Origin of the sequence: Paraburkholderia caffeinilytica (assembly GCF_051027425.1) — a bacterium.
Classification (GTDB): domain Bacteria; phylum Pseudomonadota; class Gammaproteobacteria; order Burkholderiales; family Burkholderiaceae; genus Paraburkholderia; species Paraburkholderia caffeinilytica_A.
The window spans coordinates 1,890,786-2,006,128 of the sequence record NZ_CP186553.1 but is presented as its reverse complement, the minus strand read 5'-3'; the positions used below and the strand labels follow the sequence as shown (position 1 = coordinate 2,006,128).

General features: G+C 63.0%; 89 protein-coding genes, 1 pseudogene and 1 riboswitch (2 of these 91 cut by a window edge). Of the genes and pseudogenes, 38 read left to right on the top strand and 52 right to left on the bottom strand.

Going from position 1 to position 115,343, the window contains the following annotated elements:
• The 5 genes from ACOSV0_RS29420 to ACOSV0_RS29400 form a co-directional block, all read right to left on the bottom strand.
• A protein-coding gene (locus tag ACOSV0_RS29420; protein WP_434110611.1) for a hypothetical protein crosses the window boundary here: on the bottom strand, positions 1-227 show its 5' portion. Its footprint begins 748 nt before the window's first position; only the first 227 of its 975 coding nucleotides appear in the window; it begins with the start codon at positions 225-227; the stop codon falls past the left edge of the window.
• Positions 228-609: 382 nt separating this feature from the next.
• Entirely contained in the window at positions 610-1,965 is a 1,356-nt protein-coding gene (locus ACOSV0_RS29415) for a sigma 54-interacting transcriptional regulator (protein ID WP_434115875.1), read from the bottom strand.
• 316 nt (positions 1,966-2,281) lie between these two features.
• Complete coding sequence (locus tag ACOSV0_RS29410) at positions 2,282-3,436, bottom strand: epoxide hydrolase family protein (RefSeq protein ID WP_434110609.1); 1,155 nt, start codon at positions 3,434-3,436, stop codon at positions 2,282-2,284.
• 313 nt (positions 3,437-3,749) lie between these two features.
• Entirely contained in the window at positions 3,750-4,895 is a 1,146-nt protein-coding gene (locus ACOSV0_RS29405; protein WP_434110607.1) for a porin, read from the bottom strand.
• 479 nt (positions 4,896-5,374) lie between these two features.
• Positions 5,375-6,274 carry a DMT family transporter gene (locus ACOSV0_RS29400; RefSeq protein WP_434110606.1) on the bottom strand — a complete coding sequence of 300 codons (900 nt, stop codon included), beginning with the start codon at positions 6,272-6,274 and terminating at the stop codon, positions 5,375-5,377.
• Between the two features lie 344 nt (positions 6,275-6,618).
• Between ACOSV0_RS29400 and ACOSV0_RS29395 the strand changes: the two genes are divergently transcribed.
• Positions 6,619-8,940 carry a PA14 domain-containing protein gene (locus ACOSV0_RS29395; RefSeq protein WP_434110604.1) on the top strand — a complete coding sequence of 774 codons (2,322 nt, stop codon included), beginning with the start codon at positions 6,619-6,621 and terminating at the stop codon, positions 8,938-8,940.
• A gap of 74 nt (positions 8,941-9,014) precedes the next feature.
• On the opposite strand, the gene ACOSV0_RS29390 is transcribed toward ACOSV0_RS29395, so the two are convergent.
• Both ACOSV0_RS29390 and ACOSV0_RS29385 read right to left on the bottom strand, forming a co-directional pair.
• Positions 9,015-9,650 (bottom strand): carbonic anhydrase, encoded by a 636-nt coding sequence (locus ACOSV0_RS29390; protein WP_434110602.1) that lies wholly within the window; start codon positions 9,648-9,650, stop codon positions 9,015-9,017.
• 194 nt (positions 9,651-9,844) lie between these two features.
• A complete protein-coding gene (locus tag ACOSV0_RS29385; RefSeq protein ID WP_169490214.1) occupies positions 9,845-10,105 on the bottom strand; it encodes a DUF1488 domain-containing protein in 261 nt (86 codons plus the stop codon).
• A 224-nt stretch (positions 10,106-10,329) separates the two neighbouring features.
• On the opposite strand from ACOSV0_RS29385, the gene ACOSV0_RS29380 reads away from it, so the two are divergent.
• The gene (locus tag ACOSV0_RS29380) at positions 10,330-11,823 is read left to right on the top strand and encodes an MDR family MFS transporter (protein ID WP_434110600.1); all 1,494 of its coding nucleotides are present in this window, start codon (positions 10,330-10,332) and stop codon (positions 11,821-11,823) included.
• Positions 11,824-12,012: 189 nt separating this feature from the next.
• Positions 12,013-13,560 carry a rhomboid family intramembrane serine protease gene (locus ACOSV0_RS29375; protein ID WP_434110598.1) on the top strand — a complete coding sequence of 516 codons (1,548 nt, stop codon included), beginning with the start codon at positions 12,013-12,015 and terminating at the stop codon, positions 13,558-13,560.
• Between the two features lie 43 nt (positions 13,561-13,603).
• Here the strand turns inward: ACOSV0_RS29375 and ACOSV0_RS29370 are convergent, their stop codons facing one another.
• Positions 13,604-14,491, bottom strand: coding sequence for a LysR substrate-binding domain-containing protein (locus tag ACOSV0_RS29370; protein WP_434110597.1), 888 nt, complete (start codon positions 14,489-14,491; stop codon positions 13,604-13,606).
• Between the two features lie 191 nt (positions 14,492-14,682).
• Between ACOSV0_RS29370 and speB the strand changes: the two genes are divergently transcribed.
• A complete protein-coding gene (gene speB / locus ACOSV0_RS29365; protein WP_434110595.1) occupies positions 14,683-15,675 on the top strand; it encodes an agmatinase in 993 nt (330 codons plus the stop codon).
• Positions 15,676-15,717: 42 nt separating this feature from the next.
• Complete coding sequence (locus ACOSV0_RS29360; RefSeq protein WP_434110593.1) at positions 15,718-16,848, top strand: polyamine ABC transporter substrate-binding protein; 1,131 nt, start codon at positions 15,718-15,720, stop codon at positions 16,846-16,848.
• Between the two features lie 53 nt (positions 16,849-16,901).
• Here the strand turns inward: ACOSV0_RS29360 and ACOSV0_RS29355 are convergent, their stop codons facing one another.
• A complete protein-coding gene (locus tag ACOSV0_RS29355; RefSeq protein ID WP_434110591.1) occupies positions 16,902-17,819 on the bottom strand; it encodes a LysR family transcriptional regulator in 918 nt (305 codons plus the stop codon).
• Positions 17,820-17,954: 135 nt separating this feature from the next.
• Here ACOSV0_RS29355 and metE point away from each other — a divergent pair, with 135 nt between their 5' ends.
• Entirely contained in the window at positions 17,955-20,246 is a 2,292-nt protein-coding gene (gene metE, locus ACOSV0_RS29350; RefSeq protein WP_434110588.1) for a 5-methyltetrahydropteroyltriglutamate--homocysteine S-methyltransferase, read from the top strand.
• A gap of 109 nt (positions 20,247-20,355) precedes the next feature.
• Here the strand turns inward: metE and cobM are convergent, their stop codons facing one another.
• Genes cobM through cbiE form a run of 4 tightly spaced genes read right to left on the bottom strand, consistent with a single transcriptional unit; the run spans position 20,356 to position 24,266 of the window.
• Positions 20,356-21,084, bottom strand: coding sequence for a precorrin-4 C(11)-methyltransferase (gene cobM, locus ACOSV0_RS29345; RefSeq protein WP_434110586.1), 729 nt, complete (start codon positions 21,082-21,084; stop codon positions 20,356-20,358).
• Positions 21,085-21,130: 46 nt separating this feature from the next.
• On the bottom strand, positions 21,131-21,853 hold the full coding sequence (locus tag ACOSV0_RS29340) for a cobalt-precorrin-6A reductase (protein ID WP_434110584.1): 723 nt from the start codon (positions 21,851-21,853) through the stop codon (positions 21,131-21,133).
• The gene (locus ACOSV0_RS29335; RefSeq protein ID WP_434110582.1) at positions 21,850-22,938 is read right to left on the bottom strand and encodes a cobalt-precorrin-5B (C(1))-methyltransferase; all 1,089 of its coding nucleotides are present in this window, start codon (positions 22,936-22,938) and stop codon (positions 21,850-21,852) included. The genes ACOSV0_RS29340 and ACOSV0_RS29335 overlap by 4 nt, the downstream gene beginning before the upstream one ends.
• Positions 22,938-24,266, bottom strand: coding sequence for a precorrin-6y C5,15-methyltransferase (decarboxylating) subunit CbiE (cbiE, locus tag ACOSV0_RS29330; protein ID WP_434110581.1), 1,329 nt, complete (start codon positions 24,264-24,266; stop codon positions 22,938-22,940). Before cbiE ends, ACOSV0_RS29335 begins: the two co-directional genes overlap by 1 nt.
• An 84-nt stretch (positions 24,267-24,350) precedes the next feature.
• Positions 24,351-24,529: riboswitch (cobalamin riboswitch) on the top strand.
• A gap of 83 nt (positions 24,530-24,612) precedes the next feature.
• Here cbiE and ACOSV0_RS29325 point away from each other — a divergent pair.
• Genes ACOSV0_RS29325 through cobJ form a run of 4 tightly spaced genes read left to right on the top strand, consistent with a single transcriptional unit; the run spans position 24,613 to position 29,352 of the window.
• A complete protein-coding gene (locus ACOSV0_RS29325; RefSeq protein WP_434110579.1) occupies positions 24,613-26,262 on the top strand; it encodes a precorrin-3B synthase in 1,650 nt (549 codons plus the stop codon).
• Entirely contained in the window at positions 26,255-26,881 is a 627-nt protein-coding gene (locus tag ACOSV0_RS29320; protein WP_434110577.1) for a precorrin-8X methylmutase, read from the top strand. The genes ACOSV0_RS29325 and ACOSV0_RS29320 overlap by 8 nt, the downstream gene beginning before the upstream one ends.
• Complete coding sequence (locus tag ACOSV0_RS29315) at positions 26,882-27,613, top strand: precorrin-2 C(20)-methyltransferase (protein WP_434110575.1); 732 nt, start codon at positions 26,882-26,884, stop codon at positions 27,611-27,613.
• A complete protein-coding gene (cobJ, locus tag ACOSV0_RS29310) occupies positions 27,610-29,352 on the top strand; it encodes a precorrin-3B C(17)-methyltransferase (protein WP_434110573.1) in 1,743 nt (580 codons plus the stop codon). The genes ACOSV0_RS29315 and cobJ overlap by 4 nt, the downstream gene beginning before the upstream one ends.
• A gap of 12 nt (positions 29,353-29,364) precedes the next feature.
• Here the strand turns inward: cobJ and ACOSV0_RS29305 are convergent, their stop codons facing one another.
• Together ACOSV0_RS29305 and ACOSV0_RS29300 are read right to left on the bottom strand one after the other, a co-directional pair.
• The gene (locus ACOSV0_RS29305) at positions 29,365-31,989 is read right to left on the bottom strand and encodes an AAA family ATPase (RefSeq protein WP_434110571.1); all 2,625 of its coding nucleotides are present in this window, start codon (positions 31,987-31,989) and stop codon (positions 29,365-29,367) included.
• On the bottom strand, positions 31,986-33,128 hold the full coding sequence (locus ACOSV0_RS29300; RefSeq protein ID WP_434110569.1) for a metallophosphoesterase family protein: 1,143 nt from the start codon (positions 33,126-33,128) through the stop codon (positions 31,986-31,988). The genes ACOSV0_RS29305 and ACOSV0_RS29300 overlap by 4 nt, the downstream gene beginning before the upstream one ends.
• A 190-nt stretch (positions 33,129-33,318) precedes the next feature.
• On the opposite strand from ACOSV0_RS29300, the gene ACOSV0_RS29295 reads away from it, so the two are divergent.
• The 4 genes from ACOSV0_RS29295 (at position 33,319) to ACOSV0_RS29280 (ending at position 38,749) form a co-directional block, all read left to right on the top strand.
• Positions 33,319-34,599, top strand: a complete 1,281-nt coding sequence (locus tag ACOSV0_RS29295) for a DUF445 domain-containing protein (RefSeq protein WP_434110568.1) — start codon at positions 33,319-33,321, stop codon at positions 34,597-34,599.
• Positions 34,600-34,735: 136 nt separating this feature from the next.
• Positions 34,736-36,688, top strand: coding sequence for an AI-2E family transporter (locus ACOSV0_RS29290; protein WP_434110566.1), 1,953 nt, complete (start codon positions 34,736-34,738; stop codon positions 36,686-36,688).
• A 129-nt stretch (positions 36,689-36,817) separates the two neighbouring features.
• Positions 36,818-38,539 carry an FAD-dependent oxidoreductase gene (locus ACOSV0_RS29285; protein WP_434110564.1) on the top strand — a complete coding sequence of 574 codons (1,722 nt, stop codon included), beginning with the start codon at positions 36,818-36,820 and terminating at the stop codon, positions 38,537-38,539.
• 18 nt (positions 38,540-38,557) lie between these two features.
• Positions 38,558-38,749, top strand: a complete 192-nt coding sequence (locus ACOSV0_RS29280; protein ID WP_434110563.1) for a hypothetical protein — start codon at positions 38,558-38,560, stop codon at positions 38,747-38,749.
• A 94-nt stretch (positions 38,750-38,843) separates the two neighbouring features.
• Here the strand turns inward: ACOSV0_RS29280 and ACOSV0_RS29275 are convergent, their stop codons facing one another.
• From ACOSV0_RS29275 to ACOSV0_RS29265, 3 genes are all read right to left on the bottom strand, one after another.
• The gene (locus ACOSV0_RS29275; RefSeq protein ID WP_434110561.1) at positions 38,844-39,827 is read right to left on the bottom strand and encodes a 2-dehydropantoate 2-reductase; all 984 of its coding nucleotides are present in this window, start codon (positions 39,825-39,827) and stop codon (positions 38,844-38,846) included.
• A 64-nt stretch (positions 39,828-39,891) separates the two neighbouring features.
• Positions 39,892-40,683 (bottom strand): class II aldolase/adducin family protein, encoded by a 792-nt coding sequence (locus ACOSV0_RS29270; protein ID WP_434110559.1) that lies wholly within the window; start codon positions 40,681-40,683, stop codon positions 39,892-39,894.
• A gap of 111 nt (positions 40,684-40,794) precedes the next feature.
• On the bottom strand, positions 40,795-41,994 hold the full coding sequence (locus ACOSV0_RS29265; RefSeq protein ID WP_434110557.1) for an aromatic amino acid transaminase: 1,200 nt from the start codon (positions 41,992-41,994) through the stop codon (positions 40,795-40,797).
• A gap of 241 nt (positions 41,995-42,235) precedes the next feature.
• Between ACOSV0_RS29265 and ACOSV0_RS29260 the strand changes: the two genes are divergently transcribed.
• On the top strand, positions 42,236-43,177 hold the full coding sequence (locus tag ACOSV0_RS29260; RefSeq protein ID WP_434110555.1) for a LysR family transcriptional regulator: 942 nt from the start codon (positions 42,236-42,238) through the stop codon (positions 43,175-43,177).
• Positions 43,178-43,277: 100 nt separating this feature from the next.
• On the opposite strand, the gene ACOSV0_RS29255 is transcribed toward ACOSV0_RS29260, so the two are convergent.
• Together ACOSV0_RS29255 and ACOSV0_RS29250 are read right to left on the bottom strand one after the other, a co-directional pair.
• Positions 43,278-44,096 carry a helix-turn-helix transcriptional regulator gene (locus tag ACOSV0_RS29255; RefSeq protein WP_434110553.1) on the bottom strand — a complete coding sequence of 273 codons (819 nt, stop codon included), beginning with the start codon at positions 44,094-44,096 and terminating at the stop codon, positions 43,278-43,280.
• 142 nt (positions 44,097-44,238) lie between these two features.
• A complete protein-coding gene (locus ACOSV0_RS29250) occupies positions 44,239-45,129 on the bottom strand; it encodes a LysR family transcriptional regulator (RefSeq protein WP_434110552.1) in 891 nt (296 codons plus the stop codon).
• Between the two features lie 107 nt (positions 45,130-45,236).
• On the opposite strand from ACOSV0_RS29250, the gene ACOSV0_RS29245 reads away from it, so the two are divergent.
• Both ACOSV0_RS29245 and ACOSV0_RS29240 read left to right on the top strand, forming a co-directional pair.
• The gene (locus tag ACOSV0_RS29245; protein ID WP_434110550.1) at positions 45,237-46,463 is read left to right on the top strand and encodes an MFS transporter; all 1,227 of its coding nucleotides are present in this window, start codon (positions 45,237-45,239) and stop codon (positions 46,461-46,463) included.
• A gap of 32 nt (positions 46,464-46,495) precedes the next feature.
• A complete protein-coding gene (locus ACOSV0_RS29240) occupies positions 46,496-47,374 on the top strand; it encodes an alpha/beta fold hydrolase (RefSeq protein ID WP_434110548.1) in 879 nt (292 codons plus the stop codon).
• Positions 47,375-47,441: 67 nt separating this feature from the next.
• On the opposite strand, the gene ACOSV0_RS29235 is transcribed toward ACOSV0_RS29240, so the two are convergent.
• The 5 genes from ACOSV0_RS29235 to ACOSV0_RS29215 form a co-directional block, all read right to left on the bottom strand.
• The gene (locus ACOSV0_RS29235) at positions 47,442-48,338 is read right to left on the bottom strand and encodes a MipA/OmpV family protein (RefSeq protein ID WP_434116189.1); all 897 of its coding nucleotides are present in this window, start codon (positions 48,336-48,338) and stop codon (positions 47,442-47,444) included.
• A gap of 443 nt (positions 48,339-48,781) precedes the next feature.
• Positions 48,782-49,525, bottom strand: coding sequence for a peptide-methionine (S)-S-oxide reductase MsrA (msrA, locus tag ACOSV0_RS29230; RefSeq protein WP_434110546.1), 744 nt, complete (start codon positions 49,523-49,525; stop codon positions 48,782-48,784).
• A 19-nt stretch (positions 49,526-49,544) separates the two neighbouring features.
• Positions 49,545-50,057 carry a peptide-methionine (R)-S-oxide reductase MsrB gene (gene msrB, locus ACOSV0_RS29225; RefSeq protein WP_434116187.1) on the bottom strand — a complete coding sequence of 171 codons (513 nt, stop codon included), beginning with the start codon at positions 50,055-50,057 and terminating at the stop codon, positions 49,545-49,547.
• Positions 50,058-50,191: 134 nt separating this feature from the next.
• Positions 50,192-50,734 carry an Lrp/AsnC family transcriptional regulator gene (locus ACOSV0_RS29220; protein ID WP_434110544.1) on the bottom strand — a complete coding sequence of 181 codons (543 nt, stop codon included), beginning with the start codon at positions 50,732-50,734 and terminating at the stop codon, positions 50,192-50,194.
• A gap of 514 nt (positions 50,735-51,248) precedes the next feature.
• Complete coding sequence (locus tag ACOSV0_RS29215; RefSeq protein ID WP_434110542.1) at positions 51,249-52,127, bottom strand: LysR family transcriptional regulator; 879 nt, start codon at positions 52,125-52,127, stop codon at positions 51,249-51,251.
• A 135-nt stretch (positions 52,128-52,262) separates the two neighbouring features.
• Here ACOSV0_RS29215 and ACOSV0_RS29210 point away from each other — a divergent pair, with 135 nt between their 5' ends.
• Positions 52,263-52,988, top strand: a complete 726-nt coding sequence (locus ACOSV0_RS29210; protein WP_434110540.1) for a pirin family protein — start codon at positions 52,263-52,265, stop codon at positions 52,986-52,988.
• Between the two features lie 96 nt (positions 52,989-53,084).
• Positions 53,085-53,498 (top strand): DoxX family protein, encoded by a 414-nt coding sequence (locus ACOSV0_RS29205; RefSeq protein ID WP_434110538.1) that lies wholly within the window; start codon positions 53,085-53,087, stop codon positions 53,496-53,498.
• A 92-nt stretch (positions 53,499-53,590) separates the two neighbouring features.
• On the opposite strand, the gene ACOSV0_RS29200 is transcribed toward ACOSV0_RS29205, so the two are convergent.
• The 4 genes from ACOSV0_RS29200 to prpR all read right to left on the bottom strand — a co-directional run bounded on the left by ACOSV0_RS29200 (position 53,591) and on the right by prpR (position 59,565).
• Complete coding sequence (locus ACOSV0_RS29200) at positions 53,591-54,745, bottom strand: alkane 1-monooxygenase (RefSeq protein WP_434110536.1); 1,155 nt, start codon at positions 54,743-54,745, stop codon at positions 53,591-53,593.
• A 348-nt stretch (positions 54,746-55,093) separates the two neighbouring features.
• A complete protein-coding gene (gene ahpF / locus ACOSV0_RS29195) occupies positions 55,094-56,686 on the bottom strand; it encodes an alkyl hydroperoxide reductase subunit F (protein ID WP_434110534.1) in 1,593 nt (530 codons plus the stop codon).
• A gap of 151 nt (positions 56,687-56,837) precedes the next feature.
• Positions 56,838-57,401, bottom strand: coding sequence for an alkyl hydroperoxide reductase subunit C (gene ahpC / locus ACOSV0_RS29190; protein WP_434110532.1), 564 nt, complete (start codon positions 57,399-57,401; stop codon positions 56,838-56,840).
• Between the two features lie 136 nt (positions 57,402-57,537).
• Positions 57,538-59,565 (bottom strand): propionate catabolism operon regulatory protein PrpR, encoded by a 2,028-nt coding sequence (prpR, locus tag ACOSV0_RS29185; protein WP_434110530.1) that lies wholly within the window; start codon positions 59,563-59,565, stop codon positions 57,538-57,540.
• Between the two features lie 170 nt (positions 59,566-59,735).
• On the opposite strand from prpR, the gene ACOSV0_RS29180 reads away from it, so the two are divergent.
• The 4 genes from ACOSV0_RS29180 to ACOSV0_RS29165 all read left to right on the top strand — a co-directional run bounded on the left by ACOSV0_RS29180 (position 59,736) and on the right by ACOSV0_RS29165 (position 64,061).
• Complete coding sequence (locus ACOSV0_RS29180) at positions 59,736-60,617, top strand: isocitrate lyase/PEP mutase family protein (RefSeq protein WP_434110528.1); 882 nt, start codon at positions 59,736-59,738, stop codon at positions 60,615-60,617.
• A gap of 497 nt (positions 60,618-61,114) precedes the next feature.
• A complete protein-coding gene (locus ACOSV0_RS29175) occupies positions 61,115-62,551 on the top strand; it encodes an MFS transporter (protein WP_434110526.1) in 1,437 nt (478 codons plus the stop codon).
• 112 nt (positions 62,552-62,663) lie between these two features.
• Entirely contained in the window at positions 62,664-63,098 is a 435-nt protein-coding gene (locus ACOSV0_RS29170; protein ID WP_434110525.1) for a GNAT family N-acetyltransferase, read from the top strand.
• A gap of 318 nt (positions 63,099-63,416) precedes the next feature.
• Positions 63,417-64,061: a cation diffusion facilitator family transporter gene (locus ACOSV0_RS29165; RefSeq protein ID WP_434110523.1), complete on the top strand. Its 645-nt coding sequence runs from the start codon at positions 63,417-63,419 to the stop codon at positions 64,059-64,061.
• A 9-nt stretch (positions 64,062-64,070) separates the two neighbouring features.
• Here ACOSV0_RS29165 and ACOSV0_RS29160 read toward each other — a convergent pair whose 3' ends face one another.
• Positions 64,071-64,949, bottom strand: a complete 879-nt coding sequence (locus ACOSV0_RS29160; protein WP_434110521.1) for a 2OG-Fe(II) oxygenase — start codon at positions 64,947-64,949, stop codon at positions 64,071-64,073.
• 87 nt (positions 64,950-65,036) lie between these two features.
• Positions 65,037-65,516 (bottom strand): nuclear transport factor 2 family protein, encoded by a 480-nt coding sequence (locus ACOSV0_RS29155; RefSeq protein ID WP_434110519.1) that lies wholly within the window; start codon positions 65,514-65,516, stop codon positions 65,037-65,039.
• A gap of 305 nt (positions 65,517-65,821) precedes the next feature.
• Here ACOSV0_RS29155 and ACOSV0_RS29150 point away from each other — a divergent pair, with 305 nt between their 5' ends.
• The gene (locus tag ACOSV0_RS29150) at positions 65,822-66,433 is read left to right on the top strand and encodes a hypothetical protein (RefSeq protein ID WP_434110518.1); all 612 of its coding nucleotides are present in this window, start codon (positions 65,822-65,824) and stop codon (positions 66,431-66,433) included.
• Between the two features lie 152 nt (positions 66,434-66,585).
• Positions 66,586-67,935, top strand: coding sequence for a DUF2325 domain-containing protein (locus ACOSV0_RS29145; RefSeq protein ID WP_434110517.1), 1,350 nt, complete (start codon positions 66,586-66,588; stop codon positions 67,933-67,935).
• A 38-nt stretch (positions 67,936-67,973) separates the two neighbouring features.
• On the opposite strand, the gene ACOSV0_RS29140 is transcribed toward ACOSV0_RS29145, so the two are convergent.
• Genes ACOSV0_RS29140 through ACOSV0_RS29130 form a run of 3 tightly spaced genes read right to left on the bottom strand, consistent with a single transcriptional unit; the run spans position 67,974 to position 69,624 of the window.
• Positions 67,974-68,393 (bottom strand): winged helix-turn-helix domain-containing protein, encoded by a 420-nt coding sequence (locus ACOSV0_RS29140; RefSeq protein WP_434110515.1) that lies wholly within the window; start codon positions 68,391-68,393, stop codon positions 67,974-67,976.
• 52 nt (positions 68,394-68,445) lie between these two features.
• Entirely contained in the window at positions 68,446-69,081 is a 636-nt protein-coding gene (locus ACOSV0_RS29135) for a nitrogen fixation protein NifQ (protein WP_434110514.1), read from the bottom strand.
• A gap of 54 nt (positions 69,082-69,135) precedes the next feature.
• Positions 69,136-69,624: a molybdopterin-dependent oxidoreductase gene (locus ACOSV0_RS29130; RefSeq protein WP_434110512.1), complete on the bottom strand. Its 489-nt coding sequence runs from the start codon at positions 69,622-69,624 to the stop codon at positions 69,136-69,138.
• Positions 69,625-69,867: 243 nt separating this feature from the next.
• Between ACOSV0_RS29130 and ACOSV0_RS29125 the strand changes: the two genes are divergently transcribed.
• Together ACOSV0_RS29125 and ACOSV0_RS29120 are read left to right on the top strand one after the other, a co-directional pair.
• Complete coding sequence (locus tag ACOSV0_RS29125) at positions 69,868-70,743, top strand: extracellular solute-binding protein (protein ID WP_434110510.1); 876 nt, start codon at positions 69,868-69,870, stop codon at positions 70,741-70,743.
• A 16-nt stretch (positions 70,744-70,759) separates the two neighbouring features.
• Positions 70,760-72,598: an ABC transporter ATP-binding protein/permease gene (locus ACOSV0_RS29120; protein WP_434110508.1), complete on the top strand. Its 1,839-nt coding sequence runs from the start codon at positions 70,760-70,762 to the stop codon at positions 72,596-72,598.
• Between the two features lie 79 nt (positions 72,599-72,677).
• On the opposite strand, the gene ACOSV0_RS29115 is transcribed toward ACOSV0_RS29120, so the two are convergent.
• Positions 72,678-74,120, bottom strand: coding sequence for a nicotinate phosphoribosyltransferase (locus tag ACOSV0_RS29115; RefSeq protein WP_434110507.1), 1,443 nt, complete (start codon positions 74,118-74,120; stop codon positions 72,678-72,680).
• Positions 74,121-74,422: 302 nt separating this feature from the next.
• Entirely contained in the window at positions 74,423-74,710 is a 288-nt protein-coding gene (locus ACOSV0_RS29110; protein WP_434110506.1) for a hypothetical protein, read from the bottom strand.
• Positions 74,711-75,968: 1,258 nt separating this feature from the next.
• Here ACOSV0_RS29110 and ACOSV0_RS29105 point away from each other — a divergent pair.
• The 3 genes from ACOSV0_RS29105 (at position 75,969) to ACOSV0_RS29095 (ending at position 80,832) form a co-directional block, all read left to right on the top strand.
• Positions 75,969-77,405 carry a sigma 54-interacting transcriptional regulator gene (locus ACOSV0_RS29105; RefSeq protein WP_434110504.1) on the top strand — a complete coding sequence of 479 codons (1,437 nt, stop codon included), beginning with the start codon at positions 75,969-75,971 and terminating at the stop codon, positions 77,403-77,405.
• A gap of 267 nt (positions 77,406-77,672) precedes the next feature.
• Entirely contained in the window at positions 77,673-78,023 is a 351-nt protein-coding gene (locus tag ACOSV0_RS29100) for an NIPSNAP family protein (protein WP_434110503.1), read from the top strand.
• Between the two features lie 304 nt (positions 78,024-78,327).
• Positions 78,328-80,832 (top strand): mechanosensitive ion channel family protein, encoded by a 2,505-nt coding sequence (locus ACOSV0_RS29095; RefSeq protein WP_434110501.1) that lies wholly within the window; start codon positions 78,328-78,330, stop codon positions 80,830-80,832.
• 71 nt (positions 80,833-80,903) lie between these two features.
• Here the strand turns inward: ACOSV0_RS29095 and ACOSV0_RS29090 are convergent, their stop codons facing one another.
• The 5 genes from ACOSV0_RS29090 to ACOSV0_RS29070 all read right to left on the bottom strand — a co-directional run bounded on the left by ACOSV0_RS29090 (position 80,904) and on the right by ACOSV0_RS29070 (position 90,094).
• Positions 80,904-83,180, bottom strand: coding sequence for an ATP-dependent DNA helicase (locus tag ACOSV0_RS29090; protein WP_434110499.1), 2,277 nt, complete (start codon positions 83,178-83,180; stop codon positions 80,904-80,906).
• Positions 83,177-85,021 (bottom strand): VRR-NUC domain-containing protein, encoded by a 1,845-nt coding sequence (locus ACOSV0_RS29085; protein ID WP_434110498.1) that lies wholly within the window; start codon positions 85,019-85,021, stop codon positions 83,177-83,179. The genes ACOSV0_RS29090 and ACOSV0_RS29085 overlap by 4 nt, the downstream gene beginning before the upstream one ends.
• Before the next feature lie 214 nt (positions 85,022-85,235).
• Positions 85,236-87,035, bottom strand: coding sequence for a S10 family serine carboxypeptidase-like protein (locus tag ACOSV0_RS29080; protein WP_434110497.1), 1,800 nt, complete (start codon positions 87,033-87,035; stop codon positions 85,236-85,238).
• Between the two features lie 259 nt (positions 87,036-87,294).
• A complete protein-coding gene (locus ACOSV0_RS29075) occupies positions 87,295-88,482 on the bottom strand; it encodes a pyridoxal phosphate-dependent aminotransferase (RefSeq protein WP_434110495.1) in 1,188 nt (395 codons plus the stop codon).
• Between the two features lie 136 nt (positions 88,483-88,618).
• On the bottom strand, positions 88,619-90,094 hold the full coding sequence (locus ACOSV0_RS29070; RefSeq protein ID WP_434110494.1) for an RNA polymerase factor sigma-54: 1,476 nt from the start codon (positions 90,092-90,094) through the stop codon (positions 88,619-88,621).
• 355 nt (positions 90,095-90,449) lie between these two features.
• Between ACOSV0_RS29070 and ACOSV0_RS29065 the strand changes: the two genes are divergently transcribed.
• Positions 90,450-90,788, top strand: coding sequence for a BON domain-containing protein (locus ACOSV0_RS29065; protein WP_434110492.1), 339 nt, complete (start codon positions 90,450-90,452; stop codon positions 90,786-90,788).
• Positions 90,789-90,875: 87 nt separating this feature from the next.
• Here ACOSV0_RS29065 and ACOSV0_RS29060 read toward each other — a convergent pair whose 3' ends face one another.
• Positions 90,876-91,457, bottom strand: a complete 582-nt coding sequence (locus tag ACOSV0_RS29060) for a hypothetical protein (RefSeq protein ID WP_434110491.1) — start codon at positions 91,455-91,457, stop codon at positions 90,876-90,878.
• A 96-nt stretch (positions 91,458-91,553) separates the two neighbouring features.
• Positions 91,554-91,652: pseudogene (locus tag ACOSV0_RS29055) on the bottom strand (DUF1488 domain-containing protein); the annotation flags it as partial.
• 117 nt (positions 91,653-91,769) lie between these two features.
• On the opposite strand from ACOSV0_RS29055, the gene ACOSV0_RS29050 reads away from it, so the two are divergent.
• Positions 91,770-92,339 (top strand): FUSC family protein, encoded by a 570-nt coding sequence (locus ACOSV0_RS29050; RefSeq protein ID WP_434110489.1) that lies wholly within the window; start codon positions 91,770-91,772, stop codon positions 92,337-92,339.
• Here the strand turns inward: ACOSV0_RS29050 and ACOSV0_RS29045 are convergent.
• On the bottom strand, positions 92,336-93,385 hold the full coding sequence (locus ACOSV0_RS29045) for an AraC family transcriptional regulator (protein WP_434110488.1): 1,050 nt from the start codon (positions 93,383-93,385) through the stop codon (positions 92,336-92,338). The two genes, ACOSV0_RS29050 and ACOSV0_RS29045, sit on opposite strands and share 4 nt — an antisense overlap.
• 117 nt (positions 93,386-93,502) lie before the next feature.
• Between ACOSV0_RS29045 and ACOSV0_RS29040 the strand changes: the two genes are divergently transcribed.
• Positions 93,503-93,859 carry a carboxymuconolactone decarboxylase family protein gene (locus ACOSV0_RS29040; protein WP_201072666.1) on the top strand — a complete coding sequence of 119 codons (357 nt, stop codon included), beginning with the start codon at positions 93,503-93,505 and terminating at the stop codon, positions 93,857-93,859.
• A 156-nt stretch (positions 93,860-94,015) separates the two neighbouring features.
• Here ACOSV0_RS29040 and ACOSV0_RS29035 read toward each other — a convergent pair whose 3' ends face one another.
• Positions 94,016-95,071 (bottom strand): aldo/keto reductase, encoded by a 1,056-nt coding sequence (locus ACOSV0_RS29035; RefSeq protein WP_434110487.1) that lies wholly within the window; start codon positions 95,069-95,071, stop codon positions 94,016-94,018.
• Positions 95,072-95,408: 337 nt separating this feature from the next.
• Here ACOSV0_RS29035 and ACOSV0_RS29030 point away from each other — a divergent pair, with 337 nt between their 5' ends.
• The 4 genes from ACOSV0_RS29030 to pdeR all read left to right on the top strand — a co-directional run bounded on the left by ACOSV0_RS29030 (position 95,409) and on the right by pdeR (position 107,542).
• Entirely contained in the window at positions 95,409-98,732 is a 3,324-nt protein-coding gene (locus ACOSV0_RS29030) for an autotransporter outer membrane beta-barrel domain-containing protein (RefSeq protein WP_434110485.1), read from the top strand.
• Positions 98,733-98,769: 37 nt separating this feature from the next.
• Positions 98,770-103,437, top strand: coding sequence for a DEAD/DEAH box helicase (locus tag ACOSV0_RS29025; protein WP_434110484.1), 4,668 nt, complete (start codon positions 98,770-98,772; stop codon positions 103,435-103,437).
• 309 nt (positions 103,438-103,746) lie between these two features.
• Complete coding sequence (locus ACOSV0_RS29020) at positions 103,747-105,117, top strand: hypothetical protein (RefSeq protein ID WP_434110482.1); 1,371 nt, start codon at positions 103,747-103,749, stop codon at positions 105,115-105,117.
• A 421-nt stretch (positions 105,118-105,538) separates the two neighbouring features.
• Positions 105,539-107,542, top strand: a complete 2,004-nt coding sequence (gene pdeR / locus ACOSV0_RS29015; RefSeq protein ID WP_434110480.1) for a cyclic di-GMP phosphodiesterase — start codon at positions 105,539-105,541, stop codon at positions 107,540-107,542.
• A gap of 156 nt (positions 107,543-107,698) precedes the next feature.
• On the opposite strand, the gene ACOSV0_RS29010 is transcribed toward pdeR, so the two are convergent.
• From ACOSV0_RS29010 to ACOSV0_RS29000, 3 genes are all read right to left on the bottom strand, one after another.
• Complete coding sequence (locus ACOSV0_RS29010; protein WP_434110478.1) at positions 107,699-108,586, bottom strand: crotonase/enoyl-CoA hydratase family protein; 888 nt, start codon at positions 108,584-108,586, stop codon at positions 107,699-107,701.
• A gap of 423 nt (positions 108,587-109,009) precedes the next feature.
• On the bottom strand, positions 109,010-110,113 hold the full coding sequence (locus ACOSV0_RS29005) for a malate/lactate/ureidoglycolate dehydrogenase (RefSeq protein ID WP_434110476.1): 1,104 nt from the start codon (positions 110,111-110,113) through the stop codon (positions 109,010-109,012).
• A gap of 44 nt (positions 110,114-110,157) precedes the next feature.
• Entirely contained in the window at positions 110,158-111,621 is a 1,464-nt protein-coding gene (locus tag ACOSV0_RS29000) for a M20 family metallopeptidase (RefSeq protein WP_434110475.1), read from the bottom strand.
• A gap of 156 nt (positions 111,622-111,777) precedes the next feature.
• Between ACOSV0_RS29000 and ACOSV0_RS28995 the strand changes: the two genes are divergently transcribed.
• Positions 111,778-112,089, top strand: a complete 312-nt coding sequence (locus ACOSV0_RS28995) for a superinfection immunity protein (protein ID WP_434110474.1) — start codon at positions 111,778-111,780, stop codon at positions 112,087-112,089.
• Here ACOSV0_RS28995 and ACOSV0_RS28990 read toward each other — a convergent pair whose 3' ends face one another.
• The 4 genes from ACOSV0_RS28990 to ACOSV0_RS28975 form a co-directional block, all read right to left on the bottom strand.
• Positions 112,090-112,362, bottom strand: a complete 273-nt coding sequence (locus ACOSV0_RS28990; protein WP_434110472.1) for a YodC family protein — start codon at positions 112,360-112,362, stop codon at positions 112,090-112,092.
• A 485-nt stretch (positions 112,363-112,847) separates the two neighbouring features.
• The gene (locus ACOSV0_RS28985) at positions 112,848-114,407 is read right to left on the bottom strand and encodes an MFS transporter (RefSeq protein WP_434110470.1); all 1,560 of its coding nucleotides are present in this window, start codon (positions 114,405-114,407) and stop codon (positions 112,848-112,850) included.
• Positions 114,408-114,437: 30 nt separating this feature from the next.
• Positions 114,438-115,076: a TetR/AcrR family transcriptional regulator gene (locus tag ACOSV0_RS28980; protein ID WP_434110468.1), complete on the bottom strand. Its 639-nt coding sequence runs from the start codon at positions 115,074-115,076 to the stop codon at positions 114,438-114,440.
• 157 nt (positions 115,077-115,233) lie between these two features.
• Positions 115,234-115,343: the 3' portion of an isocitrate lyase/PEP mutase family protein gene (locus tag ACOSV0_RS28975; protein WP_434110467.1), read on the bottom strand. Its footprint extends 745 nt past the window's final position; the window shows 110 of its 855 coding nt (coding positions 746-855); the start codon falls outside the window, past its right edge; it ends in the stop codon at positions 115,234-115,236.

The window sequence follows — 115,343 nt, the reverse complement described above, 5'->3', positions numbered from 1 at the left end:
AACGTCACCAGCGCGGGCCGGTGCTTCACCGCCATGCTATCGAGCCGTCGCTCGACCAGCGCCGGCGCGTTGGTCATGATGGTCAGCGTCGGCATGCCGACCTGCCGCAAGCTGTTGTTCAGGCAGATCGCCTGACTCACATACGAGAGCGGATCGCGATTCGTCGAGTTGGGACCCGGACTCGCGTCGGCATCCACATAAACCAGCGTGCAAGGAAAAAGATTCACGTTGCTCCTCACGAGGCGTGAGAGACGGTTCGCTTTTTCCAGCGCTGCCGTTATTGTTCACGGATCGATCCACATGTCCTTTTGTGGGGCAAGCCAGAAGCCCGCGCACAACGCGCAGCCGTCGTGCCGCGGCTCGCGCCTTCATGGCGTCACGCTCGAGCCGGGTGAGCTGATCTGCGACGATGGAGTCGGATGAACCGGGGCGCAGAGATCAGGTATGACCTATCGTTTCATGTCCTTGCATCGCCTTTCCGCCAAAAGTCAGCGAGACGCAACGCGGGTGCCGTCAATCCGCTTTCGGCCGGTCGAAAGTACGCGGCAACAATGGGCTTTTTGACATTTGAGTGAACAAGTTACCTGCGTGCGGCACACGATTTTCGCGTCAACTTTCAGCGACGCTATCTTCCCCATATCGCATGCCGTGCGTGCTGAGCAAACGGTACAGCGTCGCGCGTGAAATGCTCAGCTCGCGCGCGGCGTCGCCGGGCCGTCCGCGATGGCGCAGCAGCGCGAGTTCGATCGCCTGCCGCTCCGCCGTCTCGCGTGCCTGCGCAAGCGTCACGGGCGTGATCGCGACGTAACCCGACAGTTCGAGATCGTCCGCGGTAATCGTGCGCCCCTCCGACATCACAATGGCGCGGCGAACCCGGTTGATCAGCTCGCGTACGTTGCCGGGCCAGTCGTACTGATGCAGCGCTGCGATCGCGTCGGGTGAAAAACCATATAGCCGGCGGCTCGCATCTTTCCTGTAGCGGTCCAGCGTGTACAGCGCGAGCAGTTCGATGTCCTTGCCGCGCGCGCGCAGCGGCGGCTCGTCGATGCGCAGTACGCACAAGCGGTGGTACAGGTCCGCACGGAAGCGCCCGTCTTCAATTGCGGCGTCCATATCGACGTGAGTGGCGGAAATGATGCGCACGTCGACGTCGATCGAACCGTTGCCGCCCAGACGGTCGATGGTGTTTTCCTGCAGAAACCGCAGCAGCGCCGACTGGCTTTCGAACGGCAGATCGCCGATTTCGTCGAGAAACAAGGTGCCGCCGTGAGCGGCTTCAACGCGCCCTATTCTGCGTTGATTCGCGCCCGTGAAAGCGCCGCGCTCGTAGCCGAACAATTCCGACTGCAACAGATGCGGCGGAATCGCACCGCAGTTGATGGCGACGAACGGCTGGTTACGGCGCGGCGAGTGCGCGTGAATCGCGGCCGCCGTCAGCTCCTTGCCGGTGCCGGATTCGCCGGAGACGAAGACGGGTGCGTCGTTTGCCGCGACTTTGCGGATCGAGCGGAATAACGCGAGCATGGCGTCGCACGTGCCGATCATCTCGCCTTCGGCCGTGGAGGTATCGACGAAGACGGGCTCGCCGAGCGAGATCATGCCGCAGGCATGACCTACCGTATCGACGATCCTGGCGTTCGCGGCAGGGAGCGTGACGTAATCGAAGCAGTAATCCCGCACCAGCCTGCGTACAGCGGGGTCGTCGAGCTCCAGCGCCGCGGTGATCGCCACCCATCCGATGTTCGGCATCGCAAGGCAGGCTTCCAGCGCGGCAATGTCGCGAGCGTCGAACACGCTCGCAAAATCGACCAGGCCGGCCGCCAGCGAGCCGTCATGCACGGCTTGCCGCACTTCTGCAACCGAACCGATGACTTCAACCGCCCAGTCGCGCTCCTCGAAGCTCGCCAGTAATTCTGGCGAGGGATCGCGCGTGAAGTAGATAACACGCCGCGTAATGGCCTTCATTTTTTTCATGGTTTTTTATTGTTTCGCAGAGCCTTCCCTGAGACGTATTGCGCTCAGGGCTCTCGTTGCTGCGTTGTTCTTATTACCCCATGCACGTGTGGATGCCTGTCCTCGCGAATCAGACGCGTACGGGGCGTTGCTATTCATGATGCATCGAATTCGGGCGAGTCGACGACGCTGTCAACGTAAGCTCGCGAGAAAACGGTTGCGCGGATGCGCGGATACGATAGCGACCGTCGATCATACGCGGCTACGCGGCCGCTGCAGTGAACGGCTGACTATATTTGAAAATTGAGTTCGCAATAAGTTGATACGTCTATTGCCTCAGCTTTCTGAAAAACTTGCGAATCTCGGCAGCCAGCAGATCCGGTTTCTCCATCGCCGCAAAATGGCCACCGCCCGGCATGTCGGTCCATTGCACGATGTTGAAGGTCCGTTCGAGCCACGAGCGCGGCGGATGATTGATCTCTTTGGGAAAACGAGCGAATCCCACAGGCGGGACGACGCGCTGCCCGTCGGCGAAGCGCATCGGCTGCAACCGGTTTTCCCAATACATCTGCATCGCCGGACCGATACTCTGTGTATGCCAGTAGAGCGAAATGTTGGTGAGCAATTCGTCTTTTGAGAACACGCGCTCAACATCGCCATCGCAATCGCTCCACGCGCGAAACTTCTCGCCGATCCATGCAGCGAGCCCCACCGGCGAATCGTTCAGCGAGGCCGCCACGGTCTGCGGCTTCGTGCTGTGCATATGGGCGTAGCCGCCTTCGAAGGCGGCCCATTCATTCTTCTCCTGCAGATAGGCTTCTTCCGCAGGCGTGAGCGGTGTCTGCGCGGCGCCCTCCGCGGGCTCGTACGAGCTCGGCAAGAAGTTGAGATGAATACCGTCGACAACCGGGTGATGCCGCGCCGCGAGCGCGATCGAAACGCCGGCGCCCAGGTCGCCGCCTTGAGCACCGAAGCGCTCATAACCGAGGCCACGCATCAGCGAAGCCCACAGGTCCGCCACCTGAAACGCGGACGTGCCGGGCGCGATCGGCGCCTGCGAGAACCCGAAGCCGGGCAGCGAGGGCGCGACGACGTCGAATGCATCGGCGGGATCGCAGCCGAACGCGGCCGGGTCGCACAGCCGGTCGATCAGCGCGTGGAACTCGAAAAACGACCCTGGCCAGCCATGCGTGATCACGAGCGGATAACACGCCGGGCCGACACCGCGCCGATGCACGAAGTGCACGCGCTGCCCCTCGACCTCGGCGAGAAATTGCGGCTGCAGATTCAAGCGGCGCTCGGCTTCGCGCCAATCGAAACGCTCGGCCCAGTACGTCGCGAGTTCGCGCAGCCAGGCGGAATCGACACCTTGCTGCCAGGCGGGCGATGGCGTCGCCGGTGCCCAACGTGTCGCACGAATGCGCCGGCGAAGATCGTCTATCTCAGCATCCGGCACGGCAATCCGAAAGGGCTCTATCTGCATGTCAGTTCATCCGGCACAAGGCGTGGCAATAACAGGCGCTTCGGATTCGGCTGCGCTGGTCACGATCATTCAGCGGGGGCGAAGTCACAAAGCGGACACGAGGCGGCCACGGCGCGCGTGAAGCAATCTGCATGGTACACAATGAGCGCGTTTCACGTTTTGCGTAGCGGGGAGCATCCGGAGGAGACGTCCCCGATGTGTCGCCCATGTCCCGATACACCTTCTACCTATCTCCCGGTTCCACACACCGCACCAAACGAAAAAAGCCCGCTCAACGCGGGCTTCTTCACAGCTTGCTGCCTGTACCGGCCGCTTAGAAGCGGTGACGGATACCTACCGTGCCAACCACCTGCGAGTCGGTCGACGAGGCGCTCACGCCGACGATATCCGCCGTGATGCCCGAGTTGCCCACGCTGCCCACGTGCTGATAGGCCGCTTCAACATACACGTCGGTACGCTTGGACAATGCGTAGTCGGACTGCAGCGTGATCTGCTGGTACTTCGGGCTCGCGCCGTTCAGGCTTGCATCGGTGAACGTGTACGCACCCGACACCGTCCATGCCGGCGTAAATGCGTAACGTGCGTTCAGTTCATAGTTCGTGAAACGCGCGCTGCCGCCTGTCAGGGTGAAGCCGCTCGTCGTACCCGACGCCGACGATCCGATCAACGTTGCGTTGTTCAGTTGCGTCTGCGTGAACACGAGGCCCACGTTGGCCGCGCCGAACGCATAGTTCACACCCGCGCCGTAAGTGCGCTGACGGGCTGCGTTGAACGTCGAATCGCCGGATGCCACGGCGCCACTCGTATTGGTGGTCGAGCCGCCGCCGTTCAGTTGCAGGTAGCCGGCCGCGAACTTCAGGCCGCCGAATGCGTACGATGCGCCGACGCTGTAAGCGCGGCTGTCCGCGAAGCTGCCCGCTGCATTCGAGAAGCCATACAGCGCGCCGAACTTGAAGCCGCCGTAGTCGACGCTCTGGAACTTGACGGAGTTGTTGATACGCACCGAGTTGTTCAGGTTGTCGTTGTCGTACGGGTGCGCGGCGAGCGTACCGCCATATTGCGTGCCGTTCAATGCGAGCGGGGCGAGATAGTCGACCACGCTGTCGTACTGGCGGCCCAGCGTGACCGAACCGAACTGGTCGCTCGACAGACCCACGTAGGCCTGACGGCCGAACTCACGGCTGTTCTGACCCAGCTTGCCGGTCGAAAGATTGAAGCCGTTTTCCAGCACGAACACCGCCTTCAGGCCGTTGCCCAGGTCTTCCGAACCACGCAGGCCCCAACGGTTGCCGTTCAGCATGCCGCTGGCTTGCTGGAAGTTACTGCTGCCGCTCGAGTTGCTGGTGTAGGTCAGCCCCGTGTCGATCAGGCCGTACAGCGTGACCGAGCTTTGTGCGTGAGCGACGCTCGCGGCGCCGATGAGTGCGAGCGAGAAGCCCGACAATACGAATTTGTTCATTGATTTCTCTCCTAACTCAAATAGCGAATGCTATTGAGCGGCCGAGAATATCGCAGCAAACGGAATACTGTTTTTCAGTTGATTACTGACGTTGTGTTTATGCGACGTCACTGATTTGTTTTATTTCCGATCATTTCGCCGGCGCCGCCGATCTGACGCCGATCACCCGCCGCAAATGAAATGGGGCGTACTCCTCTCGCGAGCACGCCCCAAGTGCCTGATTTGATACTGCTCTCGGAGAATCAAGCCCGCGCAGAATAACACGCCACTTCTGCTCCAACAAATCTTATCGGCCAATTTATTATTCCAATTAATTTCAATGGAAATTAATTGGAATAACTTGCCAGACAAATAAACTGATTCAGCCAATTATTGCGGGAATTGAAAATAGTATTTGCCGATTTTAAAATCAGCCTGGAAATTGCGTTATTGAGGGAAGCCGGCTGAACCGCGTCCACCATTTGCCTCGCAGCACGCCTCTACACGAGCGGCCCTTCCGTCTGCTTGCCGCGCACCGCAACCGCAATCGAGCTTCCAACAATCAAGGCAATTCCGAACAGCGACATGCTGCCGATGGTCTCGCCCCAAGCGACATAGCCGAATAACGCAGCCCACACGATGCTGGTGTAGTTATACGGCGCAAGCGCACCGGCATCGGCCTGTCGAAATGCCATCGTCATCAGCAACTGCCCTGCCGTGGCAAATCCGCCAAGCAAGGCCATCACCGCGAGTGCTTCGATCGAAGGCGTGCGCCACGCGAAAAATAACGATGCACCGGTGACAATCGCGCCGACCACCGTGAAATACAGCACCGTGGTGCCCGAATCGTCGGTGGCGCGAATCCGCTTGATCTGAATGATCGATAACGCGCCGAAAAACGCGCTCGCAATCAGCAGAACCGGACCAAGCCAACTCGAATGCGAACCGTCCGGACGCACCACAAAAAGTACGCCGACAAAACCGACCGCGGCAGCAAGCGCATCGCGCGGCTTGAGCGTTTCCTTCAGAAGCAGCGGGGCAAGAACGATGACCAGCAAGGTCTCCGAGTACACGATCGCCACTGCTTCGCTGAGCGGCACATAAGGCAGTCCCGCGAAGAAGAGCCCCGAGGCGCCGAGCAAGGTCAGCGAGCGCAAGGTCTGCCCACGCACATCCATATGCCGAAGACGTTCGACGAGCGGTTTGCCGCGCAGGCAAACCGCCACGGCGGGCAACAAGCCGAACACCATCCGGAAGAACGTCACCTCATTGGCCGGATAGGCCAGCGCGACAGATTTCGCGAGAGCGTCGACGAGTGCGAAGCAGAACATCGAAACCAGAATCAGCGCGACGCTGCGTAGCGGCACGGCGCCAGTCCGGACAGCGGTGATGGGCGGCATGAGTTTTCCTGAGAGCGCGCGAAGCAGCGCGTCGCCTGGGCTTCGCCCCCGGTGAAAGGGGAGCGTAATCGGAAAACGGATTATGCCTGCTGCGCTTCGCGCTATCGACCGGAAAACCGCGTTCACCCATTTTGCATGACGCCGGCATGCGCTCCAGCGTCCAGCCTGGTTTCCTGCCCCTCTTTCACATCATGTCGGGTAAGTACCGATACAGGTCTTGCGAACTAATAATATTATTCATAGCGATTTCCGCCCGCATGGGGCGTAGACGCTATGTCTATGGCCCTATGCAGATTTAATAATAATTATGACCATCAATTAAGCGGGGACATCAGGAGATACAGGTGCGCAATTACTTTGTGCTGGCAACGCTCGCCATGCTGGGCGCTTGCGGCGGCAATGACGGTTCGCCGGACGTGGCCGCGTCGGCGAACAGGCAGATCGCGGCAGTCGATTCTTCCGCGGCGGCATCGGCGGCCTCAGCCGCAGCGGCGGCCGCGGCCTCTGCGGACACCGCCAACGTTGAAGCCGAGTTCAGGGCCGCGAAGACGATCCCGCTGGGGATGAAAACGACGACACCGCCGCTCGTGATCGCCGACCCCACCCTCAACCTTCCGCCCTACACGCCCCCGCCTCCGCCCACTCCGGTTTCCACCACGACGCTTAATTTCGGCGACTTCACGAGCTACCTCGCGCCGGGATCGACACAAGGGTGGCAGCCCGGCACGAGCAGTTCGAGCATCACGATTCCGCCACCGGCAACCAACGGCACCGGCGCCGGCGACAAAACCGTTGCGCTTGCAAGCACCTATGCGACGGCGTCTTACGAAGCGGACGTGACGGTGAGCGCGCCCGTGGGCAACGGCGCGGCGAACGCCGGCTTTATCGTCCGCACGACAAATCCCACCGCGGGCGGCCCCGATAGCCTGACCGGCTATTACATCGGTCTCGACACGGGCTCGCACGTCTTGCAGGTCGGCCGTGAAAACAACAACTGGACCAGCTTTATCGCGTATCCGATGAGCACGATCGTGGGCGGCAGCACGCACCATCTGAAGGTCACGACGAGCGGCACGGCGATCACCGTCGACCTCGACCAGCAGCGCGTAATCAGCGTCAACGACGCCACCAACGCACTGCCCTCGACCTTCCAGTCGGGCAGCTTCGGGTTGCGGCGATTCGGTGTAGGCGCCACCTTCAGCAACATCACGATCCGCACGTATCCGACCGTCACGTCACCCAGCTTCGATTTTTCCAAGGTGGTCGGCGCGGTCTACACGCCGTCCAGCGCGGTGAACGCGATCGACTTCTGGGAGAACTACGATCCGGAGATCGTCAACCGAGAGCTGACCTACGCGCAAACGTACGGCATGAACACGATTGCCGTGTATCTGCACTATCTCGTGTGGGCGAACGATCGCGTCGCATTCCTGAGCAAGTTCGAAAACCTGCTGAAAATCGCCGCGCGGCATGGCATCAAGGTCTCGCCGATCTTCTACGACGACTGCTGGAACCCGACACCCGCCTATGGTCCGCAGCCCGCGCCGATCTGGGGCGTGCATAACAGCCAGTGGGTGCAGTCGCCCGGAACGCCGGTCGAACAGGCGTATTTCCAGCCGACCCCGGCCAATGCCAGCATCACCTACAAGCAGAGTCTCGCGAGCTACATCACCGACTTCGTTGCGCCACACCGCAACGACCCGCGCATCATCTTCTGGGAGCCCATGAACGAACCGGGTTGCAGTGGCAATGGTTCGTTGCAACAAACCCGCGCCGTGATGATGAACGACGCGCGCATCGCGATTCTGAATGCGGGTGCAACGCAGCCGATCAATTCGCCGCAAGTGCAGGAGGACGAAGGCTCGTATTTCTCGGACTTCTATGCGTTCCACCCGTACGGCAACCCGTACACGGGTCCGGTGAACGGCAGCAATGTCAGCGCGCTGAATTCCGAAACGCTGCAACGCGGCTTCCCGGGTACAACGGGACAGACCATGCCGGGCATTGTGGCGAACTACGGCGGCACGACGGGTTTCGTCGTGTGGGAGTTGATGATCGGCCGCACCAATACGCGCTTCCACTGGGGGCAGGTGCCGAGCGCGCCCGCCACGGTCGAACCGGCAACGCCGTTCCAGGGAACGATCTATCCGGACGGTCACCCGTGGCAGACGTCGGAGACCCAGGCTTTGACGGGAGGATTCGACGTGAAGCTGCCGGTGCTGCAGGTCGGCTACTACAACGATCCGACCTTCAACAGTGCGCCGGTCAAGACCTCGGTCACACCCTTGATCGACTTCGATCTGAACACCGAGCGCGGCACCGATTCGCCTGATGCCTCCGCGGGTATCAACGCGACCGGCTATGGCGTGCGTTGGACCGGTGCGATTCAGGCTGCCAGAACAGGGCTCTACACGTTCTCGATCAATAGCGATAACGTTGCGCGACTCTGGATCAACGGCGTGCAGGTCATCAACAAGAAGACCTCGACGCTAGCCACCGTGAGCGGCGCGACATGGCTCGCCGCGAAGCAACGCGCCTCGATCAAGGTCGAGTATGTGCATGGTACGGGGCCGGCAAGCATGCACCTGTCATGGTCGAGCCCGGCGGCACAGAACCCTGGGGCACTGCGGATCGTGCCATCGGATTCGCTCGTGACGTCGAACTGAGGGAAGCAGGCTAGCCGGCCGGCGGCGTTCGTCACGCCGCCGGCCGGCTTATGCGGTACAGGATTCCGTCAATGCTAGACAGCGTAAATTTCAGGGTTCTCCGTCAAAGGCAAAAACTGCCCTGTGCGCCCATCGAGCGCCAGCATCACGCCACTTTCGATGTTGAAAATCCAGCCGTGCAGCCGCAGCGTCTTGTTCGCGACGCCCACGGCCACTGACGGATGAGTACGAATGTTCGCGAGCTGGGCAATCACGTTATCTTTGACCAGGGCGGCGAGGCGCTCCGCATCCGAGGCATAAGTCCGCGATGCGTTGATCGCTTTTGCCGCGTCAGCATGACGGAGCCAACCCGCCACTGCCGGCATGTGGTCGAGGTTCGTGCACGTGCAGATCGCCGTCATCGCACCGCAATTGGAGTGGCCGCAAATCACGATATCCTGCACACCCAGCACCGCAACCGCATACTCGACGGTGGCCGACACCCCGCCCGGCTCCGGACCATAAGACGGCACGATGTTGCCCGCGTTGCGAATCACGAACAGCGCGCCGGGCTCCACCTGCGTCAGCAACTCGGGAACGACACGGCTATCGGAGCAGGTCACGAACAGCGTGTTCGGACTTTGCGAAATCGACAAACGTTTGAACAATGCGCTCTGCTGCGGGAATACCTCGCGTTGAAAGCGGATGAATCCTTCTATGATTTCCTGCACGACATTCTCCGGATAATCAAAACCCCGGCCTGCGACGAGCCGAGGCGTGTCTGCGATCGGGTCGCGCGACTATACCGCAGCCACGGTCGCTTCACGATCTGGCACGTCGGCGATTCTTCCAGATATGATCGGAGCAGGCCCGGCGCCCCGCTGCCGGACCTCGCTCCTGCGTCAGGAATTGGGCAGAGCGTGCCTCAATTGAAATCCCCGGTTTCGAGTTCCACGGACTGTCCCCCGTTTTTCTCGAGCACCCGCCGCGTTGCATTTTCAATCCGCGCGCGATTTGCCTCGAAGGTCCCGACCAGATTGTGGGCCGATGGCCCCTCATTGCCGAAATGGTCGTTCAGCGCATCAAGCGACACACTGCACCAGACGTCGGCCCCATCGACATTGGCTTCGAAGGCTACGCGCGCCGCTGCCACCACTTCACGGCGTCCGGTGAATTCGATCCTCATAATGACCCTCCATTTGGCGAAAGTGTCATCGAGCGCGCAAAGGTTGTGCCAAGCCGCTTTGTCGCGGCGTCGGCTTCGCCATATCGGCTTGCGCCCAGCACACATTCTCCGCAAGGTGCATACTTGATATCGGCCGCCTCCGGGCGGCCGCGCTTATGCGTCGCGGCATGCATGCCTCCTGTCACGCCATCAGACGCCTCCAACATACTAATACTACCCGCCCCATGTCCCGCAGCCCGCAATCGTCGCGTCCTTTAGTCATTGCCGCAGTCATGGCTTCAATGGCGATGGTCGCCATCGAGGCCACCATCGTTTCCACCGCCATGCCGCAGATCGTTGCGCAACTCGGCGATCTGCATCTGTATAGCTGGGTCTTTTCGTCGTTCCTGCTGACGCAAACCGCGATGACCGTGGTGTTCGGCAAGCTCGCCGATCTGTACGGACGCAAACCGGTCGTGCTGGCCGGCATCGCGATCTTTTTACTCGGCTCGGTGCTGGCCGGCTTCGCGTGGTCGATGCCCGCCATGATCGTGTTCCGCCTGATTCAGGGCGTCGGCGCGGGCGCGATCCAGCCGGTCACGCTGACCATCGTCGCCGATCTCTACCCGGCGCGCGAACGCGGCAAGGTGCAAGGCTATCTTGCCAGCGTGTGGGCCATTTCCGCGGTGGTCGGTCCGATGGTGGGCGGCTTCATCATTCACAATATGTCGTGGGCGTGGATCTTCTGGATGAACGTGCCGATCGGCCTTGCGTCCGCGGCCGGCTTCATCGCGTTCCTGCGCGAATCGGAGCGGCATGCGCGTCCGTCGATCGACTTCGCGGGCGCGGCGCTGTTCATGGCGGCAATCGCCGCGCTGATGATGGCGCTGACTTACGCAGGCGACGACGACCTCGCCAAGGCGTCGCTCGCGGGCGCGGCGTTCATGGCGTGCCTGGTGTTGTTCGTGTTTCAGGAGCGCCGCGCAACTGAGCCGATGATCTCGTTCGCGCTCTGGAGCCGCCGGCCGATTGCCGCATGCAATGCCGCAACCGTACTGTCCGGCATGATCCTGATGGGCTCCACCACCTTCCTGCCGATGTACGTTCAGGGCGTGCTGCATCGCTCGCCCGTGGTCGCCGGTCTTGCACTCACGATGATGATGGTGGGCTGGCCGGCCGGCGCGACGCTCGCGGCGAAATCGTTTCACCGCATCGGCTTGCGGCGCATTCTGATCGGCGGCAGCGCGTTCATACCGATTGGCGCGGTGCTGCTGCTGTTCCTGCAGCCTGGCGGCTCGCCGCTCGTCGCGGCATTCGGTTCGCTCATCATGGGCTTCGGCATGGGCACGTCGAGCGTCAGTTCGCTGGTGCTGATCCAGGAAATCGTCAAGATGGACGAACGCGGCAGCGCCACCGCATCGAATCTCTTTTCGCGCAATCTCGGCAGCACGCTCGGCGCGACGCTGTTCGGCGCGGTGCTCAACTTCGGGCTCAGTCACTCGAAAGGCGTCGCAGCCGTCACCTCGGATCAGCTAAAAGCGCTGCTGCAGAATCAGGCGGCAAGTCTCGCCGACAGCGAGTTGGTCCGCATGGTGTTGCATCAATCGCTGCATCTGACCTTCATCTCGATCTTTGCGATTGCGATTTTTGTGGTCGTGCTGTTGGGCTTCGTGCCGGCGATCAACATCGGATCGGGGAAGACAGTACCGCTTGAGGCGTTGTCGCCGCTCGAAGACTGAGCTTCGTTACGAGCCTCACGCGGGCAACGCGGCCGCGAAAAGTCGAGCGCACGCTGGGGCATCTGAGCATGAGTTGCGTCGCGCTCGACGCATAATCAACGCACGCTCCACGTTCAATACTACAATCGGAACAACACGACGCCGAAAAGGCGCACACCAAGAAAAAGACATCGAGAGAAAGGGGATCGTATGGATCGTGTGGAACCCATCCTGACAGCGCCAGGCCACGCTTCGGGAAGCACTCCTTTTGCCGGTTGGGACGACACGCAAACCTTCAGCGTGCGCTACTCGATCAAACCGCCCGGCAGGCAAGGCATTTTTTCCACGATTCGCCATGCAGCCGGCATCAACGGGAAACTGTCGTTTTCAAAAGACGACATCGCCCTGCACGGCTCGACCGACGCTGAACGACGATATCTTCAGCGGGCCGAAATCTTCGACATCAAACTCGCCGGCCGTCGCATTTCATTCGATCTGCATGGCGCGCAAGGCGGCATCGAGCACGTTGTACTGAAGACGCGCGGCGAGGACGACATTCGACGCATCGTCGAGTTGCTGCCGGCGCGAATGACGCCCGCATACGCGGCTGAGCGTATCGCGCTCACCACGTTCAAAGACAGGCTCGCCGCCTTGACGCCGGTCACCTGGGTCACCTATCTGCTGATCGCGCTGAACGTTATCGTGCTCGTTGCGATGAGCGCCGCGGGCGTTGTCGGCGTGGGGAAAGTGGACCTTCACGCGATCATCGGCTGGGGCACGAACTTCGGGCCCTATACGCTCGGCGACGAACCCTGGCGGCTCATCACGTCGACGTTCGTGCATTTCGGCTGGCTGCATCTCACGTTCAACATGATCGCGCTTTACGCCGTGGGACGTCTGACGGAGCGCCTTTACGGGAATATGCGATTCCTCGCGCTTTACCTGTTCGCCGGACTGACCGGCAGCATCGCAAGCGTCCTCGCGCATCCGACCACCGACAGCGCCGGCGCGTCCGGCGCCGTCTTCGGCGTCGCCGGTGGCCTGCTGATTTTCGTGCTGCGTTTTCGCAAGGAATTCCCTGCCTCCATTGCCGCACGGAATCGTAGCTGGATGTGGGTGTTCATTCTCGTCAACCTGCTCGACGGCTTCAGGCACCGCGGCATCGACAATGCCGCGCACCTTGGCGGGCTGGCCGGCGGTTTGCTGATCGGCGCACTGCTGGCAAGACCGCTCGCGAGCGAAGCGCGTCAGCGGTACTCATTCAGAAGCGCGTTGCTGTCATGGTTGGTGGCAGGTGTCACGCTGGGCGCCCTGACCTATCCGCTGACGCACGTCAGCGAAGCCAAACGCGAGGAACTTCAGTTTTCGAAACTGCTGGTCGAATTGGACCCGAACGAGAAGCACGCTATCGCGGCCACTGCCGCATGGCTGCATATGAAAATGCATTCGCAGATTGAACGGGATGCCGCCTCCAACAAGATCATCGTGGAGATTCTTCCCCAATGGGACGCGCTCTATACGTCGCTCGATAACACCAAGCTGCCCGACGGTTCACCGCGCACCGCGCTACGGCAAGCATTGCTGCGCTACATCGACGACAACCGCCGCTTCGCCCGCGCCGCGGCTCTCATGCTCACGCATACCCAGGATCCCGATTCGGCGGCGATGGCGCCGCTCCACGCGCTTAGCCAGGATGCGATAAAACAGGCGGCGTTGATCAAGAAGCTGGGTGCGGCGAGCAACGGACCACCACGCTGATGCAAAGGTAGGCGTCCGGACGCGCAACCGAACCCGCGGTGTATTAATCGCCGTCCCGGCAGAGCTGCATCATCCACGCATAAACCGCATCCACCGCCGCAGAGCGCGCCGGCTGTGCCGAACGCATCAGCCAGAGCGGCGCGAGCGCGAATCCCGGCACCTGCGGCAGGATCTCGACACGCCCGCTCGTCAATGCATCGCCCGCGGCGAGCCGGGACACCATCGCGATGCCCGCTTCCTGCTCGGCGGCCGCCACGAGGAAGCGCGGATCGCTGACCGTCATCGCACGCCGCGTACGCAAACCGCCGCGCCTTAACTCAGGCAACCACGGTGCCCACTCCGCGTGTGCTTCATGAACCAGCAAGGGCGCCTGCGTCAGAACCTCGGGAAATGACGCCGAGCGCAGACGGTGTGCCGTCGCGGGGCCGCAGATAGCGACCGCTTCTTCTTCGAACAGCAGTTCGCACACCACTTCCGGCGTGCGAATTTCCTTTGCCGACACCACCAGATCGACGTCCACGCGATCGATCTCGTTGACCTCTTCACCGGTCACGAGCCAGATCTCGAGATTCGGCAACGCCTCGGAAAACGCCCGCATACGCGGCATCAGCCAGCCCGAGGCGAACTGCGGCGCGCACACGAGAATCACCGAATCGGGATTGCCGTACGGCTCGATGCGATCGCGCCCATCGGCAAGCGTGGACAGCGCGGTGGTCACGGTCTGCGCGTACAGCGTGCCGGCGGCCGTCAACGCGACGCCACGGCCAATCCGCCGGAACAGAGGCTGGCCGGTCCATTCCTCGAGTTGCTGAATCTGATGGCTGATCGCCGATTGGGTCAGCGCCAGTTCCTGCGCGGCGCGCGTGAAACTGCCGAGGCGCGCGGCGGCGTCGAAAGCGAGCAAAGCCTGCAGAGGGGGAAGTCTACGCATCGGATCGTCAGGAGCAGAGTTACGGTCAGATATTAGAAATATCGATACTTCCAGCAAGATTCTTCGCTTTTCGCCGGAATATTGCCCCGCAATGATAGCGCCAGTTGCACTTCACACAGCGTGTGCCGTTCCGGCAGACATGAGAAAAATTTGTGTGATGGCGCTCATTGAAACCGACCGGATCGATCTGTATGACCCTGAATCTGAACGCTTTGCACGCCACCGTCACTCCACCTGTTGCCGGCGCTGATGCCGCCGCAGCCGGGCAACCCGCCGCGCCCACCTACGCCGGTGTGCTGTCCTTCATGCGCCGACCTTACTCGCGCGATCTCACCGGCGTCGACGTCGCCGTATCGGGCATTCCGCTCGACCTCGCGACCACCTTCCGCCCCGGCACGCGTTTCGGTCCGGCGGGCATGCGCGCGGCCTCGGTACAACTGGCCGACCTGGGCGCGTTTCCGTGGGGCGTCGATCCGTTCGATCATCTCAATGTGGTCGACTACGGCGACTGCTGGTTCGACGCCCACAACCCACCCGGCATTCGCGACGCGATCGTCGCTCACGCCCGCGAGATTCTCGCAACCGGCACCCGCATGCTGACGTTCGGCGGCGATCACTACATCACGTACCCGCTGCTGATCGCGCACGCTGAAAAGTACGGCAAGCCGCTGAGCCTGATTCATTTCGACGCGCATTGCGACACCTGGCCGGACGACAACCCCGCTTCGCTGAACCACGGCACGATGTTCTACAAGGCTATCCGTGAAAGCCTGATCGATCCCTCCCGCTCGGTGCAAGTCGGCATTCGCACCTGGAACGACGACTTCATGGGTGTGCGCATTCTCGACGCACCATGGGTTCATCGCAACGGCACGCAGGCGGCCATCGACGAAGTGTTGTCGATCATCGGCGATGCGCCCACCTACCTCACCTTCGACATCGACTGTCTCGATCCGGCCTTCGCGCCCGGCACGGGCACGCCGGTGGCGGGCGGCCTGAGTTCGGCGCAGGCGCTGGAGATCGTCCGCGCGCTGGGCCCCGTGAATCTGGTGGGCGCGGACGTGGTGGAAGTCTCGCCGCCGTACGACCACAGCGACGTGACCGCGCTCGCCGCGGCCCACCTTGCCGCCGACATGCTGTGCCTGATGCGCAATCAGAAACTGCAACGCCATCAGCGCATGTAAGACCTCGACCGATCTGTTGAAACCTTTCTCTGGACGACCACCATGCCCCACACCGTCATGAAGCGGCAGCCCGCCGCACCGAGGTTCGCTGCGCCGATTCTGGCAGCGCTGTTGTTCTGCGCATTCGGCACCGCCGCGCACGCCGACTCGAAGCAGCTCAACCTCTATAACTGGGCCGACTACATCGCGAAAGACACGGTGCCGAACTTCGAAAAAGAGTCCGGCATTCACGTGCAATACGACGTCTACGACGGCGACGAAACCTTGCAGGCGAAACTGTTGACCGGTTCGACCGGCTACGACGTCGTGGTGCCGACCTCGAACTTTCTCGCCAAACAGATCGAAGCCGGCATCTACCAGAAGCTCGACAAATCGAAACTGCCGAACCTGGTGAATCTCGACCGCAATTTGCTGAAGCTGGTCGCCGATGCGGACCCCGGCAATCAGTACGCGGTGCCGTGGGCGTGGGGCACCACGGGGCTCGGCTACAACGTTACGCGAGTCAGGAAGATTCTCGGCAACGATGCACCGCTCGATAGCTGGGACATCCTGTTCAAACCCGAGTATCTGAGCAAGCTGAAGAGTTGCGGTGTGTCCGTGCTCGACGCGCCGACCGATGTATTCGCGGTCACCTTGCACTACCTTGGCCGCGACCCCAACAGCACGAACCCGGCCGACTACCAGGCCGCCTACGACGCGCTGAAGAAAATCCGCCCGTATATCACGCAGTTCAACGCGACGAGTTACATCAACGACCTCGCGGGCGACGACATCTGTTTCGCGCTGAGCTGGTCGGGCGACGTGTCGATGGCGAGCCATCGTGCCCGCGAAGCCAACAAGAGCTACGAGCTTAAATACTTCATTCCTCAAGACGGCGCGCCGGTCTGGTTCGACATGATGGCGATCCCGAAAGACGCGCCGCATCCGGAAGCGGCGCTCGACTGGATCAACTACATCGAGCGCCCCGAGGTTCATGCCGGGATCACCAATGCGGTGTTCTATCCGAATGCGGACGCCGCTGCGCGCAAATTCGTGCGGCCGGAAATTCTCAACGATCCGACCGTGTATCCGCCCGAGTCCGTGCTGAAAACGCTGTTTCTGCTCAAGCCGCTGCCCGCCCCGATCAAGCGCCTGGAAGGCAGGCTGTGGGCGCAGTTGAAGACTGGCGGATAGAAAGCTCTCCGGACCTGGGCGGGTGGATGGACCGCCCAGGTTCTGGCTTGACCTTATGCCGCGAGCAGTTCGATTCCGTCTAATTGCGCCGCGCACGTATCGCGCACGATCCTGACGAAATCGTCGAAGTAAGGCCGGCTCGCAAAGCCTTTGGCCGCCACCGCATATAGCTCGCTCCACAAGCCCTGCGTACCGACGCGTTTGGCCAGCACGTAGTCGTGGTCGACGTAGTTTTTCACGCCCCAGTTCGGCAGCGCCGCAATCCCGCGGCGGCTCGCCACCAGTTGCATGATCGCAATGGTCAACTCCGCCGTGCGCCGCTCGAGTTTGATGCCAGCCGGCTCCAGCACTTCGCGAATCAGATCGATACGCGCTTCGGGCACGGGATACGTAATCAGCGTCTCGTCGCGAAGATCGTCCGACACCACGCGCCGTTTATTCCGCAACCGGTGTTCGTTGGCCATCACCACCAGAATTTCGAAGCGGAATAGCGGCGCGATATGCAGGCTGCGCTTGGTGGCGGGCTTCGAACCGATCACCACATCCGCCTTGCCGTCGCTCAACAGGCGCAGCGGGTCCGCATGAAAGCCCGCGACCAGATCGACTTCGACTTCGGGCCAGCGCCTGCGGAACTCGTCCATGACCGGCATCAGCCAGTCGAAGCACGTATGGCATTCCAGCACGATGCGCAATTCGCCGCGCGTATCGCCTTTCAAACGCACCAGATCGCGCTCCGCCGCGTTCACCGCGGCAATCGTCTCGCGCCCGAGCGCCAGCAGCCGCTCGCCCGCCGCGGTGAACCGCAAACCCTGCTTGGTGCGCTCGAATAACGAGACCTCGTAGTGCGCCTCGATATCGCGGATCTGATGCGACAGCGCGGACTGGCTCAGATGAACGCGTTCGGCCGCCGCCACCAGTTTGCCGGAATCGGCGATGGCGATCAGCGAACGCAAGTGGCGAAGCTCAAGCATTTCGCAGCCCCGTTCTGGAAGGATTTGTTCGGATATGAATTTGGCTCATACATTGGTGAAAACATGTCGCTTGATGAATCATAGCGCGACTTCCACACTGAGCGCCAATTCATACAACGCACAAAAGGAATTCGCATGGCCCGCACGCACATCCCCGGCTTTCCGCGCATCGGCGCGCAACGCGAACTGAAATTCGCGCAGGAATCGTTCTGGCGCGGCGAATCGGACGAAACCTATCTGCGTGGCGTCGCCAAGGCGTTGCGCGCCCGCCATTGGCAGTTGCAACAGGACGCCAGGCTGGATTTCGTCACCGTCGGCGATTTCGCCTACTACGATCAGATGCTCAATCTGAGCGCGCTGCTCGGCGCGTTACCGGAGCGCTTCGGCTTCGATCCCACAACGCTGTCGCTCGGCCAGTACTACGAACTCGCACGCGGCAACCATGCGCAACCCGCGATGGAAATGACCAAGTGGTTCGATACGAACTACCACTACCTCGTGCCGGAACTGGGTCCGGATACGCGCTTTAACGGCGGCGTCGAATGGCTGTTCGACGAGATCGATGAAGCGCTCGCGCTGAATCGGCCGGTCAAGCCAGTGCTGATCGGGCCGATCACCTACCTGTGGCTGTCGAAGAGTCACGTGGCCGGGTTCGACCGGTTGTCGTTGTTGCCGAAGCTCGTGATCCGCTACGGCCGCATTCTGGAGGCGCTCAAGCAACGCGGCATCGAATGGGTGCAACTGGATGAGCCGGCGCTGTGCCTCGATCTGCCGACGGAATGGCTAGATGCGTTTTCCGCCGCGTACGACGTGCTCGGCACGGCGGGCGTCAAGGTGCTGCTGGCGACGTACTTCGAAACCGCCGCGGATCACGCGCAGCGCGTCGCCGGCTTGCCAGTTGCCGGCGTGCATATCGATCTGGTGCGTGCGCCACAACAACTCGAAGCCTGGCGCGCCGCGTTGCCCGCACATGCGGTATTGTCGGTGGGGGTGATCGACGGCCGCAATATCTGGCGCGCGGATCTCGGCGACATCGTCGAGTCGTTGCAGACGCTGCATGTGGAGCTTGGCGATCGTTTGTGGATCGCATCGTCGTGCTCGCTGCTGCATGTCCCGGTTTCGCTCGACGCGGAGAAAAAGCTCGATACCGATCTGAAATCCTGGCTCGCCTTCGCCACTGAAAAACTCGATGAAGTCAGCACGATCGCCCTCGCCCTGCACAACCCTGCCGCGGCTGAACCGAAGCTCGCCGCCGCCGACCTCGCGCTGGAGGCACGCCGCCACTCGAGCGCGGTCGTGAATGCGCTGGTGCAAAAACGTGTGGCCGCGGTGAGCACGGCGATGGCGGAACGTAAAAACCCCTTCGCCGAGCGCAATCGCGTGCAGCGCGAAGCGCTCGACCTGCCGCTCCTGCCCACCACCACGATCGGTTCGTTCCCGCAAACCCCGGCGATCCGTCAGGCACGCGCCGCCTACAAACGCGGCGAACTGCGCGCGCTCGACTATCTGCAGCGGATGCGCGCCGAGATCGAAATCGCCGTGCGCAAACAGGAAGAACTGGGGCTCGACGTTCTTGTGCATGGCGAAGCCGAACGCAACGACATGGTCGAGTATTTCGGCGAACAGTTGTGGGGTTATGCGTTCACGGAAAACGGCTGGGTGCAGAGCTATGGCTCGCGCTGCGTGAAACCGCCGATCATTTACGGCGACGTCTATCGCCCCGAACCGATGACGGTCGAGACCACCCGTTACGCGCAATCGCTCACGCATCGCCTGATGAAAGGCATGTTGACCGGACCGGTGACGATGCTGCAGTGGTCCTTCGTGCGCGACGACCAGCCGCGCTCGACCACCGCGCTGCAACTTGCGCTTGCGATTCGTGACGAAGTGGTGGACCTCGAAAAAGCCGGCATCCGCATCATTCAGATCGACGAACCGGCTTTCCGCGAAGGCTTGCCGTTGCGTCAAGCCGATTGGGCTGCGTATCTCGAATGGGCAACGCGCGTGTTCCGTATTTCGGCAGCGGGCGTCGCCGATCAGACGCAGATTCACACGCATATGTGCTATTCGGAATTCAACGACATTCTGCCGTCGATTGCCGCGATGGACGCCGACGTCATCACGATCGAAACCTCGCGCTCGGCAATGGAACTGCTCGACGGCTTCGGCGCGTTCGCGTATCCGAACGAGATCGGCCCGGGTGTCTACGATATTCACTCGCCACGCGTGCCGAACACGGAAACCATGCAGCGGCTGCTGGAACGCGCCTGCGAAGTGATTCCGGCGGAGCGGCTGTGGGTCAATCCGGATTGCGGACTGAAGACGCGCGGCTGGCCGGAGACGGAAGCGGCCTTGACGAATATGGTGCACGCCGCAAAGGCGCTGCGGGTGAAGCTGGCGGCGAAACAGCTTGAATTGACTGAGTGATTCGACGGTTGCCGGCGGGCGCATTCGTGAGCGAACGCCTAGGGAAAACACGGCTGCTGCGCCCATCCGTAAACAACTGTTCACGGATGGGCTTGCAGACGCCTGTCGCTCAACCGCCTTTGGCGTACAACGTCGACTCGGCAAATCCTTCAGCGGCCAGCACCTGTCCCACCAGTATCAGCGCCGTGCGCTCGATATTCGTGGACTGCACCTTGCCGACGATATCGTCGAGCGTGCCCGTGATTTTTTCTTCATCCGGCCAGCTCGCGCGATAGATCACCGCGATCGGACAATCACCGCCGTAGTGCGGCCGCAATTCATCGACGATGCGTGCAAGGTGCCGCACGCCGAGGTGAATTGCCATCGTCGCGCGATGTCTCGCGAGGTCGGCGAGTTGCTCGCCTTCCGGCATGGTCGTTTTGCTTGCGAAGCGCGTGAGGATCAGCGTCTGCGAAATATCGGGCAACGTGAGTTCGCAGCCGAGCGTGGCCGCGCATGCCGCGGTTGCCGTCACACCGGGCACGATCTCGTAGGGAATCTCGAGTTCGCGGAGTTTGCGGATCTGCTCGCCGATCGCGCCATACAGCGACGGGTCGCCGGAATGCACGCGCGCCACGTCCTGACCTTTGTCGTGTGCCGCCTTGAGTAACGCGACGATCTGATCGAGGTCGAGCTCGGCGGTATTGACGACCTGCTCCGCGCTATGCCCTTCCAGCACGGCGGCCGGCACCAGCGAGCCCGCGTAGAGAATCACCGGGCAGCTTCGCACAAGGCGCTGCCCTTTCACCGTGATCAGTTCCGGGTCGCCAGGACCCGCGCCGATAAAAAACACCGTCATTCAATACTCCACGATTTGTTCGGCCAGCATGCCATGTATGCGCCATTTAACCTAAGACCTGCAATGCTTCCAGCAAGCCGGTCACGTCGGCAAACTCGCGATCGACCGCGGGTAATTCGGGCCGCCGCAGCATGACGACCGGCAAGCCTCGTTCGCGCGCGACTTCGAGTTTCGCTTCGGTGGCGCTGCCGCCGCTGTTTTTACTGACGACGACATCGAATGCTTCCGCGCTGAACAACGCTCGCTCATCTTCGAGCGTAAACGGGCCGCGTGCCGCCAGAATTCGCGCGTGCGCGTTACCTTCGTATGGATCGAGGCAACGTATCGTCCAGAACTGCTGCGGCGGAATGTCGTCGAGATGCGCGAGCGGTTCGCGTCCGAGCGTGAACAGCGGCCGCCTGAACGAAGCGAGCGCGGCCGTCAGTTCGGCCCAATCGTCGACCATGCGCCAATCGTCGCCGGTTTGCGGCTGCCATCCCTCGCGACGCAGTGCCCAGCACGGCACGCGCGCGGCCCGGCTCGCCTGCGCGGCATTGGCGCTGATCTGCGCGGCGTACGGATGCGTCGCGTCGATCACGAGGTCAATGCGTTCGTCTTCGATATAGCGCGCCATGCCCTCGCTGCCACCGAAACCGCCCACACGCACCTCGCACGACAGATCGTCCGGCACCTTGCCGAGGCCCGCGAGACTGTACACGTGCTCAGCGCCGAGCTGTCTTGCGATCCGCAATGCGTCGCCGGTACCGCCCAGCAGCAGGACCCGCGTCATTGCGCGGCTCCGATCAGATTGCCCTGGCGGTCGATAGCGAACATTTCGACGGCAACCTGCGGCGGCACGATATTGCGTGCGACGGCGAGCGCATGACGGCAGACGATATCGCCGAGCGGCACGTGTTGGGCGTGCGCCAATGCAACAGCCTGCTGACTCGTATTGGCTGCGAGAATCGCCGCCCGCAAGGTGTCGTCCGCGCCATAGTCGGCGGCCCATGTAGCAAGCCGCTCCAGATCGATGCTCGAATTGCGGCTATGCAGATCGAGATGTCCGGCTGCCAGCTTGCTGAGTTTGCCGAAGCCGCCGCACACGCTCAAACGTTCGACCGGCGCGCGCCTCATATGCTTGAGCACCGCGCCGACGAAGTCGCCCATTTCGATCAGCGCGATATCCGGCAGACCGTAATGCGCACGCATGGCGTCTTCGCTCGCGTTGCCGGTGCAGGCCGCGAGATGCACGTAACCGTTGGCGCGCGCGACGTCGATGCCCTGATGAATCGATGCGATATAAGCCGAGCACGAAAACGGCCGCACGATGCCGGTAGTGCCGAGAATCGACAAGCCGCCGAGAATGCCGAGGCGCGGGTTCATCGTTTTCAGTGCGAGTGCTTCGCCGCCCTCGACACCGATCGTCACCTCGAAACCGCCTGCGTATCCCTGTTCGGCGGCGAGATCGGTCAGATGCTCGGTCATCATCTTGCGCGGCACCGGGTTGATCGCCGGTTCGCCGACCGGCAGCGTGAGGCCGGCGCGCGTCACCGTGCCGACGCCCGGCCCTGCACGGAATATCACGCCCGGTTCAGCGCGCAAGCGCACGCGGGCGAATACGATCGCGCCGTGCGTGACGTCCGGGTCGTCGCCGGCATCCTTGACGGTGCCCGCTTCCGCGCCGTCGGCGGTCGGGCGGCAGAACACCAGCGGCATCGGCACATGCTGGCCCTTCGGCAATACGATCTCCGCGACCTCGCTGACGACTCCCGCGAGCAGCAGACGCGCGGCCGCGAGCGACGTCGCGGTGGCGCAACTGCCGGTCGTATAGCCGCTACGCAGCGGCGCGGGTTGTTCGGGCGTTTCTTCGCGCATTACGGGTGAGGTGGTGAGTCGGCTGAACGGGTGGACCTGCTGGATATGGCGCTCGTGCCTGAGGTGCCGTTGGTGCCATTCTTACCGTGCGCGCTGTTCGTGCTGGAGAGGCCGCTCGTGCTGCTGGCCAGCTTCGTGACATCCAGCAGCGTGATCGGCAGCGCCTGGCGCCACGTATCGAAGCCGCCGAGCGGCTGGGCGTCGGCCAGCGCGATGCGGGTCAGCGTGCCGCCATGTTGCTCCCGCCACGCCACGAGCGCCGCCTCGCCTTGCAGGGTGACCGCATTGGCGACCAGTCTCCCGCCGTCGCGCAAACGCGCCCAGCAGGCATCGAGCACGCCCGGCACCGTCACGCCACCGCCGATGAACACGGCATCCGGCACAGCGAGTCCTTCCAGCGCATCGGGCGCGCGGCCGGCCACCAGTTGCAAACCCGGCACGCCCAACGCATCGCGATTGTGTTCGATGAAGCGCTGCCGTTCCGCGTGCCCTTCGATCGCGATCGCGCGGCAAGTCGGGTGCGCGCGCATCCATTCGATGCCGATCGAGCCGCTGCCCGCGCCCACGTCCCACAACAGTTCACCGGGCGCCGGCGCGAGGCGCGCGAGGGTGATCGCGCGGACGTCGCGCTTGGTCAACTGACCGTCGTGGCGAAAAGCGTCGTCGGGCAAGCCCGAGGTCAGCGGCAAACGCGGGGCGCCTTCCGTTGCACGGCATTCGAGCGCAATCAGGTTCAGCGCCGCCACTTCCTGTGCCGACCATTGGTCCGCGCGCCCGTCGATGTGCCGTTCCAGATCGCCGCCCAAATGCTCCAGCACGGTCATCCGGGTCGCGCCGAAACCACGCGCGTTCAGCAATTCGGCCAATGCCGCGGGCGTGCGCCCGTCGGCGCTGAGCACGAAGACACGCGCGCCGTCGTGCAAATGAGCATTCAGCGTCGGCAACGGCCGGCCGACCAGCGAAACTGTCGCGACGTCCTGTAACGGCCAGCCAAGCCGCGCGGCCGCCAGCGACAACGACGACGGTGCGGGCAGCACCCGCAACTCACCCGCCGGCAACTGCCGCGCCAAGGTCGCGCCAACGCCGAACAGCATCGGATCGCCGCTCGCCAGCACACACACGGCCCCGTTACGCTCCGCCAGCAACGGCGCGAGATCGAACGGTTTCGGCCATGCCGCACGGCGGGCGGCCAGGCGCGCCGGCAGCATCGCCAGATGCCGTTCGCCGCCGTAGACCACCGACGCCTCCAGCAAAGCACGCCGCGCGGGCCTCCCCAAGCCGGCGAAGCCATCATCGCCTATGCCCACCACGGTCAGCCATGCCGGCATGCATCCATCCTCATTCTGTATCTGCAAATATTGCGCTGTGCCACGCCGATCAAAGCGTCCAGCCTCGTTGTGCTGTTCGAAAAAAGGCATAATACAGCCGCCGGTGCCCTTCGGGGCCGAAGAGGGAACACAGTGTCACTGTGGCTGCCCCCGCAACTGTATGCAGCGAGTCCGCCTGCGCTCCGCGCCACTGGTTCGACCGGGAAGGCCGCGGCGGACCACGACCTGCCAGCCAGGAGACCTGCCGGCGAGACTGTTCGTGCCAGCCTACATCGGGCGGGGTGTACCGATGCCGCAGCCATGCCGCCTTGCGGCTTGCTCGGGCCGTCGCGCGACGCTAAACCCGGTGTCCGTCTTGAATCAAGCTTCGCCCTCCACTGTTTTGCCCAACGCGGCCCAGGTGCTGCGGCCCTCGGCGTGTCCGGGGCTGCTGCGCATCGTCGCCGCGCGCGACGGCGGGATTTGCCGGATCAAATTGCCCGGCGGCGAGCTGAGCGCGGCGCAAGCCGCGGTGATTGCCGACGTGAGCGAGCAGCATGCGGCCGGTGTGATCGAGTTGACTAATCGCGCGAATCTGCAGGTGCGAGGCGTGCGAAGCGGGCATGAGGCGGCGTTGATCGCGGCGTTGGTCGATGCGGGTCTTGGGCCGGTGCGGACGACTGGCGCTGTGGATGCATCCAGCTTGCTGTCCGCGACGTCGGCGGATACTTCAGATACTTCGGACGCATCTCGACTCGGCGCTGCAGACGATGTGCGCAATGTGATGGTGAGCCCGGTTGCCGGGCGCGATCCGTTTGCGCTGTTCGACACGCGATCGCTTGGCGCCGAGCTGCTCACCTTGCTGCAAACCGAAACGCGCTTCGTGGGACTTTCGCCGAAATTCGCGCTGCTGCTGGATGGCGGTGAACGCCTTGCCAGGCTCGATCATCCGCATGATGTCTGGCTGGCCGCGACGCAAGCTGAAGATGGCGTGCGGTTTGTGTTTGGGTTGGCGGGTTGTCCGCCTGGGATGGTGAACGCGGGTATTGAAGCCGATGCCGATGCCGATGCCGATGCCGATGCCGATGCCGATGCCGATGCCGATGCCGATGCCGATGCCGATGCCGATGCCGATGCGTTCCAGCATACCAACTCGCGTGGCCTCGTCGAGCATTCTCGTTCGAATAACACGGCGGGCCTCGCCGAGCACGCTGGCTCGAATGCCACAGGCGCCCTCGCCGCCGTGCTCCCCGCGCAAGTCACGGATCTGGTTCGTGCATTGCTGCACACGTTCCTCGATCTGGCCGCCGCCGACGCCACGCGCATGCGTCATCTGCTCGCCACGCATTCCGTCGATGCGCTATTGCAACACGCCCAACCGTATGTCGATTTCCCGCTGTCACGCGATCCGTCGCTCGCAAACTGGCAACGCGGCACGCCTGCCGATGCCGCGCTGCGCCTTGGCGCGCACGCACAGCGCGTGGTGGGAATGCTGCACGTAGGCGGCCAACCGCCGCTCGGACGCCTCGACGCCATCACCTTGCGCGGCCTCGCCACGCTCTCGCAACAGCAAGGCAACGGCACGCTGCGCGTGACGCCCTGGCAAAGCGTCCTGCTGCCCGATATCGCTGCCAATGCAGCACCCGCCGTGCTCGCAGAAATGAACGCGCTAGGCCTCGCCTGCGATCCCACGCAGCCTCTTACGCGCCTGATCGCCTGCGCCGGTTCCACAGGCTGCGTAAAAAGCTTCGCCGATACCAAAGCTGACGCACTGCTTTTAGCGGATCGCTTGCCCGACGGCGTCGACGTCCATCTGAGCGGCTGTTCGCGTTCATGCGCCGCCGCGCATTGCGCGCCGTACACGCTGCTGGCCGTGGCGCCCGGCATCTACGACCTTTATCGCCGCGACGGCCAGCCGGGTTTCGGCTCGCGCGTCGCGCACCAACTCACGATCGAACAGGCCGCCGACATGCTCGACCCATTGGCACACCTGACCCGGAGCTTTCCAGATGCTTGATTACATTCGCGACGGTCAGGAGATCTATCGCCAATCCTTCGCGACGATCCGTGCGGAGGCCGATCTCGCGCGCATCCCCGCCGACCTCGAAAAGCTCGCGGTGCGCGTGATCCACGCTTGCGGCATGGTCGACATCATTGAAGATCTCCAGTTTTCTGAAGGCGCGGGTACCGCGGGGCGCACGGCGCTGGCACAAGGCGCGCCGATTCTGTGCGACGCCGGCATGGTGGCGCAAGGCATCACGCGCGCACGGCTGCCCGCGAACAATGAAGTGATCTGCACGCTCACGCACGAGGACGTGCCTGGATTGGCACGCGAACTCCGCAATACGCGCTCGGCCGCCGCGCTCGAATTGTGGCGGCCGTATCTGACCGGCAGCGTCGTCGTGATCGGCAACGCGCCGACCGCGCTCTTTCATCTGCTCGACATGCTCGATGCCGGAGCGCCGAAACCCGCGCTGATTCTCGGTTTTCCGGTGGGGTTTGTCGGTGCGGCCGAATCGAAAGCCATGCTCGCTGAAGACAGCCGCGGTGTGCCCTATGTCGTGGTTCACGGCCGGCGCGGCGGCAGCGCGATGGCCGCAGCCGCTGTGAATGCACTGGCAACGGAGGTCGAATAAATGACCGTGCGAGGACGTTTATTCGGACTCGGCGTCGGCCCCGGCGACCCCGAACTCATCACGCTGAAAGCGCTGCGTTTGCTGAAAGCGGCACCCGTAGTCGCGTATTTCGTTGCGAAGGGAAAAAAGGGCAACGCCTTCAGCATCATCGAGGCGCATTTGCATGATGCCCAGCAGCATCTGCCGCTCGTCTATCCCGTGACCACCGAAGCGCTCGAACCGCCGCTTTCGTATGAAGCGATCATCGCCGACTTCTACGACACCGCCGCGCAGATCGTGGCCGGCCATCTCGATGCGGGCCGCGACGTCGCGGTGATTTGTGAAGGCGATCCGTTTTTCTACGGCTCGTACATGTATTTGCACGACCGTCTCGCGGCGCGCTTCGAAGCCGAAGTCGTGCCCGGCGTATGCTCGATGCTCGGCGGTGCAGCGGTGCTCGGTTCGCCGCTGGTGTATCGCAATCAGAGTTTGTCGGTGCTGTCCGGCGTGTTGCCCGAAGACGAGTTGCGTCGGCGTCTCGCCGATGCGGACGCTGCCGTCATCATGAAACTCGGCCGCAATTTCGATAAGGTGCGACGCGTGCTCGGCGAACTGGGCCTCGCGCATCGTGCGCTCTACGTCGAACGCGCGACGATGGGCAATCAGCGCATCGTGCCGCTCGCCGAAGTCGATCCGATGGCGTCGCCATATTTTTCGCTGCTCGTCGTGCCGGGGGAAAAATGGCAAGCATGACGCCACCTGCGATTGTTATTCTCGGTACGGGCGCGCTGGCGACTGCGCGGCGCATTCAGACGTTGTATGCGGGGTGCCAGGTGCACGCGTTGCAGGGGCGAGTCGAGGCTGATGTCTCTTATACGGAGCTCGGCGCGCATTTGTGTGATCTGTATACGCGCGGCACGCCGATTGTCGCGTTGTGCGCTGCGGGGATTGTGATTCGTTGCGTTGCGCCGTTGCTGTCGAACAAGGGCGCCGAGCCGCCGGTGCTGGCTGTTGCCGAAGATGGCAGCGCGGTGGTGCCCCTGCTTGGCGGGTTGGCAGGCGTCAACGTGATGGCGCGCGAGATTGCGGCAGCGCTGGCTGTGGCGCCGGCGATTACGACGAGCGGCGAACTGCGTTTCGGCACGTGCGTGCTCAATCCGCCTGAAGGCTATACCCTCGCCGATATAACGCAAGGCAAGCGCTTCGTGTCGGATCTGCTGGCGGGCGAAAGCACGCGGGTCGAAGGCGAAGCGCCCTGGCTCGATGAGGCGCAACTGCCGCGCTCTGAATCGGCGCGCTTGGCGATTCGCGTGACGCCGCATGCGTGGGATGGGCGTGATGATGAGTTGGTGATTCATCCACGGAGTGTGGTGGCGGCGGTGACGAGCACAGCGGTAACGGGTGCTGGTGCTGGTGCTGGTGCTGGTGCAGAGATTGCAGCACGTGTGTGCGAGGCGCTGAACTCGCATGGGCTTGCGGTGCTTTCCCTGGCGGCACTGCTGGCTCCGGCCGATCGAATAGCCGACCCGGCTCTGGCCGACGCCGCCACGACCCTGAACGTCCCGCTACGCTTCACACAAACGCGTCCCGAAGACGGTGAGCCGCCCGCCAACCTGTTGCATGCCGCGCTGCGCGTCCCTTATCAAACGCTGCATGACGACGCGGACGCCGGAGTCGCGCTCGCGTTAGCAGCGCTGGCAATCGACCCGGCCACGATCGGCCGTGCACGTGGCCGCCTGACGGTGATCGGCCTCGGCCCCGGCAGTGCCGATCTGATGGTGCCCGCCGCAAGAACAGCGCTGAACGAAGCCACCGACATCCTCGGCTACGAAACCTACGTGAAAATGGCCGGCCCCTTGCGCGCCGATCAACGCGTGCACGGCACGGACAATCGCGAAGAGATGCAGCGCGCGCGTCATGCGTTCGAACTCGCCAGCACCGGACGGTCAGTGGTGATGGTGTCGTCGGGAGACCCCGGTGTGTTCGCGATGGCGGCTGCCGTGCTTGAAGCGCTCGAAGAAGTATCCCCGACGAACCCAGACTGGCGCGCGGTTCAACTTGCCATCGTGCCGGGCGTATCGGCGGCCATGGCGACCGCGGCGCAAGCCGGCGCGCCGCTGGGCCATGACTTCTGCATGCTATCGTTATCCGACAATCTGAAACCGTGGACCATCATCGAAAAGCGCCTCCGGCATGCGGCGGAAGCGGATCTGGCGATGGCGTTCTACAACCCGATCTCTCGCGCACGGCCGTGGCAGTTGGATAAAGCTTTGGACATCGTGCGGGAATATCGCACCGCAGCCACGAAAGTCGTGCTCGGACGCGACATCGGCAGGCCGGGCGGCACGCTGCGTACGATCACGCTCGGTGAACTGCGCTCGACCGATGTCGACATGCGCACGATGGTAATCGTGGGATCGTCGACGACGCGGGCGTTTGCCAACGGCGTCGACGGTGGCGAATGGGTTTATACGCCGCGGTGGTATGAGTAAGCACGTTGCTCGCTACGCTGCGACCTTCAAATCGTCAATCGCCCGCTGCTTCACACCCAGATCGTCCCATAGCTCGGGATGGCACGTGAACACCAGAATCTGGTGCCGCGTAGCCGCATCGATCAATGCGCGCTTGATCGCATCGCGCCGCGTCGCATCGGTATGCACGGCGGCATCGTCGAGCATCAGCAAGGTGGGGCGGCCCGACGCCTTCAAAAGATCCGCATACGCGAGGCGCGTCAGAATGCCCAGTTGCTCCCGCGTGCCGAAGCTCAACGCGTCGAGCGTATCCGCGCGGCCATAGCGATCCAGCGTCGCGGGACTCAGATCGTCGCCGAGTGCAATCGTCGACTGCGGGAAAATCCGCTTCAGGTAGTGGCCAAGGCGTTCGGTCAACGGCGCATGCAATTGCGCTACGGCCGCGTCGCGTTCGTCGACGAGCACTTCGTCGAGCAGGCTCAACGCGCTTGCCCGTAAGCTGAGTTCATCCTTGCGGCGCGTGGCTTGTTCCACCGACGCCTTCACCGCTGCAAGACGCTCCCCCAGTCCGGACGCGCCAACCGTCTCAAGCTGACTGCGCAACTGCGCAATTCGTACTTGTCGTTCGTGTTGTTCGTTGCGCGCGAGCTCCGCCGACGCGCGATAGCGCTTCGCTTCAGCCACCGGATCGTCGAGACGCGCCGCGCCCAATTCGCGCTCTCGTCCTTCGCGCTGCTTCTTCAGCGCCTCGACCTGCACACGCTGTTCGACGATCTTCGTTTGCCATTGCGCACGGTTGCGGCAAAACGTTTCGTCGGCCAGTTGCGCTTCCTTGCGTTGCAATTGAGCGGCGAGCGATTCTGTCGTCGCCGTTGCTGTGGATTTCTTTTCCGCGGCCTGCGTCAGTGCTTTTCTGGCGGCTTCAAGTGCGTCACGCGCTATATCGGCGTTGCGGCGAGCTTCGTCAAGCGGCGGCGCGGCGGATACATCCGGCAAGATCGCCAGCCGTTCATTCGATGCTTGCAGCCGTGCAGCGACCGAAGCCAACGCAGCACGCAGTGCGTCGATTCCCTGCGGTGCATGCACTTCAAGAATCTTCGCGTGGCTTTTCTGTTGAGCGACCAGCGTTTTCCATTGCTCGTGCCGGCCCTCTGCCTCATTCAGCGACGCCACGCCCAGCGCCTGCAACAACTGCGCATGCTGGGCGTCGAGCGACGCCAGCTCGGACAACCGCGCCGGCAGATCGGAAACGCCCGGAATCACCCGCAATTCGCCGAGTTCGCCAAGACCGATCCGTTTTTCCTCGTCGAGCCGCAGCACGCCCTCGCCGCTCACCTTCGCATCGCCGACGGTGATCGCGCCATTCAAGCGGTATTCGATGCGGGTCATCGCCGCTTCGGTGCGCGCGCGCAGCACGGTCAACTCGGCATCGAGCGATTGAAGCCGCTTCAATTGCGCGCCGTCGATTTCGACCGCCGCCGCGGCACGCGTCGCTTCCAGCACGGCCTCGTTTGCTTTGCCGGCGGCCGCAATCGCCGCTTCAAGCCGCGCGCTTTCGGTGCCGTGCAGCGCAATCTGACTGCGCAGATCGCCGGCGGTCACCGCTGCGTTCGCCAATTCGAGCGCGCGGCTGGCATCGGCGTACGCCTGCTCGAATTGCGTTACGCTCGCCTGAGCCTGCGCGTGTTCGTTCTGAACCGCCGACACGTTGGCCCGCGCGGCGTCGAGTTGCTGCCGATCGCGTGCAACGGCCGCTTCCAGTTCGTTCGCCGCCTGCTCCTGTTGCAGGGAAAACGCCAGTTCCGCTTCACTCAATTGCAGCGAATGCGAAAGCCCCTGAAGACTGCGTTCGAGTTCCGCCGCGGCATCGGCACGCGTTTGTGCCTGCACGGCCTTCTGCTCATGAAGCTCCCAGGGGCGCTTACGCTGCGCATCGTCGAAGGCTTCCTGCTGCGTGGCCAGACGCACGATGTTCTCGTCGAACTGCTGGCGCTGCCGTTCGAGATCGTCGCGTTCAACGGTCAGCGCCGCCAACGCCTGTTCCGCCTCGGCCAGCGGCCCGGTGGACTTCTGCGTACGCGCTGTGAGCAATTGCCGAAGCTCACGCTGCACCGCGGCGATCAGCGCATCTTCACCGGCGGATTCATTGCCGCCCGAGAGTTGCGAAAGCGCATCGCGCAGATACTGCGCCGCGTGTCCGGTGGAATCGCGAACCTCCTGCGTGCCGCCTTGTTGCACCCACAACAAACCGGGGACGCCGGCATTCTCCGCCTTCAGCGGTCCACGCGCGGCACGCGAAAAACCGAGCAGCGCGGCGAGCTTGTCTTCCGCTTCGTCCTCGCCGAACACCGCCTGACCGATCTTCAACTCGCAACGCTGCCGCGTGACGAACTGCTTCGAGAGCCTGCACGCTGTACCGTCCAGATCGAACGTCACTTCAACCGACGGCTGCCCGCTCGCCTTGCCCCACGGCAACAAATCTTTCAGATGCGAAGCCTTGTAGCGTTCGAGGAACGCCGCTCGCACGGCTTCGGCGATCGTGCTCTTGCCGGCCTCGTTCGGGCCGGTGAAGAGATTGAGTCCGGGTTGCAGATCGTCGATCACGAGCCGTCCGGTGAACTGCTTGAACTCCTGAATCGCGATACTTTCCAGCTTCATGCGGACCTCGCTTCGCGCGGCAGTTCACGTTGAAAGCGCGCCAGAAGCAACAACGCCTCGGCCGCGCGCTTGACCTGCTGCGGATCGGACTGCGGGTCCTCCTGCAAGCCGCGCAGTCGCGCCACCACTTTTGCCAGGTAGCCGCTCTGCGCGCCGAGTTCCGCGAGGTCGTCGGCGGTGGGCAGCACCTGCAGGCCGCTCAGATCGACGCGCAACGCACGCACCCGCGCGCGGGTTTCCTCCACCGCGACGTGAATCGCTTCGGCCTCGGCCAGCGCCGTCGTGCCGCTGACGGTGACCCGCAGCACGTCGTGACTGCCTAATGCGCCGAGGCGCATCTTGAGCGAGTCCACGTCGGTCGGCACGGAAATCGTCTCGTCCCAGCGATGCCATTGATATTGACCGACCCGCACCGCTTCAACTGCCGGCACGGCGCCCGGTTCGGTCAGCGTGACGTCGAGCATGAAACCCGGATCGTTGCCGCGAAAGCGGTCCTGCTCATGCGTGCCCGCATACCAGGTACGCTCGTCGACACGCAAATGACCGTGCCAGTCGCCGAGCGCAAGATAGTCCAGACGCGCGCTCGCGGCACGCGTCGGCGCAATCGGGTTCGACGAGTCAATGCCCTCCTGCAAAATCCCGCTCACGCTGCCATGCGCGAGTCCGATGCGGTGATAGCCGTCCGGCGTCTCCGTTGTGTCGAAGAAGCCGGTGGTGTCGTCGTAAGTGATACGTTGCGTGAGCGGGGCGCAGAGCAACGCGCATTTGCACGCGTCGAGCGTCACTACGCCCGGTTCGAGCACCACGCGCACGTTCGGCGCAATGCAGTTCAGGCGCTGCGCGCGAGTCCACACACTCTCGACCAGCGCGGCATCGTGATTGCCCGGCAGCATGATCCACGGCCCGGAAAACGCTTGCAGCGCACCGAACAAACGGCGGATCACCGTGTCCGATACCGTCTGCAGGTCGAACACGTCGCCCGCGACCAGCACGGCGTCGACCTTGCGCGCCGCCGCTTCCTCGGCGATCCGGCGCACGGTGTCGAAGCGCGCTTGCGCGAGATGCGCCGCTTCGTCCGGTTCGAACTGGCCGAATTGCGTACCTATCTGCCAATCCGCGGTGTGCAGAAACCTGATCACTGTGCCTCCATTCCGTTCAATTGCATCGCCTCGCAGTCTAACCGCACATGTTACCGCGCCGGCGGGTCAAAGAATGTCCAACACCGGCGCCACATAGCCGGAACAGCAGCGCTACACTCGCGTTTCCGGACCAGCACGCCAATCGCACCGCACCATTCCAATCGAATCGAACTCCGCTGCCCCGCTGCCGATGAACAAAGAAACCGAACTGAAGAAGGCCAAGCGCACGCCGTTGCTGCTGCTGGCGGCCGCCGCCTGCGTTTTCGTCGTCACCGCTTTCATGCCGCGCGGCCTCTGGGTGGACGGCATCAAGGCCGTGGCCGAAGCAGCCATGGTCGGCGCGCTGGCCGACTGGTTCGCCTTGGTCGCGCTGTTTCGCCGGGTGCCGATTCCAATCGTCTCCGCGCACACCGCGATCATTCCGAAGAACAAGCACAAGATCGCCGACAACCTCGCGGTGTTCGTGCAGGACAAGTTTCTGGACGTACAGTCGCTGGTCGGCCTGATCCAGAAACACGACCCGGCGCAAAGCATCACCGGCTGGCTGACCAAACCGGCCAATACCGCGCGTCTGGGCGACTACGTGGTCAAACTGACGGGCGGCATCCTCGAATTGACCGACGACGTGCGCATCCAGGTCTTCATCAAGGACGCGCTGCGCGACGTGCTCGCCAAAGTCGATCTGTCGCAATCCATGGGCTCGATTCTCGACACGCTCACCAAAGACGGCCGTCACCAGGAACTGCTCGACGCCGGCATCGAACAGGTGGTGGCGCTGCTGCGCGAACCGCAGGCGCGCGAGTTTATCGCCGAACGTATCGTCGAGTGGGTGAAGAGCGAATATCCCAAGATGGAGATGATTCTGCCGTCGGCGTGGCTCGGCGAAAAAGGTGCGGACGCGATCGCCAACGCGGTGAACCGGATGCTCGAGCAGATCAGCGAGAACCCCACCCATCAACTGCGCCAGAAATTCGACGACGCGGCCCAGAAGCTGATCGTCAAACTCAAGAGCGACCCGGCGTTCCTGCAAAAAGGCGAGGAATTGAAGCGCTATCTGGTGGAAGGCGAAGCGCTCAGCACCTATGTGAAAGACATGTGGGGCGAATTGCGCGCATGGCTCAAACGCGATCTGCAAAGCAGCGATTCGGCCCTGCACGCCAGAGTGATGGCAATGGGCCAATGGGTCGGGCGCGAACTGGCGCACGACCCGGCGTTGCGTCAGTCGCTGAACGATCATCTGGAAGAAGCGGCGCGGGCCATGGCGCCGGATTTCGCCCAGTTCCTCACGCGCCATATCAGCGACACCGTGAAAAACTGGGACGCGCGAGACATGTCACGGCAAATCGAGCTGAACATTAGTAAGGATCTGCAATACATCCGCATCAACGGGACGATTGTGGGCGGCTTTATCGGCCTGCTGCTCTATGTAAGCTCGCAACTGTTCGCGCTGTTGCGTTTGCACATGGGCTGAGGGATCGGTCCTCCGCGAGTCAAAGCGCCTACAATTCGGGCATATGAATTGCTCATGCGCTTTTACCTGACTGCCGCCGTCTCCTACGCGCGCCCTCAATAAAAGCGACTGCGCCACAACATCGAGAAGTGTGCTTATGAAAATATCGTTACCGCCGCACGGAACACCGAACCGCGTGTATCCGCCCGGCGCTCCCAGTCTGCATGGTTTGGCCTCGATCATCACGGGCGTCGTGGTGGTGTGTGCGCTTTACTTCGGCCGCGAAGTGTTGATCCCCATCACGCTTTCCGTGCTGCTCAGTTTTCTGCTCGCCCCACTGGTGCAGGCGTTGCGGCGCTTGCACATGGGTCAACTGCCGTCGATTTTTATCGCCGTACTGTTCGCCCTCGCCACCTTACTGGCCGTCGGCGGGCTGATCGGCGCGCAGCTGGTGCAACTGGCGGGCGATCTGCCGCAGTATCAGGTTGCGATCGAGCAGAAGATCGAGACGGTGCAGGAGAAAACCGTCGGCCGGGCCGATTCGCTGATGAGCCGCGCCGCCGCCACGCTCCAGCGCGTGGCGCCGAGCAAGCCGGCTCCGCCGCGCCTCACCGGGCGCGCGGCGCGCAATGCCCCCGCGGTGCCGACACCGGTTGAAGTGCACGAGCCGGCGCCCACGCCGATGCAGCTCGCGCAACGCGCATTGTCGCCTGCGATCGCGCCGATCGAGACCACCTTCATCGTGCTGGTCGTCACGATCTTCATCTTGTTGCAGCGCGAGGATCTGCGCGACCGTTTGATCAGTCTTTTCGGTTCGCGCGATCTGCACCGCACCACTACCGCGATCAACGACGCCGCCGGGCGGCTGAGCCGCTACTTCGTTGCGCAACTGGGCGTGAATCTCAGCGCGGGCGGAGCCATCGCAATCGGTCTGGCGATCATCGGCGTGCCGGGGGCGCTGCTGTTCGGCGTGATTGCCGCCTTGCTGCGCTTCGTGCCGTATATCGGCATCTGGATCGCCGCGATCCTTGCCGTGTTTCTCGCCGCCGCCATTCAGCCGCAATGGACCATGGCGGTCTATACGCTGATCCTGTTTATCGTTGTCGATGTGGTGGCCGGACAGATTGCCGAGCCGCTGTTGTACGGCCACCGCTCGGGGCTGTCGCCGCTGGCGGTGGTGGTGGCAGCGATTTTCTGGAGCTGGCTGTGGGGGCCGATCGGCCTCGTGCTGTCCACGCCGCTTACGCTGTGCGTGGTCACCTTGGGCCGTTACGCCGACCGTCTGAACTTTCTCACGGTGCTGCTGGGTGACCAGCCGGCGCTCACGCCCGCTCAGAATTTTTATCAGCGCCTTCTGGCGGACGATCCGCACGAAGCCATCGTGCAGGCCGAGCGCCTGTTGCGCGAGATGTCGCTGATCGATTACTACGACAACGTCGCGCTGGAGGGCCTCAAGCTCGCGCGCAACGACGCGATGCGCGGGGTTTTGATGCCCGAGCAATTGGCGAGAATCAATGACGCGCTAGTGGACATCGTCGAAAACCTGGAAATCGCCGACGGACTGCCGGATCGCCTGTCGCGCACGGATCATGCTGAGACCGCCGACGCGCAATTGGCTTCGGCGTCCGCCGATCTTTCGGAGCGGCACGAGAGTCACATTTCAGCGCGCCCACCGGTGCGTCATGAAATCGAAAAGACCTCGGTACTGTGCGTACCCGGGCGCGGCGCATTCGACGAGGTCTCCACCGCAATCGCCGTGCAATTGCTCGGACGTCAGGGGCTTGCACCGATGATGGCCACGCACTCGGGTTATCGCAGCGCGCATGCCGACGAACCGAGCTTCAAGGACGCGCCGATCATCTGCATCGTCTCGCTCGACGCGCCGGAGTCGCCGCCGTATCTGCGCAATATGCTGCGACGCACGCGGGAATGGCGGCCGAGGGCGACGGTGGTGGTCGGCGTCGGCGGTGCGCCGGAAGGCGGCCCGGAGATGGGCGCGACCGGCGCTTCGCACGCGGCGCCGACGTTCCGCGCGATGATCGAGGAATGTCAGGCAGGCGCAAGCCTGCAGCACACGCGCCAGCCTTCGCATACGGCTGGGGCGGACTAGACGTACCCAAAATGAGGACAGCCGCGTCTCCCCCCTCCTTCATACTTCACGTGCCGATTTGCACCGCCTCCGAAGAGCGTCTATGCCCCGGCGGGCAATCCATCTGCACCGAAGATCCAGGAGACAGGCATGAGCCGCAGCTTCAAACCCTATCCGTTCACGCCCCGCCACTATGCGGGCGTGGCGCCGCCGCTGGTCGACGGGCATGATCCCGTACGGCGCGCCGTAGCGATCGTCGGAGGCGGTCCGGTAGGCATGACGCTGGCGCTCGCGCTGGCCCGTCAGGGCGTGCGCTCCGTGCTGATCGAGGCCGACGACGGCGTCTGCACCGGCAGCCGCGCGATCTGCATTTCACGGCGCAGTCTGGAGATATTCAAACGCCTGGGTGTAGTACACGGTTTCCTGCAGAAAGGCCTGCCGTGGACGGGCGGCCGCAGCTTCTATCGCGATGCCGAAGTGTTCCGCTTCGCCATGCATCAGGACGATGAGCAATCGCTGCCGCCGATGATCAACATCGCGCAATACCAGATCGAACAGTTGCTGCTCGACGAAGTGGAACAGCACGCCGATCTGATCGAAGTCCGCTGGCAAACCCGCGTGACCGGCATCGAACAACATAGCGGCAACGGCACGGCTGGCGCGACGCTTGATCTACGCACCGCTGACACCGAATGGAAAATGCGCGCGGATTGGGCCGTCGCGTGCGACGGCGGCCGCAGCACGATTCGCGAGGCACTGGGCCTCAAGCTCACCGGTACGACGTACGAAGGCCGCTACGTGATCGTCGATATCGAACTGAAGAGCGCGCGCCCCACGGAACGCCTCGCCTATTTCGATCCGCCCTCCAATCCCGGCTCGACGGTGCTGGTGCACAAGCAGCCCGATAACGTCTGGCGCATCGACTACCAGCTTCGCGACGACGAAGACCCCGAGGCTGCGGTCAAACCTGAAAACGTGATGCCACGTGTGCAGAGCGTGCTCGACTCGATGGGCGAAACGGGTGAATGGTCGCCGATCTGGATCACCGTCTACAAGGCCAACGCATTGACGCTCGAACGCTACCGGCACGGTTCGGTGCTGTTCGCGGGCGATGCCGCGCATCTCGTGCCGATTTTCGGCGTGCGCGGCGCGAATTCCGGTATCGACGACGCCGACAATCTCGGCTGGAAACTCGGTTGCGTGGTCAACGGCATCGCGTCGGACCGTTTGCTCGACAGCTACAGCGACGAGCGCGTTTTCGCGGCGCGCGAAAACCTGAGCTACGGGATGAAGAGCACGGAGTTCATGGCGCCGCCCTCGTTCGCATTCGATCTGATGCGCAATGCCGTATTGGGACTTGCCGAGCGCCATCCTGCTGTGCGCCCGTTGATCAATCCGCGGCAGACGCATGCGATTGCGTATGTTCAGTCGCCGCTTAATCGGGTTGCAGACGAGGCATCGGGCACATTCGCCACAGGCCCGGCGCCAGGCACGGTGCTGCCGGAGTGCCGCCTTCAACGCGTGTGCGACGGCGTGGTAGTTGATATTCATCTCACCGATCTGCTGGGACCATGTTTCACCGCATTGCGCTTCGGCGCCGACGTGGCGCAAGACGAAGCGTGGCAGCAATTGCAACATGTGCTCGGCGAACACAGCATTCCATTCAAAGCAGTCACGCTGGTGACGAGCGACGCGTCGCCGCGCGCCACCAGCGCACATGGGGTCGATCCGACGGGACGCCTGCATGAAATGCTCGACGCGACGCCGGGCACCGTCTATCTGATCAGACCGGACGGCCATGTGCTCGCCCGCTGGCGCGACGGCAGCGCGGCGAACGTGCAAGGCGCCGTGACGGCCTGTCTGACGGACTGACGCAAGAGGAACCCCACCATGACCGATAGCGAACTCGACCTCGTCTACACGACGCTCTGCAAGACATTGACCGCTGAGGGCGAAGCACAAGCGCCCTTGTATCTGGCACGCCTTGCGCTGCTATTCATGACGGAACTCGATGACGCGCAGCGAGCGTTGTCGTTGATTGATGCGGCGAAGCTGCAGCAGTCTTCCGCGGTGGCTGCGTGATGCAGTAGGAGTATGACGTGGGACCAAAGAAGTAAGACATAAAGCAAAAAAACGCCCCGCTGAGAATGCGGGGCGTTTTTTTGTAGCAACAATTCTACTGTCGTGGATACAAACCCAACGTGCTCGCATGCAGGCGCGCGAGTCCGAGCAACGCATCCGTGTACGGTGTCGGTACATCGGTAAGCTGCCCCAGTTCACGCACGGCGGCCACCAGTGCATCGAGTTCGACAGCCTTGCCCGCTTGCACATCCTGCAGCATCGACGTTTTCATCGCGCCGAGTTTGAGCGTGACCTCGTGGCGATCGGCCGGTGCCTGCTCGATCGGAATACCGAAGCGCGCGCCGATCTCCTTCGCTTCCAGCATGATGCTCGTGACAAAGTTGCGTACCAGTTCGTCGCTGAGTATCCGGTCGGTCGTCGCACCGGTGATGGCGCTGATCGGATTCATCGTCATGTTGCCCCACAGCTTGTACCAGACGTCGCGCTGAATCTGCTCCGACATCGACGCGTTGAAGCCGGCCGCGACCAGCGTGGCCGTTAGCGCCTTGACGCGTTCGCCCGGTTGCCCCGACGCCTCGCCGACGATCAGCCCATTGCCCTGATGATGCCTGATGACGCCGGGCGAATCGATCAGACAGCTGGCATGCACCACGCAGCCTACTGTTTGCGCAGTCGGAATCGCGGCGACGATCGCACCCTCGGGATCGATCGACTTCAGCCGCTTGCCGGCGAAATCGCGGCCGAGCCCGTCGCAGAACCACCACGGCACGCCGTTCATCGCCGTCAGCACAATCGTCTGCGGATTCAGCAGCGGCGCAATATGCGCGGCCACCGACGCCATTGCCGGACCCTTGACCGCCACCACGACGAGGTCCTGCACGCCGAGATCCGCCGGCTGTTCGCTCGCCTTCACCTTCACGGTATGCGTCACGCCGCCTTCGATCAGGCGCAAGCCGTGCTGCTGCAACGCGCCGAGCGTCGCGCCGCGCGCCACCACGCTCACCTCATGGCCGGCCTGCGCGAGCTTGACGCCCATCCAGCCGCCGATTGCGCCTGCCCCGTAGATTCCCACTCTCATCGATTCAATCCTTGCGTTAATTCCCAGGCCGATCTTCGACTCAGTGTTCCCGTCGATCTTCGACTCAATCCTTGTAGCTCGCGTCGATCCGATCCACGCGCCGTACCAGCGCGTCGAACACATCCTGCCCCGCGCCATGGCGCGGATCGAATTGCAGCGAGTCGCGCGAGCAGCGGATCGCCACCTCTTCCGGCACCGGCCGTGCGCGGCCCATCGCGAACGTGGCCATCTGGATTTCGCACGCGCGGTTGAGCGTCCACAGAATAGCGAAAGTCTGCGGCACCGTGTGGCCCCATGCAAGCAAACCATGATTGCGCAAAATCACCGCCTGCCGGTTGCCGATATGTTCGAGCAGACGCGGCCCTTCTTCCGCATGCACCGTGATGCCCTCGAAGTCGTGATACGCGATGCGGTCGTGCAACTGCGCGCTATAGAAGTTGGTTTGCTCCAGACCGTTTTCGAGGCAGGCCACGGCGACGCCGGCCGTCGTGTGCGTGTGCATCACGCAGTGCGCATCGGCCACGCCTTCGTGAATCGCCGCATGCACGACAAAACCCGCGGGATTCACCGGATACGGCGAGTTGTCGAGCACACGCCCTTCGCCGTCGATCTTCACGAGATTGCTCGCCGTCACTTCGCTATAGTGCAGGCCGAACGGATTGATCAGGAAGTGGCGTGCGTCGCCGCTTACGCTCGCCGGCACGCGCAAGGTGATGTGGTTGTAGATCATCTCGGTCCAGCCGAGCATATCGAAGATGCGATAGCACGCGGCCAGTTGCACGCGCGCCTGCCATTCGTCGGGATGCATCGAGGCGGGTTTCGGCGGGGGCGTTGCTTGCATTTCAAGAATCGTCATCAGGGTCTCCGTTGTTGCCGTTCGCTATCGTCATGTTTAGCCGTTGTGGGCCGCAGCCGTGGGGCATAGCCATGAGTCACAGCCATGCGTCACGGCCATGAGTTACAGCCGTTATGCGCCCGCCACCACCGCTGCAATCGACGACGCCACATAGCCGGCGTTGCGTGCATTCAATCCGGCGACGCACATGCGTCCCGAACGCAGCACGTACACGGCGTATTCGCTGCGCAAACGCTCGACCTGGGCTTCGCTCAAACCCGTGTACGTAAACATGCCGCGCTGCGCGACGTAACGCGCTCGCATCACTTCATCGACGCGGCCCGCCAGACCTTCGTGAATCGTGCCGCGCATGGCCAGAATCCGTTCGCGCATGCCGGCGAGTTCCGCTTCCCACGAAGCGCGCAAGGACGTATCCGACAGTACGCTAGCCACGAGGCGCGCGCCATGCGTAGGCGGATTGCTGTAGTTGGCGCGCACCGCCGACATCAGTTGACCGAGCACGCGAGCGGCCTCTTCCTTGCTCTTGCACACCACGCTCAATGCGCCGCAGCGCTCGCCATACAGTGAGAAATTCTTCGAGAACGAATTGGCGGCGATCAGCGGCACACCCGCATCGGCCAGCAGACGCACGCAAGCGGCGTCCTCTTCGAGACCCGAGCCGAAACCCTGATATGCCATGTCGACGAACGCAATCAGTTTGCGGCGCTGCAATACCGGCACCAGTTCCGCCCATTGCGCCGGGCTCAGATCGACGCCGGTCGGATTGTGGCAGCACGCGTGCAGCAGCACGATGCTCTGTTCCGGCAGGCGGCCGATCGTGTCGATCATGTCGGCGAAACGCAGGCCGCCGGTGTGTTCGTCATAGTACGGATAGGTGTTGACCGTGAGGCCCGCGCCTTCGAATACCACGCGATGGTTTTCCCAGCTCGGATCGCTGATCCAGATCTGCGAACCCGGGAAATAGCGCTTCAGAAAATCGGCGCCGACTTTCAGCGCGCCTGAGCCGCCGATTGTTTGCAAGGTCGCAATCCGGCCCGCTGCGCGCGCTTCGTTGTCCGCGCCGAACACCAGTGCTTGTGCTGCATCGCGGTAGAGCGGCAGGCCTGCCATCGGCAGGTAGGAGCGCGGGCCGATCGAATCGAGCAGCGCGGTTTCGGCGCGCCGTACGGCGTCCATCACCGGCAGTTTGCCGGCGTCGTCGAAATAGATGCCGATGCTCAGGTTGACCTTGTTAGGCCGCGGATCGACTTGAAAATCCTCGTTCAGGCTCAGAATCGGGTCGCCCGGATAGGCGGGAATGTGGTCGAACATGGCAATTCCTTGAGTGGAGCCCTGCGTTGGGCCTGAATATGGGTCTGACTGCAGGCCTAGCTGCGGGCCCGCGTGTGCCCCGAGTACGGACGGGTCCAGCCCTGCCCTGGCCGCGTGGGCGAGACGGAAGTCTAAGCGGGTTTCCCGCTTCGCGTCGATCAGGATAAGTGTCGACCAATGGCTCGCCAGATACAATCAATCGATTTTTCATGATTAGTAAGTTTTTCTTTAGAATCGCCTGATGCCACTCACACGCGTCACCATTCGTCAGTTCGAAGCGTTTCTCGCTATCGTCGATTTGCACAGTATCGGCGCGGCGGCGGAACGGCTCGGGCTGACCTCGTCGGCGGTCAGCCAGTTGCTGGCCGACCTGGAAACGGAACTGGGCTTTCGCCTCTTCGACCGTACGACGCGGCGCGTCAATCTGTCGAGTGCGGGACAGGATTTTCTGTCGTCGGCCGAATCGGTGTTGCGCCATGTGCGCGCCGCCGCCCAATCCGCCGACGACATCCGCAATCGCGCGGCCGGCATCGTGCGAGTCGGCGCGCCACTGGTGCTCGCGGCCACCGCGCTGCCGGCGGCCATCGCCGAATATGCACGCGGCAAACCGAAGGTGGTCGTGCGCATTTGCGACACCGTGGTCGAACAACTGGTGGAGCGCGTGGAAAGCGGCGACGTGGACCTGGCAATCGGCCCGGATCGCCAGAGCGGCACGCGGGTGCGCTGCGATCCGGCCTTCGCGAGCCCGTGGGTGATGTGGTGCGCGCCGGCGCATCCGTTGAACGCGCGGCGCCGGGTGCAGTGGCAGCATTTGCGCGACGTGCCGATTATCGCCACCGGCCGCGATCACGAGCGCGCAGTCGAACAGATGCTGGCCAATCTGCCGGTGGAGGCGCGCATCATCCCCGTGGACGTGGTGGACAACGTCACCACGGCCTTCGGTCTGGCTTCACAGGGGCTTGCCGTCACGCTCGCGCCCGCCTATGTCGCGCCGCTCGCGCGCACTTTCGGGCTGGTGATGAAGCGGATTGTCGATCCGGAAACGATCCGTGAGGTGTGCGTGTATCGCTCGACCGAACGTGCGCTGTCGCCGCCCGCGGACGGATTCGCGGAATTCATCATGCCGTGGCTGAAGCGCTGGGATCGCGAGACGCAGGCCGATGCACGGGCGAAACGCGGGTGATTTTTTCGGCGCGAACTCAATGGCGGTTCGCGCGATTCCATGGCGGCAAATAAGTTGCGGTGCAGTCAATCTACGGCCACAACGCACGTCACACGCAGAATCAGGACCGCTCAGGCAGCAGACATAGCGCGAACAACTGGCGTTGGCTGGAGATACCCAGCCGCGCGTAAGCGCGTTTCTGATAGGTAATCACGCTCGTGGTTTTCACGCCCATCTGTTCGGCGATCTCGGTTGCACTTGCGCCTTCGAGCACGCCACGCAGCACATCGATCTCGCGTGGCGTAAGCGCCGGGCAGGCACGTCGGACACGTGCCAGCATTGCGGCGGCCGTCCCTCGCTGATGCTGTCCGTTGAGCGCGTAATGGCTTTTCGCGGCGTGCGCGAACAGATGCGCCACGCTTTCCACGTGTTCCAGTTCGCCCGGCTGGAACATGCCGTAGGCGCTGTCGCGATACAGATTGATCGACAGCCAGACGCTTTCCACAGGTTGCAGGAGCAACGATAGCCGGTCGGACACATTGGGCTGTGCGTAGCAGGCAGCGCGATAGGCTTCGTTTTCGATTTCTTCGCTTTGTTGCTGGTGCAGCACCAACGCCTCGCGCGCCTGTTTCGCCGGCGGACAGCCGACGATGGCGCGATTGCCGTCGAGCGCATAGAAGTGCGTGGCGTAGCGGTCGGCGACATCGCGGAGAAAGCGGCCGCCGCGATGGTCGGCGGCGGAGACAGTGCGCGGCCGCGCGTCGAATTCGTAGGCAAAAATCGTGCACTGCGAAACGGGAAGCGTGTCGCCAACGGTTTTCAGAATGCTTGCAGCGAGCGCGTCCGGGTCGGCATGCGAGATCGACATGACGAGATCGGTAACACGCGAAGTGTCGATGTGTCCGCTGCGAGGCGGTGTGGATATGCGCCAGGAACGCATGATGAGCGCGGGGTCATGGTACGGGGTTTTCGGTTCGGCAAGCGTAGCACAATGAAGCATTACGCCTGCCGCTGCGCTGCTTTCACGGCGAGCCTCGGTCACACCCTTAGCCCCTGCGTCCGCCCCAAGGCGAACGAAAAAACTACAGCGTTCCCAATTTGACAGCGAGGAAATCGACCAGCAAGCGTGTTCTCTGCGGCAAGCGCCGCGTCTTCGCCCACATTGCATGCAACGGCAAGGGCGTAAGCTGAAAATCCGCCAGCAAAACCTCCACCTTTCCTGCCTCGATCCATTCCTGAATCTGCCAGAATGCAGCGATCCCTATCCCCATCCCGCCCAGCACGCCGGCATTGACCGCAGCCACCTGATTGCTGTCAAAACGCCCGGCCACGTTCACCACAATCTCGTTGCCGTCGGACGACGTAAACGCCCACCGCCCAGGATACGGCACGCCGGTTCGAACGACACAATCATGTCTCGCCAGATCCCGCGGATGCGACGGTCTGCCGTGTTCGGCAAGATAACCAGGCGCGGCGAACACCACTCGCCGAAGCGTGCCGATCCGTCGCGCCACCAGCCGTGAATCCGGCGTTTCGCCAATGCGGATCGTCACATCCGCCCCCGTCTCAACCGGATCGCGATATGCGTCGCTCAGATCGAGCGACAACTGCAGTTGCGGATGACGCTGCAAAAACTCCGCGGCGAGCGGCGCGATGAATTGCGGTCCGAACAGCGTGGGTGCGTTGATCAGCAATCGGCCGGTGAGCCGATGCGCTTCCTCGGCCAGTTCGGTGCGCGCCAGTTCGAGTTCGGTCAGCGCGCCTTTGACACGTTCGTAAAACCGCATGCCGGCAGCGCTCGGCTGCGAGGTGCGCGTAGTTCGCGCGATCAAGGTCGACCCGTGCGCTCGTTCGAGCACCTGCAGCGACCGGCTGACGGCCTGCAACGACCGGCCAAGGCGTCGCGCGGCGCTCGTCAGACTGCCTTCCTCGACAATCGCCACCAGGGTTTCCAGATCGCGCAAGGCATCCATCGCCGATTCTCCCGTTTTTCGTGAGGATGTATCCAATTCAGTGCGAATTGTATTTGCCGGACGTGAGAGTAGCATCGATTCAACTTCACTTAACGGATAGCCCAACGATGGACTCTCCCACGATTCAATGCTCGAGCGCAGCCCAAACGGCTACGCCGCCGGCACAGAGCGTTCCGACCGTGCGGTTCGCCGCGATGGTCGCGGTCGCCGTGTTGCCCCTGTATGCGTCACAAACGTTGATCGGCCCGCTCAACCTCTCGCTGCATCTCGGCGCATGGACCACACTCGTCACTGCATTGACATTGCTCGGCTATGCGGTCGGCCTCGTCGGACTTGTGCCGCTAATCGACCGCCTGCCCAACCGGCCCCTGATTGCCGCGACCCTGTTCGCACAGATCGCGTGTCTCGCACTGGCCGCGATCGCTCCGCTGGCGCCCGTGTTTCTGGCGGCTTCGTTCGCGGTGGGCGTGACGTCGAGCGTCGTGCAGATGCTGGTGCCCGCGGCGGCATCGCTCGCGCCGCCGGCTTCGCGCGGCAAAGTGGTCGGCAATGTGATGAGCGGCCTGATGCTCGGCATTCTCTTGTCCCGGCCGCTAGCCAGTGTGATCGGAGGCGCATTTGGCTGGCGCGCGTTTTACGCCGCCGACGCCCTATTGCTCACCGCTGTCACGCTTGCCGTGGTGCCGCGTTTGCCGGATGTTCACCCTGCCGGCGCGCCGCCCTATGCCGCGTTATTGACGTCGATGGCGCGCCTGGTTGCGCAAGAGCCGGTGCTGCGCCGCCGGGCGCTGTATCAAGGCCTGTTGATGGCGGGGTTCAATGCATTCTGGAGCAGCGTCGCGATTGTCCTGACACGCGCGCCGCTGGGTCTGAACAGCACCTCCGTCGCGCTGTTCGCACTGGCCGGCGGCGGCAGCGTATTCATCGCGCCGTTGGCGGGCCGCGCCGGTGACAGGGGCTGGTCGAAGCCCGCCAGCATGCTCGCTCATGCGGTCGCCATCGCGGCCGCCTTGATGGCGGCATTCGCGCTGACGTCGGGCGTATCGCGCGTCTTGTCGATCACCCTGCTCGCCGTGGCCGCATTTTTCATCGACGGCGGCGTGATTGCCGATCAGGCGCTCGGCCGACGCGCGATCAATCTGCTTGCGCCCGAATCACGTGGCCGGGTGAATGGACTCTATACGGGGCTCTTTTTCATCGGCAGCGCGGTAGGCGCCACGATCGCCGGGCCGGCGCTCGCGCATTGGGGCTGGCCGGGTGTATGCGTCGCGGCATTGGGTTTTTTCGCCGCGGCGGCGGTCCTGCATCTGCGCGATAGTTCGCGCGCCGCGTGAGCAATCTTACGAAAGACTGAAGGAGCATGGTCATGACATCCACACGCACCGGGATGCGCTATCGCAGCATCGACATCGACGGCCTCGACATTTTCTATCGCGAAGCAGGACCACGCGATGCACCTGCGATTCTGTTGCTGCACGGTTTCCCATCGTCGTCGCGGATGTACGAGACGCTGATGCCGCTGCTCGCGCAAAATTACAGGCTGATCGCGCCGGACTACCCCGGCTTCGGCCACAGCAGCGCACCGTCGCCCGACGCGTTCAGGTACACGTTTGACCACCTCGCCGAGGTGATGATGCGTTTTGCCGACGCACTGGAACTGAAGCGCTACACGCTGGTGATGCAGGACTACGGCGGTCCGGTGGGGTTTCGGCTTGCACTTTCAAACCCTGAAAGGATCGCGGCGTTGGTCGTGCAAAACGCCGTTGCCCACGAAGCAGGCCTCGGTCCGTTGTGGCAAACACGTAAGGCTTTCTGGAACGATCGCGCAACGCATGAAGCGGCACTACGGGCTAATTTGCTCTCGTTCGAGGCAACGCGGTTGCGGCATGTCGGGCGTAGTCCGAATGTCGATCGTTACGATCCCGATACCTGGACTGATGAATTTGCGTTTTTATCGCGGCCCGGCCAGATCGATATCCAGACCGAACTCTTCTACGACTATCGGACGAATGTCGAGCGGTATCCGCTGTGGCAGCGGTATCTGGAGGAACGCCAACCCGCCATGCTTGTGCTGTGGGGGAAGTACGATCCTTCATTCGAAATAGAAGGTGCGCACGCGTATCGCGCCAATGTGTCCGGCGCGGAAGTGCATCTGCTTGAAGGAGGCCATTTCGTGCTGGATGAAGCCGTCGATCAGGTTGCGGCGCTGATGATCCCGTTTCTGGATGCACGGCTGGCCAGGTAGCGCATGTCAAACGGCGTGCCGCAATGGCACGCCGTCGTCCTTTGGATCGAACGCGGAAACCGCTGCGTCAGAAGCGGTAGTTGATGGAGATATCGGCCACACCGGTGGCCCTGCTGTGCGTAATCGGACTGTTCCCCGCACCGCCGACCAGTTGTTCGAATGCGCCGTCGGCAGTGGCAAACCAGTGCTTGTCGAACAGCCACACCATGCTGACGCCGAAGCCCACCGACTTGAAGCCCGCGCTCGCGTGATACTGCGAGTATTGCGAATGCGCCGCCTGGTTCTGGTTCACACCGTACCAGCTGTTCATGTAGGTGGAGTCCGCGAGCGTCACGTTCGGACCGGCGAACCAGAAGAACTGTTTGCCGCTGCCCGGCATCGGCAGATAGGCGCCCAGATCGCCGGTCCAGCCGTTCGAGCCGCCGAAATAGCGGCGCACGTCGGCGCGCAGCACGAGTGGGAAATCCTTCGACACGACATATTCGCCTGAAAGTTTGAGGCCCGGCGCCGGATTGATGTTGCCGAGGCCGTTCAACTCCTCCGGATCGTCATGACCGCGCCGCCCGAGATCGTAGACGGCCGCGAGACTCGCGCGCCAGTTCTGCCCCTGCGCGAAGTTGACCCCAAAGCCTTCGCCGCTCGAAAAGAAGAACAGGTCCTTGTAGCGCACGTCGACGCTCGGGCCGGCCATCACGCGATACCGGTCGGAGCCCTCATAACGTGGCTGGAACGACGTCGCCGCGCCAATGCGCAACTGCCAGTCCGGGATATCCGCTTGCCACATCTTCTGCAGCGGAATGCCTGCGGAGTACTGCCATTCGCCCAACGGCGACGGGGTTTGGGCCAAGGCCGAACCCGGCAGAATGCCGATCCCGCCGATAGTCACGGCAACCAGAGATGATGCCGCGATGCCTGTTTGTTGATTGCGAATCTTGCCGACCCGCTTTCTACGGCTATTCAACACCAGAAACCTCCGTTTCTCGCGTATCGCGAGGGGGTTCATGTTCTTGCCCAATGCCCACAACGGATTAGAAAACATCCGGGTGACCGCTGCATTGCAACACACGGCAGATAATTTTTCAGCGGACGGCACACATTTTCCCGGCAAAACGCACCGCTCGAACCCGATGCCACCCCGTAAATTGGGCATTCGGACGAACCGACGCGTGCGAAAAATTTGCCGACGCATGCGTCTGCGCAAAATGCGGGCCTGGTCGCTGGAGAGTCGGGCTGGATCGGCCCGGCGCGGTTCGGAAAGCGGAAAGCGGAAAGGACAGACCGACGGACGCCGGCAAGCGCGCCCGTGGCGATAGTGACAGGCAGAATACAACCACAAAAAAGGCGGCCGGCGCCGCGCGATGCGACGCCGGAAAAAGGAAGATCGCCTTCGACGCGGCGCTCGACGTTTTACTGCGCCGCTTCGACCAGCACGGCCTTGTCGCGATAGAGCGTCGGGAACAGACGCTTCAGGTTCGCGATCTTCGGCATATCGTAGATTGCGATATAGGCGGAGTTCGGATGCAGCGTCAGGTAGTTCTGATGGTAAGACTCCGCAGGATAGAAAGCCTTGAACGGCTCGGTCCTGGTGACGATCGGCGCGGGAAACGCATGCGCCTTCTCGAGCTGGGCGATATAGCTTTGCGCGACATGCCGCTGCGTGTCATTCAGCGGGAACACCGCCGAACGATATTGCGTGCCGCTGTCCGGCCCCTGGCGGTTCAACTCGGTCGGATCCTGAATCACCGAGAAGTAGACCTGCAACAACTGCCCGTAGGTAACCTTGGTCGGGTCGAACGTAACCTGTACGGATTCCGCATGGCCCGTTTCGCCACCGCTGACGGTCTCGTACTGCGCGGTGTTGCGCTGACCACCCGAATACCCTGCCACCGCCTTCGTGACACCCTTTACGTGCTGGAACACGCCCTGCACACCCCAGAAGCAGCCGCCCGCGAACACAGCGGTTTCTTCGTGCGCGGTGGCGGCTGAGACCGGCTCGTCGACTGCGGGCGGTGCAATGACCACCGCCGTCTCCGACGAGAATGCCACGCGCTGCGCCAGCAGCAGCGCCAGCGCGCCGAGCCCGAGCGAAAGCGCGAGCGCCGCGCCGCGTGAGCGGGCCGGATTGCCCGTGATGCGTTTCCCGATGTTCATGATGTCCGTCCAGATTCGATCAGCTCGTGCCGCGCGCGGCGGGCGCGAACGTTAAGGCGAGGCCGTTCATGCAATAGCGCAGGCCGGTCGGCTTGGGGCCGTCGTCGAATACGTGACCCAGATGGCTGCCGCAGCGCCGGCACAATACTTCGTCGCGCGTCATGCCGAACGACTTGTCGGTATGCGTGATGACCGCGTGGTCCAGCGGCTGCCAGAAGCTTGGCCAGCCGGTGCCGCTATCGAACTTCGTCTTCGACGAAAACAACGGCAGTGCGCAACCGGCGCAGGCAAATATGCCGGCGCGATGCTCGTCGTTTAGCGGGCTGCTGAACGGCCGCTCCGTGCCGGCTTCGCGCAGCACGCGGTACTGCGCGTCCGTGAGCAGCTTGTGCCATTCGGCGTCGCTGTGCGCGACCTCGTAGGCCGCCGCGGCGCCCAACTCCGCCGCGCCTGCCGTGCGCCATGCCGCGGTACTGCCGGCGAGCGACGCCGCGCCGATTAACCTGAAGAAACTCCGTCTGCTGCAAGCCATGATGATCGTCCCGGAAAGTCCGTACCGTTCACCCGTCGAGGCGCTGACCGCGCCGCCCGCGAGTGGTCCTGCCACTTAGTCGGACGACGAGGGGATTTATGACAGCATGCGCGTTTTTTGTGTGACGGCGGCGCTTACAGCGGAAATTTCGTGGTCGACAGGATTTCCTTGAGCACCATGAACGAGCGGATTTGCCGGACGCCGGGCAGATAGAGCAACTGTTCCGCGTGCAGACGATTGAAGCTGTCGCTATCGCGCGTGCGGATCATCATGAAATAGTCGAACTCACCGGTCACGACGTGGCACTCCATGCACCCCGCCACCTTCTGCGCCGCTTTCTCGAACTCGGCAAACGACTCTGGCGTAGACCGATCCAGCACGACGCCGATGATGACCACCATCCCCGCCCCGACCGCCTTCGGATCGATGAGCGCGACGACGCCCCGAATCAGCCCTGACTCCTTAAGCCGCTCGACGCGCCGCAAACAGGCCGGCGCACTCAATTTGACTTTGGCCGCAAGCGCGACATTCGAAATCGACGCATCCGCTTGCAGTTGCCGCAGGATGGCCCGATCGATGCGATCGAGCGCGTGAAGCGCCTCGGCGTCCGCAACTGAAACTGCGGCGGCCTCGGTGGTCTCGGAGGCTGGGACACGACGAACTTTTGTTGCACTCATAGATACGTATCGGATTCTTTATTAGGTCATGGACCGTTGACGGTTTTCAAAAGTACGCCCGCCAAAATTTCTTTGCAAGCTCATCCCAGCCACACGCACGACACAGGGGGCGCCCGACCGATCCGGCGCATGAGGGAAAATCGATGCACGCCACGGTGCACAAAGACGAGCGAAGCCAACAACAAAATCACACCGAAGTTTCAGGTACCCTTCGGCGCGCGCAGCGCCGCCGGAAGAATGACTGCCTTGTCACAAACGCGGAATGTGCGAGAACACAGATTCCAGATGCACCACTACCGCGACTGCGCGGGGGATCCGCTTATGAGCTAGCGGTGTGAGCCGCTTTCTTTGCTTATCTTTCTTTGCGGCGGCAAAGAAAGTAAGTGCCGCCCCGCACAGGGGCAAACACTAATAAACCAATAAGTGATCAAGAAAAGGCCAACACCATAGGCACACAGACAAGCGCTGCAAAAGGCAAAACCGAAAAAGGCAAAACCGAAAAAGGCAAAACAATTCAACCCCCAAACTTCTCCCGCAAAAACCCAACAAAAACCCGAACCGCAACAGAACTCTGCCGATGCTGCGGATAAACAGCATAAACACCAACCGCCGCAGGCAAAAACCCTTCCAACACCCTCACAAGCAGCCCTCCATCCAGAGCATCGGCAACAATAAAATCAGGAAGCCGAACAATCCCCAACCCAGCCACCGCCGCATCGCGAATCAGCTCCCCATTATTAGCCCGCAACGGCCCATGCACTTCAAACCCTTTCGACACACCATCGACAACAAAATCCCAACTCACCGCCCCGCCATGCCCATACAACAGACATGAATGCCGCGCCAGATCGGCAGGATGAAGCGGCGCCCCACGCCGCCGCACATACCCCGGACTGCAACATGCCACCATCCTGACATCGACAAGCTTCTGCGCGATCAGCGACGAATCCGGCAACGCGCCGATCCGGATCGCCATATCGAACCCCTCGCCCACCACGTCGACGGTGCGATCGCTCAGCTCCATATCGAAGCGCACATCCGCATGCTCACGCAGGAAATTCGCCACCAGCGGCGACAGATGCGTCATCCCGAACGACATCGGCGCGCTGACCCGCAGCAGTCCGCGCGGCCCGGCCCGGCGCAGCGACATGGCCTGCTCGGCGTCTTCGACTTCGCCGAGGATACGTCTGGCACGCTCGTAAAACTCCTGGCCGAGTTCGGTCACGGCCAGCTTGCGCGTATTGCGGATCAGCAGTTGCACGCCGAGCGCCTCCTCCAGCGCCATCACGCGCCGGCTGACAAACTGCTTCGATAGCGCCAGCCGCTTTGCCGCCGCGGTGAAGTTATGGGCGTCGACGGTGGCGACGAAGATCCGCATGTCATCGAGTTGCATCGTATTGTCCACCTGACCGAGACAGTGTTTCCAATTTCATCATGATTATATCCATTCAGATTGACCTACACTGTCATTCATGGATCGCGGACAAACATCTGGCCGGATCGCACAACCAGAACCAGGAGAAATACGATGCTCGAAATCAGACACGCCAATCAACGCGGCCGCGCGGAGCACGGCTGGCTTAGCTCGCGTCACACGTTTTCCTTCGCGAACTATCACGACCCGAAACAGAACGGTTTTTCCGACCTGCTCGTGATCAACGACGACCGTGTCGCGCCGGCGCAAGGTTTCGGCAAGCATCCGCACCGCGATATGGAAATTTTCTCGTACGTGCTGGAAGGCGCGCTGGAACATAAGGACACGATGGGTACCGGTTCAGTGATCGTGCCTGGCGACATCCAGTTGATGAGCGCGGGGACCGGCGTCGCACATAGCGAATACAACCATTCGAAGAGCGAGCCCGTGCACTTCATGCAGATCTGGATTGCACCGGCGCAGAAAGGCACCGCACCGCGCTATCAGCAACGTCACTTTGGCGCGGATCAGAAGCGCGGTGTGTTGCGCCTCGTGATGTCGCCGGACGGTGCGCAAGACTCGCTGGTCCTGCAGCAGGATGCACGAGTTTATGCCGGTCTTTTCGACGGCGACGAAACTGCTCGCCTCGAACTCGCCAACAATCGCTATGCTTATATCCACGTGGCGCGCGGCAGCGTCACGGTGAATGGCGTCGAACTTGGCGAAGGCGATGGCGCACGGGTCCGCGGCGAAGAGGCCCTCACCTTCACGCAAGGTCACGATGCGGAAGTGTTGGTGTTCGATCTGCGTAACATCGAAATGTCGGAGTTGTGGGCTTAAGCGGCGTAACCCTGTCGAAAGACCTGGCCGGCTTAAGCACGGCTCGCTGCCCGATTTGCGGCGAGCCGCCCCTTTCCTTATCTACTGAGAAAAATCATGCGCTATACGCTATTTGAAAACCAGAAAGACGCTCTCATTCTCGTCGCCCGTATCCTGTTGATGGTGCTGTTCGTGATGTTCGGCTGGTCGAAGCTGACCGGCTTTTCCGGCACCGTCGCTTATATGGCGTCGACTGGCGCGCCGGCGCCGGAGTTGTCGGCGGCTATAGCGGTCGTCATGGAGTTCGTTGTGGGCATTGCGCTGGTGGTGGGCTTCTATACGCGGCCGCTCGCGCTGCTGCTGGCGCTCTATACGTTGGGTACGGCGATCATCGGTCATCACTACTGGAACATGACGGGCGCGATGCAGTACGACAACATGATCCACTTCTACAAGAACATCAGCATCATGGGTGGACTGCTGTTGTTGTGCGTGACCGGCGCAGGCAAGTATTCGATCGACCGGCGTTAAGGCTGCACTGCTGTGCTTCGACAAGCGCGATAAAAAAGCCGCCCGGCATTGGCCGTGCGGCTTTTTCTTTGCATGAAACCATCCGCGTCAGGTTAGCCGGCAAACTGCGCCAGCACACGTTCACGAATTGCCGGCCGGATATTCGACTGCGCCATATTGCCTTGATAATGCGCGACCACGCGTGGGTTCATCACGCGAAACCACAGTGGCGGCACATACGCGAACATGATCATCGTCGCGTAACCGGAGGGCAATTGCGGCGCGCCGTCGAAATGACGCAGCGCCTGATAGGAGCGCGTCGGATTCGCGTGATGATCGGCGTGACGCTGCAACTGATACAGGAACAGATTCGTCACGATGCGATTACTGTTCCACGAATGCTGCGGCTGGCAGCGCTCATAACGGCCGCTCGCGAGTTGCTTGCGGCCAAGTCCGTAGTGTTCCAGATAATTGACCACTTCGAGCAGCGAGGCGCCGTACGCAGCCTGAATCAACAGGAACGGAATCACTGTTTTACCGAACAACGCGATCATCACGCCCCACAACACTACCGTCATGGCCCATGAATGCAGGACTTCATTGCGCCACGTCCAGGGCGATTTGCCGAGGCGTTCGAGCCGATGCTTCTCGAGACGCCACGCCGACGCGATGCTGCCGAATACCGTGCGCGGCAGAAAACGCCAGAACGATTCGCCGTAGCGCGCGCTCGCCGGATCAGGCGGTGTCGCGACACGCACGTGGTGTCCACGATTGTGTTCGACAAAAAAATGACCATAGGCGACCGGCGCCAGCGTGATCTTGGCGAGCCATCGTTCGAAACCGTCGGTCTTGTGGCCGAGTTCGTGAGCGGTATTGATCGATACGCCGGTGGCCGCGCCCAGCGAGAGCGCAAAGCCGAGATAGTCGTACCACGTCAGCGAATGCGTACCGACGATCCACAGCGCGCCGATAAACGACACATATTCGATGAAGGTAGCGAGATAAACCACGCGGCGGTAATAGCGCTCCCGTTCGAGCGTGGGGACGACGTCCTCCGGCGGGTTGCTCGGATCGTCGCCGATCAGATAGTCGAGCACCGGGATAATGCCAAACACGAAAATCGGCCCGAACCACCAGAAAATATGCCAGCCGGTTTGCAACGCCAGATTGGCGGCATGCAGCGGCAAGGTGATCGTGAGTGCACCGAGTAGCCACAAATAGCGTTTGCCGTCGACCCACCGGGTGGGGGCCGCTTTCGATGCTGCCATTGTCTCCCTCCTTTTTTATGTCGCCTGGTATCGGCAAGCTGCGCGCTTGCGAGCCAGTACGCATGTCGGCGGGACCTTGCCCGACTCCCAGATTTATATGGCCTGACGGGCGTGATAGCCAAGGAATTGGCCTAGGTGGGAGACTCCAAACAAAGGGGCCGTTGGCGTGGCATTCGGGGTGGGCTTCGAGCGGGTGAATGAAACGGGTGTTTGCCGGGTTGCTGCAGCGCACTTCGCGTGCCAGTCGAAATCATCAAATGGTAAAAACCGTATTGACGCGGGTTCTAGCTGCAACCACAAACAAAAACGGCGGCCCGCAGGCCGCCGCTCACTACTCACACAACATCATCAAACTGTCGCTTCAGCTTCCGCTTCGCTCGCCACTTCAACCTCATCGCCGTGACGAATCAGGTGATCGAACGCGGAGAGCGATGCCTTCGCGCCCTCGCCCACCGCAATCACGATCTGCTTGAACGGGACCGTGGTCACGTCGCCGGCAGCGAACACGCCCGGCACCGAGGTCGCGCCGCGTGCATCGACAACGATCTCGCCGTGCTTCGACAACTCCACCGTGCCCTTCAGCCATTCGGTATTCGGCACAAGACCGATCTGCACGAACACGCCTTCAAGTTCGACGCTCTTCGTTTCGCCAGAACGCAGGTCCTTGTAGACCAGACCGTTGACCTTCTTGCCGTCGCCGGTGATTTCCGTGGTCTGTGCCTGCGTGACGATCGTCACGTTAGCGAGGCTGCGCAGCTTGCGTTGCAGCACTTCGTCCGCACGCAATTGCGCGCCGAATTCGAACAGCGTCACTTCACGCACGATACCCGCGAGGTCGATCGCCGCTTCGACGCCCGAATTGCCGCCGCCGATTACCGCCACGCGCTTGCCCTTGAACAGCGGACCATCGCAGTGCGGGCAGTACGCCACGCCATGGTTGCGGTACTCGCGCTCGCCCGGCACGTTGATTTCGCGCCAACGGGCACCCGTCGCCAGAATGATCGTCTTTGCCTTCAGCACCGCGCCGTTCGCCAGACGCACTTCGTTGATGCGGCCCGGGATCAGCGCTTCAGCGCGCTGCACGTCCATGATGTCGACTTCGTAGCTCTTCACGTGCTGTTCGAGCGCCGTGGCGAATTTCGGTCCTTCCGTTTCCGTGACGGAGACGAAGTTCTCGATCGCCAGCGTATCCAGCACCTGGCCGCCGAAGCGTTCCGCCACGACACCCGTCGCAATACCCTTGCGCGCCGAGTAAATCGCCGCAGCCGCGCCCGCAGGGCCGCCGCCGACGATCAGCGTATCGAACACCGGCTTCTTTTCCAGTTCCTTCGCCGCACGCGCACCGGCATTGGTGTCGAGCTTGGCGAGGATTTCCTTCACGCCGCTGCGGCCCTGGCCGAATACTTCGCCGTTCATGAACATGGTCGGTACCGCCATGATCTGGCGCGCTTCGACTTCGTTCTGGAACAGCGCGCCGTCGATCGCCACGTGGCGGATGCGCGGGTTGATCAGCGCCATCACGTTCAGTGCCTGGACCACTTCCGGGCAGTTCTGGCATGACAGCGAAAAATACGTTTCGAATTGATAGTCGCCGTCGAGACTGCGGATCTGTTCGATCACGGCGTCTTCGAGTTTGACCGGATGGCCGCCGACCTGCAACAACGCGAGGACGAGCGACGTGAATTCATGCCCCATCGGAATGCCCGCGAAACGGATGCCCGTTTCCTTGCCCGGCTCGCCGATCGAAAACGACGGCTTGCGCTCTTCGTCGCCGCGACGCTCGATCACGGTCACGCGTTCCGACAACGTCGCGATATCGTTCAGCAATGCCAGCAGCTCTTGCGATTTCGCACTGTCGTCGAGCGACGCGACGATCTCGATAGGCCTGCTAACCTTTTCGAGGTAGGATTTCAACTGAGTCTTGAGATTGGCGTCCAGCATGGCTTTCGATTCCGTGACGAGGGGTGTTGGGTCCCAGGTGCCGCACGCATCCGGATAGGAAGCGCGCGGCCCGGGGGCGTGCGAACCGCTGTAAGAAGCGGTCCGCACAGCGGTGCGCCATAAGGCGCTTACTGCGAGGGTCGGTTAGACCTTAGATCTTGCCGATCAGGTCGAGCGACGGGGTCAGCGTTTCTGCGCCCGGCGTCCACTTGGCGGGGCAAACTTCACCCGGGTGAGCCGCGATGTATTGCGCAGCTTGAACCTTGCGCAGCAATTCGCCAGCGTCACGGCCGATGCCGTTGTCGTGCACTTCGCACAGCTTGATCTCGCCTTCCGGGTTGACCACGAACGTGCCGCGCAGTGCCAGACCTTCTTCTTCGATCAGCACGTCGAAGTTGCGCGAAATCGCCAGGGTCGGGTCAGCGATCATCGGGTACTTGATCTTCTGGATCGTGTCCGACGTGTCGTGCCATGCCTTGTGCGTGAAGTGCGTATCGGTCGACACGCTGTAGATTTCAACGCCGAGCTTCTGGAATTCGGCGTAACGATCGGCCAGGTCACCCAGTTCCGTCGGGCAAACAAACGTGAAGTCAGCCGGATAGAAAACGAAAACCGACCACTTGCCCTTCAGGCTTTCTTCAGTGACGGTCACGAAATCGCCATTGTGATAAGCCTGTGCCTTGAACGGTTTGACTTGACTATTGATGATCGGCATTTGCTGAGTCCTCTTTCGGAGTGGTTGGAAAGTGGAGTCAGTATGTCAGACGACGCTTAATAGGTAAAGCGGATTGTTTTAATCATGATGATAGTCATACGCTATTTATCGACCTTCCGCTGGCTATTGCACCGGATCAGTCTTTCATGAGCCGCCAAAGGGTTGTGCGGCCGATTCCCAGTGCGCGGCTTGCCGCGGCGCGGTTGCCGCCGACGTGTTCGAGGGCGCGTATGACGTCCTCCCGGGTGGGCGACGCGCGGGCGGGAGCATCGCCGCCGCCGCTGCCGTTCCCCACTGCGACAGACGCTCGCAAGGCCGCCGCCTGCTGCATGCGGCCGAATTCCGGAAACACGGCCTGCAGATCCTGCCCGCTCCCGCCGGCCGAATCGCCCAGATAAATCGCGGCGCGCGCCAGCAGATTTTCCAGCTCCCGCACATTGCCGGGCCACGCATAGTGCTCGAACAGGGGCGTGAGGAATGCCAGCACCTGCTCGAACGTGGCGTCCGACAGCCCATATTGGAGCACGCTACGGCTTAACAAGTGCCGCGCCAGTTGCGCGACGTCGCCGCGCCGTTCGCGCAGCGGCGGCAATTCTATCTGAAGCAGGTTGAGACGAAAATACAAATCCGCGCGAAATACGCCCTGCTCGACCAGCGCATGCAAATCGCGATGCGTGGCGGCGATCACCCGCACGTCGACGGGAGTCGCCCGCCCGGAGCCGAGTTTCATGACTTCGCGTTCCTGCAATACCCGCAGCAGCCGGCTCTGCAGCGCCGCCGGCATCTCGCCGATTTCGTCGAGAAAGATCGTCCCGGTGTGGGCAATCTCGAAGAGCCCCGGCTTGCCGCCCCGCCGCGCGCCGGTGAACGCGCCTTCCTCGTGACCGAACAGTTCGCTTTCGATCAGCCCTTCGGGGAGCGCCGCGCAATTGAAGGCCACAAACGGATTGCCACGCCGCCGCCCGGCATTGTGAATACCTTGCGCGACCAGTTCCTTGCCGGTGCCGCTTTCGCCGCTCAACAGCACGGTGGCATCGTGAGCCGCGCCTGCGCGTGCGAGCCGCCGCACCCGTTCGAGCGCCGCCGAGCTGCCGACCAGATCGTCCAGATGATGCCGCGCGACCAGATGCTTCGGCCGCTGGCTGGTACGCAGCGAGCGGTCGATCCGCTGCGCGACCAGCGCGTCCTGCACGGTGACCACCGAGCCCGAACGCAAACCCTGCTCGACGATCGGCACACAGTTGACGATCAATGCGCGGCCGCCGATCTGCTCGATACGCTCCTCGACCGGCATGTCGTGCTCGAGCGTCTCGCGTAACAACGGCCCGATGACGCGCGTCAATTGCGCCGCGACGTCCGGTTCGCGGCCTCCCAAGACGACTTCCTTCGACGCGTCGAGGCCAAGCAGCTCAAGCATCGCCGGGTTGACCGCTTCGAGTTGACCGGCGTCGTCGAAAGCGGCCACGCCGTCGCGCAAGTGGGCGACGATCGTGTTCAGGCGCACCCGCTTCGATTCCTTCTGGCGGCTCACGCGCGCCAGTTCGACCGAGCGCTCGAACGCTTCTTCCACCGCGCCCAGCGAGTATAGAAAGACGCTCTCCAGACCCGCTTGCTGGGCAAAATCGCAGGCCATGCCGGGGCCGATGATCACGCTGCAGCCTTCGGCCGCCAGATTGCCGACCGCCAGCCGCACTTCGTCGACCGAGCGATAAGCGCGCTGTTTCAGGCCGACGTTCAGCCACGGGCTCAGGTCCGCGAGTTCGTGCGAGATGGTTTCATGCAGGACCAGGCCAATCTGCGCGCCGGGCCAGGTCGTCGTGGCGCGGGTGATCGCGCTCAGCACGTCGAAGCCGTTCACCTTGACCATCACCACCGGCACGCTCAGGTGGTCGCGCAGGTAAGCGCCATTCGATCCGGCTGCCAGCACGACATCGACCGAACCCGCGTCCACATAGGCTTGCAGGGCCGTGACGGCGGCGCCGTAACCTTCCCGGACCGAAAAGAACCGGGCCCGCCCGGTGTAACGAGGCGCAACCGTCTCGCAAAGCGATTGCAAGCGGCTGATACTCACCAATGCAACGCCAGGGCGGCCAGAATTGGAATTGGCAAGGGACGGCATGAAAGTGGACACTGCGACGCTCCGCTCGTGACTGGAACGTTCCATGAAACGTTTCATGGAACGTTCCAGCATTCTGCCATGAACCGCGCCGCCGCACCCTTTCCGTCCAAGCTGCTGATTGTTCGACACAAATCCTGAGAGCCGCGAATGGCATGCTTCCTGCACTTCCAGCCCGGCGTTCCATCACCCACTTTCCCATCTGGAGACACATCACCATGAGCACTTCCGCCAATCGCCGCGCCGCGTTCCGCGCCAAGGTCAATCAACGCCAGGGCCTGCTCGTGCCGGGCGCCTTCAACGCCATGAGCGCGCGCGTGATTGAAGATGCCGGCTTCGAGGCGATCTACATCACGGGTGCGGGCGTCACCAATATGTCGCTCGGCTTGCCCGATCTGGGCTTCATCGGACTCGCCGAAGTCGCCGAACATTGCGCGCGGATTCGCGACGCGGTCGCGCTGCCGCTGATCGTCGACGCCGACACCGGCTTCGGCAACGCGCTAAACGTACGCCAGACCGTGCGCGTGCTCGAGCGCAGCGGCGCCGACGTGATCCAGTTCGAAGACCAGATCATGCCGAAGAAATGCGGCCACTTCGCCGGCAAGGAAGTGGTCAGCACCAGCGAGATGGTCGGCAAGATCCGCGCGGCTGTCGACGCCCGCGAAGACGGCAACCTGCAGATCATGGCGCGCACCGATTCGGCTGCCGTTCATGGCATCGAAGACGCGATCGAGCGCGGCCATCGCTTCATCGAGGCCGGCGCCGACATTCTGTTTATCGAAGCGACCGAATCGCTTGCCGACATCGAGCGTTTGCCGTCGCTCTTCGACACGCCGCAACTGATCAACATCGTGATCGGCGGCAAGACACCGGTGCAATCGCGTGAAGCGCTCGCCAAGCTCGGCTACGGCATCGTCCTGTACGCGAACGCGGCGCTGCAAGGCGCGGTGCTCGGCATGCAACGCGCGCTCGGCACGCTGAAGAACAATGGCCGTCTCGACGAAGACGCGACGCTCGTCGCGCCGTTCAGCGAACGCCAGCGCCTGGTGAACAAGCCGCTGTACGACAAGCTCGATCGCGAATACGCGGCGAAGGACTGAGCGGCAAGAAAACCGTGTTTCCGGCGCGGTGCACGCCACGGGTTGTCGCCGCGCGCCTTTGTCTGCGGCGGCGCACTGGCGTCTGCCGCCGTGTCGCCGTGTGCCGGCATCGGCTGCCGTGTCCCGCTGCGTCCCGCTGTGTGCCGCGAATTGTTGCGTTACGATGCAGGGCTGGCGGCGAGGGGCCGTGGTTCAGGAGCGATGGCTGCACGACATCCGCGCCGGTGGCAAAGCGGGAGCGGCCCAGGCGCATCGTCCATGAAAAAGGCCATAAGTGGGTCTTTCCCCGCATAGCTCCGCTAGCACCAAACAGACCGCGGCCTCGTTGCTCATCTACCGAGGGACGCCGGAAACACGCTTTCAAAAGGTTGTCGCAAGAACATGAAGTCAACACAATCGCGCGGGACAGGCCGACACGCTAAAGACGTTAAAGGCGTAAAAGGCGCTAAAGACATCGTCGAATCCACACGCAACGGCAAGGCGGCGAGGACGGTGCAATGAGCAGCGGCACACGCAACTCGCATGTCGGCTGGCTGCCGTACGTCGTCGCGGCAACCTTCTTCATGGAGTATCTCGACACCACGGTGATCGCCACTGCCTTGCCGCAGATGGCGCACTCGTTCGGCGTCGGGCCGAACAGCCTGAGCCTCGGCATGACAGCTTACATGCTGGCGCTGGCGATTTTTATTCCGGTGAGCGGCTGGGTCGCCGACCGCTGCGGCTCGCGCACGGTGTTCTTCAGCGCGATCGGCGTGTTCACGGTGGCTTCGGTGTTGTGCGGCCTGTCGCAGAACGTGACCGAGTTTACCGCCGCGCGGCTGCTGCAAGGCATGGGCGGCGCGATGATGGTGCCGGTGGGCCGTTTGATCGTGGTCCGCAGCACGGAAAAGAGCCGGATGATGCAGGCGATCTCGACCATCACCTGGCCGGCCATCGCCGCGCCGGTGGTCGGGCCGCCGGTGGGCGGCTTCATCACCACCTATGCGTCCTGGCGCTGGATCTTTCTGCTCAACGTGCCGTTCGGTCTGGCCGCGATGGCCGTTGCGCTCGCGCTGGTGCCGAACCTGCGCGGCACCGAACGCAAGCCGCTTGACGTGGTCGGCCTCCTGCTGAGCGCCGCGACGTTGACGGCGATCCTGTACGGCGCGGAACTGGCAAGCCAGCCGGGTGAGAATCCCTGGGTGGCGGGCGCGTTCATCGTCGGCGGATTGCTGATGGGCGTGGTGGCGTTCCAGCATGCAAAGCGTCACCCGCATCCGCTAATCGACGTCTCCACGCTGAAAATCCCGACTTTCTCCGTGACGGTGGTCACCGGCTCGTTCACCCGCATCGGCATTGGCGCAGTGCCGTATCTGATGCCGCTGCTGTTCCAGGTCGGCTTCGGCTTGTCGGCGTTCAAGTCGGGCCTTCTGCTACTGGCCAGCGCGCTGGGCAATCTCGGCATGAAGGCGCTGACCACCCGCATCCTGCAACGCTACGGTTTCCGGATGGTGTCGATTGTCGACGTGACGGTCGCCGGCGTTTTCATCATTGCCTGCGGGCTGCTGACGCCGAATGTACCGCTCGCGCTCGTTCTGTTCGTGGTGTTCATTTACGGCGTCGCGCGTTCCATGCAATTCTCGACGCTTGCCACCCTCGCCTACGCCGATGTCGCGCAGCCGCAGATGAGCGCGGCGAGCACGCTGTGGAGCGCCGCCGCCCAGATGACGATCGGTCTGGGCATTGCCTTCGGCGCCGTCTCGCTACGGGCGGCAGCGTTCTTCAATGGCGAGACGACCGGGCGTGTTTTCACGCTGGACGATTTCCGCCTGGCGTTTCTGTTTGCCGGCGTGCTGACCTTGATGTCCGTGACCGGTTACCTCGGTCTCGCGCGCGATGCCGGACAGAGCATCGGCGGTGGTTCGCGTGGCGTCGAGGACCCGGCGAAGAGCTGAGCGCAAGGCAGGCCGAACGGAAAATCTGACGATGCCGGCGGCGCTGCAGCAACGGCGCCGAACCCAAAGCCGTACCCTTTGATTGCTTAACCAGAACAGGCGGAGACACGCGGTGCAAGCTAACGAGCTGACGATTTCAAGCAACAAGGCCGACCTCGACATCGAGATGATCTACGCGTTCCTGTCACAGGAAACAGCTTGGGCGAAGGGCATGCCGCGCGAGACGTTCGACCGGGCGATAGCGGGATCGCTATGTTTCGGCGCATATATCGAAGGCAAGCAGATCGCGTTTGCCCGCCTGATAACGGACCAGGCGACATTCGCCTACCTGTGCGACGTATTCGTGCTGCCGGCGTACCGCGGCAAGGGCTACGCGTCAGCGTTGATGAAGCACGTATTCGCCAGCCCCTCTCTGACCGGTTTGCGCAGAATCGTGCTGGTAACGACCGACGCTCATCACGTCTACACGCCGCACGGCTTCAGGGAACTGACGGCGCCGGAGCGCTATATGGAACTGCACAATCCGGACGTCTATAAAACGGCCTGAGCGAAGCGCGGGGCGGCAGCTGATAGCCAGGCCATGCATTGACGACACACCAGCAGGCACGGGATCGATGGACGGCCGCCGTTGAGCGTAATGCGCACGGTTTTGAAAGCTTGACGTGCCAGCCGAAAGAACGGGCGACATGCCGCACGCTTGCGCAGCCGGGGCGTCCTTGATCGCAAACAGCCACTGCCGCACTGTCATCCGCGCGCCACGTTGGACGGGTAATTTTCTGCAACAACATAATCCGTCCCGACCCGATGCCACAGCCTTCCGTGCGCAACAACGACAGCGAGAACCGCGCTACGAAAGGCGGCCGCCTTGCTTAAAGCCGCCTCCGTCAGCGCGCTGCTCAACGCCTTCCTCATGGCGATGCAGATCGCCATTGGCTTAACCGCGCATTCGGATGGACTGTTCGCGGACGGCGTCCACACTCTGAGCGATCTGGCCGCCGACAGCATCGTGCTTATCGTGCTGTTCCTCAGCACGAAACACGCGAATGCAACGCCGCGTGACGGGGACAGCAACCTCCCGCAAGCCGTGGCATCCCTCTTCATCGCCGCGTTGCTGATCGTCACAGCAGCCGAAATGCTCTGGCACAGCATCGGACAAACCGCCACGTTGAGCGGCAGCACGGCGATGCAAATCGTCGCCCTCGCCGTCAGCGGGTTCGTCACGATCGCCAAGGAAACGCTGTTCCGCTACATGCGCGCCCAAGGCCGGCGCACCGGCTCGGCGATTCTGCTGGCAAGCGCATGGCATGCGCGCATGGATGCGGTGTCGGCGCTGGTCGCGACCGTGGGCGTGGCCGGCAGCATGGCGGGTTTGCCGATGCTCGACCATGTGGCAGGCGCGGCAATCGGCCTGATGATCATGCGCATGGGGTTCGTCAGCGCGCGCGGCGCATTCCAGCAACTGTCAGCCGGCACAGCGGGAAAAACGGCTGCAGGTCACGCGGCCGACTAGCACGAAGCCTTAACCGTAGGCGCGCTCGCGCATCCACTTCGTCATGATCCATTTTTCGCCGCCGAGCACCGGCGCGCCGCCGTGCAACGTCAGCGGATCGAGTTGACGCTGGCCGTTCATATAGCGGAAATACACCGCGCCGCCTTGCCTCGCCGCGACTGACATACCCGCTTCGGGAAAAATCGTTTCGCCGCCGTCGGGTACGTCGTTCAGATAGATCACCAGGGTCGCCACCCGTTGGCCGCCCTGGGCGGTATGCACCGCGCTGCCGGCCTGATCGGGCGGGAAGTAGTCGAAATGCGGACGATATTCGCCGGTCGTACCGTAATGCAGAATCTGCAGGCCTTCACCGTTTTCGACCGGCCAGTTCATCAGGCCGGATATGCGGCGGTCCATCTTCTCGATGAACGCGTCTTCGCCGCGCTGATACCAGATGCCCTCGCTGGTGCGGTTGCGGATCACGTCTTCCTTACCGGTGACGGGATTGACCGTGGTGGAGCGTTTCAGCCGATGACGCGAGCGTTCGATCATCTCGTTGCACTCGTCCGGCGACAGCACATCCGCGAACACGATCACTTGCGGCCGCTCGCAACGCATCAACACGCGGACATCGCGATCGTGCGCACGGATCACATTGCCACGCGCAACCGGCGACTCGTCGTACTGGTACGTTTGCGGCGCGGCTTTTGCGAGCGCCGCCTCGGTCGCTGCCGATGGCGAACCCGCCGCGTCCGCCGGGTTCATGCCGAACGCCTTGTGCACTTCGGCACGCGCGGCTTCCGTGGCGAAACCGGCCTGCACCATCGCGTCGATCATCGAGTCGATGCTGCAACCGCGCGCGACATTGCTGCTCAGCCACTCTTCCCATGACGCATCCACTACCGGCATACCGCTCCCCGCTTGTCCATGTCACGAAATACTGCATCAACTGGCCGGCTCATAGCAAGACTGGGGGATGGCAGCCGGGCCGTCCTGTCAGATGCTGCGCTGCCGGTGACGATAGAGGTCGAGCCCTTTTCTCGCCTGCGCCCTGATTGCGCGCTGCACGAACGGTGTCCAGCCTAACAGCGCGCCCTTGATCCCCAAGGCCTGGCGGGTCCAGCGCCAAAGGTCGAAGGTATCGCGGTGTTCGGCGATGCGGCCTTCGCGAAACACGAAACGGGCGTCGATGCGGTTGACCACCGTACGGCCCGTCTGACTGAAGGTGTAACGGGCCACCCAGTAGGCGCAGCCGTTGAGATCGTCCGCTTCGACGCCGTCGAAGGTCAGCGAAAAGTCCTGTGCGCGCGCCACCAGCATGCGCCACATGTCGCGCGCCTCGTCTCCGCGCAGCTCGCCGAATGCCGGATCGCTGAAGACCACATCGTCGGCATAGCAGGCCGCCATGGCTTCGGCGTCGCGCTGCTGGAACGCGGTGTAAAACCGCTCGATCAGTTCCGTGTTGGGATGGCTCATTTTCTTGTACTGTGCGTTGCCTGGCCGTGGAAACGGCCCGGAAAGGAGCACGCGCCGAGGTTTGAGCGCGCACGAGCAGCACAATATCGGAAAACCGGGCGGCCGGGGCGCTCAGGAGCGGACGGGCGGCATGGCGGCTGCCAGGGCGGTAAGGCCCGCTCGGGCGGCCTCCGCTACCCTCGCGGCGGCTTTCGTTATATCCTGTCGAATATCACGGTATGCTCTCGTAAAGCGCGGCGGCTTGCCCGCCGGGCGCGTACGACGAAGCGAAACAGGCAGAAACAAGCAAGCAGGAGCCAGCAGCAGTGCGTAGCCGACCCATATTGCAACCCACCTTGCGATCCACCTTGTCCGAACCGGCGGGACGCGCCCCGAAAGGGCTTTCGTCGACTATCGTCGCGGTGAAGTCGGCGTCCGAACGCGGCCGCGCCGAGCTGATCCGCGATGTCGTCGATGCCTACCGGCGCCTTTACGGCAGCGTGCAGCGTTTCGTGCTGATGCTGACGGACGACCAGTTGAACTTTGCATCGGTGGGCACGTCGGGTTCGCACTCACTGAATCAGTTGCTGTCGATCCTGGCCGAGCAGGCCAAGGTGGCGGCGTTCGTCCGTCTGCGCGATCTGAAAGCTTCGATCGAAGAAGCGCGCTCGGCCGAACAGCTTCGCGACGCGATTTTCTCGGATGCGTTCAGCAACGACCTGGCCGCGTTACGCAAGGTGGTGGCGGAACTCGAACGGCTCGACACGGCATTTATCGGCCTGTGCGTTGGGCACGTTCTGGAGCAGCATGCACGGGCAGCCGGCGATACCGCACCCACCGCCGCCCGGCGCGCCGCCGGACGCACTATCGCTGCAGCGCCCGCTGCCTCTCCGCGCCCCTCACGCGCGGAGTCCATCCTCGTCCGCTCAAACGACTGATTCATCATTGCCGCACATGAACGCGCACATGAACGTTTTATCTGGCCTATCGCTATATCCTTTCGAACATATCGCCAGTCGCGCTTGCACGGCGAGCGTGTCCAGCACGCGCATTCAGTCAGCCTGACGCCAGAACCTGATTCGAGGTCCTCATGCACACGCCGCCGTTTCGTCTCGCCCAGCCCCAGCGCCTCAAACTGTCCGGCGACGAAGCCGCCGGTACCGGCTTGCGCGCAGCCGACCCGTGCTGCACACCCGCCAAGGCGTCGTTGCCGAACACCAAACGGCGCGCGCGCCTCGCGGAACTCGACGGGCAATTGCATTGTTCGATCATCGGTACCTGCCTCAGCACGCACGAACTGCGCAAGCTGGTGCCCAGATTCACCAACCTCGATCGCCGGGACGCGAGCGATCTCGAGATTCATCATTCGGCGGTCGAACTCGCAATCGATGGCGGCGCGGGCGCCAAAGCCCTGCACAAATTGCTCGACGAGCACTACGCGATGGCGATCCGCCACTTCGACAAAGCCGCCGACGACGTCGAGTTGCTCAAGCTCTGGAATGAAGCGCTGAAAAGCGGCGACATCCCGCCCGCTTACTGGGCTTTGATGACGCATCCGTACGCAACCCTGCACGTACGCCAGAAAGCGTTCGGCGACCTGCACATGCTGTCGCATCTGGTCGGCGCGGCTAATCGCGCGGACATCCGCAGACTGGTTGCGCTCGAAGCGGAAAACGCCGAGTTGAAAGAGAAGATCGAGCGGCAGCAAAGCCGCCTACAGGAAATCAGCATGCAGCGCGACGCGTCGATTGCTGCGCTCAACGAGCAGATCGTGCAACTCACCGCCCTGGCCACACGGCAGACGCCAACGGATCCCAGCGATCTCGAAGCCGAGATCGCTGCGCTGCGCGGCAAGCTGGCCGACACCGATCAGCGGGTGGCGCTGCATACGAGCCGCCGGGAGGCCGCGGAACAGCGCGTGCTGCAGGAACAAGGCGCGGCGCTCAGGTTACGCAAGAGCCACGATCAGGCGTTGGCGCTGCTCAAGCTGGTCCAAAGCGAATGCGATGCGCTGGAACGCGCGACGGTGGAGGCCGCTGACAGCCATGGTGCGGGGACGCGGCAAGCCAGCCTCGACGGCGTACGCGGCAAACGGATTGTGTATGTGGGCGGCCGGCCCGGTTCGAATTCCGCGCTCAAGCGGCTGGTGGAGGCCGCCGGCGGTGATTTCGTGGTGCACGACGGCGGCGTGGAAGATCGCAAAGGTCTGCTTGCGACCGCGTTGCCGGGCGCGGATATCGTCGTGTTTCCAGTCGACTGCGTCGATCACGATTCGATGAATACGCTCAAGCGCGTTTGCGAACGCCATCGGATCGACTACCACCCGTTGCGCACGGCGAGCGTGGCGAGCTTTGTCGAATTGATGGACCGCCTGCGCCCAGAGCATCTTGCCCAGTTGGGCAGCCCGTCACCGTCGGCGTTTTGCCTGCGCCACGGCTGAAACTTGAGGCGTGAAAACCTCAACGCGTGAAGGCGCGATCAGCGAATCATTCTCGTCAGCTCGGCGATCTGTTTCGCACAGCTTCGTTGCGCCTCTACTTCGACATCGCGGTACAGACGAATGATGTTCTCGCCGACCGGCGTCAGCGTACAGCCGCCGCCGCTTTGACCACCCTGCTCCGAGTGCGTGGCGGGGGCTTTGAGCGAGCGGTTCAACTCGTCGATCAGCAGCCAGGCGCGCCGGTACGACATGCCGAGGCTGCGCGCGGCAGCGGAGATCGAGCCGTATTCGCGCACGGCTTCGAGCAGTTCGACTTTGCCCGGCCCAAGCGCGACAGCATCGCCGCTGCGGATGCGCATTCTGAAGCGCACTTCGGGGCGCGGCTTTACAGCCTTGGTTACAGCCTTTGTCGCGGATTTCGTCGCGGGTGCTGGTTTGGTTTTCGTGGTATCAGCCATGCGCGAAAGCATACACGAACCGCCTCACCCTGCCACCCTGGCTGAATGGCCATCAGTGGCGGTCCGGGAAGCAATGCCCGTAGTCTTCGCAGCCCGGGCAACCGGGCGCCGGGCCAGGCTGAAGCCCTAATGAAAGCGCGCGTTGCTGGGCGAGGAATTTCTTCCAGCGCAGATTGCCGACATTCAATGCGACGAGCGAGGGGAAATAACGCGTCAGCATCCAGGTGACTTCTTCGCGGCCCGCGAGACCGAGGTCGCGCCACAGGTGATCCGGCCGCAGGCACGCGTGAGCAATGATCGAGGCGAGGCAGCGAGCGTCGTTCGCGTCGACGGCCATGCTGGAATACGTGAGCAGCAGCGCACGTAGCGTTTCGACGAATTCCGCGTGTTCGCCGGTGTTGGCGGGCGGCAATGAAGACAACGACGCCGACACTGCGGCGCGCGCAAAATGCCGCTCCAGTAGCGCGCCCCATGTTTGCTGCGACAACCCCAACAGCGCGAGTTCGTGGCGCACGTCGCGCGCGGCGATCAGTCTGGCAAACAATTGAGTATCGGGCGATGCGGGGTCTGTGGCCGCAGCCAGCCATTTTGCCTGGCATTCGGCAACCTGCGCGTCGAGCGACGTAAGCAACGGTTCCGGGCCACGCGCGGCAACATCCGCAGCGGGCGAAAGCGGTTCGTCAGACATGGCGGCGAGACGATGATGAACGGCCAACCATGTTACGCCTGTCGCTCGAATCGCCTACGCCAAAGGTTTCAAAACATGCGCCTCGATACGTGCGAGACGTTTGACGTGGCGTGGCGCGGGCAGAATATCCGAGCCGGAAAACAGAATCGGCGCGCCGTCCTCGGCATCGATCGCGCGGCCACCGCATTCGTACGCGACCAGCACGTTCTCGCCGACCGGCGTATTGAACAGTTCATGCCACGAAAACGTCACGACGTAGCCATCGTGCCCCACCGCCACGAACACCGTGCGCTTGAACTCGCCCGGCACCTCGTTCGGCAGCCCTGCTTCCGAAATCAGGGTCGTCAAACGCACGCCGCGATATGGCTCGACGCTGCGGATGAAACGATTCGTCGTGTAGCAGCGCAGATCGAACGGCGTGGACAGCACGCTTTCGTAACCCTTGAGCCGCGCGAGATCGAAAGACAGCGGGCGCTGGAACCGTCCGCTCAGGACGAGCGCGCCAGCGACGGCAGGCGCGGCGATCACATTCACACTATCCATCTGCGGTTATCTCCAGCATCGATGCCTGAGCGGCCTGTTCACACGTTATGTCCGTGTGTATATTACGCTGCGATGGCCGCGGCGGCGCGAAAATGCATCGATACGCACTATATCGCCGGGCATATCGGCCACTCGGCCGGCCTCGTCCGCGCCGGCAATGTCGCATGACACGCGCAGCGGCGCACAACGCAATGCGATGACGTCGTAATATAGCGCTCTTAATAACGTATCGGGGTTAATCGTATGATTCGCAAGCTCCTTGCATCTTTCGTGGTCGCCGCCGGGGTGGTGGCAGCCGCTCCCGCCTTCGCGCAGGACAACACGGTCAACGTGCTGTACGCCGGTTCGCTCGTCAATCTGATGGAACGCAGCGTGGGGCCGGCGTTTGAAAAGGCCACCGGCCAGCAGTTCCGCGGCTATGCGGCGGGCTCGAACAAGATCGCCAACGAGATCAAGGGCAAGCTGCGCCGCGGCGACGTGTTCATCAGCGCGAGTCCGAAGGTGAACACCAGCCTGATGGGCGAGGCGAACGGCGACCACGTCACGTGGTATGTGAACTTCGCCGAATCGCCGTTGATGATCGGCTACAACCCGCAAAGCAAGTTCGCGGCGGATTTCAGGAGCAAGCGCTGGGATCAGGTGTTGCAGGAGCCGGGTATCCGTATCGGCCGTACCGATCCGAAGCTCGACCCCAAAGGCGCGTTCACCGTCGAAATGGTGACGAAGGCCGCGCAGCTCTACCACCAGCCGGACCTCGTCGAAAAGACGCTGGGCGAAGCGGAAAATCCCGCACAGGTTTTGCCTGAAGAAACGCTGGTGGGCCGCCTGCAATCCGGCCAGCTCGACGGCGGCTTTTTCTATTCGACCGAAACGTCCGATCTGAAGATTCCGGCGATCCGTCCCGCACCCGAATTGCAGGCCAAAGCAAGCTACACGTTGACGATTCTCAGCGACGCACCGAACCATGCGGGCGCGAGCAGTTTCGTCGACTTCCTGCTGAGCGCACAAGGTCGCGCGCTCCTCAAGCAACACGGCGTGGACGTGATCAAGCCCACCGTGACCGGCAACGTGCAAGCAATGCCGCCTTCGGTACAAGCCGTGATCGACGCCGCGCAATAAGGTGGCGAAACAGGCAGTGAACCGGCCCACCGCACGGCCGCTGCTCTGGCTGGCGGCGCTGCTTGCCGTCTATCTGTGCGCCCCGTTTGTCGCGAGCGTGCCGCAACTCGGCGCGGCCGACTGGCTGAATGTCGATTGGCACGCAACGTGGTCGGCGGTCGCTGTATCGGCGGCAAGCGCCAGCGTGGCTTCGCTGGTCATTCTGCTGGGCGGCGTGCCGCTCGGCTATTTTCTGGCGCGCTCGAATTCGCGCAAGGTGGCGCTGCTCGGCTTCGTCGTACAGTTGCCGCTTGCCTTGCCGCCGCTCACCAGCGGCGTGCTGCTGCTGTTTCTGCTCGGCCCGTATAGCTGGGTCGGCCGGTTCACCAACGGGGCACTGACGGATTCGTTTGCCGGCATCGTGCTCGCGGAAACCTTCGTGGCCGCCCCCTTCCTGATCATCGCCGCAAAGTCCGCGTTCACCGCCGTGGACCCCGTGCTCGACGACGTGGCCGCGACGCTCGGCCATCATGCGGGCAGCCGCTTTTTCCGCGTGATGCTGCCGGTCGCATGGCCGGCGATTCGCGCAGGACTCGCGCTCGCGTGGCTGCGTGCGTTCGGCGAATTCGGCGCGACGGTGATGGTGGCTTACCACCCGTATTCGCTGCCGGTGTACACGTACGTCGTGTTCGGCGGCCAGGGCCTGCCGGCGATGATGCCTCTGCTTCTGCCCACGCTCGCGATCGCGATTGTCTGCGCGGCGCTGTCGATCTATAGCCTTCGGCAGAAAGCGTCGCTCGAACAAACCGAAAACGGCGACGACGCCCTGGAACCTGGCGCGGATCTGACGGCGAGCCGGGGCGAGACGTCCGATCTTCGTCTCGCCTTTCATTTGCAGCGCCGGCTTGGCGCGTTCGAACTCGACATAGCATGGACGCCCGCGACGCGGCGGCTTGCGATCATCGGGCCGTCGGGCTCGGGTAAATCGCTGGCATTGCGCCTGATCGCAGGGCTCGAATCCAACGCATCCTGTTCCGTGCGGCTCGGCGCCACCGACCTGAGCACGCTGCCGCCCGAGCGCCGCCAGATCGGCTACATGCCGCAAGACTACGGTCTGTTTCCGCACATGACGGTCGCGCAGCAACTCGCGTTTCCCGTCGACGCCGACGCGGCCAGCGCGCGTTACTGGCTCGATCATCTCGGCCTCGCGCAGCTGATTGCACGCCTGCCGCATCAATTGTCGTTCGGTCAGCGGCAACGTGTGGCGCTGGCGCGGGCACTCACGCGTCATAGCGAATTGTTGCTGTTCGACGAACCGTTCGCGGCGCTCGATACGCCGCGGCGGCGTCGTTTGCAGCAGTCGCTGCGGGCATTGCAGCGCGAGATTGCGGCGGTGACGATCATCGTCACGCACGATCCCGACGAAGCGGCATTGCTGGCCGATGAGGTGCTGGTTCTGGAACAGGGGCGCGTGCTGCAGGCCGGTTCCATCGACACGGTGTTCGAACGGCCGGCTTCGATGCGGGTTGCCGAGCTGCTCGGCTTGCACAACGTCGGCGAAGGTTTGATGACTGCGCCTGGACGCGTGGAGATCGGCAATGGGTTGGCGATCTCCACGGGCGATGGCGGCTCTGCGATTCCCGCCGGGCAGCGGGTGATGTGGCGCATCTCGTCGCATGCCGTGACGATTTCTCCCGACGGCGCTCATGCCGGCGTGGTCGATACGGTCGAGTTACGGCGTGGTGAGCGATATGTCCGCCTGAATATCGCGGGCGTGCGCTTCGACATCGCGAACGAGGATGCCCGGTTGCAGGAAGGAAGTGCTTGCCGGATCGATGTGGATGCCGTCGGCGTTTCGGTCTGGAATGTGAGCTAGTCCGCGCTTGGTTTGTCCTGCGCGCTAGCGAGCGGTGACCTGGCGGTTTAGCCACCGCCACGGCCAGCGCCGATACCAGCTAACCCTCACCCGCGTGAGCCCGCTGCCTGACTTCAGAAAATGCAACGTCGACCAGCAATTTGCCTGAATCGAAAACCGTGACGAGCGCTTCGTCCCAATCATCTTCAACGGTACGGTCATCCCACACCACCGGCAACGTGACCGTCCGATACTCGCCTGTGTGACGGTTCACCAGCAACGTCAACCGACCTTTCATCGATCGCTTGCCGGCATCCGTGACCGGGTCCTTGTGCACGTCGCGCCATTCATCCCCAAGCCGGATGGCCGAACACTTCATGGCGAATCGCTGTGTGTCGCGATTGATCTGCTGCAGCAGCGCACCGCCCATGCCGAACACGATGTTGTCCGCGGCGAAGCCCGCTTCATCCATACCCGCCAGAATCGCCTCGATCGAATCCGGATTCACGCCGTCGCCCTGAATCACGCGGACGTGATTGAGCACGCGCCGCCCTTTGCCGTTCACCGTCGAACCGAACGACGCCTCGAGCGCCCGCATGGTCTGCAGGACAATCGTCAGCGGATCGCCGGAATCAGGCCGGATCACCAGCGTGCCGCCGGAATCGAGCACCGCCTGCTTCAACTCCGTGCCCCACACCTGGAGCGCGGCGTACAGGTCGTAGGAATCGGACACCACCGAAACGATCGCCCCCGGTTTGCCGAACTTCGCGATCATGTTGCGGAACGCATCCGTTTCACGCTCACGTCCCCATGACGTGATCGTGCTGTGCTCTGCTGCCGGCACCGAAAACGCCGCCATCGGTTCGTTGTAGAAACGATTCGCGGCAACGACGCCGAGCACCGTATCCGAACCCATGAAACTGACGAGATGCGCCGAGCCGCCGATCGCCGCCGACTCCGCACTCGACACGCCACGCGCGCCGAAATCGTGCAGCTTGAACGGCAGTTGCGCGAGGTCGTCGCTACTCTTCTCCAGATAGGCACGAATCGTCTTGCGCAGATGCCAGCTTTGCGTCGCGACCGTAATCGGATACCACACGCGCAGCAGCATCGTCTCCAGATACGAGGCCAGCCAGAACACCTGGGGATCGTCGCATTCGACCGTGACCAGAACGTTGTGCGTGGGCACCACCGAGCCTTCCGGCACGGCGCGAATCCGCACCGGCAGATAGCCGTGATGGCGCTCGACGATGTAGCGCCAGCCGGCTTCGTTGAACGGCTCGCCATGCGCAGTGAAGAACGCCTTTGCCTGCCCGATCATCTCCGCGGTGATGGGGCGGCACAGATACTCCTTGATGAGCATCTGAAGGCCGAAGAACAGCGTGCGGTCATAGCGCCCGCCACGCGACTCGATGTATGAAAACATCGCCGACGCTTCGGGCGGATATTGCAGGTAGTGCGACGCCTTATACGAATCCGTGTTGAGGATCGGATTGGACAGGATCGACGCCATGTCGTTGAGCGGGTGGGTATCGTTCTGCATGAATGATGCTGGGCTCGTGCGGCTCGCTTAAGGGAAATCAGGTGGGCCGGGGTCTTGCCGCCTGCGCCGCAGGCACAACTACACCATACACCGGCAAAACATGCCCGGCATCGCCCGAAACCGCACCTTACCCGTGTCAGCCCGACACGGCCCGACGCTGGACAGACGCCGCGCCTCCCGCACCATGCACTCAGACTGCAGCGCAAACGGGCGTCCGCAAATGATCGCGTTCTGAATCCCGACGTTCGCCGGCATTCGGCCGCGCTGTGAACAGGCGGCCGAACGCCCTTAACACTAGACGTTCAGGTGTATTCGTCGGGATCGGACGAGTAGGTGTCCGTGCCGCACTCGGGCTCTGATTCACGCGAAACCGGGATCTCAAACACCGCGTCGCGCAACACGTCGCGCTGAATCTCGGGCTGAGCCTTGCGTTTCATCGCCTCGGCGATCACCAGTGTGAGCAGATCGACCGGCGGCGCTGCGAACAGGGTACGCTGCCACGCAAAGCGACGCCGATAACAGAGACGTGCGCCGTGCGCTGCGGTGTGGTGATCCAGCCGCGATGCGGCCGGCTTGCTGATCGTTTTCATGACAACCCCCGAATCCCGAATGACCGGCCGCTTCCAGGCCACTTCCAGGCCACTTCCAGGCCATTTCCGCCGTATCCAGGTAAGCCATGCCCGCGCCAATATGCGGGCATGGCGCCCGGTCCACCTCGTAGCATGTGCCTCTCTATGGAGACTAAGGCCGTTCCTCCCCGCTTCTTCGCGCCGGCCGGTCCTGACCGTGCGCTGCCCTTCCCTGTTCTGTACGTCGCGCGCTCGCGAATGGCTCGAGTGCGGTACCTGTCGCTATTGGCCATCAATGGCGGCCGTCGATTTCGAATCCGTCCAGCCGGACAGAAAAAGTGGCGTGGTCAGCGCTTCACGTCGTCCGGTGACGAATGACCGATACGTCGTATCGGCCATTCCTCCCGTTTTTTTGACGTCCGTTTTTCGGTGGCCCCGCCGCACCTTCGTAAGACACCTTGGCTTCCCCGGCCGCGCTTACGAAGACAATGTTTGCCACCGGGTTCCAGTTGCTGCTTCCACGGCTCTCAGAATGCTGGCGGCAATGTATTCGTTTGTGAGGCTCCTGTTGCAATGGCTGTGCCATGCACCATCAATCCCCTGCTGCACGGTGATTTTGCCGCTGCGCACGTCGCCGGACCCGGCCGGGCCGTACACGATGATTCAGATTCGACACACGATTCGTTCACCCTCCAACGCATCGCGGAAGGATCTGCCTGCCTGCATGGCCGGTTGCACGCTTCGGCGGGCCACGTCCGGCTGTGCTTTGCGGCACGATCCGGTCAAAAATGCCGATGCTTCGGGCCACGAAACGGCGCTGACGGCAGGATGCCGAACATGTCGCAAGCGTGAGACACGGCGGCCCGAGAGCACGATATCCGTCGCACATCGACAGCAATGCGGTTTGCAACGTTGTGTGGCATGCCGCACATAGCCGGGCTTGACCGGTTATTTCTGAACAGCAAGCCACCCTCTCGCGACATGAAAAACACTTCTGAATCCATATTTGTTTGTATAGCGCTCGAAAGCGCTTTCGCTTATGGTTAAGCCATGCGCCATGTAGAGCGCCTGTGTCAGGCCAAAAAGGCAAAAACGGGCTTGAATGATACGGGGATGAAATAATCCGGCGGTTTCAGCGTTGAACGCTGTTCTGCCACCGGTCCGATGTGTAACACCTCGCGGCTCACGCCGCGACTCCATGCCCCCGTCATTGCCGCTACCGTGAGTTTGTCCTTACCGGTTTGCCCAGTTCTGAGAGCCGCAACGATCCGGGGGTTACATGAATACGACTTGCACGCCTGTCGACACCGAACGCACCGTTCTATACGTATCGAACTCGCCCGACCACGATCTCGCCAGCTTCCTGGCGGCATCGGGCTGGCAAGCGGTGCACGCCAGAAGCACGGCGATTGCCGAACGGATAATCGAGCGCGACAACATCAAGGTCGGGCTCGTCGAATTGCCTGGTGATTGCACGTCCCAGCATTTGTCCATCCTCGCCTCCTGCATGCGGCGCGTCGAAACCAACTGGGTCGCGCAGATCGCGCCGGGCCAGGCGGAAAACGAACTGGTCAGCCGTTTTATCCTCGACTATTGCTTCGATTTCGTTACCCGGCCGTGGCTGAACGAGCGGCTCGTCTTCGCGCTGGGCCACGCGCACGGGCTGTCGAGCCTGCGGCGTGCGCCGGCCGCGCCGGAGCCGTCGCTCGGCCAGCACGGCATGGTCGGGCAATGCGAGGCCATGCAGCAGCTATACCGTCGCATCGACAGATGCAGCGTGACCGAAGCACCGGTGTTCATCGCCGGCGAATCGGGCACCGGCAAGGAACTGACCGCTCGTGCGATTCATGAGCGCTCGCCGCGCGCGGCCCAGGCGTTTGTCGCGATCAATTGCGCAGCCATTCCACCGAGCCTGCTGCAAGCCGAATTGTTCGGCCACGAGCGCGGCGCCTTTACCGGCGCGTTGCAGCGCAAGATCGGCCGGATCGAAAGCGCGAACGAGGGCACCCTGTTTCTGGATGAAATCGGCGATATGCCGCATGAATGCCAGGCAGTCCTGTTGCGCTTTTTGCAGGAAGGCACCATCGAACGGCTGGGCGGCAATGGCACGATCAAGGTCGACGCACGGGTGATTTCGGCGACCCACGTCGATCTGGACAAAGCCGTCGAAGACGGCCGTTTCCGCTCCGACCTGTATCACCGCCTGTGCGTGCTGCGGCTCGTCGAGCCGCCATTGCGCGAGCGTGGCGGCGACATCAAGCTGCTCGCCAACTACGCGCTCAGCATGTACCGTCAGGACGGCGCGCGCAAATTGCGCGGGCTGTCGAGCGATGCGATCGTCGCCATGTCGAATTATCCGTGGCCCGGCAACGTGCGCGAGCTGATCAACTGCGTGCGCCGTGCCGTGGTGATGAGCGAAGGTCGTTTTATCACGGCAAGCGACCTCGGCCTGCCGGAAACCGACGCCGGGCCGGCCATCACCCTGGCGGAGATCCGCAGCAAGGCCGAAAAGGACGCCATCGAGCACGCGTTGCAACGGCACGGCTACAAATTGTCCGAGACCGCGGCCGAACTCGGCGTTTCGCGGGCAACGCTGTATCGCCTGATGCATGCGAACCGGCTGCATCAGGAACCGGCGGCCGGGCGCGCCTCGAACACGAACGGCGGCGCGGATGCCGACGACGAGGCGGAGCGGCACGCTTCAACGCTGGCTTGACCTTACGGGCTGCTTAAGCGGGTCTAGCGCGGGTCAAGCGGGCCAACCTCCGCGAACCCGCGCCGCGCCGGTTGCCGCGCGCCGGAGCGCCGGCCGTCGTAACCCGCTCGTCGAATCCTCTTTGACGATGCCCGCTCGCAATGCGCCGCACACAACAGTCACACTGCTACATCGACAGTTCATCACGTAGCGAAACGTCGCGATCAACCTGCGGCCATACTGGAGTCCGGGTCCTCGGACCATCCTCATCCGATTGGGAGCTCGCACATGACGATTACCTGCTTTATCCGTTATCAGATCGATCCATTCCAACGCGATGCCTTCGACGACTACGCGCGCAACTGGGGCCGCATTATTCCCCGCTGCGGCGGTCATCTGCTCGGCTACTTTCTGCCCTACGAAGGCACCAACGACATCGCGTGGGGCTTGATCGCGTTCGACAGTCTGGCCGCGTATGAAACGTACCGGGCGCGGCTGCGAACCGATCCCGAAGCGCGCGAAAATTTCAGGCTGGCGCAGACGAAGCGCTTCATTCTGCGCGAGGAACGCACCTTCACCGAAGTCGTCGAAGGCACGCTGGGGCTGGCTGCGATGGGCGGGATGGAAGCGACGGAATAGACGTTGGCGGACGCGATGTCCCGAAGGTCCGAAGCCCCGGCGCTTTCGCTTTTGACGACGCAGCCCCGGGCGGCTGCGTCCGCGTCGCGGCTGAAGTACAAGTGGTCGGCGCCCTCCGTCAGGCAAGCTTTCTGCTACCTGACGTTACAATTCAATCCAACTGGCCGAACCTTCGCCTGACCGCCGCAAGCCGCCACGGATGGAACTTGTACGGCCGAACCCGTGTCGGTTCAGGGTCGCCTCGCCGAACCGCTCCACGCGTCCCGGCACCGTCGTCCGCACCTGGTACCCCGCCTTACACCCTATGCGCAAAATATTTCACGCCTGGTTTGTCATTTTTCTCCTCCTGGGCGCTCCGCCGTCCTTTGCCGCAGCGGCTCAACCCGCCGCCTCTGCCGCCTCTGCGGCTTCCGGCGCCGCGCTCACCCTGACACCTGAGCAGGCTCGCCAGGCCCTCAGCGTCCTCAACGATCCCCAGCGCCGCGCGCAAGTCAGCGACACGCTCGAGGCGATTGCCGCAGCGGGTGCGCTCAGCGCGCCGCCAGCCTCGGCGGCTGCGGCCGCTTCGGCGCCCGCCGCGGCCAGCAGCGCCACCGCGCTCGCGCCAGCCGCGTTCAAGTCCAATGGCCTCGCTTCGCAACTGGCGCGTCAGGGCGCGCATTGGGCCGCGCACCTTGGCACGTCATTGCGCAATTCGGCCGCCGCGCTGCTCGACATAGGGTCGGTGCGTGCCTGGTGGCATTGGCAATCGACCAACCCGCACGCGCGCAGCGTGCTCGGCCAGGTCGTCTGGTCGCTGCTGGCGGCGCTGCTGCCCGCGCTGGGGCTCGAATGGCTCGCGCGCCGCCTGTTGCGCCGCGCCTACACGGCCCTCGCCGCGCGCCGCGAACGTGGCGATGAAGACAGCGCGCTACAAGCCGACCTGCCCGTCGACGTCGTGCCGCAACAGGTCGATGCGCCGAATGCCGCGCCGCCGCTGCCCGTTTCTCCCGATGCGTCGGCGCAGGCGGCGAAACAGCCTGGCACGTCCTCGTCATCGCCCTCGCCCATGCGCTCCACAGGCCAGGCCACCGAAGCCAAAGGCCAGCAGAAAGCCGTGCTTCACCTGACGCTCCTGCAGCGTCTGCCGCGCGCGCTGCTGACGATGGTGCTGCGCCTGTTGCCGCTCTTCGTGTTCGTCGGCGCAGCGAGCGCGCTGATGTCGATCTTCACCGACGATGGCACGCCGCAAGACCGCGCGCTCGATTCTCTGATCGACATCTACGTGCTGTGCCGCGTGATCGTGATCGTCAGCGGCTTCTTTCTGCAGCCCGCCGCGCCGCGCCTGCGCCTGTTGCGCATGAGCGATGCGTGGGCCGTTTTCGTGCAGCGCTGGATCGTGCGGATCGTCGCCGTGGTCGGCGCCGGTTCTGCGATCGCGGAGATCGCGCAGGCGCTCGGTTTGAACGACGCGGCGCATCTCGCGCTGATGAAGGTGGTCGCGCTCGCGGGCCACATCATGATCTCGATCCTGATCCTGCGATGCGCGAAGCCGGTCGGCGAATTGATCCGCAGGCGCTTCGCCGCGCGCGAGTCGCTGCAAATGTTCGGCAATGCACTCGCCGACGCATGGGCATGGTTCGCGGTGTTCATCGTGATGGCGCTATGGTTCATCTGGGCGCTCGACGTGCAGAACGGCTATTACACCCTGCTGCATCTCGGCGGCATTACGCTGGCGATCCTGGTGGGCGCGCGAGTCGTCTCGATCGTGATTTTCGGTGCGATGGCGCGGCTCTTCCATGTCCAGGGCGACGCGGAGCAGTCGCTCGTGCACCAGCATGCCTACCGCTATTACCCGCTGCTGCGGCGAGTCGTCTCGTGGATCATCGGCGTCGTCACCGCGCTCGCGCTGCTGCAGGTATGGGGCGTCAACGTGGGCGAACTGTTCCGGGCCGGTTCGATTGGCCATCGGCTGGCTTCGGCGATGATCACGATCGGCGTTGCCGCCGCGATCGCGCTGCTGGTGTGGGAAAGCGTCAACGTGGCGGTCGAACGGCGGCTCGACCGCTGGACCACCAGTGGCGACCTGGTGCGCGCCGCGCGCCTGCGCACCCTCCTGCCGATGCTGCGCAGCGCGCTCTTCTGCGTGATCGCGCTGGTTGTGGTGCTGACCGGCTTGAGCGAACTCGGCGTGAACATCGGGCCGCTGCTGGCGGGCGCGAGTATCTTCGGCGTGGCGCTCGGCTTCGGCTCGCAAAAGCTCGTGCAGGATTTCATCACCGGCATGTTCCTGTTGATGGAAAACGCCATGCAGGTCGGCGACTGGGTCACGCTCGCGGGCGTATCCGGCACGGTCGAATATCTGTCGATCCGCACCGTGCGCTTACGCGGCAGCGACGGTTCGCTGTACACCGTGCCGTTCAGTTCGGTCTCGACCGTGAACAACACCAATCGCGGGCTCGGCAATGCGGCGGTGCGGGTGAATATCGTGTTCGGCGCGGATGTCGATCTGGCTATCGCCACGTTGAAGGAAATCGGCGCCGCGCTGCGCGAGGACGAGAAGTTCAAGGACGGCATCCTGTCCGACTTCAGCTTCTGGGGCGTGGACGGGCTGGATGGTTCAGCGGTGACGCTGGCCGGCCAGATCCAATGCCGCGACACCGCGCGCTGGGGCGTGCAGCGCGAATTCAACCGGCGCATTTTCGACCAGTTCAGCGCGCGTGGCATCGAAATCGCGAACCCGCAGCGGCATTTGTTGACGTGGGATGCGGAGAGCGTACCGGCCAAGGTCGACTCGAACGGCGCGCGCGAGACACCCGAAGCGAAGTGAGGTGCGCGATTCGTCTGTGCCTGCCTGTGCTCGTCTCTGCCCGCCGGTGCCTGTGTCGACCTGTTGTCGACCTATTGCACCTGCCACCAGCGCGGCAACAGGCGCTGCACTTCCGGGCGCCGGTAGCGGTCGTCGATCAGATGCACCACACCCTGGTCCTGCTCGGTGCGAATGACCCGGCCCGCGGCCTGCACGACTTTCTGCAAACCCGGATACAGATACATGTAGTCGTAGCCGCTGCCGAATTTCGCGTCCATGGTGCGGCGCATCTGTTCGTTGACGTCGTTCATCTGCGGCAGGCCGAGCGTCGCGATAAAGGCGCCGATCAGTTGCTGACCGACCAGATCGATGCCCTCGGAGAACGCGCCGCCTAACACCGCGAAGCCCACGCCCTGGTTCATGGTGCGAAAGCGCGCGAGGAATGCATCGCGCGCCGGCTCGTCCATGCCCTGTTCCTGCGCCCATACCGGCAATGTCGGATGACGCTCGCGCATCAACGCCACCACCTGCTGCAGATACTCGAAGCTGCTCAGAAAGCCGAGATAGTTGCCCGGCTGCGTCGCGTATTGCCGCGCGATCAGATCGGCGATGGGCACCAGCGACCGTTCGCGGTCCCGCCAGCGCGTCGATACATTGCCGGCCACCCGCACCTGCAGTTGCTCGGCGCGAAACGGCCCTTCTACGTCGAGCCAGTTCGTCTGCTCGGGCAGACCCAGCGTGTCGCGATAGAAATGATACGGATTGAGCGTGCCGGAGAACATCACCGTGGTGCGCGCGGCAGCGTAGCGCCCCGCGAGGAACGGCGCCGGGATCACGTTGCGCACGCACAGCGTGGCATTGCGCTTGTCGCGCGGCGCGTAGCGATCCGTGCTGAGCGTAATGTCGAAAATCGAATGCTCGCCGAATTGCTCCGCCAGCGCGACGAAATGCATGGCATCGAAGAAAAACCGCAGCGACGCATCGTCGATTGAAAGGGGTGCGTCGGCAAGTTGCTCCGTCACCGCGCCGATCAGATTCTGTGCGGCCGAAAGCAGCTTGAATGGGACGTCGGTATAGACCTGATAGGTGTCGGTCTGTGCGCGCTTGACGGCGTTCCACTCGCGCTGAAGCCGTTCAAGCGGCTTCTTCAACGTCGCCGGCGCGGTTTTGCGGGCGAGCCGGAACACAGCCTGATCGAGCGACGCGCTGTACATGCGCCGTGCCCGCTCGAGCAGGTTGTGCGCCTCGTCGACCAGCACGCCGACGCGCCACTGATTGATCTGGGTGAGCGCGTACAGCATCGCGCTGCTGTCGTAGTAGTAGTTGTAATCGCCGACCACCACGTCGGACCAGCGCGCCAGTTCCTGCGCGAGGTAGTACGGGCAGACCTCGTGTTCGAGGGCGGCTTCTCGCACCGACGCCCGGTCGAGCCTGGGCCCTGCCAACGCCTTGCTGCGAGCCGCGTCGAGCCGGTCGTAAAAGCCGCTCGCGAGCGGACAGGACTCGCCGTTGCAGGCTTTGTCGGGATGCTCGCAGGCCTTGTCGCGCGCGACCAGCTCCAGCGTTCTGAGCGGCAATCGCTCAACGGACGGCGTGGCGCTTTGATGAAGCGTTTCGATTGCATCGAGGGCCAGCGCGCGGCCCGGCGTTTTCGCGGTAAGGAAGAACACGCGATCGATCTGGTCCGACGCGCACGCCTTGAGTAGCGGAAAAATCGTCGCCAGCGTCTTGCCGATGCCGGTGGGCGCCTGCGCCATCAACGGCTTGCCGTCACGCGCCGCGCGATACACCGACACCGCCAGTTCGCGCTGACCGCTGCGGAACTGCCCGTGCGGAAACTGCAAGGCGCCGAGTGCGGCGTTACGCGCGGCCCGATGCGCCTCTTCCTGCACGGCCCAGTCGAGAAAGCATTCGCATTGCTCGACGAAGAAAATCTCCAGTTCACGCGCGGTGTGCGTTTCGGTCAGCACCGTTTCCTTCTGCGTGCCGATATCGAAGTACACCAGCGCGACCGTCAATTCGGCGAGCCCGCGGGTGCGGCATAGCAGATGGCCGTACACCCGCGCCTGTGCCCAATGCAGCGTGCGGTGATTGGCGGGCATCCGTTCGAGCGCGCCGCGGTAGGTTTTGACCTCTTCGAGCCGGTTCGCCGCCCGGTCGTAACCGTCGGCCCGGCCACGCACGGTCAAACCGCGATGCGTGCCGGTCAGCGTGATCTCGGTTTCGTAGCCGCCCGCGCGCCGCCCGGCAACTGTCAGATGGCCGGCCATGCCTTCCAGCGAGGTGGGTGCGGGCGTGAAGCGCAGATCCAGATCGCCGCGCCGCGCGGTGAATTCGCACATCGCCCGCACGGCGACCACGTAGGTCATGAGGTGGCCTCTTTCGGAGCCGCGCTCGCGCCCACTTCTGCGATCTCTGCCCTCACCCCGGTCCCGGCTTCTGCTGCCACTTCGGACACGCCGGCGTCTTCATCCGCCCAGCGCACGTCGAGCACGCGCACCGGCATGCCGTGCTGCGCGCAGTAGGCGAGCCAGCGGATCTGGTTGTCCTGCAAACGGTCGCCGGGGCCCTTTACCTCGATCAACTCGTAACGGCGTTCGGCCGGCCAGAAACGGATCAGATCCGGCAGGCCCGACCGGTTGCCGCGGATGTCGCGCAGCAAACGCTCGAACCATAGTTTCAGATGCGCGGCAGGCAGGCAATCGAGCGCCAGGGCGATGAGTTCCGGTGTCAGCAAGCCCCAGAATACGAATGGCGATTGCAGACCTTCCTTGTTTTGCAGATGCCGCAGAATCGTCTCGCGATAGGCGCCGCTGTCGAGTTGCGCAAGACATGCCGCGAACTGTCCGGCACGGCGCGCATGAAAATCCGGCGCATGCAGATCGGCCGGTCCGCGCTGGAACGGATGGAAAAACGCCCCGGGCAGCGCCGCGAACACCGGCTCCCAGCACAGCAGGCCGAATAGCGAATTGATCAGCGCATTCTCGACGTAGTGAACCGGAGCGGAGTCGCAAGTCAGATGGTCGCGGGCCACGTATTCGACTGGGTGCGGCACCTCCGGCCTCGGCAACACCAATGTGCTGCGCTCGACCGGCCGTGCGGCAGGCACACGCGCCACCGGCTCGCCACGCTTGCGCTGCAAACGAGGCAACATGCGCGCGACGCGCTGCGCTTCCTCTTCACTTTCGGGCCTGGCCGCGGCTTGCGAAGCGAGCGCGAACGCTTCGTCGAATCGTTCGCTGCGCTCCAGCACACGCAAGCGCCGATGGCGCGCGCCGGGCCACGCGCAACGCTCGTAGACGGCAAGCGCCGCCGGCCAGCTCTGTTGACGCTCGCAATGCTGGCCGATACGAAACAGCAGTTTCGCGCGGCGCGTTTCGAGCCAGGGGTTCGAGGTTTCGATCGCGGCGATCGCGGCAACGAGCTCGCCGATCGCCCCGGCTTCTGCTTCTGGGTCGCCGGTGGGCAGCCAGTCGAGCGCCTCGCGGCATGCATGCAACGCAAGATAGACATCGACGTCCACGCGCTGCTGAAACGCGCGCGACGACGGAGCGAATGCGACCTTCTCGTACTGGAACACGCCGAGATCGGCAAGCACGAACTCCGACCAGTCCTGCTGCAGATTGCCGAAGAACATCAGGCGCAGACGCTCGCAAAGCGGCGCGATGACGACGTGAAAGACGCGATCGGTGGTGTGGCTGTGCCATGTGGACAAAGGATGCGCAAGCGGGCCTTGTTCGCCGCCCTCGCCGTCACCTTGAGCCTCGCCTTCACGCCCGTAAAACGGCCGTAGCGTTTCCAGCAGATCGGGTTTGCGCAAGCTCTTCGCGCCGGGGATCAAAGCGATCGCGTCCGCAAAGATCAGCAGCAACTCGGGACGTGTGGTGAGCGCAAACAGATCGTCAAGCGTCAAATCCGGCTCGGCATCGACCCAGCCGAGCGCCGCCAGTGGCGCAACTGCCTGAAACGGGCAACCGATCTCGTCGTAGGAAAGACGGCTGGCGCGGAACAGCGTGCCCTTGCGCATCAGCATGCGAACCAGCAAGGCGCGCGACGGTTGCGGCAAAGCGGCGAAATCGCGCAGGAAACCGAGCTCGTGCGCGTCCAGCAGATCGCCGTAACGCTCGTCGAGCCACGTTAGCGCACGCTCGAAGTTCAGCAGGTAGTAAGGGGCATCAGAACGGACGTCTGACGGAGCTTCTGTCGCCACGGGCTATCACGAAACCTGTATGTTTATACAGTGATGATATCAAAGTTCGTGGCTGCCTCGGCCGTTTCGCCGGCGGTCTTGCCTATGAATGAAATCGTCGCATCGATGGCCAGCTTCTTAAGCCGCCACCGCTACCAGCGCCAACCACCGCCTGGCGCACCGCGAATCGGCATGTCTTCGACGTCCGCCGCGACGAAAAATCCAATGACTCAAGCTAGCCCTTACCCGCCGCATAAAAGCTCGCCAGATCCCGCTTGAGCACATGCAACGCGGCATCGTCCAGATAGATCATGTGGCCGGTCGGGTAGTAAGCGATCCGCACGTTGGCGCGCAGCGGCGCGTCGATACCCAGGTGGGCGAGCGCGTATTCGGTTGCATAGAACGGCGTGGCGAGGTCGAAATAACCGTTCAACGACATCACGCGCAGTTGCGGATTCTGGCGCATCGCTTCGGCGAGATCGCCCGCCGCATACGGCACGGACAATTGCTCACCCCACCATTCGCGATGCTTCCAGTCCCACTGCTTCAACGCATCGTCGTTGAAGACGCGATAGCGGTCGGCGGGCGTGAAGTGCAGGTCTTGCGCAAAATGCTGATGAAGCGCGGCGTCAAACGCGCTCGCCACGCTGCTGACCGATGCGTCGAAATCGGGACGCTCGGACACGCCGTCAAATTCGAGGCCTTCGAAACGGGCATCGAAACGGCCGACGCTGTGCGACTGGTCACGCAGCAATTGATTGCGAAAGCGCGAGGGATAAAGACGCAGACGGCTGCGCTTCACATAATCGACGTCGAGCCCGGTGAACTGCGCGACGCGTGCAGCGATTTCGTCGCGCTGCGCGTCGGGTAACGCATCGCCTTGCGCGAGCGCTTGCGCATAAGGTCCACGCGCGAACGCGCGGACCTCGTCGAGAAAGGCCGGCAGGTTGGCCGGCTTCGGCACGATCTTGTCGTGGTACCACGCAATCGCTGCAAAGCTCGGCAAGTAGCTTTCGCTCTGAAAATCGAAGCCGGGTGAAAACGCCGAGGAATCGAGTACCGACGACATCAGGATCACGCCGTTGAGCGCAATATTGTTTTGCCCCAGTTGGTACGCGAGCATCGCGGCGCGCGCGGTGCCGTACGATTCACCGAGCAGGTACTTCGGCGAATTCCAGCGCTGATTCACCGTCAGATAGCGGTCGATGAATTGCGCAAACGCGTCGAGGTCTTTATCGACGCCCCAGAAATCCTTCCCCGTGCCGTGCCCGACGGTCCTCGACAGGCCCGCGCCGACCGCATCGATAAAGACCAGATCGGTCGTGTCGAGCAGACTATCGGGGTTGTCCTCCAGCGCATACGGCGCGGGTGGCGTACTCGCGGGACTCGCCGTGCGCACCCGCTTCGGGCCGAACGAGCCGATCATCAGGAACACGCTGCCCGCGCCCGGTCCGCCGTTGAAGAGGAACGTGACGGGACGCGTCGAGGGCGCCTTGGTGGCGACCGTGTAGGCGGTATAGAAGACGCTTGCATTCGCCTGGCCGTTTTTGTCACGCAGCAGCAGGTTGCCGGCGGTCGCCGTGTAGTCGATCTTGCGACCGTCGAGCCGGATCGAATGCTGGGTCACTGCCGTGTTTTCCGGCGGCACAGGGATCGCCACAGGTTTGGCGTCGTGCTGCGGATTGTCTTGCGTATCGTTCTCGGCAGGCGCGGAAACCTCGGGTGAACGGCTGGTACGTGATGGATTGGCGCGCGACGCTTTAGCGGCCTGGCCGTTTGCATCGACGGACTTGCCCGCGGTCTCTGCCTGAACGCCAGGCACGCTGGGTGTGCCTGGCACGTTCACCGAACTCGCCGGGGACGTCGCCATGTCCGTGCTCGCAGATGCCGCGGATGAGTCGTCCAGTTCGGCCGCGGCGCACATCTGGCTGAACGCGGCAAGGACGGCGAGGAGCAAGGCCATCGCCACCATCGCGACCGCCATGGATCCTGCCACCAGTGATTGGCGCAACGAGAGGTAGAAGCGGAGGGCCATATGCGTGGTTCCCGGCTGCGAGTCGATATGCGTCGATATCCGACCGTCCAGACTAAGACGAACTCGGCGAACGATTCTTGACGCAAGCATTGACTACGTCAACCGAAAACTGGCTGTAACGCGCGCCTCTCACATACCGCCTCGTTTCAACGAGGAGAAGCGAAAGCGGGACGAAATACTTAAGAAAGCCATTCAGCGATCGTGGCTTCGCGAGGACCTCGTCTGGCGCTCAAGGTTTCGGCCGCGTGTCTCTTCCAGACTACGCCCGATTACGCACCGGCAATCCACCGACAAACGCAGCAATCCGTTCGCACGCGTCGATCAGGCTCGCTTCGTCGACCACGAAACCCAACCGTACGAAGCCATTCGCGGTCTCGCCGAACGCGCTGGCATCGAGCAGCGACACCCCTTGCGCGCGAAATAGTTGCCAGGTGAAATCGACCGTATCGAGGCCGGTGCCGCTCACGTCGAGCATCATGAACATGCCAGCTTCCGGCAACAGGCAACGCAAACCCGGCACGCGATGCAGGCGCTCGAACACGACGTCACGGCGGCGCCGATAAATCTCGCGCATCTCGGCGACGATCGGCGCCTTGTTCTGCAGGGCCGTCAATGCTGCCTGCTGGATGAAACCCGGCAAGCCATAGAGCATAGCCAGCGCAAGCCGGCCCATATGCTCGATGAGTGCGGCAGGCCCAATTGCCCAGCCCACACGCCAACCCGCCATGGCATGCGATTTCGACAGACTGCCGAGCGTCACCGTGCGTTCCGCCATGCCGGGCAACGTAACAATGCTTACGTGTTCGCGCTCGAACGTGAGATCCGCATAAACCTCGTCGGACAGCACCCAAAGGTCGTGCTCGCTGGCAAGGCGCGCGATGCGCTCGAGATCGGCTCGCGGCATCACCACACCGGTCGGATTGCAGGGCGTGGCAAAGAAAATGGCCTTGGTGCGCGGCGTGACGGCCGCTTCGAGCGCGTCGCAGTCGAGATGAAACGCCCGCGCGGGATCGACCGGCACCGGCACGAGCGTGGCGCCCGCGGCGCGCACACAGGCCTCGTACGTGAGATACATGGGCTCGGGGACGATCACTTCGTCGCCCGCTTCCAGCAAACATAGCGACGTGGCGAACACGCCGTTCTGCGCACCCGCCGTCAGAATCACGTTAGCCGCGCTCGCGGCGCAACCGGTGGTGCGCGTGTGTTCTTCGGCAATCGCCACGCGCAGCGGTTCACGCCCGGACACGGCGCTGTAATGCGTATCGCCGCTGCGCAATGCCTCGATGGCGCGTTCGACGATCGGCATGGGCGTTGCGAAGTCGGGGTCGCCGACGCTCAGCACGATCACGTCCTCGCCATTGGCGAGCGCCTGTTGCGCGACACGATGGATTTCCCACGCCGACGTGCGCTTGCCTTGCAAACGCTCGACCAGATTCGAGTACTTCATTGACTCACCCCGTTTCGACTTGAGCCGCCAATGTAATGGGGCGCGCGCGAAACGTCCAGATACGAAAAAGAGTCATGCGAGCACGCAGTCTCGCATGACCCTTCGATAAAGCTTCGCTGGATCGGGTGACGTCCGCTTAAACCTGGCGGCGCAACTCGGCCGGCGGCACTTTCATCAGATGGCGATACTTCGCTATCGTGCGCCGCGCCACCAGCACGCCCTGATCCGCGAGCATCTTCGCGAGCGTCACGTCAGACAGCGGATCGTGCGTATTTTCCGCGGCAATCATTTCCTTGAGCAGTGCGCGCACGGCCGCGGCCGAACAGGTGCCGCCGCTTTCCGTGCCGAGTTCACGCGGAAAGAAGTGCTTGAACTCGAAGATGCCGCGCGGCGTAGCCATATATTTGTTGCCGGTCGCACGGGAAATGGTGGACTCGTGCAGACCGAGTTCTTCAGCCACGTCGCGCAACACCATCGGCTTGAGCGCTATTTCACCGTACTGGAAGAAGGCCTTCTGATACGCGACGATGCATTCGGCCACCCGTTGAATCGTATCGAAGCGCTGCTGCGCATTGCGGATCAGCCAGCGCGCTTCCTGCAATTGCTGCGCGAGCGGCGAACGGCTCGTACCGGCCGACTGCGCGAACAGCTCCGCATACATGCGATGGATGCGAGCGCGCGGCTGCACCGCCGGATTGATCGTCACGACCCATTTGTTGCGCACCTGACGCACGATCACGTCCGGCACCACGTAGTTGTCTTCGGTACGGCCGTAGCTGTTGCCCGGCTTCGGGTCGAGCTTGCGCACCAGCGCGCAGGCCACGCGCAGTTCCTCGGCGCTGCAGCCGATCTGCTTTTGCAGTTCAGCCTGCTCGCGGCGCGCGAGGCGTTCGAGATGATGGTCGACGATCTGCCGTGCCACCTCGCGTCCCGGCGTGTCCGCCGGCAAGGCGCTGACTTGCAGCGACAGACATTCGGACAGCGTGCGCGCACCGAGACCGGGACGATCGAGCGATTGCACAAGACGCAATGCGACCAGCAATTCCTCTTCGGTCAGTACAGGTTCGAGATCGACACTCTCTGCAAGATCGGAGAGCGTCTGACGCAGATAGCCATCGTCGTCGAGCGCTTCGACGATGAAGCGGGCCACCGCGCGGTCACGCTCGTCGAGCCGGTACAAACGCAGCGAGTCGTGCAGCTGCTCGCGCAAGGTGGGTTGCGAACGCGCCCATTCGGCGGGATCGCTGCCTTCGGAGTCGCTATTCTGGCGCGTCGAACTACGGCTGCTGTACTCGCCCGAAAAGTCGCCGGGTATGTCGTCCTGCTCCGCGCTCTCCGTCGTACCACTGGCTTCGGCCGGAATCGGTTCGGCTTCGGCCGCGGCGACTATGTCCGTGGCAGGTGTCGTACCGGCATCGTCGCCCGGCGACGCAGTGGCGAGCGCGACGTCTTCCGTTTCCGACGAGTCGTACTCGAGGAACGGATTGGTGTCGAGCGCTGTACGCAACTCCTGCTGGAACTCCAGAGACGACAACTGCAACAGGCGCACTGATTGCTGCAGACGTGGCGTGAGTGCGAGAGACTGCCTTGTCCGTAGTTCGATTGAAGGCATTGTAGTGAGGTCCCGTTAATCGCTGAAAAATGGTTCGTGGCCTCTATACAGCAACTGTCATACCAGTTCGCCCAACGCACTGTTTTTTCTAAGTTTTGCTCTTTCAGGCCCGCCGATTGCACCGTGCGGCGAGCCCCATTTTTACAAGCACCCGGCAAATTCCGGTCGCGCACCTTTCAGGCCGCCGGACAGCACGCTGCGCGCAGACACGCCGCTATTCCTCTGTCTAAACGCATGGGCGGTAACGGCTTTTCCGGTATTCGAGGTATCCGTACGGTGGGCCGGGCACATGGCTTGCGGACCGATTGTCTTCAGGCAACAAAACCCGTTTTCATCAACATCTAAAGGAGAAACCATGAAGACCATCCAACTTCTGAAGACCGCGGGCAGTATTGCCTGTGTCGCATTCGCACTGAACGCTACGGCGCAAACCAGCAGTTCGGCGCCGTCGGCAGCGTCCGAAACCATCGGCCAGCACGTCGACGACGGCGCCATCACCACCAAGGTCAAGGCCGAACTGCTTGGCGCGAAGAACGTCAAGTCGACCCATATCCACGTCAAGACCCGCAAGGGCGTGGTGTGGCTCACGGGTTCGGTACCGTCTTCCGACGACAAGGCCGCCGCAGGAGAAGTCGTGAAGGGCGTCGATGGTGTTTCGAGCGTGAAGAACCATCTGAAGGTCGCCGCGGAATAAGGTCGAACGAATGCAAAACGGCCCGACATGTGTCGAGCCGTTTTAGCGTTTACCGCGTCTACGCTCAAACGAAAGCGCTCACCTCACTCAAGCATGCCGCTCGCTGAATTCGTTGAGCGGTTCGGGGGTTTTGAGCGGATCGAAGTCGGCCCAGCGCCCTTGTTGCCAGCGCCCGTGTGCGCGTTCGATTGCCAGCCCTCCCGCTTCGCGTAGTACGCGAGCCGCGTCGAACTGATTGTCAGGCGACACATGCACCGCGACCAGTACGCCGGAATCGCGCATTTCCTGATGAAATGGCAAATGGTGGCCGGTTTTGCCGAATTCGCGGGTACGCACCATCGCCCCGGCCATCGACCCGATGTATGCGCCGACGCCGGCCGCAATCAGCGAGACCAGAATCGGCGCCGAGAACGCCGCAAATATCGCGACGCCGACCACCGCACCCACTACCGCGCCGATGGTGACACCCATTCCCGCGCCTTTCGGTGCGTCCCTCACGCTTGCATCGGTGACGGTGTCGCCGCCGATCTGATAACGCGCGTGCTGGCCGCGCGGATTGACAAAGAACAGCGTGACGTCTTCTTCGACGAAACCTGCATTGAAGAGCTTTTGCGCCGCGTCTTCCGCGGTGGGAAAAGTCGTAAACCGTGCTGCGACGATGAGTGACATGAGGCCTCCTTGCATCGTGGAATCGCCTTTTGCGGACCATGCCGCCGAACAGCGCCGCGCTGAACCTTGCGCGCAGACGGCAGGCATGCGCCCGGACTACGCGGCGGTGCCGCGATCAGGCTCCATGCCTGCCACTCTGTACAGTCCACTATGCAACACTACGCCTTCTCCGCCGTTCCGGTCGAGTGCTTCGGCGCTATTGCCAGGGTTTCCAACCCGGTTTACCGGTTAGCGCCGGGGCACGGCCAGATCGTAAATTGAAGTCGCTAGAATACGAGTCCTTCATGCTGCAACAGGGTTCTTCCCCATTCGATGACCACCCCTCATGACTCAAGACGCGCAGCGCGAACAAGCGCCGCCGACTCGCTGTTTGCGTTTCTCAAGTCGCTGCCGCTGGGCGACCGGCTGATCGAAGGCGGCGTGATGGCGGCGCAGGCGGTGGCCGGCGCCAGCCTCGCTTTCGCGATCGGCCGCTGGCTGCATACCGAACAGGCCTTCTGGGCTGCCATTACGGCGATCGCGGTCAGCCAGCACAGTTATATCGACACCCGCAAGCTCTCGCGCGATCAGTTCATCGGCGCGATGGTCGGGGGCGTGTGCGGTCTCGTCGGCGCAACGCTCGGCGGCGGCAATCTCGCGGCCTACGGAGCCACGGTTGCGGTGGCGATCGTAGTCTGCTGGATCGTGAACGTGGGCAGCGCGGCGCGTCTGGGCGGCATCACCGCGACCATCATGCTGCTCGTACCGGGCGCCGGTTCGCCTTGGGACAAGGCTCTGCTGCGCCTCGGCGAAGTCACGCTGGGCACGATCTGCGCACTGCTGGTGACGTGGATCATGTCGTGGATCGAGCGGCGCTGGCTCGGCAAACCCGACGAAGCCTAGCCGGGCTTCTGATTGTTCTCCTGCGGCTGACGCCGGTAACGTCCCGGCGTCAGCCCGACGCTCTGCTGAAACGCCTTGCCGAAAGCGGCTTCCGATTGATACCCCACGGCCTCACCGATTTCCGCGGCGCTGCGCTGCGTGCGCAGCAGCAGATCGCACGCAATCGTCATGCGGATCTGCGTGAGAAAGTCCATCACGGTCATGCCCGCGCGCTCGTTGAAGTGACGCGCGTAGGTCGCGCGGGACATGGCTGCGAGCTCACCTAACTCCGCGATCGTCCACGCCCGTTCCGGCGCGCGCAACATGCCCTGGACAGAAGCGCCGAGACGCACGTCGGCCAGCAGCGCCAATACGCCCGAGGTCGACGCATTCTGTTCGCCATACACGCGCAAGGCCATCGCGAAGAGGGCCTGACTCAATGCGGTGACGATCGCGAGCGCGCCGGGCTGACGTCGCTCGGCTTCGGTACGCATCAGCACGATCACCGTCTGCAACGCACCGAGCGTTTGCGCGCCGCCGAGCGACACGTGAAATGGATCGGGCAGCGCGTTGAGCAGCAACGCGGAGGAACCCGGTGCGTAGACGAACCGGCCGCAGAGAAGATCGAGATCGGCGCCGGCGTGGTGTTCGCCGTTGGGATTGCGCGCATGGGCGCCTTTACTGATGTTTTTGCGCGCGTGGTCGGTTGCGTTGGTAACGACTCCGTTGACAGTGTGATGCCCCCCAACGTCGTCGCCGTCATTGCGGCGCAGCGGCAGCATGCCGTCATGACTCAACGTCAACGGCGCGGCGACAGCCGCCCGCCCGACATCGCGCACCCGATGCGCAGCCCCGCGCGGGAACAGCATGAAATCGCCTGCGTGCAGGGCGACCTGCGCACCACCCGCAGTCTCGACGACGCAAGCGCCGTCCAGCACCAGATGAAAAGGCGCGATACCCGCTTCCATCGGCGCATGATCGATCTCGAAGCCGCCCGTGAGCAGACAACGTAAATCGAGACTGGCTTGCGGCCGGGCAAGGTCGATCAGCCGGCTGAGTGTGTCCATGAGACGATCGCGCTAAAAGTTGAGCGAATCGAGTATTCAGGATGTCACGGCACAGCGCAATACTTTGTCTCACGACACCGGCACCCGCCGGCTCGCTGCAAACAAAGGAGCACTGTCATGTTGAACTGGATCGATTACCGCAAGGAACTGTTCGGCCGCATCGGCGAGATCGCCAAATTGTCGCCGGATACCGTGAAGGCCTATCAAACGATGTCGAGCGCCGGCCAGAAAGCCGACCTGCTCGGCGCGAAGACGCGTGAACTGATTTCGCTCGCGGTGGCCGTGACCGTGCGATGCGACGGCTGTATCACCGTGCATACCGCCGAAGCGCTGAAACACGGTGCGACACGTGAAGAGATCGCCGAAGCGCTGGGTGTGGCAGTCGCCGTGAACGCGGGTGCCGCCATGGTGTATTCGGCACGAACCATGGACGCCGTGGCCGCGTATCAGGCGGACAGCAAGCCGGCAGCGTAAGGCACGCGGTATAGCGGTGTGGCGGCGCAGCGGTATCGCGACACGCGAGGCGCGTAGCGGACTGTTACACCGCAAACGCGCCCCAACTGTCCGGCACACCGCTCACCCACGACCTGTTCAACGCGCAACGCAAGCGACCAACGCCACGGCCCCCACCTACCGCTGCACCGGATAACGCGCCTCTTCAAGCTGCTTGCGGCGCACCTCGCCCTGGCGTTCCAGCATCCAGCCCGGGTACTCGGACGGCAGCGTGCTGACCTGGTCGAGCTTCGCAAGCTCCTCGGCGGTCAACGTCACGCCGGTGGCGGCGATATTGTCGTCGAGTTGCTCGATTTTCTTCGCGCCGACGATCACCGAGGTCACCACGCGTTGATGCAGCAGCCACGCGAGCGCGATCTGCGCCACCGAGGTTTTCTTCGTCTCCGCGATATCACGCATCACGTCGATACAGTCATAGGCGCGCTCACGATTGACCGGCGGAAAGTCGAACGTCGTGCGACGGCTGCCTGCCTCACCCTGCTGCTCGCGCCCGTATTTGCCGCTCAGCAAGCCGCCCGCGAGCGGGCTCCACACCATCAGGCCGAGACCTTCGCTATGCAGCATCGGGACGAGTTCGCGTTCGAGGTCGCGGCCCGCCAGCGTGTAATACGCCTGCAGCGTTTCAAAGCGCGCGAGGCCGAGGCGCTCCGCAATGCCCAGCGCCTTGACGATCTGCCACGCGGCCCAGTTCGACACGCCGACATAGCGCACATGACCATGCTGAACCAGCGTATCGAGCGCGCGCACGGTTTCCTCGATCGGCGTGGCCGGATCGAAACCGTGGATCTGATACAGGTCGATGTGATCGAGTTGCAGGCGCTTCAGGCTCGCCTTGACGCCGTCGATGATGTGATAGCGCGATGCCCCGCGCGCGTTCGGAAACGTTGCCGTCTGGCCGAATACTTTGGTTGCGACTACAACCTTGTCGCGCGGCACCTTGAGGTTCTTCAGCGCCTGGCCCGTGATCTGTTCGGATAAGCCTTCGGCATAGACGTCGGCCGTGTCGATGAAATTGATTCCCGCGTCGAGCGCCCGGCCGACCAGCCGCTCCGCGTCCTGCTGCTGCAGATCGCCGATCTGCCTCCATATGCCCTCGCCACCGCCGAAGGTCATCGTGCCCAGACATAGCTCTGAAACAAACACACCGGTACGGCCCAACGGGTTGTATCGCATCGTCGAAACTCCATTATGGATTCGTGGATGAGTAGGTCGTACAGAGTACTGCACCTGGCAAATTTCGGCAGGACGCGACACGAGTCCTGGCCAGCCGTCCGTCGAACGCATGTTTCAAATTCCTTACAGTTCGCATGGCAACCGCGCTAGCGCTTTCCCCGCCCGGAAAACCGGCCTCTCCTTGGCAAGCAAGGCGCCATGCGGGTCTCCAGCCAGCGTCGGTGATCCACCACAAATTCGTAAGTTATGCCGGCGGCAATTGGAAAGTGTTAGTAAGACGTGTATAAGTCGGACCATTCCGCTCGTAGGTGTAGTGCCCCTAACAAGGACCGCGCATATGAAGAAGAAGAAAACACTTGGAATCGGCCTGGGCAGCGTCGTGCTGCTCTCCAGAGCACTCACCCCTTCCGCAATGGCCGCGTGCAGCAATACCGCACCGCCGAGCAATACCACCGTCACCTGCACGGGCAGCGGCCTCGCTGCAGTCATTGCGCAAACCGGCAGCACGGGCGTCACTATTAATGCCGATAGCACCGCTGCGGGCAGTTTCGTACGCACCGCCACGCCGGTCGTCTTCAGCGTCGACACCAACAGCACCATCAACAGCAGCGGCAACTTCTCGCTGACCGGCGGCGGCGGCACGGGTACCGTGCGTGGCGCCGTGCTGCTCGGCGTGGGCAACGGCAATCAGATCACCAATGCGACCGGCGGGGTCATCACCACGAGCGGCGCCTTCAACGACGGCATGGCCGCCAACGGCAGCGGCAACACCCTGACCAATAACGGCTCGATCACCACCAGCGGCCCCAACGCTTACGGCATGACCGCCACGTGGGGACAAACGAATGTCGGTCAGTTGAACAACAAGTTGATCAACACCGGCACGGTGACAACCTCGGGCAGCAACGCGCGCGCGGCATCGATTCTGGGCGGCAGCGGCAGCATCACCAATAGCGGCACGCTGTCCACCACCGGCTCCGCCAGTCCCACCGCTTATCTGCAAGGCAATAACGATCAGTTGATCAACAGCGGCACGATCAGCGCGAGCGGCAGCGGCTCGGACGCGGTGTTTTCGAACACGGCGGGATCGAGCTTCGTGGCGACGATCCAGAACCTCGCGGGCGGCAGCATCATCAGCCAGAACGGCTCCGGCATCCGCACGCTCAACGGCAACAGCACCATCATCAATGCGGGACTCGTGCAGAGCGGCATCGGCACGGCCATCACAATGGGCAACGGCAACAATTCGCTGATTCTGCAAACCGGCTCCGTGATCAACGGCACGGCCAATGGCGGAGCAGGAACGAATACGGTGACCCTGCAGGGCTCGGGCACGGCTTCGAATGCGTTCACCAACTTTCAGACCCTGCTGATGCAGGGCGCATTGTGGAACTGGACCGGCAGCGGGACCTTCACGCTCGCGCACGTGCAAACCGGCACGCTCAATCTCACCGGTACGCTCGGCGCGAGCGCCACGGCGCTCGTCGATAGCGGCGCGACCTTGCAGGCGAATGCGCAGAACCTGCCTTCCAGCGTCACCGACAATGGACTCGTGCGCTTTGCCCAGGACAGCGCGGGCACCTACGCGGGATCGATCAGCGGCACGGGCGCAGTCGATAAGACCGGCGCCGGCGTGTTGACGCTCGCGCCCGCTGCGGCGAGCGGAAACACCTACTCGGGCGGCACGACGATCGACCAAGGCACGATCGCCGCCGGTGCGGACAACGCGCTCGGCGCGAACACCGGCGGTCTCACGTTCAACGGCGGCACACTGCAATTGACGACGAGCTTCGACCTCGCCGGCACGCGCGCCATCACGTTGGCAGCGGGTGGCGGCACAATCGATACGCAATCGTTCGATACGACGCTCACCCAGGCAGTGAGCGGAACCGGCGCGTTGACGAAAGCCGGTAGCGGCAGCTTGCTGATGACGGGCGTGAGCACCTATAGCGGCGCAACCACGGTCGCGGCGGGCACCCTCGCGATCGGCGATGCGGCGCATGCCAACGCCGCGCTGACGGGCGGCGGCGCCACCACGGTCGCGGCGGGCGCAACGCTCGGCGGCTATGGCAGCGTGACAGGCGCGGTCACGAACAACGGCACGCTCGCGGTGGCGAATGCGTTGCCGTCGCTGGCAAGCGAGGGAAACGGCGCGTTCTCGATCAATGGCTCGCTGGTGAACGCCGGACTCGTGCAGATCGGCGGCCCTGCCGCCGGAGGTGTGGGCAACCTGCTGAACGTGACAGGCAACTACACCGGACAGAACGGCACCATCGGCCTGAACACCGTCGTCGCCGGCGACGGCGCGGCGTCCGATCGCCTCGTGCTGAGCGGCGGAACAGCCACGGGCTCGACGCACCTGCAAGTCACGAACGTGGGCGGCCAGGGCGCACAAACGGTTGCGGACGGCATTGAACTGGTTCAGGCGACCAATGGCGCCACCACGAATGCGAGCGCCTTCTCGCTGGCGGCACCGGTGAAGGCCGGCGCGTATTCCTACTACCTCGCCAAAGGCGGTGTGAGCGGCGGCACGACAGACAACTGGTATCTGCGCAATACGGTTGCGCCGCTGCCGCCAGGAGTGACGGCTCCACCGCCGGTCACCACGCCAGGCGAGCCAGCCGTTGTGGAATCCGGCGTACCGATCGCCGCCGCGGGTACGCCGCCTTTGCCTCCCGCACCGGCCGCGGGCTCGGCCGCCACGCCGCTGTATCGCGTCGAAGTCCCGGTGTACGCCGCGGCGCCCGGCGTCGCGCGTGAACTTGGCTTGATGCAAATCGATACGTTTCATGACCGGCAAGGCGATCAGGCCGTGTTGAACGACAGCGGCACGCTGCCTGCCGCGTGGGGCCGCGTGTGGGGCGGTCATAGCGTGCTGAGTCAGGACAGTGCGGCGAGTCCTCAATTCGACGGCTCGGTGTACGGCATTCAGGCCGGACAGGATCTATATGCCGACCGCAGCGCGAGCGGCCAGCGCAATCACTACGGTTTATTCGTCGGCTTCGCGCGTGCGACCGGCGACGTCGACGGTTTCGCGCTCGGCATGCCCAATCTCGCCGTGGGCCACCTGGCGATCAATGCTTACAGCCTCGGCGGCTACTGGACGCATATCGGCCCGAGCGGCTGGTACACGGACGCCGTGCTGATGGGGAGTTCGCTGACCGTCGATCCGGCCTCGCGCGACGGCCTCAACACGACGACGCACGGCAGCGCGGTGACCGGCTCGCTCGAAGGCGGCCTGCCGATTCCGCTCGGCGCGGGGCTCACGCTCGAACCGCAAGCGCAACTCGTGTGGCAGCATCTTTCGCTATCCGACTTCAACGATGGCGTGTCGAGTGTCGGCTTCAACAGCGGCAATACTTTCGTCGGACGAATCGGTGCACGCCTGCAAGGCCAGTTCGACGCGTTCGCGACAGCCTGGCGGCCTTATGTGCGGGTCAGCCTGTTACGCGAGTTCGGTTCCGACGACAAAGTCACCTTCGGCGGCGGGACCGTGATTCCGGGCACTGTCGGGCAAACCGCGGCGCAACTCGGCGCGGGCGTGGTCGGACAATTCAGCACATCGGGCAGCGTGTTCGCGACGCTCGGCTGGGTGACGAACCTGGGCGGCGCGCATCAGAGAACGGTGACGGGCGATGCGGGGGTGCGCTGGGTCTGGTAGTCTGGATAAGGCACACCGCGTCCCCATCTATGCCAGCATGACTTCGGCTTCGACATCCACCACCGCTCTCGACCCGCGCCCTGATTCTTCGCGCTTCGATCCGGCATCGCTGGCAACTTCAGATGCTGCTTCGGGGCGCGCTGCGGCCCTTGCTTCGGGCTCCTTCACGGGCAGCGCGCTGGATGACTTTCATCCGGCGGTCGCCGGCTGGTTCCTGAAAACGTTTCCCGCCCCCACCGACGCCCAGGCCGCGGCATGGCCGCAGATTCGCAGCGGGCGCTCGACCCTCGTGGCCGCGCCGACCGGTTCGGGCAAAACGCTCACGGCCTTCCTGTCCGCGCTCGACGAACTCGTCCAGCAAGGCCTCGCCAACGGCGGCGCCCTGCCTGACGAAACCCTGGTGGTTTATGTCTCGCCGCTGAAAGCGCTTTCCAACGACATCCGCATCAATCTGCAAGTGCCGTTGCAAGGCATCGCCGCGGAACTCGACGCGCGCGGCCTGCCGCCGCTCGATATCCGCACCGCAGTGCGCACCGGCGACACCACGCAACAGGAACGCAGCGCACTGAAAAAACGCGCGCCGCATATTCTCGTGACCACGCCGGAATCGCTGTACGTGCTGCTCGGCTCGGATTCCGGCCGCCGCATGCTGTCGACGGTGCGCACGGTGATCGTCGACGAAATTCATGCGCTCGCCGGCAGCAAGCGCGGCAGTCATCTGGCGCTCAGCCTCGAACGGCTCGACGCGCTGTGTCAGCGCCGCTTGCCGCGTATCGGCCTGTCGGCGACGCAGAAGCCGGTCAGTGCCGTCGCGCGCTTTCTGGTGGGTGGCGCGAGCATCGAAAGCAACGCTCCTGCTGACTGCGCGATCATCGACGTGGGGCACATCCGCGAGCGCGATCTCGCGCTGGAGATTCCACCTGTGCCGCTCGAAGCGGTGATGCCCAACGAAGTGTGGGAGCGCGTCTACGACCGGCTCGCCGAACTGGTCGCGATGCATCGCACGACGCTGATTTTCGTCAACACACGCCGGATGGCCGAACGCGCCGCCCGCCATCTGACCGAACGGCTCGGCAAGGATGCGGTCGCCGCGCATCATGGCAGTCTCGCCAAGGAACACCGTTTCGACGCTGAACAGCGGCTGAAACGCGGCGAGTTGCGGGTGCTGATCGCCACCGCCTCGCTGGAGCTGGGCATCGATATCGGCGACATCGATCTGGTCTGCCAGATGGGTTCGCCGCGCGCGATTGCGCCGTTCCTGCAGCGTGTCGGACGCTCGGGCCACCATGTCGGCGGCATGCCGAAGGGTCGCCTTTTTCCGGCTTCGCGCGACGATCTGATCGAATGTGCGGCGCTGCTCGATTGCGTGCGGCGTGGCGAACTCGACGCGTTGCGGATTCCGCGCGCACCGCTCGACGTGCTCGCGCAGCAGGTCGTCGCCGAGGTATCGAGCGCCGAATGGGGCGAAGACGCGTTGTTCGAAATGATGCGACGCGCGGCACCCTACGCGGACCTGGCGCGCGAACAATACGACGCCGTGTTGCGCATGCTGGCCGAAGGCTATACGAGCCGCAACGGTCCGCGCGGCGCCTATATTCATCGCGACGCCGTGAGCGGCACCTTGCGCGGCCGGCGCGGCGGCAAACTGGTCGCCGTGACGTCCGGCGGCACGATCCCCGAGAACGCCGATTACGCCGTCGTGCTCGAACCGCAGGCGATCAATATCGGCACCGTCAACGAAGATTTCGCCGTCGAGAGTCTGGCGGGCGACGTGTTCCAGCTCGGCAACGCGTCGTACCGGATTCTGCGCATCGAGAGCGGCCGCGTGCGGGTCGAGGACGCGCAGGGGCAGCCGCCGAATATTCCGTTCTGGCTCGGCGAGGCGCCGGGGCGCAGCGATGAACTGTCGTTCGGCGTGGCGCGTTTGCGTGAGCAGATTGGGCGCCTGCTCGATGGAGAAGAAGCGGATACGGCGGTCTCGACCCGCGCTCTGCAATCGCCGCGAGGCAAGTCCAAACGGACCACGCTATCTGCGGCAGACAAAGCGCGAACAACACCGAGCGCCACATCACCAACCGCCGTTGAAGACCCCGCGGCAGAGATCATGACCGCGCGCCTCCAACGCGCAATCGGCTGGCTGATCGACGTGCCCGGTCTCGACGAAGCCGCCGCCCGCCAGATCGTCGACTATCTCGCCCGCGCACGCGCCGCGCTCAGCGTGCTGCCGTCGCAAAACACGCTCGTGATGGAGCGTTTCTTCGACGAATCCGGCGGCACGCAACTCGTGATCCATGCGCCGTTCGGCAGCCGCGTCAACCGCGCGTGGGGCCTCGCGCTGCGCAAGCGTTTTTGCCGGACCTTCAACTTCGAACTGCAAGCCGCGGCCACCGAAGACGCGATCGTCCTCTCGCTGACCGGCAGCCATTCGTTCGTCCTCGACGAAGTGTGGCGCTACCTGCATTCGAACAGCGCCGAGCATCTGCTGATCCAGGCGCTGCTCGACGCGCCGCTGTTCGGCGTACGCTGGCGCTGGAACGCAACCACCTCGCTAGGCCTGCCGCGTTATACCGGCGGGCGCAAAACACCGCCGCAATTGCAACGCATGCGTAGCGAAGATCTGCTGGCGAGCGTGTTTCCCGAGCAGGCCGCGTGTCTCGAGAACATCGTCGGCGAACGCGAACTGCCGTGTCATCCGTTAGTGGACCAAACCGTCGACGACTGCCTGCACGAAGCGATGGACAGCGAAAGCTGGCTTGCCTTGCTGCGTCGCATGGAACAGGGCGACGTGCAACTGATCGCCCGCGATTTGCCGGCGCCCTCGCCGCTTGCCGCTGAGATCCTCACCGCCAAGCCGTACGCCTATCTCGACGACGCGCCGATCGAAGAGCGCCGCACCCAGGCCGTGCTGAATCGCCGCTGGACCGATCCGTCCAGCGCCGACGATCTCGGTGCGCTCGACGCCGATGCGATCGAAAGCGTACGCGACGAAGCATGGCCGCAGGCGCGCACCGCCGACGAGATGCACGAAGCATTGACCGGCCTTGCCTGCATCACCGAGGCCGAAGCGCGTAATGAAGAAGGCTGGCCGGCATGGCTCGCTTCGCTTGCCGAATCCGGCCGCGCGACCCGCCTGCGGATCGCCGCCGATAACGTGCTGTGGCTGCCCGCCGAGCGCCTGACCTGTTTCCAGGCGCTCTACCCTGACGTCCGGTTTGACCCACCGCTCACCGCGCCCAAAGGCTACACCGACACCTGGAACGCCGACGACGCCCTGCTCGACTTGCTGCGCGCCCGGCTGACCGGCTTCGGCCCACTGCCGGTACGCGCGATTTCAGAGGCGCTGAACTTGCCTGTGGCATCCGTCGAACAAACGCTGACGCGTCTCGAAGCGGAAGGCTATGTGATGCGTGGCCGCTTCTCGCCGGGAGCAATCGAAGAAGAATGGTGCGAGCGTCATCTGCTTGCGCGAATCCACCGTTACACGGTGAAACGCTTGCGACGCGAAATCGAGCCGGTGGAACGGCACGACTTCATGCGCTTTCTGTTCGAGTGGCAGCATCTCACGCCGGACACGCGCGCCGAAGGACGTGACGCTCTCGCCGCCGTACTCGATCAGATGGAGGGTTTTCAGGCCGCGGCCGCCGCATGGGAAGAAGACATTCTGCCGGCGCGCGTGAAGGCTTACGCCAACGTTTCGCTCGACGAACTATGTCGCGCCGGCAAGATCGTCTGGACCCGCCTGACCGAGCGGGCACGCAGTGCGGCGGGACCGGTGCGCAGCACGCCGATCGTGCTTTTGCCGCGGGCCCAGGTGCGCGTCTGGAGCGCGCTGATCGACACCTCGAAACAACCGGAGTTGTCGGCCAGGGCGCAGAGCGTCTATGACACGCTATCGCAACATGGCGCGATGTTTTTCGACGAACTGCTGACCGAAGTGAGCGGTTTGCGTATCGAACTGGAGAACGCGCTGGGTGAACTGGTTGCAGCGGGTCTCGTGAATTCCGACAGTTTCGCCGGCTTGCGCGCGTTGTTGAAACCCGTCGCCAAACGCAGTGCTTACGCGAGTAGCCGGCGTGTCAGGTCGAGTGCATTGATCGGAGGAATGGACGACGCGGGACGCTGGGCGCTTATCAAGCGTCCGGTGAAAGCGAAACTCGCGAGACCCGAAAGCAGTGACGGCAATGGCAACGAGAATGGCGGAAAACCCACGTTAGCCGGACAGCGTGCGCCACTTGCACTCGACATACTCGAACACATTGCGATGACCTTGCTGCGCCGCTATGGCGTGGTGTTCTGGCGCCTGCTCCAACGCGAGGCCGAATGGTTGCCGCCGTGGCGGGACCTGTTGCGGGTGTTTCAGCGGCTCGAGGCACGTGGCCAGGTACGGGGCGGGCGCTTCGTCAACGGTCTTGCGGGAGAACAATTTGCTTTGCCCGAGGCCATTCCGTTGCTGCGCGAAGTACGTCGGCATGCGAACGACGGCGTGTGGGTATGCGTATCGGCAACCGATCCGCTCAATCTCGCCGGCACCTTGCTGACCGGCGACAAGATACCGGCAGTAGCGGGTAACCGCCTGCTGTTTCGCGACGGCATCGTGGTCGCGACACTCGTGGCGGGAGAATTCCACTTTCTGCCGGCACTCGGCGCCGAAACCGACGCCAATCTCAGGACAGAGGCCCGCCTGCGGCTTGCGCAGCGCCATTGATCAGGCATCGCGCCTGTTCTGTGATCGACTTCTAGCGGCCTCGCCAGGCATCGTCCCTGGCTATCCGGCAGATCAAACTGTGCGCCAATTTGCCACTCTCTGAATCGGTATTCAGGATCACAAATCAATTACCCTTCTGCGACACTCATCCTCGAGTGGTGAGTCCGATACGTAAAGATACCTGACGATACGTAACGTCACGGATGACTTTTTAGTCCGCGACAACGAACTGCTTGCCGGCTCATTTTCTATCGCAGTCTGCGCGGCTTGAACGGAACCGAAACGGCCGCCTATTCGAAGGAGCAGCACATGTGGTCCAGTGATGCAACGAAAAATCTCATCTTGTCGCAGTCGGTCGGAGAGGTCGCCAATACATCGATTTGCGCCACGCCTGACGGCGGCTTCTATGTCAGTTGGCTCGATGCCGACGAAGGCTATTCGTTATTTCTCCAACGGCTCGATGTGCACGGCAACGCCATGTGGGCGTCCAACGGCAAGCTGATTTGTCGTCGCGATATACGAAGCATTATCACGTATGGCTTGAGCGTCGATCCGGACGGCAATGCGATTGTCGGTATAGATGCAGGCATTGCGGCGCTTCACGCACCAGGCGGGCCGGTACTTGCATTCAAAGTTTCGCCCGCAGGTGACTTCTTGTGGGGTTCGACAGGCATCACGCTGTCGCCGCCGGACGTGGTGGTTTCAACGGTACTCTGTTGCGCCACAAGCGATCGGGGAGCGGTTTTTACGTGGGGGAAAACGGAACAGGAAGACCTGATCAGCCTGACAAAACTCGATGCCGCGGGAAATCAGGTGTGGGCGACGAACGTGGCGCGCGATACACCCGACGCGGCGCTCACGCCCACGAACATTATTGCGTCGGACAACGGCTCGGTGATCTACGCCTATGTTCAAAGCATCAACAAAATGAGCGGTACCTACAACAGCGTGTTCACGCAGAAGCTGGCGGCCGGGAACGGCGCCAATCTTTGGGGCGACACGCCAGTCACGGTGGTCGACAGCAGCGTTGCCACCGGCGTGACATTGCCGATGGGCGTCGTGCCGACGCTGATCACGGATAGTGCCGGCGGGGCCGTGTTTGGCTATTCGCTCACTGACACAACCGAACGAATTTACGTACAACGCATGAATTCGACCGGCCGGCCGTCGTTCGCCCCGAACGGCACGCCGGTATCAGGGAACTTGATCGACGCTTCGGCGGCGCGCTTTGGTTTCGATCCACGCGACGGCAGGGTTTATATCGCGTGGAATGCCAATTACACCGGTATGTCCGGCGTGCGGGCACAATGCCTCGATAACGCCGGCGCGCTGCTGTGGGACGAGGCCGGCGTTGCCCTGGCGGCGTACGAGCCGCTGGCCTTCATGTCGCCAGTCGCTATGTTGCCTGTGACAGGTGGCGTAATCGCCGCGTGGATACAACAGCCGCCGCAAGCGGCCTTTTTGCCGCAACCACTGCGCACTTCCATGCTGGATCCGAGCGGCGCGCCAGTCTGGCAAAACCCGGTTGTGGACGTCAAAACTTCTGCCACCAGCACGACCGACAACGCTGTTGGAGCGCTCAGCACAGCAGGCTATGGCGCGTTTGCATGGACGAGCGACGACTACACGGTGCGGGCGCAGAACATCAACCCGGACGGCACGCTCGGCGTAGCGTCATAACATCAGATGTAACGACGCACCGGCAGGCGCAAGCGTCGGCATCGCAACCCAACGTGCTTCCAGCTACGCGAGGCCGCGTACCGTCCCTGAGGACCGGAATGGCGCGTGCCTTTTCCCTCCGCAAAAGCAAAAAAGCACGCTTGTGCCAGTATCTAACCAAGCCCCCAACCCGCTGCCAGCAAGCCGGAACTACCGGCACACAATGCGCCTACAACGCACCCACGACGCACCAGCGCGAATTTTCAATAAAACCTTAACGGTGTGGGCTTATAAAAAAGCCGGCCATCCCAACCGTTAATGTTTATAGGCCCGAACTGCAGCCGCTTCGCTACAATAGGCCAGTCTTTAAGTATGATGAAGACTGGCTGCCGCCAATCCGGCTTCACGAGCGGCTCACCGGCACACACCGCCCGGGGATCTCATGAATGACGACCAACACGATCAGGTGCTTTTTGCGCAGTTCGGCACAAGCAGCCCCTGCTGGCGTCTGTCGAACGACAGCAACGCATTGGAACTCACGCCCGTCACCGGCGACGTGCCGGCCAATGTCGCCATTCCACTGAATCCCCAACAGGCTTCGCAAATCCGTTGCCTCACCGGCGTCACCTCGCATCTCATCCTCGACGTGCGGCTGTTCGGCGAACCGCTGCGCCTGCATCTCGTCGGTAAAAAACTCGCCAGCAATACATGGGCCGGCACCGCCTCGGCCTACGACGATACGGAGTCCGTCGCGCGCGATCTGGTGCACGGTCTCTCTTTCGCCGAACAGGTCGTCTCCGAAGTCAATTCGGTCGTGGTGATCGTCGACAGGCACGGTCGAATACAACGCTTCAACCGTCTCGCCGAGGAACTCACCGGCGTGAAGGAAGAGGACATCGTCGGCCGCAATGTGTGGGCGCTGTTCATGTCCACCGAATCCGGCGCGGCGTCGAGCCAGAACATTACGGGGTTCTTCAATCGCGGCGTCTCGTATGAAGTCGAGCGGCGCGTAAAAACCCTTCGCGGCGAACGGCTATTCCTGTTTCGCAACAAGTTCGTTCATAGCGGCAGCGGCGTCGAAGAACAGTTTCTGATCTGCTCGGGCACCGACATCACCGAAGAACGGCTCGCGCAGGAACGGCTCACCGAACTGGCGAACACCGATTCGCTCACCGGCCTCGCCAATCGCAACGCCATCCAGGACAAGATCCGCGCCGCGATCGAAGCAGCCGCCCCAGGCGAGTCGGTCGGCGTGCTGTTCCTCGATCTCGACAACTTCAAGAAGGTCAACGACCACTACGGCCACGTGTTCGGCGACCGGCTGATCCGCGATGTGTCGGCGGCCATCCGCACCTGTCTGGACGAAGGCGATGCGCTCGCGCGACTCGGCGGCGACGAGTTCATCGTGCTCGCCGCCAAAAGCACTGCCCATGATCTCGAAGCCACCGCGCAGCGCATTCTCGAACGCCTGCGCACGCCGTTCGGCCTGGGGCTCGTCGAGGTCTACACCGGCTGCTCAATCGGCATCGCGCTGTATCCGGAACACGGCAACAACCTCGAATCGCTGATCCGTTCGGCGGACACGGCAATGTACGTTGCCAAAGACGAAGGCAAGCGCACCTACCGCGTGTTTTCGCCCGACATGAACCGTAAAGTCGCCGAGTACATGTGGCTCGACACCAATCTGCGGCGCGGTCTCGAAGAGGGGCAGCTAACCCTGCACTACCAGCCCAAGCTCGTGCTCGCCACCGGCGCGGTACAAGGCGTGGAGGCGCTGGTGCGCTGGAATTCGCCGGAGCGTGGGCAGATCATGCCGGTCGAGTTCATCCGTTATGCTGAAGAATCCGGGCTGATCGGCGTGCTCGGCCGCTGGGTCATGGAAACGGCCGCGAGGCAAGCCGCCAAATGGAAGGCGGACGGCTACAACCTGCGCGTCGCGATCAACGTGTCGGCACGGCAACTGGTCGACACCGCCGTGGTGCGGCATTTCAGCGAAGCACTGCAACGAGCCGGCCTCGACCCGTGCCTGATCGACCTGGAACTCACCGAGAGCTGCCTGATCGAGGACGAAGCGGCGGCGATCGATCTGATCACGCAGTTCCGCCAGCTCGGCGCCCAGGTGCATCTGGACGACTTCGGCACCGGCTATTCGTCGTTGTCGCAATTGGGCCGTATTCCGCTCGACGTCATCAAGCTCGATCGCAGTTTCGTCCGTTCCATCAATGCCGATACCAAAGCGCAGGCACTCGTACGCTCAATGGTGGCGGTCGCGCAGGAACTGAATTTCAAGGTCGTCGCCGAAGGTATCGAAACCGAATCGGAAGAAGTGTTCATGAAGGGGCTGGGCGTCGACTACGTACAGGGCTTCCTGTACGGCCAGGCCATGCCGGCTGCGGAATTCGAAAGCTGGTTGCAGGATCGGCAGAAGCTCAGATTGATTGCCTGAACGCCGCGCACTACGGGAAGTTCCAAGGGGACGGAGCCGCGGGAAGTCCCCTTACGGGAAGCCTTGAAGAAAGTCCTCCTAGGGGAGCTCCGAAGAAAATCCCCCTGAGGGACAGGACCGCAACTGCCGCTCCATCACACCGGGACACAGATCGATTCAGGCGAAATTGGCCGCGCTGGAGGCCGTCTGCCGCAGGTTCGAATGACGGCGGTTTTGCAGCATCACCAGCCGCTCCATGAAGGCGAGGTCCTTCTCCTCGATCATGAAGGCGGCATCCACCCAGTCCTCGGTAATTTCCATCAGCTCGGCGCGCGAAAGTTGCAGCACGCGCTGGCGTGCCCGCAGCATCGCGCGGATGCCGTTCATCTTGGGCCTGAGCGTGTCGATGAAGGTACGCGTCGCCATATAGGCGTCGCCCGGTTCGAACAGCTGGTCGACCAGTCCCTTGCTGAAGTGCCACTCAGCCGTATGCGATTCGCCTACGCCGATCAACTCTTCAGCGAGACGCATGCCCGCCTTGCGCGCAACCAGCGAGTAACCGCCCATGCCCGGGAACAGGTTGAACGCGATCTCGGGAAAGCCCATCCGCACATCGTTCTGCGCCAGCAGAAAATGATGCGCGAGTGCCGCCTCGAAGCCTCCTCCGAGCGCCGTGCCCTCCACCATCGCGATTGAAATCGCGCCCGTATCGAAACCGCGCGCCGCCGCGTGCACACAATCGACGCAAGCGCGCGCGTACGCCATCAGCGCCTGGCGTTTGCCGGAGCGGATCGAGTCCGCAAAAAAATCGAGGTCGCCCCCGACGTTGAACATGGTTGGAATCAACGATCCGGTCACCCAGAAGTCGATCGGCAAGCCGGACTCTCGTGCTGCCTGCGCGAGACCCAGAATGTCGTGCACCAGATCGAGATTAAAACAGGGACGCGGCTGCGCCCGCAGCATCATCCACATGATGTTGCGGCCTTCTTCGTAGTAAGCGGAAATTTGCGACAAATTGCCGGCTTCGATGAACGGACGGCAGGCGTGGTGGCTATGCAGATTCATTTTGAATGGTCCTTTTAAGGTTAAACACTGGCATTGCAATGCGAGCCTAAATCAGACCGGAATGGGATGGGAGCGGGGTAACCAACAGATGATTGCAACACGCGTGCTAAGCCCCGTCAGACGGCGCTCGGCAAGGAGATAAAGCGGATGAAAAAGAATGACGCAGACGCAAACGCTTGCGCACCGGAGTTGGGCGAAATTAGCCCACAGAAGAACATCTGGCTCGCAATAAATTAGCGAGCGAACAAAGCTGGAATTTCTTGCCGGATTTGAAAGGAAAAGAAATGTTTTCGATTATGTAATGCAATCGAAGATATCGCTCTCCAGATACTTGTTTTTTATTTGTGGGCTAGCAGACGGAATATTCAAATTGCATATTTAAACGCAGGCGCCGCAAAGCGCCCGTTGATTGACAAGCAATCGCTATTGCAACTGGGCGGACCACCGCTCAACCTGCTCCGTGCTCATACCGACGGCCAGCGCCGCTGCGCGAATCTGCGCCCACGTGGCGGCATCGACCGGGATACCTTCGGCCTCGCGTTGCGCGCGCGTCACCCGCTCCGGTTCGCCGGGCTCATAGATATGGTTCGTGCCGGCCGCGAGCGGCGAAGCCTTCACCCAGTCGATGAATGCATCGGCTTCGGCTTGCGCGCCGGCGGCGTCGAACGCAGCGGGATCGACGATCACTGAAAGCATGCAGTTGATGATCGCATTGGTCGTGCCGAGCGTGTCCGCGTGCGTGGTGAAGCCGCCCGACAATGCACCCGCGAAAATCTCGCACATCGCCGCGAGTCCAAAGCCCTTGTGACCACCGAACGGCGTCAGCGAACCGAACGGCGCTTCCTGCATAACTTTGGGTTCGAGGGTTGGAAAGCCCTCGTGATCGATCAGCGCGCCAGGCGGCACCTGCTTGCCCTGGTTATATGCAACACGCGTCTTGCCGTACGCCACCGTGCTGGTCGCGAAGTCGAGTACGAGCGGCGGCTTGCCGGGCCGTGGATACGCTGCGCAAAACGGATTCGTGCCGATGCGGCGGTCCGCGCCGCCGAACGGCGCGACGAGCGGATCGCCCGCCACGTTGACGAAATGGAACGATACGAGGCCGGCGCGCGCGCATTGTTCGGCCCAGTGGCCGATGCGGCCGATGTGGTGCGCGCCGCGCAAGCCGACCGCGCAGATGCCGAGGCGTTTGGCGCGCTCGATACCCTGCTCCATCGCCTCGAACGCGACCACCTGGCCGAAGCCCCTGGCGCCTTCGACGGTCAGGACCGCGCCGGCGTCCTTCACGACTTGCGCATGCAGGTTCAGTTGCAGTTGCGCGTCGGCCAGCGACGCCACATAGCGCGGGATCATCCCCACGCCATGCGAATCGTGACCGGTCAGATTCGCCGCCACCAGATGATCCGCGACCAGCTCGGCTTCGCGCGGCGTACTGCCCGCCTGCTCCCAGATCGCCCGTACGTAGGCATGCAATTGATCGGCCGGAATCCGGGGCGTGGGGAGGTGAGCAGTCGCGTTATCGGTCATTCACAGGGTCGGCGTGGGTGGAAAGATCAAGGCAAAAACGCGCCTCAAGGCGCGGCCGCGATCACCTGGGCTACGGCGGCCGTCAGCTTCTTGCCGTACGGCACGTGCAGAAACTCGTTCGGTCCGTGTGCATTCGACTTCGGCCCGAGCACGCCGCACACCATGAACTGCGACTTCGGGAAACCCGACTTCAGCACGTTCATCAATGGGATCGTGCCGCCCTGCCCCATGTAGGCAACGTCCGCGCCGTAGTGCGTACGCGACGCGTCGTTCAACGCGGTGGCGAGCCACGGTGCGAGATCGGGCGCGCTCCAGCCGCTCGCCGCGCCGGCGTCCGGCTTGAAGGTGACCTTGGCGTTGTACGGCGGATCGAATTCGAGCAGCGCCTTCAGTTCGGCGACCGCCTTCTCTGCCTCGATCAGCGGCGGCAGGCGCAGCGACAGCTTGAACGCCGTGCGCGGACGCAGCACGTTGCCGGCGTCGGCGAGCGAGGGCAAGCCGGCCGCGCCGGTCACCGACAGCGACGGACGCCATGTCGAGTTGAGCAAGGCTTCTTGCGGGTCAGTGGTGGTGGGCAGCACCTGACGGCCGTCCTGGCCGCAGGCCCACGGCAGCTTCTTCCAGACGTCGTCGCCGAGAATCTGGGCGGTTGCTTCCGCTTCACGCAGACGATCCGCCGGGATCTGAACGTGGAAACCCTTCGGCAACAAGGTGCCGTTGGCGGAGTCTTCAAGACGGTCGAACAGTTGCCGCATGATGCGGAAACTCGACGGCGCAATGCCGCCGTAACCGCCCGAGTGAATCCCTTCGTCGAGCACCTGGACTTCAAGGTCGCCGGCCACCAGTCCGCGCAGCGAAGTGGTAAGCCACAGTTGATCGTAGTTGCCCGCACCCGAATCGAGACACACCACGAGACCGACTTTGCCGAGCCGTTCGCGCAAAGCGTCGACGTACGGCAGCAGATCGTAGCTGCCCGATTCCTCGCAGGTTTCGATCAGGCCGACACAGCGCGGACGCTCGATGCCTTGCGCGTCCAGCGCGGCCAGTGCCGTGAGGCTCGCATAGATCGCGTAGCCGTCGTCGGCGCCGCCGCGACCGTACAGCTTGTCGTTTTCGAGCTTCGGCGTCCAGGGGCCAAGGTCGTTGCGCCAGCCGTCGAATTCAGGCTGCTTGTCGAGGTGGCCGTACAGCACGATGGTTTCTTCGCTGCCCGACCGGGTCGCGGCCGTTTCGAAGAAAATCACCGGCGTGCGGCCCGGCAAACGGACCACTTCGAGTTTCAGGCCACGCACGGGTTGCTGTTCGGCCCATTGCGCCGCGTCCGTGATCACGCGTTCGAGATAGCCGTGCTTGACCCACTCGGGATCGAACGCCGGACTCTTGGCCGGCACGGCGATGTAATCCGTGAGCGCGGGGACGATCTCGTCGTTCCATTTGCGGTCTACGAATTCGCGTAGCGTGTCCTGGTTGATGCGTTGGGTCTGCTCGGTCGTATGGTCGGAGATCATGGTGGCGGTCCGTGGCGGCTCTGTTCGGGAGAAACGTCCATGATAGTCCCGATGCGCGATGCGCTGAACCCCTGCGCGGTCCATTCGCGTCAACACTGCGCAAAGTAAACAATCGCGCGACAATCGCAAGATACGTCGCGTCCTGGGGAGCAGACTATGGGTAGCAACGTCGTGGTTCAGGCCATCGCCGCGGCGCTCGCGTTGGCGCTGTATTTTCTGCCGAGCATTCTCGCGGACCGGCGCAAGCGTCATGACGTGCTGACGCTGGCACTCTTCAATGCGTGCCTGGGCTGGACTGGTTTTGGCTGGCTGCTTGCGCTCTACTGGTCGTTGCAGCCGAACCCGCCGAAGAATGTGGCAGGCGAAGTCGTAGAGACGCGGAAGATCGTACGGATGCGGGCGTTTTCTTCGGCGCTTCTGGTGCGCGTGCAAAGGCGCGCCACGGCGCGTGACCGCGCGGAAAAATAATCAGGCCGCGCGGCCCATTCTGCCCCACATCACCGAGCCGGCGGGGATCGAGCGCGGCTCGGCCCGCACGCTCTCGTGCGCGAACATCTCGCGGCGCAGTTCGCCGTGTTCGTCGAACCACTCGCAAATCAGCCAGTCGCCCGGGTTGAGCGCCACCGGACCTGCGTAGGTCACGGTCATGCGCGGGCCGCCTTCTTTCAGCGTGACAACATCGCCGGCACTGAAGCGCGCGGCTGGCGGTGTATCTAATACCTCAATGGTAGCGGTCAGCATATTCAATCCCCTACGGAACCCGTTGAGCGGAATCAAGTCATTGCGTCATGCTTTGCAACACTGAACTTGCCGAAGGAAAACTCTAAAAAGTTTGCCCAGATTAACAATCGAAATTAATCGCGGCAAGTGCTTTTTATTGATACCGTTTTCATCGGCACTGGAATAGGTTTCCTAACCCGGCAATCGGCCGGTCAAGCCGGGAAAACCCTTCCGAACCGCGCCTGGCCGCCACCCGTGCGGCACTGCACGATCGCAAAACTTACGTTTGGATGTCCGCTCCGCAGGTAGAAAATGCGACGGCGATTTATCATATATAAAGCGCCGCCGATAAATCCAAATCCGGGTTTATTCGGATCGCCTGCAAACGAAGTTACCTGTGAACGGAAAACTCACCGGTAAATTTACTCACGCCAAAACCGGTTTTGTTTAAAGTGCATAATAGTTTTTAGCGGCCACCGTTGAAAACGATTTCCCGGCCGCTATTTTCAAACCGGCTGGGCAGCCCGGCGCAATGCCAGTTGTTGATGCCGCACCAGCAGCACGCTCAAACCGATACACACGAACATCAGACACGCGTTGATCGCAAGGCTGAGCTGGAAGGCGTGGGCATAAGCGCCCGGCGTCACGCTGCCGCCGATCGCCCCGAAAAACGCACCGCTGATAGCCGCCGTGCCGAACGCCGAGCCGATCTGCAAGGTCGACGACACCACGCCCGAGGCCAGCCCCGCCTTCTCCGGCGCGACTTCCTGCAGCACGATGCGCATGATCGACGGCAGCAGCAGCCCGTGACCGACGCCCGCGCACACCAGTCCGCAATAGAACAGCAGATCCGGTGTAGCCGCATGGGTCGCCGACCAGCCGGTAACCGTGAAGCCGACTGTCATCATCGAGAAGCCGAGGGCCAGCACGTGGCCGCCAATGCGCTTGACCACGGCGGGCGACGTCAGCGGCCCGATCACGAAGCCGATCGCGAACGGCATGATGGCCATGCCCGAGGCAAGCGGCGTCCAGTGCAAGCCGGTTTGCAGGAAGATCCCGTAGGTCAGGAAAAACGCGCTGTTGCAGTAGAACAGGAACGCGAGCACCAGACCCAATGCGAAAGCCGGGTTGCGGAACAATTGCAGATCCACCAGCGGATGGCCGCCGCCGCGCTCGACGCGCCGCTCGGTTACCACGAATAGCGCGAACACCGGGACGGCGAGCGCGAACATCACGAAGGTCCACGCGGGCCAGCCGGCTTCGCGGCCGTGCGTCATCGGGTAGATGACGAGCAGCAGCACCGCCGAGAGCAGCGCGACACCCTTCAGGTCGATACCGGTACTCGTGGCCGGCTGATTTTCCGGCACGAACTTCCACGTACCGATGAAGGCCACGATACCGATCGGTATGTTGATGAGAAAGATGATGCGCCAGTCGAGTCCGAACGGGTGATAGGTGATCAGCGCGCCGCCGCCCAACTGGCCGACGATCGACGAAAGCCCGAAGACGAAACCGTAGAGGCTCATGACCTTGGTCTGCCGATGCAGCGGCACGACCGCGCGGATGGTTGCGAGCACCTGCGGCGCCATGATCGCGGCCGCGATGCCCTGCACGATCCGCGAGATCACGAGCATGTGGCCGCTCGTGGCGAAGCCGCACAACGCGGAGGCGACCACGAACGCCGCCATCCCCGTCATGAACATGCGACGCCGCCCGAACAGGTCGCCGAGACGTCCGCCCGTGATCAGCAGCACGGCATAAGCGGACGCGTAGGCGGACACCACGAGTTGCAGTTGCGCATTTGTGGCATCCAGACCGGTATGAATCGACGGCAACGCGAGGTTGACGATGAAATAGTCCAGCGGCGCAAGGAAAGCGCCGACGAACAGCACCGCGAGCGCGAGCCCCTGGCGCTCGAAGCCGGATACAGCCTTCCCGGCCGCCGCAGCGCTGGCGGCCACCGCGCCCACGCCTGGGCAGACGGCCGCGCCAACCCCACCAACGGCCGGCTGCCTCGCGGGTCCAACGAATGCCGCCGGAGCGGACTTGATGGCGTCTCTATTCATGACCGATCGTTCAAAAATTAGGTAAAAAAATTAGACGAGCGCGCGCATGGCGACGTCTACGATCCCGATCAACGCATCTTCCTTGTGGGCGACGCGTCCCAAGACGCGCAGGCCTTGCATCACACACAGCAGGAAATCGCCGACGGCTTTTTCGTCGAGCGTGGAATTGAAAGCGCCGCTCGCCTGACCGCGAATCACCGACGCCGCCAGCAAAGTCGCCATGCGGCGTTGAATTGCCGCGACGCGGGTGCGCAATTCTTCGTCGCCGGGTTGCATCTCCAGCGTGGTGTTGGTGATGAAGCAGCTGCGCTCGCCGATCAATGCGCTAGCGACCCGGGCGTAATGCAGCAAAGCGTTGCGCAGCGCCTCTTCCGGCGGCACCGGCGCGTTCAGCCGCTCGGCCAGCCGCGCGACCGAACCTTCCGCGTAGTGATCGAGCGCTGCGAGCATGATGCCGTGCTTGTCGCCGAATACGCCGTACAGACTCCCGCGCAACAGGCCGGTGGCCTTGCAAAGGTCGTCGATCGAGGTGGCGTGATAGCCGTGATTCCAGAAAACCTGGCTCGCGCTCGCCAATACGGCGTCCGTGTCGAACTCGCGCGGCCTGCCACGAGAGCAGACCTCGCCCGCTTTTTTCACGGATTGCTTCGAATTGCCTGATTGCGTCATGTGACGGATATTATGACTAACCGTTCAACAATGCAAGGCAATTGAGGCGCTTATTTGCCGACGGTTCGGCTGGCGAGGCGTCGCGTATGGCACAAGCGTCGTTGCGCCCCGCCCGCCTGCTTGCCTGCTTGCCTGCTGGCTTGGTGGCCCATTTTCGTCAGCCGCCCGCCTGCTTGCCCCACTTCTGCGCGGCGGTCGTGAAGAGCTGGTTGATCTCATTGCCGCTGGCGGCTTCTTTCGTGTAGTTGAACGTGCCGTGATCGTGCA

Bases quoted from the DNA above. Each gene is read 5' to 3' on its own strand.
- ACOSV0_RS29340 (WP_434110584.1), bottom strand. From the start codon at position 21,853: ATGACGCGGGTCCTGCTGCTGGGCGGTACCGGCGACGCATTGCGGATC.
- ACOSV0_RS29090 (WP_434110499.1), bottom strand. From the start codon at position 83,180: ATGACCTACGTGGTCGCCGTGCGGGCGATGTGCGAATTCACCGCGCGG.
- ACOSV0_RS29105 (WP_434110504.1), top strand. From the start codon at position 75,969: ATGAATACGACTTGCACGCCTGTCGACACCGAACGCACCGTTCTATAC.
- ACOSV0_RS29035 (WP_434110487.1), bottom strand. From the start codon at position 95,071: ATGCGATACAACCCGTTGGGCCGTACCGGTGTGTTTGTTTCAGAGCTA.
- ACOSV0_RS29045 (WP_434110488.1), bottom strand. From the start codon at position 93,385: ATGGACACACTCAGCCGGCTGATCGACCTTGCCCGGCCGCAAGCCAGT.
- ACOSV0_RS29215 (WP_434110542.1), bottom strand. From the start codon at position 52,127: ATGCAACTCGATGACATGCGGATCTTCGTCGCCACCGTCGACGCCCAT.
- ACOSV0_RS29060 (WP_434110491.1), bottom strand. From the start codon at position 91,457: ATGTCACTCATCGTCGCAGCACGGTTTACGACTTTTCCCACCGCGGAA.
- ACOSV0_RS29260 (WP_434110555.1), top strand. From the start codon at position 42,236: ATGCCACTCACACGCGTCACCATTCGTCAGTTCGAAGCGTTTCTCGCT.
- ACOSV0_RS29000 (WP_434110475.1), bottom strand. From the start codon at position 111,621: ATGATCTCCGACCATACGACCGAGCAGACCCAACGCATCAACCAGGAC.
- ACOSV0_RS29410 (WP_434110609.1), bottom strand. From the start codon at position 3,436: ATGCAGATAGAGCCCTTTCGGATTGCCGTGCCGGATGCTGAGATAGAC.
- ACOSV0_RS29175 (WP_434110526.1), top strand. From the start codon at position 61,115: ATGAGCAGCGGCACACGCAACTCGCATGTCGGCTGGCTGCCGTACGTC.
- ACOSV0_RS29250 (WP_434110552.1), bottom strand. From the start codon at position 45,129: ATGGATGCCTTGCGCGATCTGGAAACCCTGGTGGCGATTGTCGAGGAA.
- ACOSV0_RS28980 (WP_434110468.1), bottom strand. From the start codon at position 115,076: ATGACGCAATCAGGCAATTCGAAGCAATCCGTGAAAAAAGCGGGCGAG.
- ACOSV0_RS29210 (WP_434110540.1), top strand. From the start codon at position 52,263: ATGCTCGAAATCAGACACGCCAATCAACGCGGCCGCGCGGAGCACGGC.
- ACOSV0_RS29355 (WP_434110591.1), bottom strand. From the start codon at position 17,819: ATGCTTGAGCTTCGCCACTTGCGTTCGCTGATCGCCATCGCCGATTCC.
- ACOSV0_RS29370 (WP_434110597.1), bottom strand. From the start codon at position 14,491: ATGCGTAGACTTCCCCCTCTGCAGGCTTTGCTCGCTTTCGACGCCGCC.
- ACOSV0_RS29155 (WP_434110519.1), bottom strand. From the start codon at position 65,516: ATGAGCCATCCCAACACGGAACTGATCGAGCGGTTTTACACCGCGTTC.
- ACOSV0_RS29385 (WP_169490214.1), bottom strand. From the start codon at position 10,105: ATGAGGATCGAATTCACCGGACGCCGTGAAGTGGTGGCAGCGGCGCGC.
- ACOSV0_RS29315 (WP_434110575.1), top strand. From the start codon at position 26,882: ATGACCGTGCGAGGACGTTTATTCGGACTCGGCGTCGGCCCCGGCGAC.
- ACOSV0_RS29115 (WP_434110507.1), bottom strand. From the start codon at position 74,120: ATGCAGAACGATACCCACCCGCTCAACGACATGGCGTCGATCCTGTCC.
- ACOSV0_RS29360 (WP_434110593.1), top strand. From the start codon at position 15,718: ATGCCCCACACCGTCATGAAGCGGCAGCCCGCCGCACCGAGGTTCGCT.
- metE (WP_434110588.1), top strand. From the start codon at position 17,955: ATGGCCCGCACGCACATCCCCGGCTTTCCGCGCATCGGCGCGCAACGC.
- ACOSV0_RS29270 (WP_434110559.1), bottom strand. From the start codon at position 40,683: ATGACGATTCTTGAAATGCAAGCAACGCCCCCGCCGAAACCCGCCTCG.
- ACOSV0_RS29030 (WP_434110485.1), top strand. From the start codon at position 95,409: ATGAAGAAGAAGAAAACACTTGGAATCGGCCTGGGCAGCGTCGTGCTG.
- ACOSV0_RS29380 (WP_434110600.1), top strand. From the start codon at position 10,330: ATGTCCCGCAGCCCGCAATCGTCGCGTCCTTTAGTCATTGCCGCAGTC.
- ACOSV0_RS29275 (WP_434110561.1), bottom strand. From the start codon at position 39,827: ATGAGAGTGGGAATCTACGGGGCAGGCGCAATCGGCGGCTGGATGGGC.
- ACOSV0_RS29335 (WP_434110582.1), bottom strand. From the start codon at position 22,938: ATGCGCGAAGAAACGCCCGAACAACCCGCGCCGCTGCGTAGCGGCTAT.
- cobJ (WP_434110573.1), top strand. From the start codon at position 27,610: ATGACGCCACCTGCGATTGTTATTCTCGGTACGGGCGCGCTGGCGACT.
- ACOSV0_RS29415 (WP_434115875.1), bottom strand. From the start codon at position 1,965: ATGAAGGCCATTACGCGGCGTGTTATCTACTTCACGCGCGATCCCTCG.
- ACOSV0_RS28990 (WP_434110472.1), bottom strand. From the start codon at position 112,362: ATGCTGACCGCTACCATTGAGGTATTAGATACACCGCCAGCCGCGCGC.
- ACOSV0_RS29110 (WP_434110506.1), bottom strand. From the start codon at position 74,710: ATGAAAACGATCAGCAAGCCGGCCGCATCGCGGCTGGATCACCACACC.
- msrB (WP_434116187.1), bottom strand. From the start codon at position 50,057: ATGGCTTGCAGCAGACGGAGTTTCTTCAGGTTAATCGGCGCGGCGTCG.
- ACOSV0_RS29070 (WP_434110494.1), bottom strand. From the start codon at position 90,094: ATGCCTTCAATCGAACTACGGACAAGGCAGTCTCTCGCACTCACGCCA.
- ACOSV0_RS29125 (WP_434110510.1), top strand. From the start codon at position 69,868: ATGATTCGCAAGCTCCTTGCATCTTTCGTGGTCGCCGCCGGGGTGGTG.
- ACOSV0_RS29245 (WP_434110550.1), top strand. From the start codon at position 45,237: ATGGACTCTCCCACGATTCAATGCTCGAGCGCAGCCCAAACGGCTACG.
- cobM (WP_434110586.1), bottom strand. From the start codon at position 21,084: ATGACGGTGTTTTTTATCGGCGCGGGTCCTGGCGACCCGGAACTGATC.
- ACOSV0_RS29290 (WP_434110566.1), top strand. From the start codon at position 34,736: ATGAAAATATCGTTACCGCCGCACGGAACACCGAACCGCGTGTATCCG.
- ACOSV0_RS29200 (WP_434110536.1), bottom strand. From the start codon at position 54,745: ATGGCAGCATCGAAAGCGGCCCCCACCCGGTGGGTCGACGGCAAACGC.
- ACOSV0_RS29400 (WP_434110606.1), bottom strand. From the start codon at position 6,274: ATGCCGCCCATCACCGCTGTCCGGACTGGCGCCGTGCCGCTACGCAGC.
- ACOSV0_RS29295 (WP_434110568.1), top strand. From the start codon at position 33,319: ATGAACAAAGAAACCGAACTGAAGAAGGCCAAGCGCACGCCGTTGCTG.
- ACOSV0_RS29240 (WP_434110548.1), top strand. From the start codon at position 46,496: ATGACATCCACACGCACCGGGATGCGCTATCGCAGCATCGACATCGAC.
- ACOSV0_RS29080 (WP_434110497.1), bottom strand. From the start codon at position 87,035: ATGGCCCTCCGCTTCTACCTCTCGTTGCGCCAATCACTGGTGGCAGGA.
- ACOSV0_RS29375 (WP_434110598.1), top strand. From the start codon at position 12,013: ATGGATCGTGTGGAACCCATCCTGACAGCGCCAGGCCACGCTTCGGGA.
- speB (WP_434110595.1), top strand. From the start codon at position 14,683: ATGACCCTGAATCTGAACGCTTTGCACGCCACCGTCACTCCACCTGTT.
- ACOSV0_RS29075 (WP_434110495.1), bottom strand. From the start codon at position 88,482: ATGAAGTACTCGAATCTGGTCGAGCGTTTGCAAGGCAAGCGCACGTCG.
- ACOSV0_RS29065 (WP_434110492.1), top strand. From the start codon at position 90,450: ATGAAGACCATCCAACTTCTGAAGACCGCGGGCAGTATTGCCTGTGTC.
- ACOSV0_RS29020 (WP_434110482.1), top strand. From the start codon at position 103,747: ATGTGGTCCAGTGATGCAACGAAAAATCTCATCTTGTCGCAGTCGGTC.
- ACOSV0_RS29005 (WP_434110476.1), bottom strand. From the start codon at position 110,113: ATGACCGATAACGCGACTGCTCACCTCCCCACGCCCCGGATTCCGGCC.
- ACOSV0_RS29285 (WP_434110564.1), top strand. From the start codon at position 36,818: ATGAGCCGCAGCTTCAAACCCTATCCGTTCACGCCCCGCCACTATGCG.
- ACOSV0_RS28995 (WP_434110474.1), top strand. From the start codon at position 111,778: ATGGGTAGCAACGTCGTGGTTCAGGCCATCGCCGCGGCGCTCGCGTTG.
- ACOSV0_RS29265 (WP_434110557.1), bottom strand. From the start codon at position 41,994: ATGTTCGACCACATTCCCGCCTATCCGGGCGACCCGATTCTGAGCCTG.
- prpR (WP_434110530.1), bottom strand. From the start codon at position 59,565: ATGGAACGTTCCAGTCACGAGCGGAGCGTCGCAGTGTCCACTTTCATG.
- ACOSV0_RS29405 (WP_434110607.1), bottom strand. From the start codon at position 4,895: ATGAACAAATTCGTATTGTCGGGCTTCTCGCTCGCACTCATCGGCGCC.
- ACOSV0_RS29160 (WP_434110521.1), bottom strand. From the start codon at position 64,949: ATGCCGGTAGTGGATGCGTCATGGGAAGAGTGGCTGAGCAGCAATGTC.
- ACOSV0_RS29320 (WP_434110577.1), top strand. From the start codon at position 26,255: ATGCTTGATTACATTCGCGACGGTCAGGAGATCTATCGCCAATCCTTC.
- pdeR (WP_434110480.1), top strand. From the start codon at position 105,539: ATGAATGACGACCAACACGATCAGGTGCTTTTTGCGCAGTTCGGCACA.
- ACOSV0_RS29145 (WP_434110517.1), top strand. From the start codon at position 66,586: ATGCACACGCCGCCGTTTCGTCTCGCCCAGCCCCAGCGCCTCAAACTG.
- ACOSV0_RS29095 (WP_434110501.1), top strand. From the start codon at position 78,328: ATGCGCAAAATATTTCACGCCTGGTTTGTCATTTTTCTCCTCCTGGGC.
- ACOSV0_RS29130 (WP_434110512.1), bottom strand. From the start codon at position 69,624: ATGGATAGTGTGAATGTGATCGCCGCGCCTGCCGTCGCTGGCGCGCTC.
- ahpC (WP_434110532.1), bottom strand. From the start codon at position 57,401: ATGCCGATCATCAATAGTCAAGTCAAACCGTTCAAGGCACAGGCTTAT.
- ACOSV0_RS29040 (WP_201072666.1), top strand. From the start codon at position 93,503: ATGTTGAACTGGATCGATTACCGCAAGGAACTGTTCGGCCGCATCGGC.
- ACOSV0_RS29010 (WP_434110478.1), bottom strand. From the start codon at position 108,586: ATGAATCTGCATAGCCACCACGCCTGCCGTCCGTTCATCGAAGCCGGC.
- ACOSV0_RS29025 (WP_434110484.1), top strand. From the start codon at position 98,770: ATGACTTCGGCTTCGACATCCACCACCGCTCTCGACCCGCGCCCTGAT.
- ACOSV0_RS29135 (WP_434110514.1), bottom strand. From the start codon at position 69,081: ATGTCTGACGAACCGCTTTCGCCCGCTGCGGATGTTGCCGCGCGTGGC.
- ACOSV0_RS29205 (WP_434110538.1), top strand. From the start codon at position 53,085: ATGCGCTATACGCTATTTGAAAACCAGAAAGACGCTCTCATTCTCGTC.
- ACOSV0_RS28985 (WP_434110470.1), bottom strand. From the start codon at position 114,407: ATGAATAGAGACGCCATCAAGTCCGCTCCGGCGGCATTCGTTGGACCC.
- ACOSV0_RS29100 (WP_434110503.1), top strand. From the start codon at position 77,673: ATGACGATTACCTGCTTTATCCGTTATCAGATCGATCCATTCCAACGC.
- cbiE (WP_434110581.1), bottom strand. From the start codon at position 24,266: ATGCCGGCATGGCTGACCGTGGTGGGCATAGGCGATGATGGCTTCGCC.
- ACOSV0_RS29220 (WP_434110544.1), bottom strand. From the start codon at position 50,734: ATGAGTGCAACAAAAGTTCGTCGTGTCCCAGCCTCCGAGACCACCGAG.
- ahpF (WP_434110534.1), bottom strand. From the start codon at position 56,686: ATGCTGGACGCCAATCTCAAGACTCAGTTGAAATCCTACCTCGAAAAG.
- ACOSV0_RS29280 (WP_434110563.1), top strand. From the start codon at position 38,558: ATGACCGATAGCGAACTCGACCTCGTCTACACGACGCTCTGCAAGACA.
- ACOSV0_RS29140 (WP_434110515.1), bottom strand. From the start codon at position 68,393: ATGGCTGATACCACGAAAACCAAACCAGCACCCGCGACGAAATCCGCG.
- ACOSV0_RS29180 (WP_434110528.1), top strand. From the start codon at position 59,736: ATGAGCACTTCCGCCAATCGCCGCGCCGCGTTCCGCGCCAAGGTCAAT.
- ACOSV0_RS29255 (WP_434110553.1), bottom strand. From the start codon at position 44,096: ATGCGTTCCTGGCGCATATCCACACCGCCTCGCAGCGGACACATCGAC.
- msrA (WP_434110546.1), bottom strand. From the start codon at position 49,525: ATGAACATCGGGAAACGCATCACGGGCAATCCGGCCCGCTCACGCGGC.
- ACOSV0_RS29305 (WP_434110571.1), bottom strand. From the start codon at position 31,989: ATGAAGCTGGAAAGTATCGCGATTCAGGAGTTCAAGCAGTTCACCGGA.
- ACOSV0_RS29050 (WP_434110489.1), top strand. From the start codon at position 91,770: ATGACCACCCCTCATGACTCAAGACGCGCAGCGCGAACAAGCGCCGCC.